The sequence below is a fragment of the Mycobacterium sp. GA-1841 genome (assembly GCF_001954135.1).
GTDB lineage: Bacteria > Actinomycetota > Actinomycetes > Mycobacteriales > Mycobacteriaceae > Mycobacterium.
The window spans coordinates 57,185-172,527 of the sequence record NZ_MBEQ01000015.1; the positions used below are offsets into that span (position 1 = coordinate 57,185).

The following is a 115,343-nucleotide window of genomic DNA, read 5'->3' on the forward strand; positions in this document are numbered from 1 at the left end:
CGGACCTATGCCTGGGGTTCGCGGACGGCCATTGCGGAATTCACCGGAAGGCCCAGTCCCACAATTCATCCAGAGGCCGAACTGTGGTTCGGCGCGCATCCAGCCGACCCCGCGTGGCTGCAGACCGAACACGGTGAAGTGTCGCTGCTGCAGGCGGTCCACGACGATCCTGAGGCGCAACTGGGCGTCGAGACGATCGGCAGATACGGCGACGCGCTGCCTTTTTTGGTCAAAGTGCTTGCCGCTGACGAACCGCTGTCGCTGCAGGCCCACCCGAGCGCTGCCCAGGCCCGGGAAGGTTTCGACCGTGAGGATCGGCTCGAGATCCCGGTGAACTCGCCGGTCCGGAACTATCGCGACCGCAGCCACAAGCCCGAATTGCTGGTGGCGCTAGGGCAATTCGATGCCCTCGCCGGGTTCCGCCCGGTCGATCACACCGTGGAGCTGATGCGCGCGCTCGCGGTCTCGGACCTCGACCCGTTCATCAATCTGCTCTCCGATCAATCGGATGCCGACGGACTGCGGGCACTGTTCACCACCTGGATCACCGCGCCGCAGCCTGACCTCGACGTCCTGGTACCCGCTGTCCTCGACGGAGCGGTCCACTACATCCGTTCTGGGGCAAAGAAATTCGTGGCCGAGGTGAAGACGCTGCTGGAGCTGGGTGAGCGTTACCCGGGTGACGCCGGTGTCCTGGCCTCTCTGCTGCTCAACCGCATCAGTTTGCAGCCGGGGGAGGGCGTCTACCTTCCGGCCGGAAACCTGCACGCCTACCTGCATGGGGTCGGCGTCGAGGTGATGGCCAACTCCGACAACGTGCTGCGCGGTGGGCTGACCCCCAAGCACGTGGACGTACCCGAGCTGCTGCGGGTGCTGGATTTCGCCCCGACCCCAGAAGCTCAGCTGTTTTCCGAAACCCTCACGGACGGAACGGAAACCGTCTATCAGACGCCCGCGCAGGAGTTCGCGGTGTCGGTGTTGTCCATCGACGGCGAGCGCATCGGCGACGAGATCGACGTGCATTCCCGCCACAACGGCCCGCAGCTGCTGCTGTGCACCGAGGGGGCCGCGGTGGTCTACGCCGACGATGACAAGCTGACCCTGGAGCAGGGCGCGGCGGCCTGGGTGGCGGCCGCCGACGGGCCGATCCGGCTCACCGCGGGTGAGCCGACGAGACTGTTCCGGGTGACCGTCGGCATCTAGTCTGTCACTGCGAGGCGGTGACGGACTCCTCGGGATGGGTTCGGCGCTGACGCCGTTCGGCGAGCCACGCCTTGATGTTGTGGCGGATCGCCCGTCCGACGATCCGCGGCGGCGGGGTCAGCCAGAGGCTGTCGAGCATGCAGCGTCGCAGAAACCACTCGGCCAGTACGGGATCGGTTTCGGCCGCCCCGAGGAACTGGTCGAAGAGCCCGAACATCGGGCCGTGCCAGAACGCCCGATCGCCCTCCGCCCCGTGCGCCACCTGATCGGCCACCGAATTCATCGTCCATACCGGGTAGGTGGTCTTCGCCGTGCGTCGGGCAAGCCGCGGGATCAGATCATCGGTGCCCTCGGCCAGCACCTCACGTAGGTTGGCCGCCTGCACGGTCGACATGGTCACGCCCTGCCCGTACGTCGGGTTCAGGCTGACCACCGCATCGCCGAACGGGAAAATTCCGTCCGGAAACCGGCGCATCTTGTCATAGCGACGCCACTTGCTGACCGGATAGCGATGAAAGTTCATCCCGCCCACCGGTTCACCGGCCCGCAGCGCGGCGGCGAGGCGCGGCGGCAGTGCAGTGCCGCCGAGCTGCTTGATACCGGCGAAATCACCGGGTGGTTCGGCCTTGGCGACGCCGAATGCGGTGACGGTCCAGATCCCGTCCTCGTGGAACAGCATGCCCATGCCCAGGCCGCTGTCGTGCGCGGCGCTGACCACCACCAACTTCTCGCTGATCAACTCCGCCGGGATGCGGACGCGCTGCGACGCATAGGTGACGCCGACCTTGATCGTGTCCTCACGCGGCCGATCGAAGCCCCACTGCTCCAGCCACACCGGCAGCCGGCTGCCGCGGCCGGAGGCGTCGACCACGAGGCCGGCCGGTACCTGCTCACCGTCGTCGAGCACCACGCCGGTCACCCGTCCGGCGGTCGGGTCGTACCGCGGCTCGCTCACGCCGCGGTGGAGGATCTCCACGTTCGGCAGGGCCAGCACCCGTCGACGGATCTGCCATTCGAGCTGTCCGCGACTGGGCACGTACGAGGTGAAGTTGGACTCCGGGGTTTGCCCGGTACCCAGGAGGTGCCCGCCGGCCTCGAAATGGATCGACGCCGGCTTGTTTTCGACCACGGGGACGTCGGCGGCCCTCATGTCGTCGAGCAGACCCTCGAACAAGGCCTCGAGTTCCTCGGCGCCGCGCGCCATCAACAGGTGGACGTGCTGGCCCTGAGGTACCGCGGGGCGGTTGACCGGTTCATCGGGAAGCTCATCGCGCTCGTACAGGGTGACGCGGTCGAAATGGTCGGCAAGGACCCGGGCTGCACACAGCCCGGCAATGCTGCCGCCGATGACCACGACATGGTCGTGGGAATGTGGGGGAGTCGCGCTCATCGAACGCCACCGTAATGGGAATATGGCGGGAACCGGGCCACAATGAGAGGCAACACCACATATGTCTGCCGTTCGGCGAACAAAATCTGTCGAGCAATCGATTGCTGACACCGACGAACCCGCGACGCGACTGCGTAAGAATCTCACGTGGTGGGATCTGACCGTCTTCGGCGTGTCGGTCGTGATCGGCGCGGGAATCTTCACCATCACCGCATCTACGGCGGGTAATTTGACCGGTCCGGCGATCTCGATCGCGTTCCTGATCGCCGCCGTGGCATGTGGGCTGGCGGCACTGTGTTACGCCGAATTCGCCTCGACCGTGCCGGTTGCTGGCAGCGCGTACACATTTTCTTATGCGACATTCGGTGAATTTGTGGCATGGGTCATCGGTTGGGATTTGATCTTGGAATTCGCCGTCGCGGCCGCGGTGGTTGCCAAGGGGTGGTCGAGCTACCTCGGGACGGTGTTCGGTTTCGGCGGCGGGACGGCCCATCTGGGCGGCATCGCGGTCGACTGGGGCGCGCTGGTGATCATCGTGTTCGTGACCGTCCTGCTGGTGCTGGGCACCAAAGTGTCGGCGCACTTCAGCCTCGCCATCACGATCATCAAGGTGTCGGTGGTGCTGCTGGTGGTGGCCGTCGGCGCGTTCTACATCAAGGCCGCCAACTACACCCCGTTCATTCCGCCGAACGAGGCAGGCGAGGGGGCCAGCGGGGCCGACCAGTCTCTGTTCTCGCTGCTGACCGGCGCCGCAGGCAGCCACTACGGCTGGTATGGCGTACTGGCCGGCGCGTCGATCGTGTTCTTTGCGTTCATCGGGTTCGATGTCGTCGCCACCACGGCCGAGGAGACCCGCGATCCGCAGCGTGATGTGCCCCGCGGGATCCTGGCCTCACTCGGCATCGTCACGGTGCTCTACGTCGCGGTGTCGGTGGTGTTGTCGGGCATGGTGTCCTACACGGTGCTGCGCGATGCCCCGGATGGCCACGCCAACCTGGCCACCGCCTTCGACGCCAACGGGGTGCACTGGGCGGCGAATGTGATCTCGATCGGTGCGTTGGCCGGCCTGACCACGGTGGTGATCGTGTTGATGCTGGGGCAGACGCGGGTGTTGTTCGCGATGTCGCGGGACGGCTTGCTGCCGCGGCAGCTCGCGGTCACCGGTAGCCGGGGTACGCCCGTGCGGATCACCCTGATCGTGGGGGTGCTGGTCGCGATCGCGGCGTCGGTGTTCCCGATGGGGCGGCTGGAAGAGATGGTCAACATCGGCACCCTTTTCGCCTTCGTGCTGGTCTCGGCGGGGGTGATCGTGCTGCGTCGAACCCGGCCCGACCTGCGGCGCGGGTTCCGTGTGCCGTGGGTGCCGGTGCTGCCGATCGCGGCGATCCTGGCCTGCCTGTGGCTGATGCTGAACCTGACGGGGTTGACGTGGATCCGCTTCTTGATCTGGATGGCCGTCGGCGTGGCGGTGTACGCGCTCTATGGCCGTCGGCATTCGGTGCTGGCCAATCGTGAGGCCGCCACGGTCTGAGGCTCGCCGGGCGCCGCCGTCACCGAGATTGCAGCCAGGGACAGATCTCGGCCCGATCCTGTCCCTGGCTGCAATCTCGGTGTTCACCGTTCCGCCGCGCGGTTCGATCAATGGCGTCGCGCGCGTCGGCCTCTTTACAAAACATGTATCTGTGTCTAGACAAGCGACAACGGAGCTCATATAGTCAAGTCATTGCAGTGATAGCTCTCACACAAGGAGGCTCATCGTGGTGGCAGAACTTCCCACCGGCTCAGAGGTCCGGGAATGGCGGGACCGCAAACGGCACCTGTGGCTCATGGGGCTGATCGCCCCGACGGCGATATTCGTCATGCTGCCGCTGGTGTGGGCGCTCAACCACGCCGGTTGGCATATCGCCGCGCAGGTGCCGCTGTGGATTGGGCCGATCCTGGTCTACGTCCTGCTGCCGGTGCTGGACCTGCGGTTCGGCCCCGACGGCCAGAATCCGCCCGATGAGGTGATGGAGCAGCTGGAGAACGACAAGTACTACCGCTACTGCACCTACGTCTACATCCCGTTCCAATACGCCAGCGTCGTCATGGGCGCCTACTTGTTCACCGCGTCCGACCTGAGCTGGCTCGGGTTCGACGGTGGCCTCGGCTGGCCGGCCAAGATCGGCATCGCGCTGTCGGTCGGCGTGCTCGGCGGCGTCGGCATCAACACCGCCCACGAGATGGGGCACAAACGCGACTCGCTGGAGCGCTGGCTGTCCAAGATCACGCTCGCTCAGACCTGGTACGGCCACTTCTACATCGAGCACAACCGCGGCCACCACGTCCGGGTGGCCACGCCCGAAGACCCGGCCTCGGCGCGCTTCGGCGAGACCTTCTGGGAGTTCTTGCCGCGCAGCGTGTTCGGTAGCCTGCGCTCGTCCTGGGAGCTGGAGGCCCAGCGTTTACGACGGCAGGACCGCTCGCCGTGGCACTGGTCCAACGACGTGCTCAACGCCTGGGCGATGTCGGTGGTGTTCTGGGGCGTGCTGATCGCGATCTTCGGTGTCGGGGTGATCCCGTTCATGCTCATCCAGGCCGTCTACGGCTTCAGCCTGCTGGAGTCGGTGAACTACCTGGAGCATTACGGACTCTTGCGGCAGAAGTTGCCCAGCGGCCGCTACGAACGGTGCGCACCCGTGCACAGCTGGAACTCCGATCACATCGTGACCAACCTGTTCCTGTATCACCTGCAGCGGCACAGCGATCACCACGCCAACCCGACCCGCCGGTACCAGACGCTGCGCAGCATCGACGGAGCACCGAATCTGCCCAGTGGCTACGCATCCCTGATCGGGCTCACTTACCTGCCGCCGTTGTGGCGCAAGGTGATGGACCACCGGGTGCTCGAGCACTATGACGGCGACATCACTCGCGTGAACATCCAGCCGCGGCTGCGTGAGAAGGTCCTGACCCGGTACGGGGTCAAGGCATGAGCGCCTATCGGTGCCCCGGCTGCGGCTACGTCTACGACGAAGCCAAAGGTGCACCGCGCGAAGGCTTCCCGGCCGGCACCCGGTGGGACGACGTGCCCGATGACTGGTGCTGCCCGGACTGCGCGGTGCGGGAGAAGATCGATTTCGAACCGATGGGAGCAGTGAAATGACCCAGCCGTACAAGCTGTATGTCTGCGTGCAGTGCGGGTTCGAGTACGACGAGGCCAAGGGCTGGCCGGAGGACGGCATCGCCCCGGGCACCCGCTGGGACGACATCCCCGAGGATTGGAGCTGCCCGGATTGCGGCGCGGCGAAGACGGATTTCGAGATGGTAGAGGTCGCGCGGCCGTGATCGTTCCGAGGACCGCTTCGAGTGTCGCATCCAGCGACGGGCTCGAAAGTGGCCTCGGAAGCGATATTGTCGCCCGTGTGAGTCGGCCGCGAGACAAGCAACGCATCCCGTACGCCGAAGCGTCCCGGGTGCTGTTACGAGACTCGATTCTCGACGGCATGCGCGAGCTGCTGGTGTCCCGCGACTGGTCGGCGATCACGCTCTCGCACGTGGCCAAGGCCGCCGGGATCAGCCGGCAGACGATCTACAACGAGTTCGGCTCCCGCCAGGGCCTGGCCGAGGGCTACGCCATGCGGCTGGCCGATCGGCTCGTCGACGCGGTCGAGGATGCGATCAACCACAACGTCGGCGAGGTCCATGCGGCGTTCCTGGAAGGGTTCCGGGCCTTCTTCCTCGAGTCCGCCGCCGACCCGCTGGTGATCTCGTTGCTCACCGGGGCCTCCAAACCCGACCTGTTGCAGATCATCACCACCGGGAGTGGACCGATCATCTCCCGGTGCTCACAGCGGTTGACCGGAACGTTCCAGAGCAGCTGGATCAAGGCCAGCGACGAAGATGCCGGCGTGCTGGCCCGGGCGATCGTGCGGCTGGCGATGAGCTACGTCTCGATGCCGCCCGAGGCGGACCACGATGTGGCCGGTGACCTGGCCCGACTCATGACGCCGTTCGCCGAGCGCTACGGTGTCATAGATACCCCGTAGCTGTCAGAGCGCCGCCGCTGTGAAATACGCATTGAGCGCCTGTCCCGCGAGCCCGCAGGCTAGAGGTATCGGCATGAGGCGTTGCCGCTGGGCGCACCCGTGCGGTTGGAAGCAATCACGACTGAAAGAGGGCTCTACATGACTGAGTTGAAGGCCGACAGCCGGAACGGCATCGACTACAAGGTTGCCGACCTCTCGCTGGCCGACTTCGGCCGCAAGGAGATCCGCCTGGCCGAGCACGAGATGCCCGGCCTGATGGCGCTGCGTCGCGAATACCACGATGTGCAGCCGCTCAAAGGGGCGCGCATCTCCGGATCGCTGCACATGACCGTGCAGACGGCGGTGCTGATCGAGACCTTGACGGCGCTCGGCGCCGAGGTGCGCTGGGCCTCCTGCAACATCTTCTCCACCCAGGACCATGCCGCGGCAGCCGTCGTCGTCGGCCCGCACGGCACGCCGGAGGAGCCCAAGGGCACCCCGGTCTTCGCCTGGAAGGGCGAGACCCTGGAGGAGTACTGGTGGGCCGCCGAGCAGATGCTCACCTGGGAGGGCGAGCCGGCGAACATGATCCTCGACGACGGCGGCGACGCCACCATGTTGGTGCTGCGCGGCGCGCAGTACGAGAAGGCCGGCGTGGTGCCGCCCGCCGAGGATGACGACTCGGCCGAGTGGAAGGTCTTCCTCTCGCTGGTGCGCAAGCGCTTCGAGACGGAGAAGGACAAGTGGACCAAGATCGCCGCGTCGGTCAAGGGTGTCACCGAGGAGACCACCACCGGCGTGCTGCGGCTGTACCAGTTCGCTGCCGCGGGTGAGCTGGCGTTCCCGGCGATCAACGTCAACGACTCGGTCACCAAGAGCAAGTTCGACAACAAGTACGGCACCCGGCACTCGCTGGTCGACGGCATCAACCGTGGCACCGACGCGCTGATCGGCGGCAAGAAGGTGCTGATCTGCGGTTACGGCGATGTGGGCAAGGGCTGTGCCGAGTCGCTGGCCGGTCAGGGCGCACGCGTGCAGGTCACCGAGGTCGACCCGATCAACGCCCTGCAGGCGCTGATGGACGGTTACGACGTGGTGACCGTCGAAGAGGCGATCGGCAACGCCGACATCGTGGTGACGGCGACCGGCAACTTCGACATCATCCTGCTCGAGCACATGAAGGCGATGAAGGACCACGCGATCCTGGGCAACATCGGCCACTTCGACAACGAGATCGACATGGCTGCCTTGGAGAAGTCCGGTGCGGTGAAGCTGAACATCAAGCCGCAGGTCGACCAGTGGACCTTCGACGACGGCAAGTCGATCATCGTGCTGAGCGAGGGCCGCCTGCTCAACCTCGGAAACGCCACGGGACACCCGTCATTCGTGATGAGCAACAGCTTCTCGAACCAGGTGATCGCCCAGATCGAGCTGTGGACGAAGAACGACGAGTACGACAACGAGGTCTACCGCCTGGCCAAGCACCTCGACGAAAAGGTGGCGCGCATCCACGTCGAGGCGCTGGGTGGCTCGCTGACCAAGCTCACCAAGGAGCAGGCCGAGTACATCGGCGTCGATGTCGACGGCCCGTACAAGCCGGAGCACTACCGCTACTGAGTTACTGAGGTAGCGCGAGCAGTACCGCGCAAGCGGGAGGTACCCGCAGCAAAAGTGCCCATAATCTACGGATTGTGGGCACTTTTGTGTGCGCCGGTGACGTTGCTAGGTGCCCGGCAGACCGAGCCACGGGAACACCGGCTGGGCGGCCGGGGGTGCGGTTGTTCCCGGCCTGGCTTTGATCGAGACACTTCCGTTGGTCTCGCAGATCGTCGTCGTGCCGCCGCTGCTGCTGCAGGTCGGACGGGCGTCGGCGATCGGGGCCGACACGACCGCCGCGATGGCCAGGGTGGCGGCGAGCAGGGCTGATCTGGCTGGATTGGTCATGTGTTTTCTGCCTTTCACCCGCGTGCGGCGAACACACATCACGGGCAGTCCGATATGACGACTGCGGCGGCCGGACCGACGGGCATGTTCTGTGCCGCGGCCCGCCGGACCGCATCCTCACGAGCCGCCTCGACCGTGGCCCCGGCACCGCCGACCACGACATCGCTGGCGTCGTCGGCAACCGAGACGATGCACAGGTTGTCGTTGGTCTCTGCGTCGCTGGTGCAGTCTCCGCCGCTGGCGGCCTGGCATTTGGCGACCACGGCCTGGGCGGCCTCGGCGCGGGTGTCGCCGGTGGCCCGGAAACCCACCAACGCGTCATGGAATGTGCCGGTGCCGACCGCCGCGTAGCTGTCGTCGTCGGAGTTCTCCACGACGCCGCCCGGCCCGCCCTCCCAGGCGGTAGGGATCGAGACTCCCGCGACGATGATGCCTGCGGCGCCGAGAGCGGCGAGGTGACGGATTGTGGCCATGTCGGGGTTTACCCGTGGAAGACGAGCCGAAACCGGCTGCCTTGTCCCGACGAACGCCCACCGTGCTGATCAGGCCGAGCACCGGCAGCAACGGCGTTTCGGTCGACATCCGCGGTGGTAACCCAGCCCCGTGACCGCAGCAGCGCAAGCCGTCGATGCCGTGCTCGACGGCTTGGACCGGATTCGCTCGTGGCAGGAGAGCCTGTACCGGGACTTACATGCACATCCGGAGTTGTCACACCGGGAATCCGAAACCGCGGCCAAAGTCGTCGACCGGCTCGACGAGTTCGGTTACGACGTTCACGACGGCGTCGGAGGCACCGGTGTGGTCGGCATTCTCACCAACGGGGACGGGCCCACCGTGCTGTTGCGGGCGGACATGGACGCGCTGCCCGTGCAGGAGGACACCGGACTCGCCTACGCCAGCACCGTGCGGGTCACCGATAACCAGGGCACCGACGTCCCGGTGATGCATGCCTGCGGCCACGATGTCCACGTGACCGCTCTGCTCGGTGCGGCCCAGCTGCTCGCGGAGGGTCGCGAGCACTGGCAGGGGACACTGGTGGTGCTGTTCCAGCCGGCCGAGGAGACCGGTGACGGTGCCCGGGGGATGGTCGACGACGGATTGGCCCAGCGGCTGCCCAAGGTCGATGTGGCGTTCGCGCAGCATGTCCTTCCCGCGCCGGCCGGCCGGGTGGGCACTCGCGTCGGCCCGGTGCTGTCCGCTGCCGACAGTATGCGGATCACCGTATACGGCAAGGGTTCTCACGGCTCCATGCCACAGTCCGGCATCGATCCGGTGGTGCTCGCGGCGATGATCGTCATCCGCCTGCAAACCGTCGTTTCCCGCGAGGTCGCCCCGGGGAACCGGGCGGTGCTCACCATCGGCAGCCTCCACGCCGGTACCAAAAGCAATGTGATCGCCGACCGAGCTGTGCTCGAGCTCAACATCCGCACCTACGACGAGCCGACCCGCACCTCGATGCTCGACGCCATCCGCCGGATCGTCACCGCTGAATGCGCGGCCTCGGGATCGCCGAAGGAGCCGGAATTCGAACTGTTCGACCGGTTTCCGTTGACCGACAACGACGTCGAGGTCACCACTCGGGTGGAGTCGGCCTTCTGCGCCTACTTCAAAGACCGGTGGGACCGGATGCCGCAGGGCAGTGCCAGTGAAGATTTCAGCGACATCCCCGTCGCACTCGGTACGCCGTACACCTACTGGGGTATCGGCGGTATCGACCCCGAGACCTACCGTGCCGCGGCCGATGACGGACGTGTCGACCAGGACATCCCGGTGAACCACTCGCCAATGTTCGCTCCCGTCATCCAGCCGACGCTGGACACCGGCACCCAGGCCCTCGTCGTCGCGGCCCTGGCCTGGCTCGAAAAGGGTTGATACCCCGCGAAGTCCGGAAGCCCAGGATTCCTGGGGGCCGGCGGGACGACGGTGCGACACGGCGCGGTCGGGGCCGGTGGGGGAATCGGCATCAATACCGCATCGATCTTGTTAAGGTTCTGCCTCATGGGTCGGGGGGTCGCCGCGATGGTCGGCGTGTTCATGTTGGCGTTGTTCACCGGATTGGCTCCCACCGCTTGGGCTGACCCGTCCAACGACGGCCACGACCCGATCTTCAACGAGGACGAGTACGTCGAGTTCTACACGCCGCCCGACCCCTTGCCGCCGGGATCGCCCGGGGATGTGCTCAAGTCCGAGCCGTCACGGCTGGTGTTGGAGCCGTCCGGTCAGCTTGGCATGATCGTCGCCGACGGAACGCGAATCATGTACCGCAGCACCGATGCTCGCGGTAACCCGATGGCGGTGACGGGAACTTATTTCGAGCCGCACAACCCATGGCCGGGGCAGGGGCCACGCCCGTTGATCGTCTACGGGCCCGGTACACAGGGGCAGGGCGATCAGTGCGCGCCGTCGCGACAGTTCAACCAGGGCATCCATTGGTCCCCGTGGCTGGACATCGCGTTCAACTATGAGGAGATGTTCGTCGCGACCATGGTGGCCCGTGGGTTTGCCATCGTGATGACCGACTACCAAGGGCTGGGCACGCCGGGGCTGCACACGTACGTCAACCGCGTCGCGGAGGGCAACGCGATGCTCGACGCCGGCCGGGCCGCGATGAAGCTGCCCGGCACCTCACTGGATCCGCATGGGCCGGTTGCCTTTTGGGGCTATTCGCAGGGCGGCGGGGCAGCCGCCTCGGCGGCCGAGCTCGCCTCGTCCTACGCGCCGGATCTGCATGTGGTGGGCAGCTACGCCGGTGCCCCGCCGGCCGACCTCAAGGAATTGTTCCCCTACGCCGACGGCAGTGCGCTGGTCGGCGTGGTGGGGTACGCGCTGAACTCGGTGATCACGAGTTATCCGGAGTTCGAGGACCTGATCCGCTCCAAGCTCACCCCGCGTGGTGCCGACCTGCTGCAGAAGGTGCAGGATCAGTGCATCGCCGAGACGATCACCAAATTCATGTTCCGGCACCTGCAGCCGTACTTCAACGTCGACATCTACCAGGCGGTGAACGAAGAACCGTTCAGCACCCTGTTCGACATGCAGAAGATCGGCCGATACAAACCGAACGCGCCGGTGCTGATCCTGAGCAACCGGTATGACCCACTGGTGCCGTGGACGGCGGCCAACCAACTCGGCCGGGACTGGTGTGAGAAAGGGGCCGACGTCCAGTTCTGGACCAACGAAGAGCCGCCGTTCTTGAACAAGCTGGTGATCAACCACGCACTGCCGATGCTGGTCGACGGTGAACGGGGCATGCAGTGGATCGCCGACCGGTTCAACGGATTACCGACCACGCCCAACTGCGGGGAGTTCTGACCGGGTTACGCTGCCCGCGTGCTCATCGCGATCGAGGGTGTCGACGGCGCCGGCAAGCGCACGCTGACCAATGGCCTACGGGCCTCGTTCGAGTCCGACCACAAATCGGTCGGCACGCTGGCGTTCCCGCGCTATCACCATTCGGTGCCCGCGGACCTGGCCGCCGAGGCGTTGCACGGCGCCCACGGGGATCTGGCCGACTCGGTCTATGCAATGGCGACCTTGTTCGCGCTCGACCGCGCCGGGGCGCGCGAGGAGATCGAACATCTGCAGGCCGCCTATGACGTCGTCATCCTGGACCGCTACGTCGCCTCGAACGCCGCCTACAGTGCGGCCCGGCTTCATCAAGACGGCGACGGCGACGTGGTGGCCTGGGTGCGCGAACTCGAGTTCGACCGTCTCAAACTTCCCGCGCCGGACTGGCAGGTGCTGCTCGACGTACCGACCGAGCTGGCCGCCCAACGCGCCGAGCATCGAGCCCACACCGAGGCCGACCGGGCCAAGGACGCCTATGAGCGTGACGGCGGGCTGCAGCAGCGCACCGGAGCGGTCTATGCGGCGCTGGCGGCCACCGATTGGTGCGGTCGGTGGGCCGTCGCCGGCCCGGATGTGGAGCCGGACGCCCTCGCTCGTCGGCTGAACAGCAGATAAAGCGGAGAAACCCGCGTGTGGTAGCCCGGTTTTGTCGCGTTCGGGTGACACCATGGACACCATGAGGCAAAGGATCCTTGTTGTCGACGACGACCCATCACTGGCCGAGATGCTCACCATCGTCTTGCGTGGTGAAGGATTCGACACCGCGGTGATCGGGGACGGCAGCCAGGCGCTGACCGCCGTCCGTGAACTGCGACCCGATCTGGTCCTGCTGGACCTGATGCTGCCCGGCATGAACGGTATCGACGTGTGCCGGGTGCTGCGTGCCGATTCCGGCGTGCCGATCGTCATGCTGACCGCCAAGACCGACACCGTCGACGTCGTGCTCGGCTTGGAATCCGGCGCCGACGATTACGTGATGAAGCCGTTCAAGCCCAAGGAGCTGGTGGCCCGGGTGCGGGCCCGGCTGCGCCGCAACGAGGACGAGCCCGCCGAGCTGCTGTCGATCAACGATGTCGAGATCGACGTGCCGGCCCACAAGGTGACCCGCCAAGGCGAGCAGATTTCGCTGACGCCGCTGGAATTCGACCTGCTGGTGGCGCTGGCACGCAAACCACGGCAGGTGTTTACTCGTGATGTGCTGCTCGAACAGGTGTGGGGATACCGTCACCCCGCCGACACCCGTTTGGTGAACGTGCATGTCCAGCGGTTGCGGGCCAAGGTTGAGAAGGACCCGGAGAACCCGCAGGTGGTGTTGACCGTTCGAGGAGTGGGATACAAGGCCGGACCCCCGTGATCTTCAGCTCCAGACGGCGCATCCGTGGTCGCTGGGGAGGTTCCGGCCCACTGTTGCGCGGATTGGGGACGCTCGGCAGGGCCCTGAGTCTGGTGTGGCGACGCTCGCTGCAGATGCGGGTCGTCACGTTGACGCTCGGTCTTTCGCTGGCCGTCATCATGGTTCTCGGCTTCGTGCTGACCAGTCAGATCACCGACCGGATCCTCGAAGTGAAGGTGAGGGCCGCCACCGAGGAGATCGAGCGGGCCCGCGTGACGGTGGGCGGCATCGTCGGCGGTGAGGAGAGCCGCTCGCTGGACAGCAGCCTGCAGCTGGCCCGCAACACCCTCATCGATCGCAAGGCCGACGCCCGGGCCGACGTGGCCGGCGCGTTCGACGCGGTGCTCATCGTGCCCGGCGACGGACCCCGCGAGGCCGCCGCGGCCGGGCCGGTCCAGCAGGTGCCCAAGGCCCTGCGCGATTTCGTCAAGGCCGGCCAGGTCAGCTACCAGTACGCCACGGTTTCCACCGATGGTTTTTCCGGGCCGGCCCTGATCGTCGGCAGCCCGGCCTCGTCGTCGGTGCCCAATCTTGAGCTGTACCTGATCTTTCCGCTCAACAACGAGGAGAGCACGATCTCGTTGGTGCGCGGCACGATGGCCACCGGCGGCGTGGTGTTGCTCGGCCTGCTCGCGGCGATCGCCCTGGTGGTGGCCCGCCAGATCGTGCAGCCGGTGCGCTCGGCTTCGCGTATCGCCGAGCGGTTCGCCGAGGGGCACCTGACCGAGCGGATGCCGGTGCGCGGCGAGGACGACATGGCGCGGTTGGCGGTGTCGTTCAACGACATGGCCGAGAGCCTGTCGCGGCAGATCCAGCAGCTCGAGGAATTCGGTAATCTGCAGCGCCGCTTCACTTCTGACGTCAGCCACGAGTTGCGCACACCGCTGACCACGGTGCGCATGGCCGCTGATCTGATCCATGACCACATCCACGACTCCGGCGAGGAACTCGACCCCGCGCTGCGCCGGTCCACCGAGCTGATGGTCAACGAACTGGACCGGTTCGAGACCCTGCTGGCCGACCTGCTGGAGATCTCCCGCCACGACGCCGGTGTGGCCGAACTGTCGGTGGAGTCGGTGGATCTGCGCTCGACCGTGCAGAGCGCACTGGACAACGTCGGGCATCTGGCCGCCGACGCCGAGGTCGAACTCGACGTCGACATGCCTGTCGACGAGGTGATCGCCGAGGTGGATCCGCGCCGGGTGGAACGTATCCTGCGCAATCTCATCGCCAACGCCATCGACCATGCCGAGCGCAAACCGGTACGCATCCGGATGGCCGCCGACGAGGACACCGTGGCGGTCACCGTCCGCGACTTCGGCGTCGGGCTGCGTCCCGGCGAGGAGAAGCTCGTGTTCAGCCGATTCTGGCGCTCGGATCCCTCGCGGGTGCGCCGCTCCGGCGGCACCGGGCTGGGCCTGGCGATCAGCATCGAGGACGCGCGTCTGCACCAGGGCCGGTTGGAGGCGTGGGGTGAACCGGGCAAGGGGGCGTGCTTCCGGTTGACGCTGCCCCTGGTCCGCGGCCACAAGGTGACCACGAGCCCATTGCCTCTCAAACCCGTTGCGGCGCAGCAGGGAACGCGTCGGCGTGCCAAACCAGACCGGGAGCCTGCGGAGGAGAGCGTGTGAAGCGGCTGCTGACGGTGCTGCTCGTCGGTGTGGTCGTTGTGGTGTCCGGATGCGCGGGAATCCCGAATTCGTCCTCACCCCAGGCGATCGGCACGGTTGAGAAGCCGGCGCCACCGAACCTGCCCAAGCCGGCCCCGGGCATGGACCCCGACGTGCTGTTGCGGGAATTCCTCAAGGCCACTGCCGATCCGGCGAACCGGCACCTGGCGGCCCGACAGTTCCTCACCGAGTCTGCCTCCAGCTCCTGGGACGACGCCGGCAGTGCACTGCTGCTGGACCGGGTGGTGTTCGTGGAAACCCGTAGTTCGGACCGGGTTTCGGTGAGCATGCGCGCCGACATCCTGGGATCCCTTTCCGATATGGGCGTTTTCGAGACGGGGGAGGGCGCCCTGCCGGACCCCGGTCCCATCGAGCTCGTCCAGACCCCGGCCGGCTGGCGGATCGACCGGCTGCCCAACGGGGTGTTCCTCGACTGGCAGCAGTTCCAGTCCACCTACAAGCGCAACACGCTCTACTTCGTCGACCCGACCGGCACCACGGTGGTGCCCGATCCGCGCTATGTGGCAGTGTCCGACCCCGATCAACTGGCCACCGAACTGATCTCCAAACTGGTGGCCGGCCCGCGGCCGGAGATGGCCAGGACCGTCCGCAATCTGCTCGACGACCCGTTGCGGCTGCGCGGGCCGGTGACGCGGGCCGACGGCGGCAAGACCGGTGTGGGGCGCGGCTACGGCGGCGCCCGCATCGATTTGGAGAACCTGTCGACCACCGATCCGCACAGCCGCCAACTGCTTGCCGCCCAGATCATCTGGACGTTGTCGCGGGCCGGTATCAGCGGCCCGTATGTGATCAACGCCGACGGTGCCCCATTGGACGACCGGTTCGCCGACGGCTGGGAAACCTCCGACGTGGCGGCCACCGATCCCGGCGCGGTGCCCGGCGCGGCAGCCGGTCTGCACGCGTTGGTCGACGGCTCGTTGGTGGCGCTGGATGGCCAGCGCACCACCCCGGTGCCCGGAGCCTTCGGCTCGGCGCCCAACCAGAAGTCGGCCGCGGTGTCGCGCAACGGACAGGATGCGGCCTCGGTCGTGGTGCTGCCGGATGTCCCCGAGACCACCGCCGCCTCACTGTGGATGGGTCCCCTGGGCGGCCCCACCGCCAAGGCCATCGAGGGCCGCACACTGAGCCGGCCGAGCTGGTCGCTGGACGCGGCGGTGTGGGTGGTGGTCGATGACGCCAACGTGGTGCGGGCGATCCGCGACGCGTCCGGCGTGCCGGCCCGGATTCCGGTCGACGTGGCGGCGGTCTCCACCCGCTATCCGGGCCCGATCACCGAGCTGCAGCTCTCGCGCGACGGCACTCGTGCGGCGATGGTGATCGGTGGCCAGGTGATCCTGGCCGGGGTCGAGCGGACGCCCGAAGGGCAGTTCCTGCTGACCTATCCGCGCCGTCTCGGTTTCGGGCTCGGCAACACCGTGGTCTCGCTGTCCTGGCGTACCGGTGACGACATCGTGGTGAGCCGGACCGATCCGGCGCACCCGGTGTCCTATGTCAACCTCGACGGCGTCAACTCCGACGGGCCGAGCCGGAATCTGCAAACCCCGGTGGGCACGGTCGCCGCCAATCCGTCGACGGTCTACGTCGCCGACCAACGCGGTGTGTTGCAGCTGTCGGCCTCGGTCAACGAGGAGAACCCGGGGTGGGTCGAGGTGCGGCCGCTGATGGTGCCGGGTTCGTTGCCCGTGCTGCCCGGCTGAGGTTTCGGCCACGCTCCGCCGGCCCGCCGCTTTCCACGCCTGGGCTGTGCCACAAGAGGATTCACGACCCTCCGGTGGAAATCGGCGATCAACGTGGCCGACGCCCGCGCAGATGTCGGACCCGGCGCGCACACTGCCCGCATGCTGGATCTCGTCCTGCCGTTGGAGTGCGGTGGCTGTGGGGCGCCCTCGACCCGATGGTGTCCGTCCTGCGCCGCGCAGCTGGCCGTCGCCGACGACGAGCCACACCTGATCTCACCGCGAACCGATCCCGGAGTGCCGGTGTTCGCGTTGGGCCGCCACGCCGGGGTGCGCCGCCGCGCCATCGTCGCGGCCAAGGAACACGGCCGCACCGACCTGATCGCCCCGCTGGCCGGTGCGCTGCACGCCGGCCTCCTGCGGCTGCTCACCTGGGGCATCGTCGGCGGATCCGACGGCACTCGGCTCGCCCTCGTGCCGGCGCCCACCCGGACCGCCGCGGCCCGACGTCGTGGTGGTGATCCGGTCCGCCGGATCGCCGTGTCGGCCGCTGCCGACCTGCCCGGCGTGCGGGTCGTACCCGCCTTGCGGCTGCGGCCATGGGTCCGCGACTCCGTGGGGCTGTCGGGTGCGGCCCGGCAGCGCAACATCGCCGGACGGGTGCGTCTGGTCAAGCCGATCGCCGGCGAAGTGGTGCTCGTCGACGACATCGTCACCACCGGCGCGACTGCGGCCGAGTCGGTACGCATGCTTGCCCGCGCCGGCGCCGACGTGTCCGCGGTGCTGGCCATCGCCCATGCGTGAGGGCGCCGGTCGTGTCGCTGCGATCAAACCCAAATGAAGAACTGAAAACACGTATTTGAAATGAGTGGCACGAGTGGGTGAACACGGACTACCGTCGGCAGCAACCACCCGTGAACACCTCACGGCGGCGCTCCTCACCACAGCGCCACTTCACCGCAAAACGGTAGGAGGTGAGTCCCCGACACCTTGCGCCGATGGGTGGAGCAAACTTCTTTCGGCCCATCGCCGCGATTCGTTGAGATGTCCGGCACGCGCACTGCGTGTGACAACTGAGAGAAACGAGTTGCCGAGTATGTCAACCCATTCCCCGGATTCAAGCGCCACCATGGTGGTCGATCGCGACGAGGTCGCCGACGCCGCCCCGGCGCCGAACGCAGAGGTTGTGGTCAAGGGACGCAACGTCGAAGTTCCCGATCACTTCCGCATCTACGTTTCGGAAAAGTTGTCGCGTCTGGAGCGGTTCGACCGCACCATCTACCTGTTCGACGTCGAGCTCGACCACGAACGCAACCGCCGTCAACGCAAAAACTGCCAGCACGTCGAGATCACGGCTCGAGGCCGTGGCCCGGTGGTGCGGGGCGAGGCCTGCGCCGACAGTTTCTATGCCGCGCTGGAGGCCGCGGCCGGCAAACTGGAGAGCAGGCTGCGCAAGAGCAAGGACCGCCGCAAGATCCACTACGGCGACAAAACCCCGGTCTCCTTGTCAGAGGCCACCGCACACGAGACGCCGTTCGACACCCAACCGGTGTCCGACGAGGCCGGCTCGACCTTCGACGGCCAGGACGAGCACGAGCCGGGCCGCATCGTGCGGATCAAGGAACACCCGGCGAAACCGATGACCGTCGACGATGCCCTCTACGAGATGGAGCTGGTCGGCCACGATTTCTTCCTGTTCCACGACAAAGAGAGCGACCGGCCGTCGGTGGTCTACCGCCGTCACGCCTACGACTACGGGTTGATCCGGCTGGCCTGATCGGCAGCTGATGCGAAGGCGCACCCCGGAGCGATCCGGGGTGCGTTTTCGACTTCGGCGGTGACTACAACCAGCGGCTTCGACGGGTCACCTACGATGGAGCTCAACTAAGCCCGTGCGATCCCGCCCACGGGATCCATCGAACCCACAGGGGAAATAGCGTGCTGTCGAAGTTGCTCCGTCTCGGTGAAGGCCGCATGGTCAAGCGCCTCAAGAAGGTCGCCGACTATGTCGACTCCCTGTCCGACGACATGGAGAAGCTCTCGGACGCCGAGCTGCGAGCCAAGACCGATGAGTTCAAGAAGCGGATCGCCGGTGGTGAGGACCTCGACGACCTGCTGCCCGAGGCGTTCGCCGTGGCGCGCGAAGCCGCCTGGCGGGTGCTGAGCCAAAAGCACTTCGAAGTCCAGATCATGGGTGGAGCGGCCCTGCACTTCGGCAACGTCGCCGAGATGAAGACCGGTGAGGGCAAGACGCTGACCGCGGTGCTGCCGGCCTACCTCAACGCGCTGAGCGGCAAGGGCGTCCACGTCGTCACGGTCAACGACTACCTGGCCAAACGCGACAGCGAGTGGATGGGCCGCGTGCACCGGTTCCTGGGCCTCGACGTCGGCGTCATCCTCTCGGGCCTGACCCCTGAAGAGCGCAGGACGGCGTACCACGCCGACATCACCTACGGCACCAACAACGAGTTCGGTTTCGACTACCTGCGCGACAACATGGCGCACTCCACCGAAGACATGGTCCAGCGTGGCCACAACTTCGCCATCGTGGACGAGGTCGACTCGATCCTCATCGACGAGGCCCGTACCCCGCTGATCATCTCCGGACCCGCCGACGGCGCCTCCAACTGGTACACCGAGTTCGCGCGGCTGGCCCCGTTGATGGAGAAGGACACCCACTACGAGGTCGACATCCGCAAGCGCACCATCGGTGTGCACGAGCTCGGTGTGGAGTTCGTCGAAGACCAGCTCGGTATCGAGAACCTGTACGAGGCCGCCAACTCGCCCCTGGTCAGCTACCTCAACAACGCCATCAAGGCCAAGGAGCTGTTCCAGCGCGACAAGGACTACATCGTCCGCGACGGCGAGGTGCTCATCGTCGACGAGTTCACCGGCCGTGTGCTGTTGGGCCGCCGCTACAACGAGGGCATGCACCAGGCCATCGAGGCCAAAGAACACGTCGAGATCAAGGCCGAGAACCAGACGCTGGCCACGATCACGCTGCAGAACTACTTCCGGCTGTACAACAAGCTGTCCGGCATGACCGGTACGGCCGAGACCGAGGCCGCCGAGCTGCACGAGATCTACAAGCTGGGTGTGGTGCCGATCCCGACCAACAAGCCGATGGTTCGTCAGGATCAGTCCGACCTGATCTACAAGACCGAGGAAGCCAAGTACATCGCCGTCGTCGACGACGTCTCCGAGCGGTACGAGAAGGGCCAGCCGGTCCTGATCGGCACCACCAGCGTCGAGCGTTCCGAGTACCTGTCGCGGCAGTTCACCAAGCGCAAGATCCCGCACAACGTGCTCAACGCGAAGTACCACGAGCAAGAGGCGAACATCATCGCCGAGGCCGGGCGGCTCGGCGCCATCACGGTCGCCACCAACATGGCCGGTCGCGGTACCGACATCGTGCTGGGCGGCAACGTCGACTTCCTGGCCGACAAGCGGCTGCGCGACAAGGGCCTGGACCCGGTGGAGACGCCCGAGGACTACGAGGCGGCCTGGGACGACACCGTCAACACCATCAAGGAAGAGGCCGGCAAGGAAGCCGAGAAGGTCGTCGAGGCCGGCGGGCTCTACGTGCTGGGCACCGAGCGGCACGAGTCGCGTCGTATCGACAACCAGCTACGCGGTCGCTCGGGCCGCCAGGGCGACCCGGGTGAGTCCCGGTTCTACCTGTCGCTCGGGGACGAGTTGATGCGACGGTTCAACGGCGAGACGCTGGAATCGCTGCTCAACCGCCTGAACCTGCCCGATGACGTGCCGATCGAGGCCAAGATGGTCAGCCGGGCGATCAAGAGCGCGCAGACCCAGGTCGAGCAGCAGAACTTCGAGGTCCGCAAGAACGTCCTCAAGTACGACGAGGTGATGAACCAGCAGCGCAAGGTCATCTACAAAGAACGCCGCAAGATCCTCGAGGGGCAGAACCTCCAGGAACAGGCCCACGACATGCTCGTCGACGTCATCACCGCCTACGTCGACGGCGCCACGGCCGAGGGTTATGCCGAGGACTGGGACCTGGCCAAGCTGTGGGACGCGCTCAAGACGCTGTACCCGATCGGGATCGACCACAACGACCTGGTCGATTCCGACGCCGTCGGCGAGGCCGGCGAGCTGACCCGCGACGAGTTGCTCGACGCCCTGATCAAAGATGCCGAGCGGGCCTACGCCGAGCGGGAAAAGCAGCTCGAAGAGCTGGCCGGTGAGGGCGCCATGCGTCAGCTGGAGCGCAACGTCCTGCTCAACGTGATCGACCGCAAGTGGCGTGAGCACCTCTACGAGATGGACTACCTCAAGGAGGGCATCGGCCTGCGCGCGATGGCGCAGCGCGATCCGCTGGTCGAGTACCAGCGCGAGGGCTACGACATGTTCGTCGGCATGCTCGACGCGCTCAAGGAGGAGTCGGTCGGCTTCCTGTTCAACGTTCAGGTCGAGGCAGCTCCGGCGCCCGCCCAGTCAGTGGCGCCGGTGGCCGCCCCCAGCGGGCTCGCTGAGTTTGCCGCGGCCGCGGCGGCCAAGGCCGGAGGAACCGGTGAAGGTGCAGCCGCCGACGCGGAGTCGGGTGCGGTGGCCACGAAGGAACGCCCCGCTCAGCCGGCACCTGCCCTGCGCGCCAAAGGCATCGACAACGAGGCCCCGCCGCTGACCTACACCGGGCCGGCCGAGGACGGCTCCGCGGAGGTGCAGCGCTCCGGCGGCGGTGGACGGCATTCCGCGACGTCCGGCGGCACCCGCCGCGAGCGGCGGGAGGCGGCGCGCAAGCAGGCCAAGGCGGGCCGCCCGTCGAAGTCGCACCGCAAAAGCTAACCCAGTTGCAGCGCGGTGAGTTGCCAACGGCCACTGCGCAGTTCGATACGGCCGGCGATGGCGCGCACGCGCGCCCCGCGGGTGTAGGTGGCGAAGACCTCCGCCGCGTGCGGTGAGTCCGCCGGGCGCAGTCCGACCCGCCGCAGGCTCGCCGTGGTCGGCGGACGCGACCTGGTGGCCGAGACGATCGCGTCGACCAGCAGCTGGCTCATCAACGACTTCAGCTGTCCCGGTGGTCGGCGGCGGTCGACGACCTCAAGGACCTGACGCAGTGCGGTATCGGCGAACTGTGCCGCGCCGGGCTGCAATTGACGTTCCGGCTCGGGGCTGACCAACCGCAACCGGCGTGGGCTGTGGCCGTGCAGAACGGTCGGCACCGGGCATGCCACCGGGGCCGGCAGATGAGCCGGGCTGCCCAGCGGCAGGGCGGGTGGTTCGCAGTCGATGACCGGGGCGGTCAGGCACTGCGCAGCGCGTTTCGGGGTGGGCACAGGCAACCTCCAGCGGTCGGCATCACGGACGACATCTGCTGGAGAGGTGCAGATCTACCCATGATCGCATGGGTTCGGTGTGCCGGAAGCACGGATAATCCGGGAATGGTTCAGCCCAGCATCGATTGGCCCGCCGAGCCCCTGCGCTCGCTGATATGGACGTTGCAGGCCTGGGTGATCACGGTCGTGGTGTTCCTGGCGGTGGCCCTGCTGATCGCGAGGTTCACCCGGTGGGGGCAACAGTTCTGGCGGGTCAACGCGCCGTTTTTCACCGGGGCGGGCAGTTGGCGCACCTGGACACTGCTGGCGGTGATCCTGTGGCACACCGTGTACGCGGCGCGGGTGGTGGTGATCTTCACCTACCAGTACGCCGATCTGATGAATGCCGTGCAGGCCGGTTCGGAAGCGCTCGCCACCCACGACGACGCCAAGCTCGACGCCGCGCGCCAGGCCTTCATGACATCGTTTGCGATCAGCGGGATTCTGGTGGCGCTCACCGTGATCTACACCATCGTGGACCTGTTCCTGCGCCGGGTGTTCTCGATCCATTGGCGTGTCTGGCTCAATGCCCGGCTGGTCGACGACTGGATGGCAGGCGATGCGTTCTACCGCAACCGCTTTCTGCACCCGCCGGTGGAGAACCCCGATCAGCGTATCCAGACCGACGTCGAGACGTTCACCACCAAATCGGTCGACCTGAGCATCGGGGCGGTGAGCAAGTCTCTGTTGATCGTCATGTTCACCGGGGTGTTGTGGCAACTGTCGGGACCATTGCAGTTGGGCGGCTGGGTGATTCCACGGGCCATGGTCTTCGTGGCATACATCTTCTCGATCACCGTGACCGTCATCGCGTTCTGGATCGGCCGTCCGCTGGTGCGGTTGAACTTCCTCAACGAGAGGTTCAGCGCCAGTTTCCGGTATGCGTTGGTGCGCTTGCGTGACAGCGCCGAGCGGGTGGCGTTCTACCGCGGTGGGGAGCGCGAACGGCAACTGCTGCACTCCCGCTTTGCCGAGATCATCGCCAACATGTGGCGCATCGTGTTCGCCCAGTTGCGGCTCAACGGCTGGAACCGTGGCGTCGGCGATGTGACGACGGGCATGATCCCCTACATCGTGCAGGCACCCCGGTTCTTCACCGGCCAGATCACGCTGGGCGGGCTGCTGCAGACCGTCGCGGCCTTCGGAAACGTCTGTGCCGCAATGGCATTCTTCCGCGACAGCTACGACGAGTTCACCGTCTACCGGGCCGCCCTGATGCGCATCGACCAGATGCTCGCTCATGATCAGCAGGCTCGGGAGTTGCCCCGAATCGCGGTCACTCCCAGCCGGGACTTCCTGGCCCTCACCGGGGTACAGGTCGATGACCTGCAGGGCGGCCCGCTGATCACCGATCTGTCGATGGTGCTGAGCCCGGGTGACAGCGTGGTGGTGAAGGGACCGTCCGGGTGCGGTAAGACCACCCTGCTGCGCAGCCTGGCCGAGTTGTGGCCCCGGACCGCCGGACTGGTGGAGTATCCGTCCGGATGGCAGACGCTGTTCCTGCCGCAGCTGCCGTACCTGCCGCTCGGCGACCTGCGGGCTTCGGTGGTGTATCCGCTTCCGATTGCCGACGTGAGTGACAGCGAACTGCGGGACACGTTGCGCGCGGTGGCGCTCGGGCATCTGACGAATCGCCTGGACGACGAGGCCGACTGGGCGTCGGTGCTGTCACTGGGCGAGCAACAGCGAGTCTCCTTCGCGCGGGTGCTACTGGTCCGTCCGAAGGTGGTGTTCCTCGACGAGTCGACCTCCGCGCTGGACGAGGGTCTCGAGGACGCAATGTATGAGTTGGTGCGGGAACGGTTACCCGGCTCTGTGGTGGTCAGTGTGGGGCACCGGTCCACCATCGATCGTCATCACCGGTCGCGACTACAGCTCGCCGGTGGTGGGCGATGGGAGCTTTCGGCGGTTGCGGCATGAACTTTCCGGTAGCTGGGACATGAAATTGACGCGCGGGACCACCCGTGATGCGCGGGGGCCGAATCGCCGGTTAACGTGACGAGGTTCGAGGCGGGCGATCAGGGAAGGTTGGCGCCGAATGGTGAGCAGACTGTCGGCGTCCGACGCAGCGTTCTATCACTTGGAAAACACCGCGACGCCGATGTATGTCGGGTCGTTGGCGATCCTGCGCAAACCGCGAGCGGGCCTGAGCTACGAGACCCTGCTGGAGACCGTCGAGCGCCGGCTGCCGCAGATCCCGCGCTACCGGCAGAAGGTCCGTGAGGTCACGCTGGGCCTGGCCCGTCCGGTCTGGGTGGACGACCGGGATTTCGACATCACCTATCACATCCGGCGCTCGGCACTCCCGTCTCCGGGCAGCGACGCACAGCTGCACGATCTCATCGCCCGCCTCGGTTCCCGGCCGCTTGACCGGACCCGTCCGCTGTGGGAGATGTATCTGGTCGAGGGGCTGACCAAGAACCGGATCGCGATCTACACCAAGACCCACCAGGCGCTGGTGAACGGGATGACCGCGCTCGAAATCGGTCACGTGATCGTCGATCGCACGCAGAAGGCACCGGAGTTCGGTGAGGACATCTGGATTCCGGCCCGCGAACCCAGCGACCGCCAACTGGTGCTCGGAGCAGTCGGGGAGTGGATCACCCGGCCCACCAGCCAGCTGGCCGCTCTGCGAGACACGGTGACCGAGGTGGCCACCAGTGCCAGCGAATTGGCGGCGGTCGGCCGGCGGGTGGCCGACGTGGCCCGGACGGTGGCCCGCGGCACCGCGCCGAGTAGCCCGCTGAACACCAGAGTTTCGCGTAACCGCAGATTCTCCGTGGACCAGCATCGGTTGGAGGACTACCGGCTGGTGCGGGCCCGCTACCACTGCGACATCAACGACGTCGTCCTGGCGGTGGTGGCCGGCGCGCTGCGCAACTGGCTGCTGTCGCGCGGGGAGCCGGTCACCCCGAGCACCACGGTGCGGGCGATGGCGCCCATGTCGGTGTACCCCGACGCCGAACTGGACTCCTCCGGGCCCGGACAGGCCATCAGCGAGGTCTCGCCGTTCCTGGTGGACCTACCCGTGGGTGAGGGCAACGCCGTGGTGCGGCTGTCGCAGATCGCCCATGCCACCGAATCGCATTCCACGGCGGCCAGCCTGGTCGACGCGCGCACGATCGTCACACTGTCGGGTTTTGCGCCTCCGACGTTGCACGCCATGGGAATTCGGGTGGCCACGGGATTCTCGGCGCGACTGTTCAATCTGCTGATCACCAACGTGCCCGGAGCGCAGAAACAGATGTACGTCGCGGGCACCAAATTGCTCGAGACCTATGCGGTGCCGCCGTTGCTGCACAACCAGGTCCTGGCGATCGGTGTCACGTCGTACGACGGCAGGCTGTATTTCGGCATAAACGCCGACCGCGACGCCATGAGCGATGTCGACGTGTTGCCGAGCCTGCTGCGCGAATCGCTCGACGAATTGCTGGACGCGGCCAAGTAGCGGCGGCGGAAACGCTGCTGGCAAACACGGACAGGTATTTGACCTGGGGCACGGTTCGCGGTCTGATGAATCCACCATGGCCATTGAGATACGAAAAAGAAGATCCGACAAGCACACGCACGAAGCCAAGAAGAAAACAGAGAAGGCGCTGAAGTCGCCGACCGGTGATGTCGTGCCGCATCACCCCGTACTCGATGTGCCGGTCGAGCAAAAGGCCTACACGCGCCGCGCCGGCGTCGACTGGGTGGTCTTCGGCGTCACCGCCGCGATTGCGGTGGCGTTCCTGATCTGGGGTTTCGTCAGCACCGATTCGCTTGCCACCGCGTCATCCAATGCCCTGAGTTGGGTGATGGCCGACGTCGGTTGGTTGTTCGTCCTGACGGCGTCGGGATTCGTGGTGTTCGTGATCTGGCTGGCGATGAGTCGTTACGGCAACATCCCGTTGGGTCGCGATGACGACGAACCGGAGTTTCGCACCGTGTCGTGGGTGGCGATGATGTTCAGCGCCGGTATGGGGATCGGCCTGATGTTCTTCGGAGTGTCCGAGCCGTTGTCACACTTCGCCTCCCCGCCCCCGCGCACCGGAGGACCCGGCAACCCCGCCGCCGCCGAGACCGCAATGGCGACCACGATGTTCCACTGGACTCTGCACCCGTGGGCCATCTATGCCGTCGTCGGTCTGACCATCGCCTACGGCGTATACCGCAAGGGCAGGTTGCAGTTGGTCAGCGCGGCGTTCGAGCCGTTGCTCGGTAAACGGGTCAACGGGCCGTGGGGCAAGGTGATCGACATGCTGGCGATCTTCGCCACGCTGTTCGGATCGGCCGCGTCACTGGGCCTGGGCGCCTTGCAGATCCGCAGCGGCCTGCAGATCGTCGCTGGCGTGGGCGAGGTGGGAAACGGCATCTTGATCGGTGTCATCACGATCCTGACCGTCGCGTTCGTGCTGTCGGCGGTGTCGGGTGTGGCGCGCGGAATCCAGTGGCTGTCCAACATCAACATGGTGCTGGCGTTGGCGATGGCGCTGTTCATCTTCGTGGTCGGCCCGACGATGTTCATGCTGAACATGATCCCGACGGCGATCGGCAGCTACGTCGACCAGCTAGCGCAGATGGCGGCCAGGACGGGCGCCGAGGGCCCGACGGTCAGCGCCTGGTTGCAGGACTGGACCATCTTCTACTGGGCGTGGTGGATCTCGTGGACTCCCTTCGTCGGCATGTTCATCGCCCGAATCTCCCGCGGCCGCACCATCCGGCAGTTCGTCACGGGGGTGCTGCTGGTGCCCAGCGTGGTATCGGTCGTCTGGTTCTGTGTGTTCGGCGGCGCCGCCATCTTCGAGCAGCAGAACGGAGTGGACCTGGCCGGAATGGGCAGCCAGGAACGGCAGCTTTTCAGCCTGCTCGGTGAATATCCGATCGCGACGGTCACCAGCGTCGTGGTGATGATCCTGGTCGCCATCTTCTTCGTCTCCGGTGCCGACGCCGCGTCGATCGTGATGGGCTCGCTGTCCGAGCGGGGCACCATCAAACCGACCCGGCCCACGGTGATCTTCTGGGGTGTGGCCACCGGTGCCGTGGCGGCGGTGATGCTGCTCGTCGGGGGAGCGGACGCGCTGAACGGTCTGCAGTCGATCACCATCATCGTCGCGGTGCCGTTCGTGCTGGTGATGATCGGCCTGGCGGTGGCGCTGGTCCGTGACCTGCGCCGGGACCCCATGGTGGTGCGCCGCGAATATGCGCTGGAGGCGGTCAACAGCGCCGTGGTCTCCGGTGTCACGCAACACGGCGACGATTTCGTCATCTCCGTGGAGAAGGACCCGAACGCCGAGGACGATAGGGAGTCCGACGACGGCTAATCTCGCGGTGTGCGCGTCTACATTCCGACGACCCTGGTCGCCCTGCAACAGCTTGTCGCCGACCGTCACCTGCTCGTCGTGAACGGGACGGCCTTCGCGGTGACCCCGACGCTGCGCGAGGCCTACGCCGAAGGCGACGACGAGGAACTCGCGGAGGTGGCGTTGCGGGATGCCGCGCTGGCCTCGTTGCGGTTGCTCGCCGGGGCGCCGTCCGATTCGGGGCTGCCGCCGCGGCGCGCGGTGGTGGTGGCCGACACGGACCCGGACATGGCGGTGACCGCCCGGCCCGATCTCGACGACGCCGTGGTGCGGCTGTCGGGCCCGGTGTCGATCGATACCGTTGTCGCGGTGTACGTCGACAACGCCGACGCCGAGTCGGCGGTGCTGGCCGCGGTCGACGTCATCGACGAGGCTGATCTCGGCGACGAGGATGCCGAACTGACCGTCGGCGACGCCCAGGACCATGACCTGGCGTGGTACGCGCCCCAGGAGCTGCCGTTCTTGCTCGAACTGCTCTGATGCCACAGCCGTCGTACGACTAGCTACGAGGCAGTAACCTACGGTACCGTAGGTTCATGGCCAAGAACTCCATCAAGGTCTCGGCCAACGTGGCCGACACGGTGCGTCCCACCATCGCCGGCGCCGAGCGCCGCCCCGGCTGGCACGCCTTGCGTCGCATCGTGGGCCAGGTGACCACACCGCTGCTGCCCGACGATTACCTCAAGTTGGCCAACCCGTTGTGGTCGGCGCGGGAGCTGCGCGGCCGGGTGGTCGAGGTGCGCCGGGAAACCGCCGACTCGGCGACTCTGGTGATCAAGCCGGGCTGGGGGTTCTCGTTCGACTATCAGCCGGGCCAGTACATCGGCATCGGTGTGCTGATCGACGGGCGCTGGCGCTGGCGGTCGTATTCGCTGACCTCGACGCCGGAGAAATCTGCGCGCACCATTGCGATCACCGTCAAGGCGATGCCCGAGGGGTTCCTGTCGGCCCACCTGGTCGACGGCCTGCGTCCGGGCACCGTGGTGCGGCTGGCCGCGCCGCAGGGCAACTTCGTCATGCCGCAACCGGCGCCGGCAACGGTCCTGTTCGTGACGGCGGGCTCGGGCATCACCCCGGTAATGTCGATGTTGCGCACGCTGGTGCGGCGGGGCCAGATCACCGACATCGTGCACGTGCATTCGGCCCCGACGGAATCCGAGGTGATGTTCGGCCAGGAGTTGGCCCAACTGCACGAGGCGCATCCCGGCTACCGGCTGTTGTTGCGCAGCACCCGGGCCGACGGCAGGCTTGATCTGGCGCAACTCGGTGAGTTGGTTCCCGATTGGCGTGAGCGTCAAGCGTGGGCGTGCGGGCCCGAAGGCATGCTCAACGACGCCGAACGGGTGTGGGCGGACGCCGGTGTTGCCGAGCAGTTGCACCTGGAACGGTTCGCGGTCTCCAGGGCGCAGACGCACGGTGTCGGGGGCACGGTCACGTTCGAACGCAGCGGCAAGGAGGTCACCGTCGACGGTGCGACGCCGCTGATGGACGCGGGCGAGGAGGCCGGCATCCGGATGCCGTTCGGCTGCCGCATGGGGATCTGTCAGTCGTGTGTGGTGGGTTTGGTCGACGGGCACGTGCGCGACCTGCGGACCGGTGTCGAACATGACCCTGGCACCCGGATCCAGACCTGTGTTTCGGCGGCGTCGGGCGACTGTGTTCTGGATGTTTAAACTTTACTGACTGGTAACTTACGGAATCGTAGGTTACGCTACCGTAGGTAATTGAGAGGAGGCTGACGATGGCAATCACCGACGTACCCGCATTCACGCATCTCACCGATGCCGACATCGAGAACTTGGGCATCGAACTCGATGCGATCCGGCAAGACATCGAAGACTCCCGCGGTGAGCGCGATGCGCGCTACATCCGCCGCACCATCGCGGCGCAACGCGCGCTCGACGTCGCCGGGCGCGTCATGCTCGCGGCGAGCTCGAAGCGTTCCGCGTGGTGGGCAGGCACCATCACCCTGGGCGTGGCCAAGATCATCGAGAACATGGAGATCGGCCACAACGTCATGCACGGCCAGTGGGACTGGATGAACGATCCCGAGATTCACTCCTCGTCGTGGGAGTGGGACATGAGCGGGGCGTCCAAGCACTGGCGGTTCACCCACAACTTCATGCACCACAAGTACACGAACATCCTCGGCATGGACGACGACGTGGGCTACGGCGTCATCCGCGTCACCCGGGACGCCAAATGGAAGCCGTTCAACCTCTACGGCAACCTGCTCTTCAACACCTTGCTCGCGATCGGTTTCGAGTGGGGCGTGGGGCTGCAGCACCTGGAGCTCGGCAAGATCTTCAAGGGCCGAGACAACCGCAACGCCACCCTGGTCCGCATGCGGGAGTTCGGCGTCAAGGCCGGCCATCAGCTGGCCAAGGACTACGTGATGTGGCCGGCGCTCACGTCGCTGTCGCCGGGCGCGACCTTCAAGTCGACGCTGAAGGCCAACGCGGTGGCCAACGTCATCCGCAACGTGTGGGCCAACGCGGTGATCTTCTGCGGTCATTTCCCTGACGGCGCAGAGAAATTCACCAAGACCGACATGGTCGGTGAGAGCCGTGGCCAGTGGTACCTGCGGCAGATGCTGGGCAGTGCCAACTTCGACTCGGGTCCGGCGCTGGCCTTCATGAGCGGCAACCTGAGCTACCAGATCGAGCATCACCTGTTCCCGGATCTGCCGAGCAATCGGTACGCCGAGATCGCGGTCCGGGTGCGGGCGTTGTGCGACAAGTACGACCTGCCCTACACCACGGGCTCGTTCCTGGTGCAGTACGGGAAGACCTGGCGCACCATCGCCAAGCTGTCGCTGCCGGACAAGTTCCTCAAGGACACAGCCGACAACGCACCCGAAACCCGCAGCGAGCGGATGTTCACCGAGCTCGAAGGGTACGGCGTCACCGATCCTGCGACCGGGCGTCGTCGTGGTCTGAAGACGGCCATCGAGACGGTCCGCGGCTGGCGCCGGAAGTAGCGCCTCGGACGTGAGCTTGTGGTCGAGAGTTCGCAGAAATCGACAACAAGCTCACGTTCGACGCACAGCTTCCTGGCAGTCGCCGCTCATACGCTTCTGCTCGTGAAGAAGTTGCTCGTGGCCGTGGTGCTGGGCGTTTCGGTGCTGCCGGTGGGTGCGTTGGCGACCGGCATCGCCGCAGCCGATGACTACGCGGGCCAGAAGTACTCCGACGTGCAGTCGGCGCTGGCCGACGCCGGGATGAAAGGCGTGGTCGCGTCCCGTTCGGGCGATTCGGTGTCCGACGACGACTGCGTGGTGACCCACGCCGAGAAGGCGCACTGGCACAAGGGCGACAATTTCTCGCCCGTCACCGACACCGAACTACTCAACCTCAACTGCAATGCCGGGGTGGCCACGGCCAAGACGCCGGGCAATTCGGCCGCCAGTCCCGAGGGCCGTGCGGCGGTCGCGGCGGCCAAGCAGCAGGCGGCCGACGAGGCCCAGACCAAGCACTGACCCCGCGGCGCGTCACATGTCGATCTGCCATACCTTCGGCCAGTCCTTGCCGCGCAGCGCGGCGTCGATGCCGCCGTCGACGAAGATGACCGACCCGACGAAGTAGCCCGCCTCGGGGCTCAGCAGGAATGCCACCAGCGCAGCCACCTCTTCGGGCCGCCCGCCGCGTCCGGCGGGAATGGTCTTGAGGAACTGCTCCATCCCGGCACTGGTCAGCGGGTCCGTGCGGCCCTCCTGGGTCATCGGGGTGTCGATGAGCCCCGGCGCGATCGCGTTGAGCCGGATGCCCTCGGCGATGTACTCCGCGGACTTGGTGCGGGCGTAGTACGCCAGCGCGGCCTTGGTTGCCGGATACGCCTGCAGCGCCGCGTAATCGCCGTACGTGGCGGCGACAGCGGTGGCGCCGGCCTCGTCGCCGGCCAGGCAGGCCTCGGCCAGTTCTGCCGGCCAATTGGGTTGAGTGGTGGTCGAATTCGAGCTGATCAGCACCACGGATGCGTTCTCGGCTCGGGCCAGCAGCGGACGAAGCCCTTCCAGCAGCTCGATCGCGCCGAAGTAGTTGACGGCGATCAGCAGATCCGCCGGCCGGCCGGTAGCGGCGGCCAGCCCGGCGAACGGGACGAATCCGTCGATCCCGCCCTCGGCCAGCTCGGTGACCTTGGCGATCGCCTGGGCTCGCCCGTCTGCGGTGCTCAAATCCACGTTCACGTCGGCATCGCGCAGGTCCACGCCGATCACCCGATGTCCGTCGGATTCCAGTCGTTTCTTGGTCGCAGCGCCGAGTCCGGAGGCACTGCCGGTGAGAACATAAGTAGCCACAGCAGCGACCCTAGTGTGGCCAGGGCGTCATTCGAGGGGATGTGCCGACCAGTGGTACGGGTGACGTGATCAGACCTCCTTCAGCACCGCCAGCAGGCGCCGTGCGGCGGCGACACGGTCGGCGGCCGGACCCGACAGCGTGTCGAGCGCGCACTCGGGATCGGCGGGCGGACCCATGTGCCCGCAGCCGCGCGGACAGTCGGCGATGGATTCGGCCAGATCGGAGAACGCCAACAACACATCGTCGGGTTCGATGTGGGCCAGGCCGAACGACCGGATGCCCGGGGTGTCGATCACCCAGCCGCTGCCGTCCAGCGGCAGTGCCACGGACTGGGTGGAGGTGTGCTTGCCCTTGCCCACCCCGGAAACCTCCCCGGTGGCCCGATCCGCCTCTGGGACAAGGCGATTCACCAGCGTGGACTTGCCGACCCCGGAATGGCCGAGAAACACCGTGACCTGATCGGTCAGCATGGGGGCGACCACGTCGAGCGGGTCCTCGCGGCCGGCCGCCACGATCGTCAGGTCCAGATCCGCGAACTGCGCGGCAAACGGCTCGGGTGCGGCCAGATCGGATTTCGTCAGGCACAGAATGGGTTTCAGTCCACCGGCATAAGCGGCGATCAGGGTGCGTTCGACGAATCCGGTGCGTGGCGGCGGATCGGCGAGTGCCACCACGATCAGCAGCTGATCGGCGTTGGCTACCACCACGCGCTCGGTCGGATCGTCGTCATCGGCGGTGCGGCGCAACACCGTTCGCCGCTCACCGCGACGCACGATGCGGGCCAGGGTGTCGGGCCGACCGGACAGGTCGCCGACGATGTCGACATCGTCACCGACGACGATCGGCGTGCGGCCCAGTTCACGGGCCCGCATCGCCACCACGCGGTGATGCGGGTCGCGGTCCAGGGCGCAGCCCCAGCGGCCGCGGTCGACGGTCACCACCATGGCCGATCGGGCATCGGCGTGATCGGGGCGGATCTTGGTGCGCGGACGGGTACCGCGGCCCGGCCTGATCCGGACGTCGGACTCGTCGTAATCCCGCGCTCCCAAGGTGGTTTACTTCCCCCTCGCAGGCGGGTCGCCCGCCAGCATCTGCACCCACATCAACGGGAAATCGGGCAGCGTCTTGGCCGTGGTCTCGATGTTCTCCACGGCCACGCCGGGCACCCGCAGGCCGATGATCGCCCCGGCGGTGGCCATCCGGTGGTCGGCGTAGGAACGCCAGGTGCCTTCGTGCAGGGGACGCGCCGTGATGAGCAGGCCGTCGTCGGTCTCGGCGCAGTCGCCGCCGAGCCCGTTGATCTCGGCCGTCAACGCGGCCAGCCGGTCGGTCTCATGCCCGCGCAGATGTGCGATACCCCGCAGCCGTGACGTCGCGCCGTCGCGGGCCAGTGCGGCCAGTGCGGCCACCGTCGGGGCCAGTTCGCCGACGTCGTGCAGGTCGGCGTCAAACCCGTCGTAGTCTTCGGTGCCATTGACCTCCAGGTGCGAATCGCGCTGGTGGACGGTCGCATTCACCTTGGCGAGCAGGTCGAGGATGGTGTCGGCCGGTTGGATGCTGGCCGCAGGCCAGCCGGCGATCCGCACCGTTCCGCCGGTGACGATCGCGGCCGCCAAAAACGGTGTGGAGTTCGACAGATCCGGCTCGATGCTCCACTGCCGGGCGGCGATCGGCCCGGGGGAGACCACCCAGCGGTTGGGGACGGAATCGTCGACCTGCACGCCGGCGTCGCGCAACATCGCGACCGTCATCGCCACGTGCGGGGCCGACGGCACCGAGGATCCGGTGTGCACGATGGTCAGGCCGTCGCGGAACGTGGCGCCGGACAGCAACAATCCGGAGACGAACTGCGACGAGCCGGACGCGTCGATCTCGACGGTGCCGCCGGTGACGGTGCCGCGACCGCGCACCACGAACGGCAACCCGTCGCCGTCCACGTCGACACCCAGCCCACGCAACCCGTCGAGCAGCGGTGAGATCGGCCGGGCCCGGGCCTGCTCGTCACCGTCGAAGGTGACCGAGGCGGTGCTCAGCGCCGCCACCGGCGGCACGAACCGCAACACGGTGCCGGCCAGCCCGCAGTCGACCCGTGCATCGGCTGCCGGGGCGATGCGGCCGCCGACGGTCAGCTCGGTGCTGTCGTCCGCGGCTTCCAGCACCGTGACGCCCAGCGCGCGGACCGCGTCGATCATGAGATCGGTATCGCGACTGCGCAGTGCGTTGCTGATCGTGGAGGACCCCTGCGCGGTGGCCAGCGCAGCGAGCACGAGCGCGCGGTTGGTCAGAGACTTCGAACCGGGCACCATCACCGTGGCGTCGACCGGGGCCGTCGCCGACGGAGCCTGCCAGTGGGTCACCTGCTCCTCACGTCCGCTCACGAGCTATATCCTGCCTTGTCCGCCGACTCTGCAACCATGGGCATCATGTGTGGACGTTTCGCGGTGACCACCGATCCGGCCCTGTTGGCGCAGAAGATCCAGGCGATCGACGAGAGCACGGCGAGTTCGGGCGACAAGGACCAGCCGGGCCCCAACTACAGTGCTGGTCCCAACTACAGTGCTGGCCCCAACTACAACGTGGCTCCCACCACGACCATCACCAGCGTCGTCAAACGACACACCGAACCCGAGGACGAATCGACCCGCCGGGTCCGGTCCATGCGCTGGGGGCTGATCCCGCCATGGGTGAAGACCGGCGAGGACGGCAACCCGGACACCAAGGGCCCGCTGCTGATCAACGCCCGTGCCGACAAGGTCACCAGCTCACCGGCATTCCGCAACTCCGCCAAGAACAAGCGCTGCCTGGTCCCGATGGACGGCTGGTACGAGTGGCGACCCAACGCCGACAAGAAAGCCAAGACGCCGTTCTACATGTACGGCGCCGACGGCGAGTTGTTGTTCATGGCGGGGTTGTGGACCACGTGGCGCCCGCAGGGAGCGCCCAAAGACGCGCCGCCGCTGCTCAGTTGCACGATCATCACCACCGACGCCGCCGGCCCGCTGGCCGAGATCCACGACCGGATGCCGCTGACGATCAGCGCGTCGGACTGGGACCGGTGGCTGGATCCCGACGCCCCGATCGACGAGGGGCTGCTGCGCGGACACGGCGACCTCGATCGGATCGCCGTCCGGGAGGTATCGCGTCTGGTCAACAGTGTCCGCAACAACGGTCCTGAGCTCATCGAGCCGGCCGAGCCCGAGGAGATGGGACTGTTTTGAGCGTGAACGACGGTGCGGTCGACTCCGGCCTGGTCGACGCGATCGGTGCCGATCTGCGTTCGGCCGGCTACACCACCGACGGGGTGGCCGGCCTTCTCGGTGACGCCGGGGCCGCGCTCGACCGTGGCGTGTGGTGGCCGGTTCTGCGGGTCACGCACGCGGCCCCCGCCGAGCAGCGGCGGCTGGCCGTGCTGGTACGGCTGTTGCTGCTGGGCACCGAGGAACCGGCGGAATCGGTAGGGGAGGCGTTCCCGTCGAGCAGCGTGGCGGCACTGGTCCAGAGCGGCGTGCTGGAGTTCACCGGCGGCGGCGCCGACGACGGTGACAAGGTCCGGTCCGTCCTGGACATCCGTCCGCACAGCGACGGCACCCGCGATTTCTATGTGGTGTCCGATCAGGACGCCGCGCTGCGACGTGGGCCGCTGCGCCGTGAACATGTGCTCGGCATCGGCGGCGCGTCGGTCTCTCTGGCCCGCGCCGTGACGCGTAACCCGGTGGGCCGGGCGCTGGATCTCGGCACCGGGTGCGGTATCCAGGCGCTGCACCTGGATGCCCATTGCGACGAGATCGTCGCGACCGACACCAACGAGCGCGCGTTGGCGCTGGCGGCGATGACCGCCCGGCTCAACGGCATGTCATGGGATCTGCGGTGCGGCAGCATGTTCGAGCCAGTGGCCGGTGAACGGTTCGACCTGATCGTGTCGAATCCGCCGTTCGTGGTCGGCTCGGGAGCCCGCGATTACATCTACCGGGACTCCGGATTGGTCGGAGACACGTTGTGCCAGAACCTGATCGAGCAGATCGGCGGATATCTGAACCCGGGTGGCACCGCGCACATCATGGCGAACTGGATCGTGCGGGACGGCCCAGAAGGCGCGGAGTGGCAAGACCGTGTCCGCGGGTGGCTGGCCGGCACCGGCTTGCATGCCTGGGTGGTGCAACGTGAGCTGGCCGATCCGCTGAGCTACGTATCGCTGTGGCTGGCCGACGCCGGGGAAGACCTCGAGCGGCAGGCCGACCGCGGCGGGCAATGGCTCGACTGGTTCAGCGAGCAAGGCATCTGCGGCGTCGGCATGGGCATGATCTCGTTACGGGTCCCGCGCGACGGGGAATCGCCGGAGCAGGTTCTCGAAGAGATCACCGGGGCCGACGAGGCGCTCACCGGCTTTGAGGTCGATGCGTTCTTCGCTCGCCGCGCCTACCTGCGCGACACCGGGAACGACGCGCTGCTGGCCGCCCGCTTGTCCACGGCGCCGGTCTTCCTCGAAGAGCAGTCGCTACCGGGTCCCGACGGTTGGCAACAGGTCGGCGCCGCGGTGCGCCGCCCCGGCGGGCCGGCCGCCGTGATCGGGGTGGACGAGGTTCTTCGGGCCCTGCTGGCGGGGTGCCGCGGGGAAGTACCGTTGGGCACGCTCATCGATCTGCTGGCCGCCCATCACGGGGTGGACGCCGACGCGTTGGCGCAGGCGGCGCTGCCGGAGATCCGTGAGGCGATCGGTCGCGGGATCCTCTATCAGGCAGAGTGATTCACGTCCTGCGGCGTGCCGTCACCACCGCGTAGGGAGCGTCGAAGGCAACCCGGCCGTCGGTGCCGGCGCGCGCGGCGAAGGCGGCGGTGAACGCGGCGAGCAGGCGGGAACGGGTCGTCTCGTCGAGCCGGCCCAGGAGGTTCACATGCATCGGCGATTCCTGCTCGATGAACTGTGTCGCTGACTCGACCGAGTCGAAACGCCAAGTCAGTGAGCTGGTTTCGAAATGAACCTGGTCGAATCCGGCGGCCAGTCGGGAACGGGCGATGTCGAAATCACCCCACTGGTCGGGGGAATATTCCGACGCCTGCGGCCGACCCAGCGTTTCGATGACGGGGTTGTAGAACGGGTTGTCGGACTCATCACGCACCCACGTGGAGAACCCAAAGAACCCGCCCGGCGTCAGTAGCCGCGCGACCTCGGCGACCAGGCTGGTCGGCTCGACGAAGATGATGCCCATGTTCGACACGGCCGTTGAAAATCCGCCGTCGGGCAGGCCGGTATGGGCGGCGTCGGCGACCACCCAGCGCACCGCGTCGGCGCCCGGGCGCTCGGCCGCGATGGCGATCAGCTCGGCAGTCAGATCCACCCCGGTGACCTGGGCGCCGGCTTCGGCAGCGGCCAGTGCGGCGCTTCCGGTACCGCAGGCCAGATCGACGACGGCGGTGCCGGCAACCGGACGTAGCCTGTCGGCCGCGGCCACCACTTCCGCTGCGATGACGGCGATCTGCTCGGCGACGGCCTGATAGCGGCCGGCTGCCCAATTGGTGGGTTGCGGGTTCGACATACAGACGAGCCTGCTACGGGCCGGTGTAGCCGGGCGGGTTCGGGGTGTCCACCCACAGGTCGACGCCGAGGTCCCCGTCGGGCGTGCAGTTGTAGACCGACAGGTCGGTGACGCCGTTGGCCACCAGCACGTCCTCGCACAGCAGGCTTTGACCGGTGAACTCCCGCGCGGGCTTGTTGAAGATCGTGTAGGCGGCGTCGGCGTACACCTCGGGCCGGCGGGCCTTGGCCATGGCCTCGTCGCCGCCGAGCAGGTTCTGCACCGCCGCGGTGGCCACCAGGGTGCGCGGCCACAGGGTGTTGGAGGCAATGCCGGCCTCGCGCATCTCTTCGGCAATCCCCAACGCACACAACGTCATTCCGAACTTCGCCATCATGTAGGCGGTCGGCTTGAGCCACTCGGAGTCCAGCCGGATCGGCGGGGACAGCGTGAGAATGTGTGGGTTCTCCCGGCCCTTCATGTGCGGGATGCAGGCCTGTGACACCGCGTAGGTGCCGCGGATCTGGATCCCGTTCATCAGATCGAAGCGCTTGAGCGGCACCTCCTCGATCGAGCCGAGGTTGATCGCCGAGGCATTGTTGACGCAGAGGTCGATGCCGCCGAATTGGGCCACCGCTTGCTCAACGGCGGCGGCCACGGAGTCGCCGTCACGCACATCGCCGACCATCGGGAGGGCCTGTCCGCCGGCCTCCTCGATCTCCTTGGCCGCGGTGTAGACGGTGCCCTCGAGCTTGGGATGGGGCTCGGCGGTCTTGGCGACCAGCGCGATGTTGGCGCCGTCGGCGGCGGCCCGCTTGGCGATCGCCAGACCGATACCGCGGCTGGCGCCGGAGATGAACATGGTCTTCCCGGACAGTGTCATGAAGACACGATAGGCCGACGAAGTTGTATCGAAACGTTGTACCGAAACCGACGGTTCAGGGCTGAGCCTGCGGGACCATGGGGGGACAGCGTCACCGACCCCCACCACACCTGGAGGAGAACCATGAGCGTCGTCCCCACCGGAACTGTCCTGACCTGTGCTCACGAAGGCTGTGGGTGCCGGATCCGCGTCGAGTCGGAGTGTCATTGCAAAGGCCCCGAGACCAGTTACAAATGCACGTGCGGTGCCGACATGGTTCCGGTCACCGAATAGGTCACCCCGCGGCGTCGGGCAGCAGCGGGGGACAGTTGCCGGCCGGATCGGCCACGAGTTCGAAGTGCCACAGCTCGTTGGCGTAGATCCGGCAGAGCCCGAATCGCGCGCCGTTGGCGATCAGCCAGTGATCGGCCTGCGGGCCGCCGACGTCGACCGCCTCGCCGGTGACATGCCGCGACGCCGTCGGTGTCTGGACGTACCGACGGGCAGCGGCGAGGCTGCCATAGGTCTGCACCGCCTGATCGAGCAGCGACTGCTGGAATGTGGCCGACCGCCACCCCGAGTTGATCGTCATGGTCACGCCGTCGGCGGCCGCGGCATTGGCGGCGTTCTGGATCGCGGCCAGCAGGCGCGGTTCCAACCGGCCGATCGCGGGGTTCTGCACGTCGAACGGCGTTAGGACCTGCCCGTCGGGCAGCGACCCGTCACCCTGGGTCATCGGGACGGTGTCGTCGGCCAGGCGCATCTGCGGTGCCGGCGCGGATGTGCCGAACATGACGGCCAGCGCGGCCACGCCCGAGGCCACCGTCGTCCCCACCGTCATCGGTATCACCGGCACCACATTACTGCGGCCGCCCACTCGCCAGCGAGGTCGTCAGCTCGGCCACCAGCGACTCGATCTGGGACGGGTCTCGCAGCCGGTCGGGCGCCCACGCCAGTGCGATCCGAGCCGGTGCCCAGGTGCTCTCGTCGATGGGTACGAGCGTGAATTCGGGTGGAGAGAAGATCTTTCCGAGCAACGATTCGGGGGCGTACGGGACCACCGCCACGAGGTGACGGTTGAACACCTGGGCAGCCATTTCCAGTTCGCCGCCGAACTGGTTGGTGGTGCGCACGATGCGGGTCACCCCGCGCGCGTTGAGCGCACGGGTCAGGCCGGCCAGCATCACCGGGTTGGGCCGGGCGAAGTCGATGACCACGTCGCGGTCGCGGAGTTCCTCGATCGACACCAGGTCCCTGGCTGCCAGCGGATCGTCGAAACGCACTGCCAGTGCGCCCTGGAAGGTGGCCACCACCCGGTACTGCAGCCGCTTGTCGGCGGTGGGCAGATGAATCAACCCGAGGTCGAGGTGGCCGGAGACCAGTTTGGCCGTCACCTCGGCAGCCGACCCGGGCACGCTGAACTCGGTCGGCACCGACAGGGCGGCCACTGCGGCTTGGACCTGCGCCACGAAATCCGATGGCGCATACGCGGTGGCGCCGACCCGTACCGTGGTGGCGCCCTCGGCGAGCCTGGTCGCCACGGCCTTCAATTCCTCGACCTGGCGCAGGATTTCGCGGGTGGGCCCGAGCAGCTTGGCGCCCAGTGGGGTCAGCCGGACGTCGTGATAGTTGCGCTCGAAGAGCTGGCCGCCGAGTTCTTTCTCGAGCAGCTTGATCTGCTTGCTCAACGGCGGCGGTGTGATCAGCAGCCGGTCGGCAGCCCGCTTGAAGTGCAGTTCCTCGGCAACCGCCACGAAGTAGGAGAGTCGGGTGAAATCCATGCGGTCATTCCGGCGATTCGAGGGTGCGCTGACCCACGAATCGTACGAGACGTGGATCAGCGCCCGGCCGGCTCCGGCTGCCCGGACCGCCCCGCGTCGACAGTTCGGGGGACTTCGAGTACCCCGGCCGCGATCAACTCCTCGATGGCGGCGTCGTCGAGTCCCAACAACTGGGCAGCGATGTCGCGGGTCTGCTCGCCGAGCAGCGGCGCCTGCAGCAGCGGCGGATCCGCGATGCGGTCCGAATGGATCTGGACGTTCTCCATCGTGAACGGCTCGTGGGCGTGCGGGTGCAGCTCCTCGCGGAAAGCGCGGCGTTGCACGTAGTAGTCCCACCCGGCGACGTCGTCGGCATGCAGCGCGGCCCCGGCCGGGACACCGGAGGCCTGCAGCCGGTCCATCGCTTCGGTGGCCGGGTGCTGTGATGTCCACCCCCGCACCGCTTCGTCGATGCGGTTGCGGTGGGCGTCGCGGCCGGAGCGGCTGGCCAGCAGAGGATCGGTGGCCAAATCTGGACGTTCGATCGCCGCGCATAGTGCCTGCCACTCGGCGTCGTCGCGCACCGTGACCGCGAGCCAGGCGTCTTCGCCGGCAGCCGGGAACAGGCCCCACGGGGCATCGTGAACCGGATGCGGGGACGGTTCGTGGCCGCGACGGGTCAGGACGTCGGCCGCGATCTCGCCGGCCAGATGGCTCAGCATCACCTCCGACTGCGCGACGCTGACAGACCCACCGGTTTCGGTGCGTTCGCGGCGCAGCAGCAGCGCCAGGCCGCCCAGCGCACCGATCCGCGCGGCCACGTGGTCGGGGTAGACGGTGACCGTGTCGCAGAACGATTCCGGCGCGTCCGGGTACACCCAGAGGTCGGTGAACCCCGCCGCCGCACGTACCAGCGGGCCGTAACCCATCCGCTTCGCCCACGGCCCGGTCGGCCCGAAGGCTGAGCTGTCGACGACCACGATGCCGGGGTTGAGCTCCCGCAGGGTCTGGTAGCCCATTCCCAGTGCCTCGGCCACGCCGGGTTTGAAGTTGGTCAACACGACATCGGATATCGCGACCAAACGGTGGGCCAACTGCCGGCCCTGCGGTGTCCGCAGGTCGATTCCGATCGAGCGCTTGTTGCGGTGGCCGGCGGCGTATGTCGGCGACATCGACGTCGGGTTGCCGCGCAGACCGTCGGGGAACGCGGAGTTCTCGATCTTGATGACCTCGGCGCCGAGGTCGCCGAACAGCCGTCCGGTGTCGGCCCCGACGACGATCACTCCGAGGTCCAATACCCGTACGCCTTCCAGCGGAAGGCCCTCGTTGCGTCGGGCGCGCGCGCCGAGCCCCGGCGCGACGTCCAGGTGTCGGGCGGCTTCGTCCGCCTGGTGCCCGGACCCGTCCAGCGCGGTGGCCCGGTGCCCGTCGACCTCGACGACGCCGGCTGGCACCGGTGCCGACACCCCGGGCGCCAGCTCCACCTCGCGGAAGCACCCGCGGCTGATCACCTGCTCGGCGCCAAGTGTTTCGGCCAGTGTCAGCACCGCCGCCGTCGGGACCCCGTGCCGCTGGCCGGCGGTCTCCAATTCGGCTCGGGTCTGCCCGGCGCAGAACCGGCCGATCGCGGCCAACAGCTCCGTGGAGCCGAGCCGCACCCGCAGCCGGTCGAACGAGGGATCGGCGAACTCGTCGGGCCGGCCCATCCACTCGAACATGCCGTGCCACTGGCGTTTTGCCAGCAGACAGATCCGCACATGCCCGTCTTTGCACGCGATGATCGGGTAGCGCAATTGCTCGGCATTCCAGTCGCGTCGTTGGCGGCTCAACGCCACGCCGGCCGAGGCCGTGCCCACCGTCCCGTGTGGCGGATCGAGGGTCTGCATGGCGCCGTCGAGAATCGAGAAATCGATCAGATCGCCCTCCCCGGTGCGCAATCGGTCCAGATACACACTGACAGCCATCACCGCGGCCTGCGCCGCCGCCACGTGATAGGGCAACTGCGCCGCCGGTGGTACCAATGGTTCGCGCCCAGGGATGCCCGAGCGGGACAGCTCGCTGGTCAGTGCGTGCAGTACCGGCGCGGTGGCACGCCAACCACGGTAGCCGGTGTCACGGCCGAAGTCGCTGATCGACAAGATCACCAGGCCTGGATGTTCGGCGCGAATGGTGCGGGCGGCCAAGGCTTTCTCGGCGTCCGATCCGGGGCGGGTGTCCTCGATCAGGATGTCGGCGCCGGCCAGCAGATGGACCCAGCGGCAGCGGTCGTCGGAGATCGAGGGATCGATCACCACGGTGCTCAGCCCGTGTCGGTTGATCGCGATGCCTACCGAGTCCGGATCGACCCCGGCGCCCTCGGCGACATGCGCCGGGGGAGCCTCGGTGACACCGGGCATGTGCACCTGGGACACCGACGCGCCGAGGTCGGCCAGTAGGCGACCGATCGCCGTCATCGGGCCGCGGGTCAGATCGAGGATGCGCACACCCGCCAGCGGTGGGTCGTAGTGGTCGGAGCCGGCCATGTTTCAGCTCCGCCGAGCCTGGCGGAACGGAATGTCGCGATCGACCTCGGGTTCCTTGGCCAGCCCCAGCACGCGCTCACCGATGATGTTGCGCTGGATCTGGTCGGTGCCACCACCGATCGAGGTGAAGAACGCATTGAGGGCAAGGAAGTTGATGTCGTCGGACTCGGGGTTTTCCGGGCCGGCCAGAAGTGCTTCGGCACCGATGATCTCGGTCTTCAGGCGGGCCTCGGAGTGCAGGATGTTCGACATCGCCAGCTTGCCCAGAGACATGATCGAGCTCGACGTGCCCTGTGCGGCGGCGGCTTTCGCGCGGGCATTGTTGAGCGAGTTGAGCTCACGCAACGCCAGCACGTCCGCCAGTTCTTTGCGCACCGCCGGATCGTCGAGGCGGCCGTGATCACGGGCCAGACCGATGAGATCGTCGGCGCGGGTGCGGTTTCGTGAACCGCGTCCCGCGTCGCCCATGAGTGACCGCTCGTAGGCCAGCGCGGTCTGCAGCACCCGCCATCCGTTGCCTTCTCCACCGAGCAGATAGGCGTCGGGCACCCGCGCGTCGGTGATGAACACCTCATTGAAGTGGGACTCGCCGGTGATCTGCACCAGGGGGCGAACCTCAATGCCCGGCTGGCGCATGGGAATCATGAAGAAGCTCAGGCCCTTGTGCTTGGGCACGTCCCAGTCGGTGCGCGCGATCAGCAGCGCGTATTCGGCAGTGGTGGCACCAGACGTCCACACCTTCTGGCCGTTGACCACCCACTCCTCGCCGTCGCGGACCGCGCTGGTGCGCACGGCGGCCAGATCGGAACCGGCGCCGGGTTCGCTGTAGAGCAGGCAGGTGCGGATGCGTTCGGTGAGGAAGTCGCGCACCAGGTCGTTCTTGAGCTGGTCGGTGCCGAACTTGAGCGCGGTGTTGGCTGGGATGCTGTACTTGTCCTGTCGTGCGCCCGGCGCTTTGACCGCGCGGAATTCCTGCTCGATGACTGCCGCGAGCTTGTTCGGGTAGTCCCGTCCGAACCATTCGGTGGGGTAGGTCGGCACTGCATATCCCGCGTCGAGAACCTTCCGTAGCCACGCCACCCGTTCGGGCGAACTGACCCACGGATTGGTCGATTTCGGCAGCCCGGTCCAGTTCTGGGTGAGCCAGTCACGCACCTCGGCGCGCAGCTCATCAGTGCTGGGCAGTTCGTTGGCGGTCATCGTCATGCGCCTTTCGAGGAGAGGTAGCGCTCGCGGTGCAGCCCCGAGCCGCCGAGCAATTGCAGGCCGGTGCGGGCCCGGCGCAGGAACAGGTGGGCCGGGTGCTCCCAGGTGAACGCGATTCCGCCATGCATCTGGACCGCCGACATGGCGGTCGTGTGGTACGCATCGGCGCAGGTGAATCCGGCCAGACCGATTGCCCCGCTGGATTTTTCGCTGGCCGCGTCGTATTCGGCCGCGGCGTGCTGGGCGGCGGAGGTGGCCGATTCCACCTGCAACAACAGGTCGGCGGCCATGTGCTTGAGGGCCTGGAAGCTGCCGATGGGCCGGCCGAACTGAATCCGGGTCTTGAGGTACTCCACGGTGATCTCGAAGATTCGCCGGGTCCCGCCGACCTGTTCGCCGGCCAGTGCGATCACCGCGAGGTCCAGCGCCGGCTGCACCGCCTCCCATCCCGCAGTTCCGAGGCGACGGGCCGGGGTGGCGTCGAACGTGTAGGTCGACAGCGGCACCGTCGGGTCGAAAACCGTTGCGGCCATGCGCTCGAAGCCTTCGGCGTCGGTCTCGATCTGGAAAACGCCAAAGGTTCCGTTGGTGCGGGCCACGACCAAGATCAGATCGGCAACCTGACCGTGGAGGACATAGTGCGCCGTGCCGGTCAACGCGTAGACCCCGTCGGATTCCGCGCAAGCGCGTACCGCGACGCCCTCCGGCGCCCAGGTGCCGCGGGAGCCGGTCACCGCAACCGTCCCGATCGAGGTGCCGTCGACCAGGCCCGGCAACAGCCGGCTCTTGTCGTCCTCTGTGCCGGCCGCGCCGATCAGCGCCGACGTCAACACCGCGCTGGACAAGAACGGTGCGGGTAGCAACGCGGCGCCGGTCGCCTCGGCGACGGCCTCGAGCTCGAGGGCGCCCAGGCCGACACCGCCGTACTCACCATCGACCAGCAGTCCCGTCACGCCCTGGGCGGCGAGCTTTTGCCAGAGTCCACGGTCGAAGCCGTCATCGCTGCCCATCACCCGCCGCACATCCTGCTCAGTGCATTCGTCGTGCAGTAATTCCGAAACCGCGGCGGCCAGTTCCGCGCGCTCGGCCACGCTGATCGTCATGGCACCCGCCTTTCTGTCGGGTCCATGCAATCCGGTGCCTGCGGTGATGTAAATCACGGATCCGGACACCGGCACATTTCCGATTGCGACATGCCGTGGCGCCGATGTTCAGACGGCGATCTCGGCGGCCACCGCGCCGATGGCCCGGATCAGGTCGGCGGGGCCCAGCGCGATGTCCCAGCCCCGCTTTCCGGCGCTGCACAACACCGTGTCGAATTGCAGCGCCGAGGCGTCGACGACCGTGGGCAGCTGCTTGCGCTGCCCCAGCGGCGAGATCCCGCCCACCACGTAACCGGTGGAGCGTTGCGCCGCCACCGGGTCGGCCATCTCGGCCTTCGGTACTCCCAGCGCCGCGGCCGCCGCCTTGAGCGACAGTTTGGTCGGCACCGGTAGCACCGCCACGCCCAGTCCCGTGGGCAGGGCGATGATCAAAGTCTTGAACACCTGCTCGGCGACGAATCCGTCCGCGGCCAGTTCGGCGACCGCCTCGGCGCCGAAGGAGTCATTGCGTGGATCATGCCGGTACTGCACGACGCGATGGTCGATGCCCGCGGTGATCAGGGCGGCGATCGCCGGCGTAGCTGCGCGTGCCATCGGGCCAGGGTAGCCGGGGACGACGGGAACACAGCGGCCACTACGTGCTGTTATTGCTGTCGACACCTGCTCAGCGCTACTTGTCGGTAGCACGCTCTAGGATCATGAGGAGGATTCTGGTGCCAACCGTATGCCTGGAACGGCCGGCGAATACCTGGTGGTATTCCGGACCCATTGGTGGCGCCGCAACAGAAGGGAAGGTGTTTCCCACGATGACTGACGTCGAGCAGGCCGAGCCTGACGCGCCGCAGCCTCCCCCCGAGACCGATGCCGAACTGACCGCGCGCTTCGAGCGCGATGCCATCCCGCTGCTGGACCAGCTTTACGGTGGCGCACTCCGCATGACCCGCAACCCCGCTGATGCCGAGGACCTGCTGCAGGAGACGATGGTCAAGGCCTATGCCGGGTTCCGGTCGTTCCGAGAGGGCACCAACCTCAAGGCGTGGCTGTACCGCATTCTGACCAACACTTACATCAACAGCTACCGCAAGAAGCAGCGGCAGCCGGCCGAATATCCCACCGACGAGATCACGGACTGGCAGCTGGCCGCCAACGCCGAACATTCGTCGACCGGGCTGCGTTCGGCCGAGGTCGAGGCACTCGAAGCGCTGCCGGATACCGAGATCAAGGCGGCGCTGCAGGCGCTGCCCGAGGAGTTCCGGATGGCGGTGTATTACGCCGACGTCGAGGGCTTCCCCTACAAGGAGATCGCCGAGATCATGGATACTCCGATCGGGACGGTGATGTCCCGTCTGCACCGCGGGCGCAAGCAGTTGCGCGACCTGTTGGCCGACGTGGCCAGGGATCGTGGCTTCATCCGAGGTCAGCAACTTGGTGAGCCGGAGGAGGTCTCCTCATGAGTGACAGCCGCGAGTCGAATCTCGACGACGAGCGCTGGACGCCGCCGATCGGGCCCGTCGATCCCGAGCATCCGGACTGCGCCGCGGTGATCGCCGAGGTATGGACTTTGCTCGACGGCGAGTGCACGGCCGAAAGCCGGGACAAGCTCAAGCACCACCTCGAAGAATGCCCGGCCTGCCTGCGTCACTACGGGGTCGAGGAGCGCGTCAAGAAGCTCATCGCGAACAAGTGCAGCGGTGAGAAGGCACCGGAGGGGCTGCGCGAGCGGCTCCGTATCCAGATCAGCCAGACCACGATCATTCGGGGCTGACCAGGCGCTCAGCCCGCCTGGCCCGACGACAAACCGCCCGATCTCCGAAGGGGAGTCGGGCGGTCACAGTCTGCCGAAGCGGCTAGCGCACTGACTTCGAACCGGCGTTGGGACGCTTGCCGTGGTTCGCCTTCGAGTGCTTGCGGTCCCGCTTCTTGCGGCCACGCTTGGCCATGATGTTCCTCCAGATGGTGTAAGAGCTTGCTCCCTAGTGTCTCATGGCCCGGGGGCAGCGTTGTCCACCCGGGGTTGTGGTTCGATATAGGCCGCAGAAGTAGTCGGGTTAGCAGCCGGAAGTGGGGTGAAGATGGCCGAGGACGTTCGCGCAGAAATCGTGGCCAGTGTGCTCGAGGTCGTGGTTCACGAGGGCGATCAGATCGGCGCGGGGGACACCCTGGTGCTGCTCGAGTCGATGAAGATGGAGATTCCGGTGCTCGCCGAGGTGGCGGGCACGGTCACCAAGGTCAACGTCGCGGAGGGCGACGTGATCCAGGCCGGCGATCTCATCGCGGTGATCGACTGACGTTCGGGACGCTGAGGTTCCTCGTGCCGGAGGACGTTGACTGATGTCCACCCTCGGTGACCTTCTCGCCGAGCACACGGTGCTGCCCGGCAGCGCCGTGGACCACTTGCATGCGGTGGTCGGGGAGTGGCAACTGTTGGCCGACCTGTCTTTCGCCGATTACCTGATGTGGGTGCGCCGCGACGACGGTGTGCTGGTCTGCGTCGCGCAGGTGCGGCCCAACACCGCGCCCACCGTGCTGCTCGCCGATTCGGTCGGCACCTTGGCCGGCGCCGCCGATCTCCCCGTCGTCACCACGGCCTTCGAGTCAGGTGTGATCGGTCGGGGAAGCGGTGGGACCCAACGGCATTCGCCAGATCTGCCCGGTCTGAACGTGGAAGCGGTGCCGGTGCGGCACCGCGACCAGGTGGTCGCGGTGCTGACGCACCAGACCGCACTGTCCGCGCGGCCGATGGCCAGCCCGCTCGAAGGTGCCTATCTGGACTGTGCCAGTGATCTGTTGCAGATGTTGTCCGAAGGCACTTTCCCCAATGTCGGCGACCTGGCGATGTCACGTTCCAGCCCGCGCGCGGGCGATGGGTTCATCCGCCTCGACGAGGTGGGTGATGTGGTGTTCGCCAGTCCCAACGCGATCTCGGCCTATCACCGCATGGGCCTGGCTTCTGAGCTCGACGGGCACAACCTTGTCACCGTCACCCGTCCGTTGATCTCAGACCCGTTCGAGGCCCAGGAATTGGCCAATCACGTGCGGGACTCGCTGGCCGGCGGCTCGAGCATGCGGATGGAGGTCGACGCGGGTGGTGCGGCGGTGTTGGTGCGGACGCTGCCGCTGGTCGTGCACGGCGCCGCGGCCGGCGCCGCGGTCCTGATCCGCGACGTCACCGAGGTCAAACGCCGTGACCGCGCCTTGCTGAGCAAGGACGCCACCATCCGCGAGATCCATCACCGGGTGAAGAACAACCTGCAGACCGTGGCGGCCCTGCTGCGGCTGCAGGCGCGCCGGACCAACAACGTGGAGGCCCGCGAGGCCTTGATCGAATCGGTCCGGCGGGTGTCCTCGATCGCGCTCGTGCACGACGCCTTGTCCATGTCGGTCGACGAGGAGGTCAACCTCGACGAGGTGATCGACCGGATCCTGCCGATCATGAACGACGTCGCCTCGGTGGACACTCCGATCCGGATCAACCGTGAGGGTGCTCTCGGTGTCCTCGATGCCGATCGGGCCACCGCTCTGGTCATGGTGATCACCGAACTGGTACAGAACGCCATCGAGCACGCCTTCGACGTCAAGACCCAGCAGGGCTGCGTGACGATCCGGGCGGAACGATCGGCCCGCTGGCTCGACGTCGTGGTGCACGATGACGGGTGCGGGCTGCCCGACGGCTTCAGTTTGGAGAAATCGGACCGGTTGGGTTTACAGATCGTGCGCACCCTGGTTACCGCGGAACTGGACGGGTCGTTGGGCATGCACGATGTCGCCTCAGGGGGAACTGACGTGGTGTTGCGGGTGCCGATCGGCCGGCGCAGCCGTGGGGTGCAGTGACGCCTCGGGTGTGTCGCACGGATGGGCTGTCGCGCCGCCCGACATGTGCCGTTGTGCCGACCATGTGACGTTCTGCCAAGTGACGTCCTGCCCAACCAATGTGATGTCCTGACCAACCGATGTGACGTCCTGCCCGCTTATCAGCGACTTGTCAGCGACAATCGCCGCTTCAGCCCCTTTGGCACCGTTGGTCACACTGCGGCTCAATACTTCTGTACCTCAGACCCCAATGGCCTCATCTGCCACAGATTTTGGGTTGCAGCTATGAGCGACAGAGTCGCTGATAGCCGGGCACTGGACGGATGAGGCACATGGGGCGAGAGAGGCAGGAGTGTCGAAACCGGCCGGTGACAATGAGATTTCAGAGACCAGAGTTTCTTGTGAGGCGATAGTCGCTCGATTGTCGCTCGAAGGCGGGCACATCGGATACCCCGCCGAAACCTCTGGGAAGACGACAACCGATGAGATCCATGTTCAGCGGCGCCGGCCCCATTCACAGCACCCGCACAGTGGGACATCAGTACCACTGAAGGAATGGCGTGCGACGTAATGGGAAATGTGACGACAATTACGCAATTTGCTGTCGATTAAAGCCACAAAAATAAGCTATGGCCCCGACTTTCGTCAGGGCCATAGCTTTGCGTCGAGGTCTGGTGAATCAGACTCCGGTGCGGGCCTTGGTGCGGGCGTTGCGGCGCTTGAGGGCGCGGCGCTCGTCCTCGCTCATTCCACCCCAGACGCCGGCGTCCTGGCCGGAGTCCAAGGCCCAGGTGAGGCACTCGGTGGTCACCGGACAGCGGTTGCAGACCAGCTTGGCATCAGCGATCTGCGCGAGCGCCGGGCCACTGTTTCCCACGGGGAAGAACAGCTCCGGATCTTCGTCGCGACAGACGGCCTTGTGGCGCCAATCCATAAGATCAAACTCCTCGTTAGACATGTATGTGTGCGCGGCGAAGCGCACCAGATTTTCTTCGGCTGTTAACGCGTGCACACGAATGTTTCTGCACTGTTGCATTGATGCTTTCACAGCCTGAACAGATGTCAATAGTGTTGAGTTAACACGTGGGCAACGTCACTGCCGGGGCCGGTTCCTGGACCCCTCACTCCTGTGTACTACACTCAGATTCAGCTGCGCCCTAATTCCACCATATGTGGTGTGTTTGCGCAGGTCAATCAATTTTAATCGGCGGTGCGACGACGCTCAAGGCCTCCGGGACCGACGTGAAGGTCATGATTTCACGCGGGCCGATGTAATCCCCGTCGATCTGGCAGGCGACAGGCGTGTCACTCGTCACGGTGACCGATGACACGTCGTCGTCGCGGATCAGATGCTTGGCCGACAGGCGCGGATTACGGGCCACCATCTGCCGCACCAGGCGCAGATTCGCCCAGATGTTCATGCTCGTCGTGGCGAACACTCCCAGACCGCTGTCGAACGTGGTGTCGGGGTTGGTCCACACCGGGCGGCTGTTTGCGTAGGTCCACGGACTGGAGTTCGACACGAATGCGAAGTGCACCCCGGTCACAGGATCGGCGCCCGGCAGCCGCACCGTCAGGGTCGGGTCCTTGCGCACGCTGGCCAGGAATTCCCGCACGGCAACCCGGATGTATCGCGAGGCGGTCACCTTGCGCCCTTTGGCGCGTTGAGCCTCCACGGCGGCCACCACGTCGCCGTCGACGCCCATGCCCGCGGTGAACACGCCCCAACGCTCGCCGCAGTCCATCAAGCCGATGCGGCGCCACGGCCGGCCCAACCGGTAGCCGCCGAGCAGGTCGACGAGTTGGTTGGTGGCCTCGATGGGGTCGGGACTGATACCCAGGGCCCGGGCGAAGACGTTGGCCGAACCGCCGGGCACCACGGCCACCGCGGGCGCCAGAGCGGCGTCAGGGCGGGTTCCGCAGTCGCCCAACACTCCGTTGACCACCTCGTTCACCGTGCCGTCGCCGCCATGCACGATCAGCACGTCCACGCCGTCACGCGCCGCGTCCCGGCCGATCTCGATGGCGTGGCCTCGGTGATTGGTGTGTTCGACGGTCAGCGTCACCCGGCTTTCCAACGCGTGGGCCAGCAGGTCACGACCGGCCGGGGTGGTCGAGGTGGCGTTCGGGTTGACGATCAGCACGGCACGCACGGGGCATGAGCCTAACCGGGCAAGGTGTACGGCCGTTATTCGCGAATGTCGCCGTCCAGATAGCGCCACCGCCCCCCGACGCGCTCGAACCGGCTGCGTTCGTGCAGGATATGCCGCTTTCCGTGGTGCACGTACTGGGCGCGGAACTCGACCACGCCGACGGTGTCATCTTCGCCTCCTGACTCCGTGTCGACGATCTGCAGCCGGCGCCAGGTGATGGTCTCGTCGAGGTCCAACCCGGTCGGACGGGTGTCGGGATGCCAGGACGTCAACAAATAAGCGGAGTCAGCGACGGCGAACGCGCTGAACCGGGACCGCATGAGCGCGACGGCCGTGGGGGCCGGGGTGCCGGCGTGCAGCGGGCCGCAACATTCGGCATAGGCCAGGCCGGTGCCGCACGGGCAGGGATTGTCGCTCGACACGCCGCCAGTGTCGCAGGCCGCGCGTGTTGCCTGCCCGGACCCCGGCGCCGGTACCGTACTGAAGGTGACCGACCGCCCTGTGAAGCCGCGATTACTGCTCGTCAACGGGCCGAACCTCAACCTGCTCGGCACCCGGCAACCCGAGATCTACGGGTCCACCACGCTGGCTCAGATCGAGCAGCAGGTGGCCGAGACCGCCGCCGGGTTCGGGTTCGAGGTCCGTGCGGTGCAGAGCAACCACGAGGGTGCGATGGTCGACGCCATCCACGCGGCCCGCGAGGATTGCGTCGGCATCATCATCAACCCCGCGGCCTACAGCCACACCTCGGTGGCGATCCGTGACGCGCTCAGCGCCGTCGAACTGCCCGTGGTCGAGGTGCATCTGAGCAACATCCACACTCGCGAACCGTTCCGGCATCACTCGTACGTGTCGGCCGTCGCCCAGGTGGTGATCGCCGGAGCCGGCCCGGCCGGATACGAATACGCGGTGCGCTACCTCGCGGAGCGGCTGTCGTGATCCAACCGCCCGCCATCCGTTACGCCGGTTTTCTGACCGCTGCCGAGGGTCTGGCCGCGCTGATCATGGCCATCGTGCTGTTGGTGCGTGCGGTGGCCGGTGCTGATCAGCACATCGTCTCCGGATACGGCACCGCGATCTGGTTTCTGCTCATCGGTGGTGGTGTGCTGGCCGGCGGCTGGGCGCTGATCACGGCGCGACGCTGGGGCCGTGGCATCGCGGTGCTGACCAATCTGCTGCTACTGCCGGTGGCCTGGTACGTGATCACCTCGCACCACGTGGTCTACGGCATCCTGGTCGGACTGCTCGCCCTGGTGACGCTGGGGCTGCTGTTCAGCCCGTCGTCGGTCGATTGGATCACCCGGCGCAGTTAGGCACCGCGGGTCTCGTCGGCCAGCGCCGTCAGCTCAGCGCCCGAGACGCGGTAGGTGGTCCACTCGGTCTGCGGTTCGCCGCCGACGGCGTCGTACAGCGCGATCGCGTTGACGTTCCAGTTCAGCACCGCCCAGCTGAGCCGGCTGTAGCCGTGCTGGACGCACTCGGCGGCCAACGTGGACAACAGCTTTCGGGCCAGTCCTCGCCGGCGGAAGGCCGGACGCACATACAGATCCTCCAGGTACACCCCGGCGACCCCGTCCCACGTCGAGAAGTTCAGGAACCACACCGCCATCGCAGCGACCTGGCCGTCCACCTCCAAAAGGTGCGCATAGGCCACCGGTCGGTCTCCGAAAAGCGCCGTGTGCATCTGCTTTTCGGTCACGGTGCACTCGTCGGAGGCGCGCTCGAACTCGGCCAGTTCACGGATCATCGCGCAGATCTCGACTTCGTCGCCCGGCCGCGCCCGCCGGATCAGCTCGCTCATGTCGCCCCCAGTCCGGTCAGGATGGTCTTGAATTTGGTGGTGGTCTCGTCGACTTCGTCGTCGGGATCGGATTCGGCGACGATACCGCCGCCGGCGCTGGCCAGCGCCGTGCGTCGGTCCGGGGACAACACCGCGCAGCGGATCGACACCACCCAGCGTCCATCACCACTGCTGTCGCACCAACCGACGGCTCCCGCATAGAAACCGCGGTCACCCTCCAGCTCGCCGATCAACGCCGCCGCGGCGTCGGTAGGTACTCCGCCGACCGCCGGGGTCGGATGCAGTACCAGCGCCAGATCGATTGCGGTGGTGCTTTTTTCGCGAAGTCGGCCCACGACCGGGGTACTCAGATGCCACAACGCGTCGGTACCGTGCAGTTCTGGTTCGTCGGCGATCTGCAGATCCACACACAACGGATTCAGCGCCTGACGCATCATGTCGACCACGAGTTGATGCTCGTGGCGGTTCTTCGCCGAGGCGGCCAGTGCGGCCGCATTGGTCGCGTCGACGGCAGGGTCGGCCGACCGCGGCGCCGACCCGGCGAACGGCCGGCAGATCACCCTCTCGCCGTCGCGGGCAACCAGCAACTCGGGGCTGGCGCCGACCAGCACGGTGCCGGCGTGCGCGGCCCCGGCCGGGGACAGATCTGCCAGGTAGACGGTGGCGGCCGGGTCGGCATCAGCCAACCTGCGCAACACACTTCGCACGTCCCAGCGGGACTCCGCGGTGAGCCGCAGGGCGCGGGCCAGCACCACCTTGTCGATCGGTACCTGCGGATCCTTCAACCGCCGGATGGCCTCGGCCACCCGCTCACGGTGCACCGAACCTGGTGGCAGGGTTTCGCGGTCCACGATGACCGGAGGTGCCTCGGTCGGCCAGTCCGGCAGCGCATCGGTGAACCGGACCTTCTCGGGCTCGTACAGCGCGGCCGGTGCCGACGAGCTGAACGGCAAGGCGCCCAACACGATTGGTGTTCCGGAACGCAACGCCGCCTGGGCGTCGGCGATGTCGGCGAATCCGGCGCGCACGCCTTCGGCCAACACGGCGCCGTTCGGCCCGGCCGACACGAACGACGGGTTCACTGCGACAGACACGGGTTGGGGTGACCGGTCAGGCCCAGCGCGGTGATCTGACGCACGCCGTGCTCGAAACCGCAGACCGCAAGCGACGCCGGCACCATCGACACCCGGATGCCGTCGGTGACCGGAAGTTCCGTCCACCGGGTCAAGATCGCGCGGGAGAAATGGCCGTGCCCGACGAACACCACGTCCCGGGTGGGCAGATGCCCCAAGGCCAGGGCCACAGCCTCGTCGGCGCGGGCGCTGACCTGGGCCGAGTTCTCCCCGCCGGGGCAACCATGGGTCCAGACCAGCCAGTCGGGCACGCGTGTGCGGATCTGCGCGGTCGTCAGTCCCTCGTAGTCCCCGTAATCCCACTCCGACAGCACCGGGTCGACCTCGTCGACATGCAGCCCCGCCAGCTCGGCGGTGTCCAGTGCGCGGCGCCGCGGGCTGCTGATCACCAGCGGCTCGGTCAATTGCAGTTCGGCGAGCGCCGGACGGGCCAGCGCGGCCTGCTCGCGTCCGGTTTCGGTGAGTTCCAACTCGGTGCGTCCGGTGTGCCTACCGGTCGCCGACCATTCGGTTTCGCCGTGGCGAAGCAGGATCAGGCGGTGCAGGCGGTCGCTCACACCGGCGATTCTGCCGCACGTCACGGCAATGGCGTCGAGAGCGTGCTTGGATGAAGGTGTGACTCGAGTATTAGCGGTCGCCAATCAAAAGGGTGGGGTAGCCAAGACGACGACGGTGGCGTCGCTGGGTGCGGCGATGGCCGAGCAGGGGCGACGGGTACTGCTGGTCGATCTGGATCCGCAAGGCTGTCTGACGTTTTCATTGGGTCACGACCCCGACAAATTGCCGGTATCCGTACATGAGGTGCTGCTCGGCGACGTCGAACCGGGGGCGGCCCTGGTCGAGACGGCCGAGGGGATGACGCTGCTGCCGGCCAACATCGATTTGGCCGGTTCGGAAGCCATGCTGTTGATGCGAGCCGGGCGGGAGTACGCGCTCAAACGCGCCTTGGCCAAGGTCGAATCCGATTTCGACGTGGTGATCATCGACTGCCCACCGTCGCTGGGTGTGCTGACGCTCAACGGCCTCACGGCCGCCCACGAGGTGATCGTGCCGTTGCAGTGCGAGACGCTGGCCCATCGCGGCGTGGGGCAGTTCCTGCGCACGATCGCTGACGTGCAGCAGATCACCAATCCCGAGCTCACGCTGCTGGGCGCGCTGCCGACACTCTACGACTCGCGCACCACCCACAGCCGGGATGTGCTGCTCGACGTCGCCGACCGGTACCAGCTGCCGGTGTTGGCCCCGCCGATTCCGCGGACGGTGCGGTTCGCCGAGGCGAGCGCGTCGGGGTGCTCGGTGTTGGCCGGCCGTAAGAGCAAGGGCGGACTGGCCTACCGGGAGTTGGCGCAGGCGCTGCTCAAACACTGGAAGTCCGGCAAGAAGCTGCCCACCTTCACCCCTGAGGTGGGGTAGTCGCGGCGATGGTTTCGGTGTTGCGGGCGGCGACGGCCACCGATCAGGGCCCGGTGCGTGAGAGCAACCAGGATTCGTTGCTCGCCGACGGCATTCTGTACGCGGTGGCCGACGGTTTCGGCCCCGAAGGTGAACACGCCAGCCGGATCGCCGTGGACACGCTGGCCGCCGCGTTCGCCGCGGCCCCGGACCGTGACGGGTTGTCCGGTGCCGTGCAGCGGGCCAACGATGAGGTGTACGCGCATGTCAGCGCCTCCGGGACGAGTTCGGGCGCCACGCTGACGTTGGTGGCGCTCTTCGCCGACGAGCAGGGCGGACCGGTCGTCATCAACATCGGGGACTCGCCGTTGAACCGCATCCGTGACGGGGTGATGCACCAGCTCACCGACGATCACAGTGTGTCGGGGGAGTTGGTCCGGACCGGCGAGATCACCCGCGAGGAGGCACGCTTTCACCCGCACCGTCATCTGCTGACCCGGGCGCTGGGGATCGGCCCGGTCATCCGGCCCGATCTGTTCGACCTCGACTGCCGTCCCGGTGACCGGCTGGTGATCAGCAGCGACGGGCTGTTCGCCGGTGCAGAGGACGCGGACGTGGTCGCCGCGGCCGGCACCGGCGTCGAACCCGCGGATGCGGCGTGGCGGCTGGTTCAGGTCGCCAACGATGCCGGGGGCAGCGACAACACCACCGTGATCGTGATCGACATCGGGTGAACCTTCGGGCCGGGGCCTATCCGGCGCCCAGCGCCACCAGTTGTGTCCCGCGCTGCTCGAGCAGCGTGTCTCCGGCCACGGCCGGAACCACCGGCGCGACGCTGGGCGTGCGCGGCAGCGCGATGTGACGTATCCCGGCCCCGGTCTGCTGATCGAAGACGTCGTAGCCGTCGTTGACCGGCACCAGCAGTTGCCCGGCCATCACCGTGGCGGGCCCGACGGGCAGATGACGGCCGGCCTCGTCCACGGTGGGCGTCACGGTGAACTTGTACTGCAGCCCGCTTCCTCCGGTGGTGCTGAACACGAGCACGGAATCACCCGTCCACCAGGTGATCAGGTCACCGGCGCGGGTGGCGGCCGACTGCGCGGCGGGCGCCTTCGGCAGCGGCAGGCTGGCCAGTGTCTTCCCGGTTTCGTCGATGACGTTCACCATCGGCCGGGGCAGCGGCAGGTATACCGCCGACGTCGTGCCCGACACCGCGATCACCTGGGCTCCGGACTCGTCGGTGATGTCCTGCAGATCGACGTAGCGCACCTCGGGAGTGTCTTCTTCGTCGGCGGGGCGCAGCAGCGTGAGCCGGATGAATTTGCTCTTCGGGCAGGATTCGAGCACTGACACCGCCGACGAACTCGCCGCCGCCGACAGCTGCCGGCACACCGGGGAGGCCGGAACGTCGGGCTTGATGCGCGCGTCCAGCGCGCCGTACGAGAGCATCCGGACCATGTCCGACCGCCACAACTCCAGACGACTGTCCCCGGCGGAGAGCACGGTCGTTCCGTCCGTGGACAGTCGTACCTCGGGATCGGCGTAGGCCGTGCGTGCGGGCCCCCGTCGCCCGGTCTTGCCGTCGACCGTGCTGGCTTGTCCGCAACCGCGGACGTCCGGGTACACCGCCACCGCGTACTGGTACACCGAGGTGACCCCGCAGAGTTCGAGATCGCGGGCATAGCTCCACAACACTGCCCCGCTCACGGGGTCGCGGCCCTCGACAGTGGAGCCCTCACCGGTCACCACCGATCCACCGGCAAGTACGGGCTGGGTGGTTTTCGGGCTGTCGGTGACCCACAGCTGTTGCAGACCGGCCGGCACCTCACGGGCCGGGGTCAGGTACGGCACGGGTTCGACGGCGGGCCTACTGAGGGTGGCGCGGGCATCACTGGTCCACCAGATCAGCCCGGCCGCCACGGCGACGATCGCGACGATGGCCAGTGCGGCAGCGATGTCGCCGCGGGTGCGGCGTTCGGGTTTGACCACTGACCGGTCTTGTCTGGCGGTCAGCCGGCCGTTGCCGTCTCGGTCTTCCGGGGGCGACGCCGACGGCGGCGACGCGCGGTGTGCGTTGCCTCACCGGCGGTGTCTTCCGATTCGCTCACCGGCTCGGCCTCGGAGTCGGCCGGTGCCGCGGTGCCCTCGGGGTGTCCGCTGACCGATTGTCCGCCGCGGGTACGCCGACGGGTGCGGGTCTTGGTCTTGGCCGGTCGGTCTGTCGAATCGGCCGAGGAGATGCGCTTTTCGTCGCTGCTGCGTTTTGCGGCGACCTTAGGCGGTGCCCCGATGGTGCCGGTCACGTCTGCCGGGATGTTCAGCTCTTCGTAGATATGCGGTGAGCTGGAATAAGTTTCGGCAGGATCAGGGCAGCCGAGCTCGAGCGCCTTGTCGATCGTTTCCCAGCGGCTCAGCTCGTCCCAGTCGACCAGGGTGATGGCGACGCCGGTCTTGCCGGCGCGACCCGTGCGCCCGATGCGGTGCACGTATGCCTGCTCGTCTTCGGGGCACTGGTAGTTGATGACGTGCGTGACGTCGTCGATATCAATACCGCGGGCGGCCACATCGGTGGCGACCAGCACGTCGACGGCTCCCGTGCGGAACGACTTCAGGGCCTTCTCGCGGGCGCCCTGTCCGAGGTCGCCGTGCACGGCGCCGACCTTGAACCCGCGCTCGGCGAGCTCGTCGGACACCTTCTGCGCGGTGCGCTTGGTGCGGGTGAAGATCATCGTTGCGCCGCGGCCTTCGGCCTGCAGGATCCGGCTGACCAACTCCGACTTGTCCAGGGCGTGGGCCCGGTAGACGAACTGCTCGGTGGTGTCGTGGGTGGCCGCCGAGTGCGGGGCCTCGGCCCGGATGTGGGTGGGCTGGTTCATGAACGTGCGAGCCAGCGTGATGATCGGGTCGGGCATGGTGGCCGAGAACAGCATCGACTGCCGGTCGTCGGGGGTCAGCCGCAGGATGCGCTCGATGTCCGGGAGGAAGCCGAGGTCCAGCATCTCGTCGGCCTCGTCGAGCACCAGAACCGACAGCCCGCCCAGCTGCAGGTGGCCCTGCTGGGCCAGGTCGAGCAGCCGGCCCGGGGTGCCCACGACGACGTCGACGCCCTTGCGCAGGGCCTCGATCTGGGGCTCGTAGGGTCGGCCGCCGTAAATGGAGGTGACGGAGAACTTGCGGTCACCGGCGGTGAGGTATTTCGAGGCGCCGGCGAGATCATCATAGACCTGCAGGCACAGCTCACGGGTGGGCACCACGATCAGTGCGCGCGGCGTGCCGTTGAGCGGGCGGGACTCGTCGCTGGAGACCCGGTGCAGGAGCGGGACGCCGAATGCATAGGTCTTGCCCATACCGGTGCGGGCCTGACCGATCAGGTCGTCACCGGCCAGGGCCAGCGGCAGGGTCAGCTCTTGGATGGCAAAGGGGTGTTGAATACCGGTTTCGCTGAGTGCGCGGACGATTTCGTCGCGGACACCGAGTTCGGCAAACGTTTTATTTACATGCGTCATGGTTGGTAGAGGTGGCCTTTCACTGTCAAACCTCATGGGCATCCAGCGCACACGGAGTTTGACGGTGAAACGGTCGGGTTCGCCCGGGATACCTTCCGTATCCGTCGGCGCTGCCGATCCGCTGGGCCCAGCTCCACAGGGCGGGCCAACTGCGTGCACGCACATTTCCTGGTAGCGGTTCAGGCGCTGAAACAGTCGGCTCGAAGCCGTTACCATTTGCCATTGTAGCTGGTCGCGCGAGCTGGGCCCATTTGCCAGCTGCTCGTGGGGTCCCGGTCACGTCTAGAGTTGGCGTCATGAATTCGCCTCAGTCTGCCGCGCAACAGATCGTCGAACCGGTCGATTCGGGCGTGACGGCGGATCACCCCGGCGTCAACGAGTTGTTCGCGGTGCTGGCCTACGGCGAGGTCGCCGCGTTCTACCGGCTCACCGACGAGGCGCGGATGGCTCCCAATCTGCGGGGCCGGATCAACATGGCGAGCATGGCCGCCGCCGAGATGGGCCACTACGAGTTGTTGCGGGATGCGTTGGAGCGCAGGGGAGTTGACGTCGTCCCCGCGATGACGAAGTACGCCTCGGTGTTGGAGAACTACCACCGGATGACCACTCCGAGTACCTGGCTGGAGGCGTTGGTCAAGACCTACATCGGTGACGCGCTGGCGGCGGATTTCTATCTGGAGATCGCCGACGCGTTGCCTCAAGAGGTGTCCGCGGTGGTGCGCGCGGTGCTCGCCGAAACGGGGCATTCTCAGTTCGTCGTGGCCGAGGTACGGGCGGCGGTGACGGCCAGCGATCGGCAGCGGCACCGGTTGGCGTTGTGGGCGCGGCGGCTGCTCGGCGAGGCGGTCACCCAGGCACAGTACGTACTGGCCGATCACGACGAACTCGTCGACCTGGTGATGTCGAGCGGTGAAGGTCTGACCCAGCTGGCGGAGTTCTTCGACCGGTTGCAGAACACCCACCAGTCCCGGATGCAGGAACTGGGCCTGGCGTAATACCCGCCAGACCCAGTCCTTCCTGCCTGCTGCTTATTGCGTGCAGGTGGTGATCATCGTGTTGTTGGCCTGCTGGACCAGCACTGTGCCCGATGCGTCGGTGATCGAGCAGTTGAGCTGACCCGCGACGCTGGTCGCGGTCACCGACTTGAGCTGCACCCCCGGATTGAGCACCACGGTCTTGGCCCACGGCAGCGCGACGTTGATGTCGGTCTGCAGGGCCCCCTGCTCGTCGGTGTAGACGATTGTCACGAGGTCGATGAGCTGCCGGTTCCCGGTCACCCGGTAGGTGATGGCGTTCGGCGTGGCGATGCCCGCGGGCGGGGCCGCCTCGACCGGCGGCGCCACGGGAGCCGGTGCCACGGTTGCGCTGGGCGTCGGGGTCACCGTGGTCACGGTCTCCGGTGACAACGGCGCGGTGGGTGCCGCGCGCGGGGGCGCCGGCTTGGTGGTGGCGTCCTGCGCCGGTGCGGTGGTCTGCGTCGGAGCGGCCGACGGGGTCAGGCTCGCCGAGACGGAACCGCTGTCGCCTCCGCCGAGGATCACCGAGGTGCAGACCACCGCCACCACGAGCACCACCCCGGCCACTGCAGCCACCCAGATCCAGCGCCGGTCCAGTGGTTCCTCGTAGAAGGTGACCTCGTCGTCGTACTCGGCGTCGTAGTCCGCGTCGTACTCCGCGGCGTAGTCGGTGCCGTGATCCGTGCCGCCGCGCCCGGCGCTGCGGTCAGCGGTGTAGCTGCTCGGGTAGTCGCTCTGGTAGTCGGGCCGGTAGCCCGCGTATCCGCTCGGCTCGTACGGGTGATCCCCGACGCGCTCGGTCGGCGTGGTGTCATACGGCGAATAATGCCTGGTCATGAGGCTGTCCCAGTCGTCTCGTCCAATATCGGCCCTGATGCTATCGAGGCAGAAGTGACAGATGAGGCGCTGTGCCGCGTGTGTCGGTCACGGTCCGGACTCGGTTCGGTATCTGCGTTTCGCGCACGGCGTAGCCCGGCGGTGCCCCGCTCACGGCGCCGGTCCGCTGCCGTCCACTAGCCTGCTCAGGGAAGTCGACAAGCGACGTGAGAAAGAAAGAAGGGCCCAGCGTGGAGGTCAAGATCGGTGTCACGGACAGCCCGCGCGAGCTGACCTTCAACAGCGCGCAGACACCCAGCGAGGTGGAGCAGCAGGTCACCGAGGCGCTCGCCAAGGATTCGGGTGTGCTGGCGTTGACCGATGAGAAGGGTCGGCGTTTCCTCGTGCAGAACAGCCGGATCGCCTACGTCGAGATCGGCGCCGCCGATGTGCGTCGGGTCGGTTTCGGTGTGGGGGCGGAATCCGCCTGAGTGCTACGACCGGGTGAGAGGCACGTGTGACAGTCCGCCCCAGGCGAACTGCACCGTGCCGTCCACCGCGGTATTCCGGTCGATCGGCCGGTCATTGGTCAGCCAGTAGCGCGCGGAGTCGACGCTGATGGCCACCAGTCCGACCGCGATCATCCTCGCGCGGTGTGCCTCCAGTCCGGAATCGCGGCTGATCAGGTCGAAGACCGCATCGGTGCACGCCTCGGTGGCGACCTTCACCTGCGCGGCCACCTGCGGTTCGCTGACATAGTCATTCTCGAAGATCAGCCGGTAGCCCTGGCTGTCGTGTTCGATGAAATCGAAGAACGCCTCCACCGCCGCGCGCAACCGCTGACGGTTGTCTGTCGTGGTGCGCAGGGCCTGGCGCACTCCAGACACCAGATTGTCGACGTGGCGTTGCAAGACCGCCAGATACAGCTCGAGCTTCGACGAAAAATGTTGGTAAAGCACAGGTTTGCTCACGCCTGCACGGTCGGCGATCTCGTCCATGCCCGCAGCGTGGTAGCCACGTTCGACGAACACCTCGCTCGCCGAGGCCAACAGCTGGCCGCGCCGCTCGTCACGAGGCAGGCGGTTCCCGCGACGACCACCGCCGTTCGCGGGCTTGTCACCTCTCCTCTCGGCGGTGTTGGCGAGATCGCTCATCAGGTCCTCAATCTGTATTGCTCTGGCGCACTTGAACATGTTCATCCGAGCCGCTGATCGAACCGACACTACTACCGTTGCGCCTCACATCCGTCGTGCGGGCGCCCGCGAAACGGGCGCGGGTTTCGAAATGACACCAGCGTGGTCACGGCATTACTGCGCCCCGGGCCGCTCCACAGCAGTCTGTGCCATTCTGGTCCGGTGACCTACGACCCGGGACGTCGCGGGGGTGGCCGTGTCCCGGCGCTGCGCAACGAGTGGCGAGAGCCGCTGCGCGCACAGCGAGATCCGATTGCCGCGGACTCAGGACGCGCCAGATCCAACCGGGACGACCACCAGCAGTGGCGTAAGCAAACGTGGATCGGCCGCTTCGTGTCCACCTACGGGTGGCGTGCGTATGCGTTACCGGTGCTCATCGTGCTGACCGTGGTGGTGATCTACCAGACGATCACCGGTACGAGCGCCACGCCGACCGCGCAGGACGACGAGGGCCCCGTGCAGGGTCCGCCGACCATCGATGTTTCCAGCACCTCGATCATCGGCGCGCCCCCCAAGGGCCTGACGCAGTTCGACGCCAACCTCCCCACGGGGATCCTGCCTGCGGGCGGCCCGTTCACCGAGGCGGGTAACCGGACCTGGCGGATCGTGCCGGGCACCACGCCCAAGGTCGGTGCGGGCACCACGAAGTCGTTCACCTACACCGTCGAGGTCGAGGACGGGGTGGACACCGCATCGTTCGGTGGTGACGACGGATTCGCCCGGATGGTCAGTGAGACCCTGGCCAATCCGAAGAGCTGGACCCACAACGGGCTGTTCGCCTTCACTCGGGTGGACGAGAGCAGCGGCGTCGACCCTGATTTCCGCGTGTCGCTGACGTCCCCGATGACGGTGCGGGAGGGCTGCGGATACGACATCCAGTTGGAGGCTTCCTGCTACAACCCGTCGTTCGACGGCCATCAGCCCCGGGTGTTCGTCAACGAGGCCCGGTGGGTTCGCGGCGCGGTGCCCTTCCAGGGCGACATCGGCTCCTATCGGCAGTACCTGATCAACCATGAGGTTGGTCACGCCATCGGCTATCAGCGCCACGAGGCGTGCGAGCGCGACGGGCAGCTGGCGCCGATCATGATGCAGCAGACGTTCTCCACTTCGAATGACGATGCCGCCAAGTTCGACCCGGAAACCGTCAAGGCGGACGGTCTGACCTGCCGGTTCAATCCCTGGCCGTACCCGATCGCCTGAGCCGCCCCCCTTGGCAGGGACCCGCGCCGCATGGTGCATACCCGAGGCGTTGCGCGCGCGGTCCCGGTGGGCCCGGCGGCGGGAAGCATCTACACCGGATTACCGTTGTGGGTACGAGCAGCTGGGACGATGAACTGATCTAAAAACTGAGGAGACATGCGGTGTCCGCGAATTTGGACGTGTCGTTACCGCCGTTGGTCGAGCCGGCCGCCGAGCTGACCCGTGAAGAGGTGACGCGCTACAGCCGGCATCTGATCATCCCGGACGTCGGCGTGATCGGTCAGAAGCGGCTGAAGAACGCCAAGGTGCTGGTGATCGGGGCCGGTGGTCTCGGTTCGCCGACCTTGTTGTACCTGGCTGCCGCCGGGGTGGGCACGCTCGGCATCGTCGAGTTCGACGTGGTCGACGAGTCCAACCTGCAGCGCCAGATCATCCACGGTCAGTCCGACATCGGCCGGTCCAAGGCGCAGAGCGCCAAGGATTCGATCCTGGAGATCAACCCGTTGGTGACGGTGAACCTGCACGAGTTCCGATTGGAACCCGACAACGCGGTGGAACTGTTCAGCCAGTACGACCTGATCCTCGACGGCACCGACAACTTCGCCACCCGTTATCTGGTGAACGACGCCGCGGTGCTGGCCGGCAAGCCCTATGTGTGGGGTTCGATCTACCGGTTCGAAGGCCAGGTGTCGGTGTTCTGGGAGGACGCGCCGGACGGGCCCGAGGGAAACAAGCAGGGCCTGAACTACCGCGACCTCTATCCCGAGCCGCCGCCACCGGGCATGGTGCCCTCCTGTGCCGAGGGCGGCGTGCTGGGCATCCTGTGTGCCTCGATCGCGTCGGTGATGGGCACCGAGGCGATCAAGCTCATCACCGGTATCGGCGACCCGCTGCTCGGTCGGCTGATGGTGTACGACGCGTTGGACATGACGTACCGGACGATCCGCATCCGCAAGGATCCGGCCACGCCGAAGATCACCGAGCTGATCGATTACGAGGCGTTCTGTGGCGTCGTCTCCGACGCGGCCGCCGAAGCCGCCGCCGGATCGACGATCACGCCGCTGGAGCTCAAGGAACTCATCGACTCCGGCAAGCCGCTGGCGCTGATCGATGTCCGCGAGCCGGTGGAGTGGGACATCAATCACATCGCGGGCGCCGAGTTGATCCCGAAGCCGACGTTCGAATCGGGCGATGCCTTGGCCAAGCTGCCGGTGGACCGGACGCCGGTCCTGTACTGCAAGACCGGGATACGTTCGGCCGAGGTGCTCGCCATCGTCAAGCAGGCCGGTTTTTCCGACGCGGTGCATCTTCAGGGCGGCATTGTGGCCTGGGCCAAGCAACTCGAACCCGACATGGTCATGTACTGACGGCTGGTTAGCCGGTCAACACCTTAGGCTGAGGTGGTGAGTGTGGAACCGCCGCCGGAACATGTGCTGGCGGCGTTCGGCCTGTCCGGGGTGCGCCCGGTACCGCTCGGCTCGAGCTGGGAGGGTGGCTGGCGCTGCGGCGAAGTGGTGATGTCGATGGTGCCCGAGCACGCCCGTGCGGCGTGGTCGGCCAAGGTTCGCGAAACGTTGTTCGTCGACGGGGTGCGGCTGGCTCGCCCGGTCCGCTCGACGGACGGTCGGTACGTGGTCGCCGGCTGGCGGGCCGACACTTTCGTGGCGGGCACGCCCGAACCGCGTCATGACGAAGTGGTGTCGGCCGCAGTGCGATTGCACGAGGCCACCACCAAGCTGGAGCGACCACGCTTCCTGACTCAACCGCCGGTGGCGCCCTGGGCCGATGTCGACGTCTTCATCGCCGCGGACCGCGCGGCCTGGGAGGACCGGCCGCTGCACTCGTTGCCGCCGGGCGCCCGGGTCTCACCCGGATCGTCCGACGGTCAACGCTCGGTGGAGCTGATCAACCAGCTGGCCGGTCTGCGTCGGCCGACGAAGAGCGCCAGCCAGCTCGTGCACGGGGATCTCTACGGCACAGTGCTTTTCGCGGGCACAGCCGCGCCGGGCATCACCGACATCACCCCGTACTGGCGTCCGGCCCCCTGGGCCGCCGGTGTGGTGGTGGTCGACGCGCTGTCGTGGGGCGACGCCGACGACGGGTTGATCGAACGGTGGCAATCGCTGCCGGAGTGGCCCCAGATGCTGTTGCGGGCCTTGATGTTCCGGTTGGCCGTACATGCCCTGCACCCGAGGTCCACCGCGGCGGCGTTCCCGGGTCTGGCGCGCACGGCCTCGCTGGTCCGGCTGATCCTGTAGGTCCTGTTCCCCGCGAACAGACACAAACCTGCACATTTCCGCGCGGAAATGTGCAGGTTTGCGACTGCTCGCGGTCAGAACTGGTGGCGGTACTCGGCGAGGCGTACGCGGCCGTCGACCGCCAGCACTCCTTCGGCTCGTAGCCGTTCCAGTTGGCGGCCGGCCAAATGCGGGGCGGGCCGCCCCGAGGCCAGGATCACCCGGTGCCAGGGCAGGTCCGAGGAATCGGTCCGCATGATCCAGCCGACGATCCGGGGACTGGAAAGCGCTGCGGCGTCGGCGATGTCGCCATAGGTGCACACGCGGGCCGGCGGGATCGCCGCCACCAGCGCGCGCACGGCTTCCACCTGTTCCTCGGTGACCGCCGCCATGTCAGTCCAGCTGCTCGCGGATCAGTTTCGCCGTCTCGACCGGCATGGCGTGGGCCACCATGTGATCGCAATCCCAGTCCAGCAGGCGGAAATCCGAACCCAGGTGCGCACGCAGTTCACCGATGAGCTCCTCGCGCGCATAGGCCGGGTTGGTGCGGGTGGCGCGAACCAGAACGGTCGGAGTGCCTGGGCGCGGCAGGGCGACCGGACGAGCCAACTCACTCCAGTACGACAACATGGCCGGGATACTGATGCGCCACCCATAGCGTCCACCCGGCAGTTCGACAAGGTGCTCGTCGATATCGCGCTCCAGCTCCTCCGGCGCCACGTCGCCCCACGAGCCGTTGGCTTTCTCGGCCCTCGCCTCGGCGCGGTCGGGATAGTCGGGCGAGGCCATCATGGCCTCGGCGATCTCGCGCATCCACTCACCGTCGAGATGGACGGCCGGATCCAACAGCACCAGTCCGCTGACCAGATCGGGATGGGCCGCAGCAAGATTGAGGGCCACGGCACCACCGAACGAATGTCCCGCCACCAGGGTCGGACGGTCCAGCAGCGAGGCCAGGGCCTCGACATTGGCATCCAGCGTCCAAGGCGCCGCCCATGATGAGCGCCCGTGTCCGAGTAGATCGGGGGCCAGCACCGCCACGTCGGGTAGATGTTGCTCGGCCAACGTCTTCCAGCGCTGCCCGTGCCCGGTCAATCCGTGGATCAGTAGTACCTGGGGCGCCTCGGCAGGGCCGTAGCGGTGGACATGCAACTTCTCGGCGGACATATCGTTGATGCTGCCAGGCGCGTGGATTCCGCTACTTGTCGGGCTTGTCGCTCCAATCCGCTCCGCTACTTGTCGGGCTTGTCGCTCCAATCCGCTCCGCTACTTGTCGGTCCCTTCTGGTGTCATTCCTCCCATGACCACACACCACCTCGCATCGGCACCGGCTGACACCGAGCTGCTGGCGCCTGGACGCAACGGTGTGGTCCGGGTGTTGGGTGGGGCGGGCACGGGGAAGAGCTCGCTGTTGATCAGCACCGCGGTCGAACACATCGCGGCCGGAACCGATCCCGAGTCGGTGCTGTTGCTGACCGGTTCGGCCCGGTTGCGCGGTGAGGCCAGGGCCGCCATCACCGCGAAGCTGCTGGGGGCCGGCACGCAGGGCGTGGTGCGCGAACCACTGGTGCGCACGGTGCACTCCTACGCGTTCGCGTTGCTGCGCCTGGCCGCTCAGCGCAACGGTGACCCGCCGCCGCGGCTGATCACCACCGCCGAGCAGGACGGCATCATCCGTGAACTGCTGGCCGGTGATCTGGAGGACGGCGCGAACTCGCCGGTGGGCTGGCCCGAGCAACTGTGGCCCGCGTTGAGCACCGCCGGTTTTGCCACCGAGTTGCGCGATCTGATGGCCCGGTGCACCGAGCGTGGGGTGGATCCGCGTGCGCTGCAACGGTTGGGCCGTTCGGCCGGCCGTCCGGAATGGCTGGCGGCGGGCCGGTTTGCCCAGGCCTATGAGCAGATCATGTTGTTGCGGGCGGCGGTCGGCATGGCCGCACCGCAGGCCACTGTCCCGGCGCTGGGCGCGGCCGAACTGGTGGGCGCGGCGTTGGAGGCGCTCGGCACCGACGCCGACCTGCTGGCGGCCGAGCGAGCCCGGATCAGCCTGCTCCTGGTCGACGACGCGCAGCATCTCGATCCGCAGGCCGCCCTGTTGGTGCGGGTACTGGCCGCCCGGGCCGGCCTGACCGTCATCGCCGGGGACCCTGATCAAGTGGTTTTCGGTTACCGCGGTGCCGATCCGGTGTTGTTGCGGGACGACGACTATGCCCCGGCGATCACCCTGACCCGGTCCCATCGCTGTGCTCCCGCGGTCGCCACCGCGATCTCGAGCATCGCTCGTCGGCTGCCCGGTGTCGGGGCCACCCGAGTGCTGGACGGCAACGCCGAGCACGGGCCGGGAGAGGTCACGATGCGGTTGGCCGCCACTGCGCACGCGGAGAACACCTACATCGCCGACGCGTTGCGCCGTGCCCACCTGGTGGATGGGGTGCCGTGGTCGCAGATGGCAGTGGTGGTGCGCTCGATCCCGCGGGTGGGTGCCGCGCTGGCCCGCGCGCTGAGCGCGGCCGGGGTGCCGGTGGAGGCGCCTGGCACCGACCTCGGCTTGGCTCAGCAGCCGGCGGTCGCGGCACTGCTGACGGTTCTGGAGGTCACCTCGGCGCGAAAACTGGATGGCGACAGCGCCATTCGTCTGCTGACCGGCCCGATCGGCCGTGTCGATCCGGTGACGCTGCGGCAACTGCGCCGGGCCCTGCGCCGCGCCGACGGCTCCTCGCCGCCGGCGGATTTCGCCGATCTTCTGGTCGCCGCGATCGACGCCGAGCCCGCTGGCCTGTCGGCCGAACACGTCAAGCCCCTCCGCCGGCTGCGATCGGTGCTGTCTGCGGCCCGCCGGAGCGAGCGTGACGGTGCCGATCCACGCCACACTCTGTGGCAAGCGTGGAATGCCTGCCGCCTGCAACCGCGGTGGTTGGCGGCCAGTGAGCGTGGCGGCACCCTCGGAGCACAGGCCGACCGAGACCTGGACGCGGTGACGGCCCTGTTCGACGTGGCCGATCAGTACGTGAGCCGCACGGCCGGCGCGTCGCTGCGCGGACTGGTCGATCACGTCGCCACCTTGGGATCCTCGCTTTCGGCACCGGACTCCGGCGCCCGGTCCGATGCGGTGTCGGTGCTGAGCGCACATGCCGCGCTCGGGCGGGAATGGGATTTCGTCGTCATCGCCGGTGTCCAGGAAGGCCTGTGGCCCAACACCGTTCCGCGCGGCGGTGTGTTGGGTACGCAGAATCTGGTGGATGTCCTCGACGGGGTGGCCGGTCCGGCCGACCGCGGCGTGTCGACCCGGGCGCCGCTGCTGGCCGAGGAGCGCCGCTTGTTGATGGCGGCGATGGGTCGGGCCCGCCGGCGGCTGCTGGTGACCGCGGTCGACAGTGACGGGGGTGACGAGTCACTGCTGCCGTCGGCGTTCTGTGCCGAGTTGGCCGAGGTGGCCGGGGACGCCGTACCGCTGCCGCCGCTGGCGGCGCCGCGGGTGCTCGTACCCTCTGCGGTCGTGGGCCGGTTGCGAGCCGTGGTCTGTGCCCCCGAGGGCGCCGTCGACGACGAGTCACGGACCTGTGCGGCAACGCAATTGGCCCGCCTGGCCGCAGCCGGCGTGCCCGGGGCGCACCCGTCCCAGTGGCATACCATGACCGCGCTGTCCACCGAGGAACCGCTGTGGGCGGAGGTCGACGGAGTGGCTCCGGAGGTGGTCCTGTCGCCGTCGACGCTGCAGATGCTCACCGACTGTCCGCTGCGCTGGCTGTTGGAGCGGCACGGCGGCAATGACGGACGCGATGTGCGTTCCACCGTGGGATCGTTGCTGCATGCCCTTGTCGCCGACTCGGGCAAGACCGAGAGTCAGCTCGTCAACGATCTGGAAAAGGTCTGGGATGAACTGCCTTTCGACGCCAAGTGGTATTCGGACAACGAGTTGACGAGGCACCGGGCGATGTTGGAGACCTTCACCCGGTGGCGTGCGGACTCCCGGACCCAACTGACCGAGGTCGCCACCGAGATCGATGTGGACGGCGCGCTCGTCGCGTCGGGTGGTGACGGCCTGGGCGTGCGCATCCGGGGACGGTTGGACCGCCTCGAACGCGACCGGGCTGATCGGCTGGTGGTGGTCGACTTGAAGACCGGCAAGAGCCCGGTCACCAAGGATGACGCGCAAAAGCACGCCCAGTTGGCCACGTACCAACTTGCCGTGGCCGCCGGCCTGGTGCCGCACGGCGATCAGCCCGGTGGCGGCCGCTTGGTATACCTGGGCAAGGCGGGCGCGGCCGGCGCCACCGAACGTGAACAGGACCCGATGACGCCCGAGACCCGTGCGGACTGGATCGACACCGTGCGCGACGCGGCAGCCGCCACGGCTGGGCCGCAGTTCGTGGCGCGGGTCAACGACGGTTGCGCGAACTGCCCGGTCCGCTCGTCGTGCCCGGCCCAGGCTGCCGGAGAACGGTCATGACGGAATCCCGGCAGTCCGGTGTGCGGTACAGCCCGGCGGAGTTGTCCGCTGCGCTCGGGTTGTTCCCACCGACCGAGGAGCAGGCCGCCGTCATCGCCGCCCCGCCGGGGCCGCTGGTGGTGATCGCCGGGGCCGGCGCCGGCAAGACCGAGACGATGGCGGCCCGGGTGGTCTGGTTGGTGGCCAACGGTTTCGCCTCACCATCACAGGTGCTGGGCCTGACGTTCACCCGCAAGGCCGCCGGCCAGCTGCTGCGTCGGGTCCGCACCAGGCTGGCCCGGCTCGCCGGGGTCGGCCTGTCCGCCGGTGGCGCCGACGACATCGCCACCGTCAGCACCTATCACGCATTCGCCGGCACTCTGCTACGCGAGCACGGTCTGCTGTTACCGGTCGAACCGGACACCCGGCTGCTCAGCGAGACCGAGCTGTGGCAGCTGGCGTTCGAGGTGGTGTGTGCGCATCCCGGTGAGCTCGCCATCGAAAAGACCCCCGCCGCCGTCACCGACATGGTGCTGCGGCTCTCCGGCGCGCTGGCCGAGCACCTGGTGGACACCGATCAGCTGCGCGATACCCATGTGGAGCTCGAGCGGCTGGTGCACACCCTGCCGGCTGGGCCCTATCAACGTGACCGTGGGCCCAGCCAGTGGCTGCTGAAAATGCTGGCCACCCAAACCGAACGCACCGAGCTGGTGCCGTTGATCGATGCGCTTCATCGACGCATGCGGGCCGACAAGGTGATGGATTTCGGTATGCAGATGTCGGCGGCGGCACGGCTGGCGGCGGGTTTCCCCCAGGTCGGTGCGCAGCTGCGGGAGCGGTTCCGGGTGGTGCTTCTCGATGAGTACCAGGACACCGGACATGCCCAGCGGGTGGCGTTGTCCTCGCTGTTCGGCGGTGGTGTCGACGACGGTCTGGCGCTGACCGCGGTGGGCGATCCGATCCAGTCGATCTACGGCTGGCGTGGCGCATCGGCGACCAACCTGCCCCGGTTCACCACGGATTTTCCGTTCGCCGACGGAACCCCGGCCCCGACGCTGGAATTGCGGACCAGTTGGCGCAACCCGCCCACTGCGCTGCATCTAGCCAACGCGGTGTCGGCCGAGGCGCGTCGCCGGTCGGTGACGGTGCACGAGCTGTGCCCTCGGCCTGACGCCGAGCCGGGCACCATCCGGTGTGCGCTGCTGGACGACGTCGAGGCCGAACGTGATTGGGTGGCAGACCATCTGGCGAGGCGGTATCACGGTGCGGTCGCGCAGGGCGCGGCCACGCCGACCGCCGCGGTGCTGGTGCGCCGCAACGCCGACGCCGCACCGATGGCCGAGGCGCTCGGCGCGCGTGGGGTACCGGCCGAGGTGGTGGGGGTGGCCGGGCTGCTGGCCGTGCCCGAGGTGGCCGACCTGGTGGCGATGCTGCGACTGGTGGCCGATCCGGCCGCGGGCTCGGCGGTGATGCGTGTGTTGACCGGGCCGCGCTGGCGGTTGGGTGCCAGGGACATCGCCGCGCTGTGGCGTCGGGCGAGGGAACTCGACGACCGTCCGCTCGGCGAACCCAGCGCCGCCGAGATCGTGGCGCAGGCAGCCCCGGATGCCGACGCGGCCTGCCTGGCCGACGCGATCTGCGATCCTGGTGCGGCCGAACACTATTCACTGTCCGGCTATCAGCGGATCGAGGCGCTCGGGCGGGAGTTGACCATGCTGCGGGCCCATTTGAGCCATCCGCTGCCCGAGTTGGTGGCCGAGGTGCGGCGGGTGGCAGGTCTCGACGCGGAGGCACGGGCGGCCCGGCCGGTGGCCGCCGGCTGGACCGGGACCGAGAACCTCGACACGTTCTGTGACCTGGTGGCCGATTTCGCAAGCCGGCCAGGCGGGTCGGTGCTGGCGTTGCTGGCCTACCTGGACGTGGCCGGCGATGTGGAGAACGGTCTGGCACCCGCTGAATTGACCGTGTCACACGACCGGGTGCAGATCCTCACCGTGCACGCCGCCAAGGGATTGGAATGGCAGGTGGTCGCCGTCCCGCACCTGAGCGGGCGGGTGTTCCCGTCGACGGCGTCAGCGCGTACCTGGCTCACCGACTCCTCGGACCTGCCCCCGCTGTTGCGCGGTGATCGTGCCATCGAATCGGAGCTGGGTGTCCCGGTGCTCGACGTCTCCGACGTCAACGATCGAAAAATTCTGTCGGACAAGATCAATGAGCACAAACGTACCCTCGAGCAGCGGCGTATCGACGAGGAACGCCGGTTGCTCTACGTCGCGATCACCCGGTCCGAGGACACCCTGCTCATCTCGGGGCATCACTGGGGGGCCACCGAAGGCAAGCCGCGCGGTCCGTCGGAGTTCCTTACCGAGATCAAGGCCATCGTGGAGGATGCCGCCGCGGCGGGTCAGCCGTGCGGCGAGATCGAGCAATGGGCACCGGACCCGGCGGCTGGTGCGGTGAATCCTCTGCGCGACAAGGCGGTCGAGGCGATCTGGCCGGCGGCGCCGGCCCGGGCGGACGATGCCGAGCGGGGAGCGGCGCTGGTTTCTCAGGCTCTGGCCGGCGCGGATCACGGCGGAGCCGGCGACAGCGGTGCGGGTGACGCAGACGGTGCCGGCGATGGCGTCGACCGCGAAGGCTGGGCCGCCGACGTCGATGCGCTTCTGGCCGAACGAGAACGCATGCCGCAGCAGGCTGCGGTGGAACTGCCCGGGCAACTGTCGGTCAGCACCTTGGTGGAGTTGAGCCGTGACCGGCAAGCCGCGCTGCAGCGTCTGCATCGACGGCTGCCGCAACGCCCCGATCCGCACGCCCTGTTGGGCACCGCATTTCACGAGTGGGTGCAGCGGTTCTTCCATTCCGAGCGGTTGTTCGACCTCGACGACCTACCGGGCGCGGTGGACAGCGACAGCGGACGTGCCGGTGCCGCCGAACTGTCGGAATTGCAGGACGCATTCGTGATGTCGCCGTGGGCGGCCCGCACCCCGATCGAGGTGGAGGTGCCGTTCGACATGGCGATCGGGACGACACGAACCACCGTCGTGCGCGGCCGCATCGATGCGGTGTTCGCCGACGACGACGGAACCACCACCGTCGTGGACTGGAAAACCGGTGAACCGCCGGCCACGCCGGAGGCCATGGCGCAGGCCTCCGTCCAGCTGGCGGTATACCGCTTGGCCTGGGCGGCGTTGCGGGGATGCCCGCCCGAGTCGGTCCGCGCCGCGTTCCACTATGTGCGGTCCGGCCAGACGGTCAGCCCGGATTCGTTGCCGGGGGAGGACGAGCTCGTGGCGCTGCTCATCGATCCGTCCGGTGAGCGGTCGACAGACCCCGCTCAGGCGCTTGGCGAGGAGTTGCGGTAAACCCGCAGCGCGCCAGTGATCATCGGGATCTGCAGGGGCAGCCGAGCGATCGCGACGATTCGCATGGGCCACGGCTTGTCCCACCAGAGCCGGACCATATTCACGTTGCCCGGAAACACCGCGACGAACAACGCGACGGCCGCCAGCGCACCCAGCCGCCGGGTACGCGGCGCGGCCAGCAGGGCGCCGGTGGCAAGCTCGCCCACCCCGGAGGCGTAGGTGTAGAAACGCGGCGTGCCGGGCAGTTCGGCCGGGATGATCGAGTCGAAAGGCTTGGGCGCGACGAAATGCAGCGTGCCCATGCCGAGGAGCAGGGCGGCCATACGTCGGGCAGGTGCGGAGGAGATCCGATGAGACTGGGATGCGGTCATGGTTACATTGTGGCGTGCGTCTGATCAGATTGATCCCGGCGCGACCCGGGGCGCTTTGCTCGGTGATGGGGTCGCGTGGGTAAAGGCAGGCTGCGGCGTCGCCTCGCCGCGATCGACTCGAACCTGACCTCGCGCCCGGACGCGGCGCTCGTCGATGTGTTGCGTATCCCCGAGCCGTTCGTCAGCCCGGCCCGCAGGATCTTCATGCGGGTGCTGTACGCGTTGGGAGCGCTGTTCGCCGCGGTGCTCATCGTCTACATGGACCGGTACGGCTATCGGGACAACGACAGCGCCCCGGATGCCAACAATCCGCTGTCGTTCCTGGATTGCCTGTACTACGCCACCGTGTCGCTGTCGACGACCGGATACGGCGACATCACGCCGTATTCGGACTCGGCGCGTCTGGTCAACGTCATCATCATCACGCCGTTGCGGGTGGCGTTCCTGATCGTGCTGATCGGTACCACCGTGGAAACCCTGACCACCCAGTCGCGGCAGGCGCTGAAGATTCAGCGATGGAGGAACAAAGTGCGCAACCACACCGTCGTCGTCGGATACGGCACCAAGGGCCGCACCGCGGTCGCCGCGATGGTCGGCGACGAGGTCTCCCCGGCCGACATCGTCGTCGTCGACGAGAACGCCGGCGCGCTGGAACGCGCCAAGGGTGCGGGGTTGGTGACCGTGCACGGTGACGCCACCAACTCGTCGGTCCTACGCCTGGCCGGGGCCCAGCACGCCAAGTCGATCATCGTCGCGGCCGACAACGACGCCAGCGCGGTGCTGGTGACGTTGACGGCGCGGGAGCTGGCGCCCAAAGCCAAGATCATCGCGGCGGTGCGGGAGTCGGACAACCTGCACCTGCTCAAGCAGTCCGGCGCGGACTCCACCGTGGTGTCGTCGGAGACCGCCGGCCGGCTGCTCGGCATCGCCACTCAGACGCCCAGCGTGGTGGAGATGATGGAGGACCTGCTGACGCCCGATGCCGGCTTCGCCATCGCCGAGCGAGAGGTCAGTCCCAAGGAGGAGGGCGGCTCGCCGCGGCATCTGCATGACATCGTGCTCGGCGTGGTGCGTGAGGGCCGCTTGTTGCGGGTGGACGCGCCCGAAGTCGATGCACTGGAAGCGGGCGACCGGCTGCTGTACATCCGCAGCGCGGATGCCGAGCGATGACGTACGCCGGGCAGGAGCGCAGCGACCGAGCGATGAATCAGCAGCGAACCTTCGGCCTGCGCAACGTTCCACTGCTCTCACGGGTCGGTGCCGACCGCGCCGACGCCTTGCGTACCGATATCGAAGCCGCGACCGCCGGTTGGACGGATGCGTTGCTGCTGCGGGTCGATCGACGTAACCAGGTGCTGATCTCCGGTGGTCAGGTGGTGCTCGGCAAGGCGTCGAGCCTGGGTACCGACAAACCGCCGGAGCATGCGGTTTTTCTCGGGCGGATGGGCGACGGCCGCCATGTGTGGGGGGTACGCGCTGCGCTTGAGGCGCCCGACGATCCGGAGGCGCCTGCCGAGGTGCTCGACCTGCGTCGCGCCGGGGAGGTCTTCGACGACCTCAGTGCCCAGTTGGTGGCCACCGCCACCGCGCTGTTGAACTGGCATGACCGCGCCCGGTTCAGCGCGGTGGACGGCGCGGCGACGAAGTCGGCGAAGGGCGGCTGGTCGCGGGTCGATCCGGTCACCGGCCACGAGGAGTTTCCGCGCATCGATCCGGCGGTGATCTGTCTGGTCCACGATGGCCATGACCGCGCGGTGCTGGCACGCCAGACCGTCTGGCCCGAGCGGTTGTTCTCGATTCTGGCCGGGTTCGTCGAGGCCGGTGAGTCGTTCGAGGCGTGCGTGGCCCGGGAGATCGCCGAAGAGATCGGCCTGGCGGTGACCGATGTGCAGTACCTCGGCAGCCAGCCCTGGCCTTTCCCGCGGTCGCTGATGGTCGGGTTCCACGCCATCGGGGACCCCGAGCAGCCGTTCTCGTTCAACGACGGCGAGATCGCCGAGGCGCACTGGTTCACCCGGGCCGAGATCCGGGAGGCGCTGGATCAGGGTGACTGGAACTCAGCCGGCGGCAGCCCATCGCGATTGCTGTTGCCCGGATCGATCTCGATCGCCCGCGAGATCATCGAATCCTGGGCCGCGCTGGACTAGGACGTTCTAGCCGAGCTTGGCCTTGACCTGCTTGATGGTCGGGTTGGTCAGCGTCGAGCCGTCGGGGAACTTCACAGTGGGCACCACGTGGTTACCACCGTTGACCGATCCGACGAACTCGGCCGCGGCCGGATCCTGCTCGATGTCCACCTCGGTCCACGCGATGCCCTCGGCTTTCAGTGCGGTCTTGAGCCGGGAGCAGTAGCCGCACCAGGTGGTGGTGTACATGGTCAGTGCAGACGGTGTAGCAGTCATAGTGAGGACAACGTAACTGATCACTCGGGCATGCCCGATAGTCTGCATCTACGTGAGTGCTTCACAGGTCTCGATGGGACGGAGCGTGCATGGCTCGGCTGGTGCCGCCGGTTTCGGGTGATCCCCACGCCTTCGACGAACTCCGGTTGCAGGTTCGCCGGTTCGTCACCGAACAACAGCAGGACGGCCGGATCGGCCGGTATGCCGACAGCTGGTTGAACGGGTGGGACGAGGATTTCAGCCGGGCGCTGGCGGCCCGGGGGTGGTTGGGCATGACGGTGCCGGTGAAGTACGGCGGGCACGGGCGCAGTCATGAGGAGCGTTTCGTCATCACCGAGGAACTGCTGGCAGCCGGAGCCCCGGTCGGGGCGCATTGGATCGCCGACCGTCAGATCGTGCCCTCGTTGCTCAAGTACGGCAGCGAGGAGCAGAGACGAAAGTTTCTGCCCGCCATCGCAAAAGGTGAGTGCTATTTCGGCATCGGGATGAGCGAGCCCGATTCCGGATCCGATCTGGCCAGTGTGCGTACCAAGGCTGTGCCGGCTGACGGTGGCTGGCGGATCACCGGAACGAAGGTGTGGACCTCGGGTGCGCATCTGGCCCACGCCTTCATCTGTTTGGCCCGTACCGCACCGGTGGATCCGGCCCACCGCCACGCCGGGCTCAGTCAGTTCATCGTCGAATTGTCGGCTCCCGGCGTCGATATCCGGCCCATCATCTCCATGAACGGCAAGCACCACTTCAACGAGGTGATTCTCGACGAGGTGTTCGTGCCCGAGGCCATGGTGTTCGGCACCATCGGCAACGGCTGGGAGCAGGTGACCTCGGAACTCGCCTTCGAGCGCAGCGGGCCCGAGCGGTTCCTGTCGACGTTCCCGCTGCTGGCCGACATGGCCTCGCACATGCGGGACGGAACCCTGCCGCGCCACACCGATCTGGGGCGCTATCTGGGCCGGATCAGTGGTTTGCGGCAGATGTCGATGGCGGTCGCCGGTGCGCTTCAGCAGCACCAACCGGCCGATACCGCGGCCGCGGTGGTCAAGGTGCTCGGCACGGCCACCGAAGGCGATATCGCTGATTTCGCTGACGTACTCGGTGAGACCGATGACGACGCGTACCGCGCGATGTTGGCCGATGCTGTCGCCCAGCGTCCGGGGTTCACGCTGCGTGGTGGCACCAATGAGGTGTTGCGTGGGGTGGTTGCGCGGGGACTGGGGTTGCGCTGATGGATGCCGTTACCGCTGTCGACGCCGATCTTGTCGAGATGATGTCGGCGGTCTTCGCTGCGCATCGCGAGCGTCATCAGCCGGGTGACGCCGTCGACGAGTTGTGGGCCAGCCTGCGTGAGCTCGGGCTGGTCCGGCTGACCGGCTCCGAGGAATCAGGCGGCAGTGGCGCCGGCTGGGCCGAAGCCGTCGAGCTGTTGCGCGCGGCGGCCGGACACGGCGTGAAAGTGCCGCTGGCCGAACATGATCTGTTGGCCTGCTGGCTGCTGGAGACGGCCGGGTTGACGGTCGACGATTCGCGGCGTACCGCCTGTGTGCTCGATGATGACGGTGCCGCTCGTCGTGTGCCGTGGGCGGCGGATGCCGATCGGGTGGTGCTGCTGTGGCGCGATGCCACCGGCTACCGGGTGGCCGATGTGGATACCTCCTTGCTGTCGGTCAGCCGAGGGCACAACAGCGCGGGTGAGCCTCGTGACGCGATCGCCGCGAACATCGCGGATTTGACCGGAACTCCAGTGCCCGACAAGACCTTCGAGCAGTTCAGTCGCCGCGCCGCGCTGGTCCGGGCCGTTCAGGTGTGCGCGGTGCTGGACCGGATCCTGGATTTGTCCGTGGTCCACGCCCGTGAACGCCTGCAGTTCGGCCGGCCGTTGGCGAAATTCCAGGCCGTGCAGCACCTGGTGGCCGACATTGCCGCCGAGTCGGCACTGGCCCGGGCGGCCACCGATGGCGCCGTGGCTGAGGCGATTCGATCGGACTGGTCCGCACCAGAATTGGATTTCCTTGTCGCGGTTGCGCGTTCATGTGTCGGCCATGCGGCCTCGGTCGTGGTGCGCAATGCCCACCAGGTGCATGGCGCGATCGGTACGACGCGCGAGCACCGGCTGCACGAGTTCACCATGCCTGCGCTGGCGTGGCGCTCGGAGTACGGTTCGGTGGCGCACTGGGACGAGGTTCTCACCGGGTACGCCACCGGAGCGGGCGCGAGCGGTCTGTGGGCGTTGGTCACTGCCGCGGGTGACTGATCCGGCAACCGGAATGTCGACGATATGACACGCGTTGTCCTATGGGACGATGCCAGAGTGTGCTTCGGCAGCTGTGGGCAGGAGGTGGCATGAGCGCTCTGTTGCGTGCTGTGCGTCAACAGCGAGGCATGACCCTTGAGGAGCTCGCCGAAGCGACCGGGTTGACCAAGAGCTATCTGTCCAAGGTCGAACGGCAGCGCTCCACCCCGTCGATCGCGGTCGCGATGAAGGTGGCCCGCGCGCTGGAAGTCGATGTTGCACAATTGTTCTCCGAAGATCCCGCGGTGACGACGTTGGCCGTCGACCGCGCCGGGGATCGGGCCGCCAGCCGGTACCAGGCGGTGGCCGCAGGGATGCTCGGAAAGTCGATGTCACCGTTCATCGTGCGACCAACCCTGAAATTCGCCGCACATCCGCACCCGGAACATGCCGGGCAGGAGTTGGTGTTCGTCCACGCGGGCACCGTCGAGTTGCGTTATCAAGACGATCTGGTCACCCTCGAGCCCGGCGATTGCGCGTATTTCGACGCGTCGTCACCTCACCAGCTTCGTCAGCGGGGAAGCGTCCCGAGCGAGGTGCTGGTGATCACCTACACCGAGTACGGCCGTAACCGCGCCGACCGGCGTTCCGGCATTTAGGTAACCGCTGCCGACGGGCGCCTGCGACACCCCGTCGGTGAGAAGAACTCCGACAAACGCGATGATCTGTGCGCCGGCGCGCCCAACTGGATCGGCCAGGCGTTCCCCGGGGCGCACCGTTGACGTCAGGACACAAGGTGTCCTACAGTCTGATTTGTGTCCCCCTTCCCGCGGAAAGGTTGCGCAGATGTCGACCACGCTCGGTGATTCGAAGCAGATCTTGATGCAGCGGGCCCTCGACGGGCTGTCCACCCATATCGAGGAGTCCACCCTGACGACTCGGCAGAAGCTGGCCTTGACGTGCCGGGCGCTGTTCGACGCGGGCCATGACTCGGGTCTGGCCGGTCAGATCACCGCGCGAGCCGACAAGCCCGGGACGTACTACACCCAACAACTGGGGCTGGGTTTTGACGAGATCACCGAGGACAACCTGCTGCTCGTCGACGAGGATCTCAACGTTGTCGAAGGTGGGGGAATGGCCAACCCGGCCAACCGCTTCCACACCTGGATCTACCGCGCCCGTCCCGACGTGCAGTGCATTGTGCACACCCATCCGTTCCACGTCGCCGCGCTGTCGATGCTGGAAATTCCGTTGCAGGTGTCACAGATGGACATCGCGCCGCTCTACGACGATTGCGCGTTTCTGGCCGATTGGCCCGGAGTTCCGGTTGGCAACGAAGAGGGCGAGATCATCAGTGCGGCATTGGGGGACAAGAAGGCCATTCTGTTGGCTCACCATGGCCATGTCATCGCCGGAGCCAGCATCGAAGAGTCGTGTTCACTGGCCATGCTGATCGAACGCGCCGCCAAACTGCAGCTGGCCGCCATGGCCGCGGGCACCATCGCCGAACTGCCGCCGCGCCTGGCCCGCGAGGCCCACGACTGGACGCTGCGGCCCAAACGCAGCCAGGCCAACTTCGCCTACTACGCCCGGCGCGCCCTGCGCAACCATCCCGACGCGTTGACCAGTTGAGCCTGCACACTCACCACCACCGCCCGACGAAGGACATCAAACATGACCGCCAGCAGTGAGATCCACGGCATCCTCGCCTACCCGGTGACGCCTTTCACCGACGATCATCAGATCGACACGGCCAAGCTCGCCGCCCTGGTCGACCGGTTGGTCACCGATGGAGCACACGGGATCGTCCCGTTGGGCAGCACCGGTGAGTCGGCCTATCTCAGCGAGGCCGAGTTCGACGCCGTCATCGACACCACGATCGAAGTGGTCGATGGCCGGGTACCCGTCATCATCGGCGCCTCAGACCTGACCACCGCCAATACGATTCGTCGCGCACAGTATGCCGAGCGGGCCGGAGCGGACGCCGTGATGGTGCTGCCGATCTCGTACTGGAAGCTGTCCGAGCGGGAGATCGCCCAGCATTACGCGGCGATCGGCGCCGCAATCGGCATTCCGATCATGGTGTACAACAACCCGGCCACTAGCGGCATCGACATGCGCCCGGAGTTGTTGGTGCAGATGTTCACCGACGTCGAGAACGTGACCATGGTCAAGGAATCCACCGGCGATCTGTCCCGGATGCTGCGGATAGCTGAGCTCAGCGGTGGGCAACTGCCTTTCTACAACGGAAATAACCCGTTGGCGCTCAAGGCATTCAATGCCGGTGCGAAGGGATGGTGCACCGCGGCACCGAACCTGCGTCCGCAGCCGTGCCTGGACCTCTACGACGCCGTTCGGGCGGGGGACGCGGCGCGGGCCGAGGAACTCTACGAGGACTTGCGTCCGCTGTTGGAGTTCATCGTGGCCGGCGGCCTGCCCACCACCGTCAAGGGTGGACTCGAGTTACTAGGCCAGGGTGTCGGAGTGCCGCGGTTGCCGTTGCTGCCCCTCGACGAGGACGGACGTGCCGAGTTGCGGCGCCTCCTGCTCTGAGTTCTGCTCACGCAACACCTTTCGGGCGTGCGTCACCGGGTGCGCGTCACCCGTTCTCACCCAGAATTCACCCGCGCCGGAGCGATATAGTCCGAGGTATCGGACCGGGCCAAAACGGGAGACATCATGCGGATCGCAGTTGCCGGAGCGACGGGAAATATCGGGACGCGCGTGGTCGCGGTCCTGCAGGGCGCCGGACATGAGGTGGTGGCCATCAGCCGCTCGAAGGGGGTGGACCTGTCCACCGGTGATGGCCTGGACGCCGCACTGGCCGGAGTGGACGGGGTCGTCGACGTGACGAGCGCTCCGCCCACCGACCGGGACGCGACCGTGGACTATCTGGGCACGGCTACCCGCAATCTGCTCGCCACCGAGGCCCGCGCCGGCGTCGAGCATCACGTTCTGCTCTCGATCGTGGGCATCCACGACATCGAAGGCAACGCCCACTACGCCGGAAAACGCGAGCAGGAACGGCTGGTCGAGGCCGGGCCGGTGCCGTGGACGATCGTGCCTGCCACACAGTTCCACGATTTCGCCGAGATGGTGGTGGGCTGGACAGAACACGACGGCCCCGGTGGCCCCACCGCCGAGATCGCACCGCTTCTCGTGCAGCCCATCGATCCCGATGACGTGGCCGCCGTGCTCGCCGAGATCGTGGTGGGTGAGCCGCAGGGCCGGTACGTCGACGTGGCCGGCCCACAAACCCAGGATCTGGTGGACATGGCCCGCCGGACCCTGGCCGCGCGTGGCCGTGAGGTGACGTTGGTGCCGACGTGGTCGTCGGTCTTCGGTCTGTCGATGTCGGGCAATGCGCTGCTGCCCGGCGACGGCGCCCGTATCGCGCCCATCACGTTCGAGCAGTGGCTGCGCCGGCAGCAGTAGGTACCGGGCACGCCGGGCCCGGGATTGTCACCGGTCTCTGACACCATGGACCGTATGCCGTTGGAGGCTCCCTCGCCCGCCCTGGGTGATCTGGACGATGAGCAGCGGGAGGCAGTGCTGGCCGCCCGCGGTCCGGTGTGCGTGCTCGCGGGTGCGGGCACCGGCAAGACGCGCACCATCACTCGCCGGATTGCGCACCTGGTGGCCGGTGGCCACGTCGCGCCCAGCCAGGTGCTCGCCGTGACGTTCACCGCGCGCGCCGCCGGCGAGATGCGCGGGCGGCTGCGGGTGCTGGGTCAGGAGTCGGGAGTCAACACCGCTGCGGTGCAGGCGGTGACCTTTCACGCCGCGGCGCGCCGTCAGCTGCAGTACTTCTGGCCGCGGCTGGTCGGGGACACCGGGTGGGAGCTGCTCGACAGCAAGTTCGCCGTCGTCGCGCAGGCCGCCAACCGGGCCGGGATGCAGACCAGCACCGACGATGTGCGGGACCTGGCCGGTGAAATCGAGTGGGCCAAGGCATCTTTGATCACACCGGAGGCTTACGGCGCGGCCGTGGCGAAAGTCGGGCGGGACATCCCGTTCGATGCGGCCAAGGTTGCCGCGGTCTATTCGGGGTACGAGGCGCTCAAGGCCCGCAGCAAGGATGTCATGCTCCTTGACTTTGATGACCTGCTGTTGCACACCGCCGCGGCCATCGAGAATGACGCCGCCGTCGCCCAGGAATTCCGCGACCGTTACCGCTGCTTCGTCGTCGACGAATATCAGGACGTCACCCCTCTGCAGCAGCGGGTGCTCGATGCCTGGTTGGGGGAGCGCGACGATCTCACCGTGGTGGGCGACGCCAACCAGACGATCTATTCGTTCACCGGGGCCACACCGCGGTTCCTGTTGGACTTCTCGCGGCGCTTCCCTGACGCGGCGGTGGTGCGGTTGGAGCGCGACTACCGCTCCACACCGCAGGTGGTGTCGTTGGCCAACCGGGTCATCGCGGCCGCGCGGGGCCGGATGGCGGGCAGCAAGTTGCATCTGGTGGGGCAACGTGACCCGGGCCCGGAGCCGACGTTCTCCGAATATCCCGACGAGGTGGCCGAGGCCAACGCCGTCGCCCGGTCCATCAAGAAGCTGATCGAAAACGGTACGGAGCCCGCCGAAATCGCGGTGCTGTACCGGATCAACGCACAGTCCGAGGTGTACGAGGAGGCGCTCACCGAGGCCGGCATCGCCTTCCAGGTGCGCGGCGGCGAGGGCTTCTTCAGCCGTCAGGAGATCCGCCAGGCCCTGGTGGCGATGCACCGGTTCGCCGAACGTGACATTCCCGAGGACAACCTGCCCGCCCTGGTGCGTGAGCTGCTCGAGCCGCTCGGACTGAGCGCGGAACCGCCGGCCGGTACCAAGGCCCGCGAACGCTGGGAAGCGCTGACGGCGTTGGCCGAGCTGGTCGACGAAGAAGTCGCGGTGCGCCCCGAGTTGGATCTGCGGGCGCTGGTCGCCGAGCTGCGCCAACGCGCCGACGCGCGGCATCCGCCGGTTGTGCAGGGTGTGACGCTGGCGTCGCTGCACGCAGCCAAGGGCCTGGAATGGGATGCGGTGTTCCTCGTCGGCCTGGCTGACGGGACGCTGCCGATCTCGCATGCGCTTGCGCACGGCCCGGACAGTGAGCCGGTGGAGGAGGAACGCCGGCTGCTCTATGTCGGGGTCACCCGGGCCCGCGTCCATCTGGGGCTCAGTTGGGCATTGGCGCGCGCCCCGGGCGGGCGTCAGGGTCGGCGGCCGTCGCGGTTCCTCAACGGCATCGCCCCGCAACTGCAGAACACAGCGGGCCCGGGGCCGGACCGGTCACGCCGGCAACGGGGACCGGCGCCACGGTGCCGGGTGTGCAACGCCGCGCTGTCGACGCCACCGGCAATCATGTTGCGTCGCTGCGAAACCTGCCCTTCCGATCTGGACGAGGAGCTGCTCGCCGAGCTCAAGGACTGGCGGCTGCGGGTTTCCAAGGAGATGAAGGTGCCGGCCTTTGTGGTGTTCACCGACAACACCCTGATTGCCATCGCCGAATCGTTGCCCACCGACGAGGCTGCGTTGGTCGCACTTCCCGGTATCGGTGCACGCAAGCTCGAGCAGTACGGCCCGGATGTTCTCGAGCTGGTCGCCGCCCGGGTCAACGGCGGCCAAGATTCGTAAAGATCGCGCCAAAACCGCAGGTAGAAAATAAGTTGTGCAGTTCGGCTGTTAGGCTTTAGCCTCGTAACACAGCTCTGGTGACGAGACGGAAGGAGGGTGCCCGCAATGGATAGCAACATCGGTATCAGCGGTGTAGCGGCAGTAGGCATGCCCTCGTCCGCGCTCGCCGTCCCCGCCGCCGCGGCTTACCCGGCGGCGCATCGGCACGCCGCCGCCGCTGCCGCCGCGTGGCCGGCCGCTGCTATTGCACCGCAGCGTAAGCGCCGCCCCGCCGCCGCGACTGGCGCGTCCGTGGATCGGAGCCCCTCTAGGTAGAGCTCCCATCACCAGCCACATGGCCACGGACCCGCAGTCAACCGGATCCGTGGCCAAATTTTTTGGGAGTTGTTCGCACACCCCGGAAAACCTGGTCGCAGATCCCCTCGAAGAGACAGATCGCCGACTACTACGACCAGGAAGCAGGGGGATAAGCACATGTCCATTGCGATGACCGCTCCGGAGGTGAGCGTCGCGCCGGTGACATGCGAGCAGCGGCTACCGGCGGTGCCGTGCCACATCGGGAATCCCGATCTGTGGTTCGCCGAGAGCCCAGTCGATCTGGAGCAGGCCAAGGCTCTGTGCGCGGATTGCCCGATCCGTCGCGAGTGCCTGGCCGCCGCGCTGGAACGGCAGGAGCCGTGGGGTGTTTGGGGTGGAGAGATTCTCGACCGCGGCACCATCGTGGCCCGCAAGCGGCCACGGGGGCGTCCGCGTAAGAACGCCCCGGGCAATCCGGCTGCGGCGTAGCGCGCCCATTTCCCGGCGCCATTGTCACGCTGGAGTGACGCCCGAGGCCGGGCGTCACTCCAGCGTGACGCTCGGGTGTGACGGGCCGTCGAGGCCCTGGCAGAAAACGTCAGGCCGCTTCTTCGGAGAAACCCGGGACCAGTTGGGTGGCAATCGCTTTCACCGGAACATGCGCGTCGAGCTGGCAGCAGATCGCGATGGTCGAGGCGATCACCCGCAGCGGGATGGCGAGATTCGGCGGAAGGTCGAGTTGGCGGGCCGTCTTGATCTGGGCCACCGAGTTGTCCATCTGGCCGGCTGCCATGCGCTGAATCCACCTGCGGGTGTAGTGGAAGACGTCGACCTCGATCGGTTCGACGTACTGGCGCAGCATGTCGTCGATTTCCTCGGTCGAAACCTGTTCGCCCTTCTGGATGAAACCGGCCGCCTCCATGGTGGGCAGCAGTTCGTCGTAGTTTTTGTCACGGGCCAGCCGGATCGTCTCGCCGAGCGCGGTCGGGAAACCACCGGGCATCGGTGCGACGGCGCCGAAATCGATGACGCCCATCCGACCGTCGGGCAGCAGCATGAAGTTTCCGGGGTGGGTGTCGCCGTGCATCATTTCCATGCGTGCGGGGGCGTCGAAGGTCAGCTCGGTGAGCCGGGTGCCCATCAGGTCGCGCTGCTCGGGGGTCCCCTCGCGGATGATCACCGACATCGGGATGCCGTCCATCCACTCTGCGATGACGACCTTCGGTGCGCTGGCGATGATGGCGGGCACCGCGAAGTGCGGATCGTCTCGGTAGGCCTTCGCGAACGCCCGCTGGTTGTCGGCCTCCAACCGGTAGTCCAGTTCCATCTCGGTGCGCTCGATCAGCTCATCGACGATGCCCTGGATGTCGGCTCCGGGGGCCAGCTGCTTGAACACGCCGACCAGCCGTTGGATCGTCTTGAGGTCGGCGCGCAGCGCTTCGTCGGCGCCGGGGTACTGGATCTTGACGGCCACCTCACGCCCGTCGGACCAGACGGCCTTGTGCACCTGGCCGATGCTGGCCGACGCCACGGGGGTGTCGTCGAACGAGGTGAACCGGTCGCGCCACTTCGTGCCCAGTTGCCCGTCGAGCACCCGATGCACCTTGGCCGCGGGCAGCGGCGGCGCCTCGCGCTGCAGCTTGGTCAGCGCCTCGCGGTACGGCTTGCCGTATTGCTCGGGGATGACGGCCTCGACCACCGAGAGCGCCTGGCCGACCTTCATCGCCCCGCCCTTGAGCTCACCCAACACGGTGAACAGTTGGTGGGCGGCTTTGTCCATCAACTCGGCGGTGACTTCGTCCTTGGACTTGCCGGTCAGACGCTTACCGAACCCCAATGCGGCCCGGCCCGCCATGCCGCCGGCCAGGCCGGCGAGCTTCGCATTTCGTGCGACGCTGCCCCGTTTGATGTCAGACACCAGACCATCATCCATGACTTGGCTGAACGGCCCACAACCAACTGGCAACATTCGTTTTCAACATGGGCAGTCGGGGTGGCGGGACCAGCGTCTTGCCACGATCGAGTAGCCGTCGGCTTCGAGTTCCAGCGTGGTGTTCAGCGTCGGCGGTGCCTGAGGAGCCGGCTGCTGGCCACCGGTGTGTCCGACCGCCCGGATCACCAGCTCGACCTGTCGCATGGCCAGGGCTGCGGTGGCCAGGATGGTCGCGCGGCTGGCGGTGCCGACCGCGCCCCGCAGCTGGGTGGCCACGACCGGCCACGCCGCATCGCGATCGGTGCGGTGCAGGTCCGCACACTGCAGACAGCTGGTCAGCCCTGGAATGACGAGCGGGCCGACCAATCCGGCGCCGTCACGCACCCGGACCGGTAGGTGGGCGATGCCGCCGTGGTGCAGCTCCTGCCGGAGTCTCGGGTCGGTGACCTGGTAATCGGCCAGCACCACCAGGTCGGTGGCGGCGGCCACGCCCCGGGCGTGCGGGTGGGTGCTGTGCCGGACCCTCGCGCCTGAGCAGCGCAGGCCCGTGGTCAACAGTTCTGACAGCGGTCCGCGGCCGTGGACGCGGATGGACGCCGACCGGGTGGGGCGATCCGGCGTGGCGGTCAGGACGTCGGCCGCGGTCAGCGCATCGATCAGCTCGTCGACGGCGTCGGTATCAATGAATGGTTCTGTGGCCGTTGTCAATTCGGCGCGGGTGGCACCGGTCTGCAGCGTTCGCAACAGGTGTTGCAGTTGGGTCTGGGTGACGCCGGCCGGGGGACGGACCAGAACCGCGCGTCGTGGATCCCAGCCGAGTTGCACCGCGTCGTCGGGACGCAGCAGGATCGGCCAGCCTGCGACGAGAACGTAGCGCGTCATGCGACGACTCTGCCACGACCGCGGCATCTGGCGTTTCAGTTATCCACAGGCCCCGCGGCGTCAGGATTGGTCGGGTTCGTCACCTTTGTCGTCGTCTTTGGCGTCACGGTTGGGGTTGCTCTCGCCCTGCTCTTTCTCCAGGTCGGCTTCTTTTTCAAGATCAGCGAAAGCCTGTTCGAAGGCGCTGTCGAGGCCGCTGGTGTCGCCGCCGATCATGCGGTCGATGAAACCGGCCGGCTCGTCGAGGTCGGCGGCACTGGGCAGCAGGTCGGGGTGTTGCCACACGCTGTCACGGGTGTCGATCCCCACTGCGTCGGTCAGCCGCTCCCAGAGCATGGCGGCTTCACGCATCTTGCGCGGGCGCAGTTCCAGGCCGACGAGGGTGGCGAAGGTCTGTTCGGCCGGGCCGCCGGTGGCACGACGACGCCGCAGGGTTTCGGCCAGTGCCGAGGTGCCGGGGATGCGGTCACCCAAGGCCGCGGTGACGACGGTCTGCACCCAGCCCTCGATGAGCGCCAGCAGGGTTTCCAGCCGCTCCAGGGCGGCTTCCTGTTCGGGGGTGGCCTTCGGCTCGAAGATGCCCTGGTTGAGCAACTGCTCCATCTCCGAGGGGTCGCCGAGTGAGGCGGGGTTGAATCCGCGGGCGAAGTCCTCGATGCCCGACATGTCGACCTTCATGCCCTTGGCGAAGGCCTCGACCGCGCCGAGCAGCTGGCTCGACAACCACGGCACATGGCTGAACAACCGGTGATGGGCGGCTTCGCGGGCGGCCAGGAACGTCAGGATTTCACTGCGGGGACGTTCGAGCCCCTCGGTCAGTGACTCGATCGCGTCGGGCATGAGCGCCGCGACGCCCTTGGGACCCAGCGGCAAGCCGATGTCGGTGGAGGTCAACACCTCGCGGGACAGCTTGCCCAAAGCCTGGCCCAGCTGAGACCCGAAGGCCATACCGCCCATCTGGGACATCATCGCCAGCAGCGGACCGGCCATGCTCCTGGCTTCCTCGGGCAGCGCCGAGGCCCACACGGACGAGATCTGCTCGGCCACCGGGTCGCACAGTCGCTTCCAGGTGTCCAGGGTGTGGTCCAGCCAGTCGCTGGGCGTCCACGCCACCGATTTGGTGGTGCCGGCGGGCAGGGGAGTCACCCCGTCGAGCCAGGTCTCGGCCAACCGCACGGCATCGGCGACGGCGCCGGTGGTTTTTTCCGGCACCGGTGCGACGAATCCGATCGAGTTCGACGCCAACTGCCGGGCCAGGTCGTAGTTCACCGGCCCGGATTGTTTGCCACCGGCCATCGCCCCGCCGGCGCCGCTGAACATCTCACCGAGCTTGGTGAAGATCTGGCCGAGGTCACCCATGTTGAAGTTGCCACCGCCCATGCCGAAGCCGAACGGATCTGCACCCGGACCTGGCCCGGGATTGCCGGAACCGGACCCCGAATCGGGATCCTTCTTTTGCTTGTCTCGGTCGGGGTCGTCCCCGGCGGAGAAGCCGAAGGGCAGGTCAGCCATACCCATAACGGTACTCATGCCCGGGTGTCCGGGTGCGGCTGCGGGTCACGCTGTGGGTGAACACAATGACGCAGGCTTTACTGTGGGCGGCGTGAACAGGCGGATTTTGACGCTGCTCGTCGCCCTGGTGCCGATCCTGGTGTTCGGGGTGTTGCTCTCGGTGGTGACGGTGCCCTTCGTTTCGTTGGGGCCGGGTCCGACGTTCAACACCCTCGGTGAGGTCGAGGGCAAGGAGGTCGTCGACATCAAGACCGACGGTGAGACCTCGGTGGTGCATCCCACCTCCGGGCATCTCAACATGACCACGGTCTCCCAGCGCGACGGCCTGACCCTGGGACAGGCGCTGGCGTTGTGGATGTCGGGCCGTGAACAGATGGTGCCGCGCGATCTGGTGTACCCGCCGGACAAGTCGCGCGACGAGATCGACAAGGCCAACAACTCGGATTTCAAGAAGTCCGAGGACAGCGCCGAGTACGCCGCGCTGTCGTTCTTGAAATACCCGATGGCGGTCACCGTGCAGAGCGTCACCGATCCCGGCCCGTCGGCGGGCAAGCTGCGCGAAGGCGACGCGATCGACGGTGTGAACGGCACCCCGGTGGCCAACCTCGACGAGTTCCAGGCGCTGCTGAAGAAAACCAAGCCCGGCGATCAGCTGGTGATCGACTTCCGCCGCAAGAATGCCCCGCCCGGGGTCGCCACCATCACGCTGGGCGACAACCCTGACCGTGACTACGGCTTCCTGGGGGTCGGCGTGCTCGACGCGCCGTGGGCGCCGTTCGGCATCGACTTCCATCTGGCCAACATCGGCGGGCCGTCGGCGGGCCTGATGTTCAGCCTGGCCGTCGTCGACAAGCTCACCACCGGTGATCTCAACGACGGCAAGTTCGTCGCCGGGACCGGAACCATCACCGGCGACGGCAAGGTTGGGTCCATCGGCGGCATCACGCACAAGATGTTGGCCGCCAAGGAGGCCGGTGCGACCGTGTTCCTGGTGCCGGCCGACAACTGCACCGAGGCGCGTTCGGCGCCTCAGGAGGGCATGGAGTTGATCCGGGTGGGAACGCTGACCCAGGCGGTCGACGCGTTGCACACGATTTCTGCCGGTGGCGAACCGCCTCGCTGCTGACCCGTGCCCAACCTGTGAATGGCTAGAGTTGTAGGAAATCGGGCGGCCCCCTCGGGCATGTCACGAGTCCACCGAGGCTGAAACAGGAGTTCACGAGTGGGGATGCGGCCCGCGGCGAGGATGCCGAAGCTGACGCGACGTAGCCGGATGCTGATCGCACTGGCATTGGTGGTGGTGCTGGCATTGCTGATCGGGCCACGCGTCGTCGACGGCTATGTCGACTGGCTGTGGTTCGGCGAGCTCGGGTACCGCTCGGTGTTCACCACCGTGCTGGCCACCCGCGTCATCGTGTTCCTCGTGGTGGGTCTGCTCATCGGTGCGGTGGTGTTCGCGGCATTGGCGCTGGCTTACCGCACTCGTCCGGTGTTCGTCCCGGCCGCCGGGCCCAACGATCCGGTGGCGCGCTACCGCACCACGGTGCTGGCCCGGCTGCGGCTGTTCGGTATCGGTGTGCCGGTGTTCATCGGCCTGTTGGCCGGCGTCATCGCGCAGAGCTACTGGGTGCGGGTGCAGTTGTTCCTGCACGGCGGCGACTTCGGGATCACCGACCCGCAGTTCGGCCGTGACCTCGGTTTCTACGCGTTCGATCTGCCGTTCTACCGGCTGGTGCTGACCTATCTGTTCGTCGCGACGTTCCTGGCGTTCGTGGCGAACCTGCTGGGGCACTACGTGTTCGGTGGGATCCGGTTGACCGGACGCAGCGGTGCGCTGAGCCGCGCCGCGCGGATCCAGCTGATCAGCCTGGTCGGCATCTTGATCCTGCTCAAGGCGTTGGCCTACTGGTTGGACCGCTACGAATTGCTCAGCAACACCCGCGCCGGCAAGCCGTTCACCGGAGCGGGCTACACCGACATCAACGCCGTACTACCGGCGAAGCTGATCCTGCTGGCCATTGCGGTGATCTGTGCGGTGGCGGTGTTCTCGGCGATCATGTTGCGGGACTTGCGGATTCCGGCCATCGGTGTGGTGCTGTTGCTGCTGAGCTCGCTGGTGGTGGGGGCGGGGTGGCCGCTGATCGTCGAGCAGTTCAGCGTCAAGCCCAACGCGGCGCAGAAAGAAGCCGAATACATCAAACGCAGTATCACCGCCACCCGGCAGGCGTACGGCCTCACCGATGACGCGGTGACCTATCGCAATTACGAGAGCAACGCTCAGACCACCGCCGCGCAGGTCGCGGCCGACCGGGCGACCACGTCCAACATCCGGTTGCTCGACCCGACGATCGTCAGCCCGGCCTTCACCCAGTTCCAGCAGGGCAAGAACTTCTACTACTTCCCGGATCAGTTGTCGATGGACCGGTACATCGGGCCGGACGGCAACCTGCGTGACTACGTGGTGGCCGCACGTGAGCTCAACCCGGACCGTCTGATCGACAACCAGCGGGACTGGATCAACCGGCACACCGTCTACACCCACGGCAACGGCTTCATCGCCTCGCCGGCCAATACCGTGCGCGGAATCGCCAACGATCCCAACCAGAACGGCGGTTACCCGGAGTTTCTGGCCAGTGTCGTCGGTGCCAACGGCAGCGTCATCTCGCCCGGACCGGCGCCGCTGGATCAGCCGCGCGTCTACTTCGGCCCGGTGATCGCCGATACTGCCGCCGACTACGCCATCGTCGGCAAGAACGGTGACGTCGACCGCGAGTATGACTACGAGAACAACACCGAGACCAAGAACTACACCTACACCGGTGCCGGCGGCGTGCCGATCGGCAACTGGTTGACCCGGTCGGTGTTCGCGTCCAAGTACGCCGAACGGAACTTCCTGCTGTCCAACGTGATCGGGGAGAACAGCAAGATCCTGTTCAACCGTGACCCGGCGCAGCGGGTGGAGGCCGTGGCACCGTGGCTGACCACCGACACCAGCGTCTACCCGGCCATCGTCAACAAGCGCATGGTCTGGATCGTCGACGGCTACACCACGCTGGACAACTACCCGTACTCGGAGTTGACGACGCTGTCCAGCGCCACCGCCGATTCCAACGAGGTGGCACTCAACCGCCTGGCGCCCGACAAGCAGGTGTCCTACATCCGTAACTCGGTGAAGGCCACCGTCGACGCCTACGACGGCACCGTCACGCTGTATGCCCAGGACGAGCAGGACCCGGTGCTCAAGGCGTGGATGAACGTGTTCCCGGGCACCGTCAAGCCGAAGTCGGACATCTCTCCGGAGTTGCAGAACCATCTGCGTTACCCGGAGGACCTGTTCAAGGTGCAGCGGGCACTGCTGGCCAAGTACCACGTGGACGACCCGGTGAAGTTCTTCACCAACGCCGACTTCTGGGATGTGCCACTGGATCCCAACCCGACGGCGAGTAGTTTCCAGCCGCCGTACTACATCGTGGCGCGCGACATCGCCCACAACAACGGCTCGTCGTCGTTCCAGTTGACCAGCGCGATGAACTGGATCCGGCGGGACTTCCTGGCCGCCTACATCAGTGCCAGCTCCGATCCGGACAACTACGGCAAGATCACCGTGCTCACGATCCCGGGCCAGGTGAACGGTCCGAAGTTGGCGTTCAACGCGATCAGTACCGATACCGCGGTCTCCCAGGATCTGGGTGTGATCGGACGTGACAACCAGAACCGCATCCGGTGGGGCAACCTGTTGACCTTGCCGGTGGCCGACGGCGGATTGCTCTATGTGGCACCGGTGTACGCCTCACCGGGCACCAGTGATGCGGCGTCGTCCTATCCTCGCCTGATCCGGGTGGCGATGCTCTACGGCGACAAGGTCGGTTACGCCCCGACCGTCAGTGACGCGCTGACGGAGATCTTCGGCCCGGGTGCCGGGGCCACCGCGACCAATGTGGCGCCCACGGACAACAAGCCGCAGGCGGCTGCCGGCACACCGGAAGCGCCCCCGGCCGCCCCGCCGCCGGCCAACGCCGACGGTCAGGCCCCGCAGGTGGTCGCCCCACCCGCGGCGGTGCCGCCAGGTGAGCCGGTGCAGTTGTCCCCGGCCAAGTCCGCCGCGCTCAAGGAGATCGAGTCGGCGATGTCGGCGGCGCGTGATGCTCAGCGCAGCGGTGACTTCGGCAAGTACGGTGACGCCTTGCAGAAGCTGAACGATGCGATGAACAAGTACGACTCCGCGAAGTAATTTCCGCCCGCGAGCAGACGCAGATGCCCCGCACCGCCCGGCGTGTCCGGTGCCTCTGTGTCTGCTCGCCGTGAGTTGACCTGGGCACCAAGTCAACACCAAGAGGTCCCGGTCATGCTTTGCGCCGAAATACACGCCGGCTGCTGGGCGGCATTCCTGGGAGGACATCGATGACCCTGACCGATCTTCCGCACGACGGACTCGACGACGCGTTGGACGGCCTGCGGGCCCATGTCGCCGCACCCGTCTCACTGCCTGGGGAAGCCGGCTACGAGCGAGCCACGCCGTGGAATGTGGCGGCCAGGGTGGAGCCGGCTGCGGTGGTGCTGGCGGCGACGGCCTACGACATCGCCAACACCGTACGGTTCGCCGCGGCCCGAGGCTTCCGAGTGGGTGTGCAGGCGACCGGACACGGTGCCTTGACCGTCGAACCCGACGCCATCCTGGTGGTGACCTCGGAGATGAACAGTGTCACTGTCGATCCCGCGAGCCGCACCGCCCGGGTGGCCGCCGGGGCCACCTGGCAGCACGTCCTTGATGCCGCGGCGCCGCACGGCCTGGCCGGGCTGGGCGGCTCGGCGCCGGGTGTCGGCGTGGTCGGTTTTCTCACCGGCGGTGGCATCGGACCGCTGGTGCGCACAGTGGGACTGTCGGCCGACTACGTGCGGTCCTTCGAATTGGTCACCGGGGCAGGGGAGTTCCTGCGGGCCACCCCGGAGGAGAACGCCGAGTTGTTCTGGGGCCTGCGCGGCGGGAAGTCGACGCTGGGCATAGTCACCGCCGTGGAGATCGAGTTGCTGCCGATTGCCGAGTTCTACGGTGGCGCGGTGATTTTCGATGGCGCCGACGCGGCCGTGGTCCTGGGGGAGTGGGCCCGGTGGTGTGCCGACCTGCCCGAGTCGGTCTCCACCTCGATCGCGCTGCAACAACTTCCGCCGCTGCCGGGCGTTCCCGAACCGTTGGCCGGCCGGCTCACGGTCGCAGTACGCTACGCCGCGCTCGGTGACTTCGCGGAGGCCGAACGGCTGTTGGCGCCGATGCGGGCCGTCGCGACCCCGGTGCTCGATACCGTCGGGGTATTGCCTTATGCCGCAATCGGAGCCGTGCACGCCGACCCGGTCGATCCGATGCCCGGCTACGAACACCACACGCTGCTACGGGAATTGACCGCGGAGACGGTCGCGGTGTTGCTCGGCGCGGCCGGTCCCGGTTCCGACTCGGTGCAGACCGTCGTCGAAGTGCGCATGCTGGGCGGCGCGTTGGCTCGCGAGGGTCGTCACCGCAGCGCGTTCTGCCATCGCGACGCCGCCTTCGCCGTGACCACGATCGGCGTGCTGGCGCCACCGGTCGCCGATCTGGTGGTGCCCCAGGCCGGTGCGCTCATGGTGGCGCTGTCCCGGTGGTCCAGCGGCGGCCAGATCGCCAACTTCGCGGCGTCGGAGGACGCCGGGCGGGCCGCACGGGTCTACGACGAGGACACCCGGCACTGGCTCGCGGCGCTGGCGCAGCGGCACGACCCGGCCGGGGTGTTCCGCTGCGGTCAGGTGGTGCGTTATGCGGACTGATTCTGCGGTGGTTCTCGGGTCGAATTCGACCAAAAACCGGCTCTGAGCAGACGATTTGGAGCTGTGCGTAAGGCCCCGGTAACCTTGTATTCGCAACGCGGGGTGGAGCAGCTCGGTAGCTCGCTGGGCTCATAACCCAGAGGTCGCAGGTTCGAATCCTGTCCCCGCTACCAGTGAGAATGGCCCCCGGAGGAGACTCCGGGGGCCATTCTCTATTGGGGCGCAAGCATTGAGAACGGGCGCTCGATCAGGCCGCGACGTCCTGCACCTCGTGCGCACTGCGCGCGCACGACGCGCATTCGGGGGACTCGATATCGAACTCACCGCAACTCGGGCAGATAAACGGGATCACCGGGCCGTCCTTTCTCGCTCTGCGGCCCGCCGTGGTGCCGCGCTGCCTGGCCTGTACCCCGTGCCGGGCGCGATCGAAACCCACAATTTTTGGCGTGCATCTCCGCTCCGGAAACCGGGTACCAAGGCGGCATGGATGCCGTTGAAGCCCTCACCTGGCCGGCCCGAGAACTCGTGGCGCTGTATCGCCGCACGGGTGCCGACGTGCCGTTCGGGGATCCGTTGCCGTCCCATGGCACGGAGATGGAGGGCTGGTTCTGGCGGCTCACCGATGCGGCGTCAGGTCGGGTGGTGGTCGCCCTGTGCAGCAGCAACCAGCATCCCGACGGGGACTGGTCGACGTCGGCGATCGCCGTGGAGCCGGGCGGGGTGGTGCGTTCTGCGGTCATCAACGGAGTCGAAGCCGATCGGCGCGATTTCGTGGTCCGCGCCAACGACGGCGGCAATGTGCTGGACGCCAACAGGTCGGGGTTGCGTTTGACGATCGACGACATGACCGTCGACCTCACCGTTGACAACACTCAGCCATGGCCGAAAGTGTTCGGCGGCGGCGGCCTGTTCTCTTCGGTTCCGTTCCTCACGCAGTACTGGCAGCCGTACTGCCTCGGCGGGCGCGCCTCTGGGACAGTGAAGGGTGCGGGTGTCGATTGGAAGTTCGATGACGCGCGACTGTACTGCGAACGGAATTGGGGGGCCGGCTTCCCGCAGCGCTGGTGGTGGGGTGAAGCACACGACTTCGGCACCGACGATGTCTGCGTGGCCTTTTCCGGTGGTCTGCTCGAATTCGGCCCAGTGGGACAGGAAGTCACCGGCGTGGTGATTCGGCTCGGCTCACGCGTGCTGCGGCTGACCCCGCCGGCGCTGGTGAACTACCACTTCGACCGTGATGGCTGGCATTGGCAGATCACCGCTCGCACACCGCAATTCGTGGTGGAGCTCGACGGACACGGCAACGGCGGGTCACCGCACGTGTTGCCCGTGCCGCTTCCGGCGCAACGCCGCAACATCGACACAGACTATGAGTTCCTGGCCGGTACGGTGCGTTGCACTGTGCGCGAGTGGGGCAAAGTCATCTTCGACGGCACCTCGCCGCTGGCCGGTCTGGAGATTGGCAACCGGCCCGCGCAGTAGGACCTACTTCGTCAATCGCTCCTGCATCCCGGGCGCCAACACAGCGGCCAGGGCGTCCCAGTCCACGGTGACGGGGTAGTAGTCGCCCAGCACGTGGGCGACCGGGACGTACACGACGAGGCCGTCGTCATCCGGCACCCAGTTGGCGAGCTGATCGGCGACCGGCTCGGGGGCGGGTTGGTCGGCCAGTTTTTCGTCCTCGGCGATCTTGGCCTTGATGCCGTCGACGAGGGCGGTCAGCCCGGCGTTCTGATCGGTGAACAGGTCGGTGATCATGATCGGTTTGGCGGTGTGCGCGTCGATCACCGTCGTCGCGACCACGTTGAACGGATGGGCTGCATGGTCGACGAAGATGTTGAGCAGTAGTACACCGGCCACCGCCCCGGTGCCGATGTGGGCGACCTCGCTGCGATCATCCTCGTTCAGCACGCCCGGCGCGACAGTGACCGACAGGTTGTCCTCGTTCGGCTTCAGATAGTCGTCGAGGGCGGCGCCCATTGCCCCGTTGAACGCGTCGCGCACCGCATCGTCACCGCCTTTCAGCTGCGGGAGCTCTGCTTTATAGGTGACAGTTCCGTTTGTGCCATCGCGGTTTTCGAGGAAACCGGTCAACGGGGCAGCGGCATTCGTCGCGGAACTGGTGGTGGCAGACGGTTGCGGGGTCGTGGAGTTGTCCGAACTGTCCGAGTTGCACGCCGCGCCAACGCCGATCATCGCGACGGCGACCGTCGCCCCGGCGAGACGCCGAATCATCGTTGATTCAGTCATCTCTCGACCCTAGACCGCATTCCGGCGCTGCAGACCAGAATCGGATCAGCTGACGTCGCGGCGATAGCGCCGCGGCTTACCCTCACCGAGGTCGGCCAGCGTGGCCACCCGCCGGATCGGCACTGCAGCTCCGAACAGTGCCGCCAGGGCGGCCTCGATCGCCGCGCTGTCCCCGCCGACCACCGCGGCGGCCACCGAACCGTCAGCGCCCTGGTGCACGGTCCAACCGATCGCGCCGTGCCGCTGCAGCTGCTGGGTCACGTCGACGGCGGGCAGCCGGGCGCCGGTGACGGTCGCGAAGACGACCTCTTCCCGGCCTTCGAGATCGGCGATCGCGCGGGTGCCGTCGGACAGGGTCACGAGCCGGCCGAAATCACCGGTGCGGTACCGCACCAGCGGCAACAACGGGTTCTCGCCGGCAGTCACCACGACTTCTCCCCGCGTTCCGGACGGCACGGAAACGCCGGCCGCGTCGAGGATCTCCACATGCACCCGCCGGTCCAGGATGCGGTGCGGGCCGTCGTCGGAGCGCACGGCGATCGGGCGGGTCTCGTGCAGGCCGTACACGTCATACACCGGCACCCCGAACTCATCCTGAAGCGCTGCCCGGGCGCCCGGCGTCAACCCCATGGCTGACGAGAACAGCGCCAGCGGATGCAACCCACCGACACCCAGCAGTGAGGTCAACGAACTCGGATCACCGGTGATCACCTGTGGATCCTGCGCTCGCAGAAAGGAATTCCGCTGCCCCTCGCCGCGCGCCCACGCCGACGCGTGCAGATTCAGCCGCGCCATACCGGCGTGGCCGAACGAGCTGATCGAGCCGGCATAGCTGAACGCCTGTTGTTGATGCACCACGTTCACCAAAGCCAGGCGCCGCGGATCGGGATCCCACACCACGCCGTCGGCTGCGGCCAGTGAGCGGAACAGATGGAAGGTGCGGGCCGTGTCCTCCAGATCGTCCGGAATCAGCAGGGCATGGCCGGTCGAGCCGGAACTGGTTCCGTGCACGAGCCGGCGCAGATCCGCATTGAGCGGCACATACGCACCGATGTCGCGGATCAGGTCCTCACGGCTGATGGTCGGGAAGTCCTCCAGCCGCTCCAACCGGCCGAGCCCGCGGTAGGCGAGCAATCCGCGCGCTGTCTGCAGGTGCTCGGTGAGCCAGCCGGTGTGGGGCCGCGGTTCGAGCACCCGGCCGATGGCGTCGGCGTCGAGCCGGTCCCCGGTGGCGTGCGTCCACACTGGCGCGTCCGGATGCACGCGCAGCGCACGCAACCGGGCCGCGCCGGCGGCATCCAGCGTGGGCCAGCGCTGCGCGTCGGACAGGACGGCGGCGACGCCGGGTCGGTACTCGCCGATCTCGAGTCGTTCCTGCGGGGTGCTCATTCGTGCCCGTACCGCTGCGCGGCTTCGCGGGCTGCCTTGGCGCGCATGGCCGAAACGACAGCGGCCCGGTGCTCGTAGGCCTCGCGGGCCGCGGCGAAGGCCCGGTCTCGGCGCAGGCTGTCGCGCATGTCGAGGGCCGCGCGAGCAGCATCGCGGTCCTCCCCGGCGGGCACGAGCCCGAAGCGCAGCAGGAACCAGCGTGCGGCCTCCTCGCGGCGTTCATCGTCGGTGAACCAGGTGCGTGGTGGTGCGACCGGTGCCACCCGCAGCCCCAGCATCTCGGCCGCCAGGTCAGAAACCAGGTAAAACTGTTGTGTCATACCGATATCCACGCTGTAGCGACCTAGGGTGAGCTGGCTGCCCAGCAGCCACGCGGCGATGGCGGCACCGGCGCGCACGTCGTCCCCGAGGTCGTCGAGGACCGGCGCATCGGGTGGTCGGTTGCGGCTCGGCGCCAGCGGTCCACCGCCCGGGTAGCAGACCAACTGGTCCACCAACGCCCGCAGGTCCACGGCCGGGTCGAGGAATTCCGCTGGCGTGGCCGAGATGCGGGCGGTGATCTCGGCCAGGGCCGGGCCCGGTCGCAGCTGTGGGTCGGCCCAGAGCGTCTGTTCATCGCCCCCGGAGCGGATCCACCGGTTCAGCGCCTCGTCCCGGATCTGCTCATGGTTCATGCCCGCGCTCCCTCGAGAAGATCGGCCGCCAGGGCGCCGCACACCGCCGGCGCGGCGGCCAGGTCCGGTACGAGCCGAATGTCGTAGCCTGCGGCTGCTGCCTCGGCGGCGCCGCGGGCGACCCCGAGAAGAACCAGGGTGGCCGAGTCCAACGCCGGGCGCACCTGCGCGGCGACGTGGCCGTAGTCGGGCTGCCCGGCGCCGAACAGACTGGTCATGCCGTCATCGGAGAGCACCACCAGATGGGTGCCGCGCCTTTCCGGCCGGGCATAGCGACGCTGCAACAGATCGAGCGGGAACGTGGTGCCACCACCGAAATAGTGCAGCACGGCGTCGATTGCGGCGCGGCGGTCCCGTGTCCAGTCGCTGCCGGCCACCTGCCCGGCCGAGGCGAACGACGTGACCCGGACCCGGCCGCCGCCCGCGAGCACCGAGCCCACCAGGATCACCCCGGCCAACAGTGCCGGCGATCCGAGCTGTGGCGCCGGCATCGATCCCGAGGAGTCCACGTACAGGTCGAGGTCGATCTCGGATTCGGCGCGGACGGCGCCGTCGGGCAGCATCGCGCGGCGGCGGGTGGTGACGCCCGGGATCAGCACCGGCCCGGCCGCCAGCGACGCGGGCAGATCCAGGTCGGCGATCTCATCGCCCACTTCCCAAACCTCCAGCGGACCAGGAAGATCGGGCTCGGGCAGCACCTCGTCGGTGCGCACCCGTAGCGGGCGCCACCACGGCGCGGCCCGGCTGGTGTACCAGGCCCGCAGCACGGCGGCCGGGTCTCCGGCACCGAGAACGGCCTCGGTGACGGCGATGTCGTGCGCCTGGCCACCGTGGCCCCGGGTCAACGGAATCGCCTCGCCGATCGGCTCCTGCAACCGCGGATCGGAGAGCACCCGGGTCATCTCGACCTCGGTGAGCGGCGTACCACCGACCTCACCCGCGCAGCCGGTGCCGGTGACGTCCTGGGTGAGCGCGCCACCGAGCACCAGCCCGGCCCGCAGTGCCCCGCCGAGCGGGTCGGTTCCGTAGGTGCGCACCAGATCTGCGAGCACGACGGCATCGGTCTCCACCGGCTCAGGGGTCACCGGCCCGCCGGCCAGCGTGCCGGGCGGCAACAGCCACAGCATCTCGTAGGCCCGCAACACCCGCGCCATCACCGGCCCCGGTGTGTCGGTGCGCAACACCCGCCAGGTGTCGACGATCGTCGGCGTCAGCCCGGCGCGGCGCTGGGCGCGTTCCACCCGGACGTTGATGAGCATGTCCTCCCACAGATTCGCCAGCATCGCCCCGACTCGGGCCACCCGATCGAGCGGCACACCGTCGGGCGCGGCGACCGACACCGCGTTGGCCATCTGCAGTTGGATCCGGGCCCCCTCCACCCGGGTGGCGGGGGCGAGCACGTGGTGCCCGAGTTCGTGGGCGAACACGCTGACGAGGTGCCCGGTCAGTCCCTGACGACGCAGGTCGGCGACATCGATGAGCACTCGCGACGGGAAGGTGAATGCCGCGAAGGTGCCGTCCAGCTCGTGCGGGTGCGGCGGGTGCATCCGCACGCCCCACAGCTCCTGGGCGTCGGCCCAGGCCTGTGACCATCCGGGTAGCGGTTCGTCCGTCACGGCCAGATCCGCAAGCCGGGGATGTCGACGCCCAACAGGTACGAGCCGTCGGCGCGGACCACATGCTGCTCGCGTTCGGCGGCCCATCCCGACGCGGAGGGCACGAACACCGCGCCGCAGACGTCGAGCAGCAGCAGCCAGTGCTGCGGGCCCGCTCGCACCACGAACCGGTCGGGCCGCTCGGTGCCCAGAACGGTCTCCGGTGGCACCAAGAACGGCCCGCCGAAACCGACGAAACCGCCGACGGCATCGACCCGGGGCTGCGGATAGCCACGCGGGCGCCCGTCGTGCGGGGCGGCGCCGGGCCACCAGAACGGATCGGTGGTCAGGCCGGCCAGCGCGGGGCCGACCGATTCGGGCGCCACGGCGAGAACGGCGCCGACGTGCCCGGTGGCGTCGGGCCGCGCCGCGAGCAGTTCGCGGCCCCTGGCCAGGGCGCTCACCCGCAGCCGGACCACGCCGGCCCGCCAGGCCGCGAGCGCGGTCAGCACCGATCGCCACTCTGGCGGCGCCGCGGAAACATGTTGGGCGAACCGGCGCAGCAGCGACACCGAGCCACCCCAGGCGGCGACGTTCGCCTCGACCTGCGCCGGCTGCGGTACTGGAGGTGACGGCAGCGGCGGCAGGTCGAGGTTGACCAGGCGCCCTTCGGGCCCGGGCGGGATCACCGCCCACCGCCGGTGGCGTCCAGCCAGGTGAGGTAGTTGCGGTACCGCTGGTGCACATGCTTGAGCGTCAGCAGATCGGTGTAGGTGGCGCCGTAAAGCTTTCCGGTGTCGGCGATCTGGGCGATGCGTGACTCCACCGCGGTGAGCCGCGCGGATACCTCGGCGCGACTCACACCGGCCAGTCCGGCTCGCAGTTGAGCCAGCAGCGCACCGACTGGGTCCTCGTCGCGGGCCAACCGCTCCCGGCGGGCCCGCTCCCACAACGTGCTCAGCCAAGCCCCGGTGTCGGTCCGCAGTTCCGCCCCGTCGGCGCCATCGAACGCCGGGTGGTGCAGGTTCGGAGCCACCTTGCCGCGCAACACAAATGGCAGTACGGCGGCCACGTCGTCGGAGCCGACCGCAGGCCTGCCGCGGAACCAGGCCATCGCCTTGGCGTACAGGATGAGGGCCTGCAGTGCGCGTGGTGACGGCGCCGACGCCGTCTCGGCACCGAGATCGGCTTGCACGTCGGCGCCGGTGTTCAGGTCGATCACCTCGCCGACGCGGCCGCCGCCGGTGGTGATGACGTCCTTGGTGCGGTGCTCGAAGGTCCGTCCACCGTGTTGGGCAAACTCGAAATGGGCGGCGAACGACGATAATTCCGAGACCACCTCGGGCGGAACCGGCACCGCCCGGATTCCGGCGGCGACGGCGGCGCGCTCGGCGGGGCCGAAGACGAGTTCGGACGGTACGTGTTCCTCGGGCCGTTCACCGCGCTCCACCCGCGCGATCAGCTCGTCGAGGAATCGCGGGTTGTAACCCATTGCGGTGACGGTGACGTCCATCCGGTCGCGCAGCGCTTGGATGAGCGCAAAGGTGCCCCCGCCCGCATCGTCGTTGGCGGTGAAGAACCAGGACTCCACCCCGTCGGTGGGTGCGGTGGTGAGCAGCTGGTCGTGCGACTCCACATATCCGTCGGCGACCATCGTCAGCAATGCCGACTGGGTCTTGGTGGGGATGCGGTTGACCTCGTCGACGATCTTCACCGGTGCGGTCAGCCACTCGCGCCAGGCGATCCGCACGTCGGCAAGTCGCTCGGCACCGAGCAGGTCCTTCGGCAGCGGCATGCCGACCAGGTCGGAGATGCTCAGCTGCGGTTGGCCCTGCTGGATATCGCGACGCACCTGCGCCGGGGTGGATCCGGCCATCACCGCCAGCACGGTGGCCACGGTGGTCTTGCCCCGGCCGGGTCCGCCCACCAGCAGGCACCGGCCGCCGACCGCGAACGCCAGCAGTGGCACGAGCACGCCCGAGGCATAGGACTGGTCGGTCGGCAGGGTGAGGACGGCGCCGGAATCACCGACGGAGAAGGTGACCGGCTCGGCCGTGGAGAACTCGATGTCGTGATAGGGCAGCACCACTGCGGAGTTGACGAGCCAGAAGTAGGCCTGCCGCACCTTCTCGTCCAGGCTGACCTGTGCCTGCGGTGGCGGCGCGAAGAGGTCATCGACCGTGAGGTCCCCGATGCGGTCGCCGGGTTCCGGGGGGGGGGGTGCCTCGGGGATGTGCTGCCAGCGATCGCTCATCTGATGATGATGCCGGTTCCGCGCTGCGGCAGGGGCGCGCTGCACAGCGGTGTCGCCGCCAATTCCCTCTTGACGGCATCGCAGGCGGTGGCGGTGCGCTGCGCCGGAGTGCCCCGCACCTCGATCCAGGGCACGGGCTGGGCGGCAAGGGTTTCGCGGAACCGGTCCTGCATGGCGTGCCGGAGGTGTTCGCCGTCGCGCCAGCCGTCCTGCACGAACGGGATCTCGTCGCCGGTGAGCAGGTACAGCGACGGCCGGTGTGCTTCGGCCCGGAGTTCCAGCCGCCGCGCCCGATGCCCCACATACCGCTCATGCCACAGGGTGGTGGCCAGGGCGTCGGTGTCGCAGACGAGGACCGAGCGGGGCGCGGTGGCTGCCGCGGCGCGCTCCATCGCGATCTGCCGGTCGGTGATGAGATCGAATTCGTGTGTGCGCCAAGGGGAGTCCGGTCCGCCGTCGCGGGTCTCGGTGTACTCACGCCCGTACTCGGGCACCCAGTGGGTGGCCAGGGCGGCAGCGAGGTCGGCGGCCAGGGTGGTGGAACCGGTGGACTCGGCGCCGAGCACCACCACCCGCCGGATGAGGTCGGTGCGCACCAGTGGCGGCAGCGTCGACCAGTGCGCATCCGGGTCCGCGCGGATCGCGGACGCCGAGACCGGCAGCTGCGCCCGGTCCGGGTTGACCTGTACCCAGGCGGCGTTCAGGCGCCGGGCCAGCTCGCCGCCGTAGACGTCGGAGGTGAACGCGGCGTCCACCGGGGAGTCCAGCAGGGCCTCGATCACCGCCATGTGAGCGTCCCAGACCGGCGCGGAATCGAAGTCGACCGGAGCATCGTCGAGCCCGCAAACTACTTGGGCACCAGGGAATTCGGCGCGTATCCAGCCCGCCCGACGTTCCATGGTGATGGACTCTGCGCTGGAGCCGAGCACCTGGACGGTGACCCGCTCGCAGCGGGCCAGGGCGGTCCTGATCAGCAGCGCATGGCCGGCGTGGAAAGGATAGAACTTTCCCAGCACCAGGCCGTGGGTGAACTCAGGCATGTTGTTCGACCGGTTCGCTGTGCGGAGCGGCCGTGAGCTCGCGCCGCCAGCTGCGCAGCCCGTGGAGGCACAGCCCGATGAAGATCAGGTACAGGGCACCGGTGATCCACAACCCCTTGCTCGCCGCCAAGCCCACCATGGCGACGTCCACCGCGATCCAGACGTACCAACTCTGCCAGCACCGCCGGTTCAGCAGCACCTGGGCGACCAGGCTGAAGGAGGTGGTGGCAGCGTCGGCCAACTCGGTGGTGGAGTCGGTCTGCCCCAGCAGCAGCGCCACACCCGCAGTGCCGAGCCCACCGGCGAGTACCGCGACCGCGAGGCCGCGGGCGGTGGCGGAGCGGACGAATCCGTCGTCGTCGGCGCCCTTCGCCCGCACCCAGCCGTACCAGCCCATCACCCCGAGAGCGAGGTAGACCACCTGCAGTGCGGCGTTCCCGTACAGCGCGGTGACGGTGAACAACCAGAGGAAGACCAGGTTGTTGGCGATGCCGATCGGGAAGTTCCATACGTTGCGCCGACTGGCCAACCACACGCACAACAGGCCCGTGCCGAATCCGAGCACCTCGGTCCAGTTCGCCGCCCACCACGGGCCCACGTGTGCTCCCTTCGACGCCTCAGATCACCAACGGTGCGACCAACATCGTCGCACCCAGGACCACCAACCCGATCAGGAAGGCCACGACCGTAAAGCCCATCACCTGGCGCACATTGAGTTTTGCGATCGCCAGCAAGGGCAGCAGCCAGAACGGCTGGATCATGTTCGCCACGCCCTCGCCGACGGCGACGGCCATCGACATCAAACCGAGGTAGGCCGGCGACTGCTGGCCGACAGCCAACGCCGAGTCCACGGCGATCGGGCCCTGCACGGCCCAGTGGCCGCCGCCGGACGGCACGAACAGGCTGATGATCAACGAGCCGATGAATGTCAGGAACGGCAATGTGTACTGCGTCGCCCCGTTGACCACCGCCTCGGCCAGCAGCGTCTGCAGCGGTTTGGTCCCTTCGGCCGCTTGATATCCCAGCAAGCCGACCAGGCCGCCGTACAACGGGTATTGCAGCAGCAGCGGGCCGGACACCTTCGCCGCGCCGGTGAAAGCCCGGATGAACCGGATCGGGGTGCGGTGCAACAACGCACTCGTGATGGTGAACAACATGATCATCGACGCGATGTTCAACGCGAATCCGCTGAGGACGAAGTAGGCGATGCCGGCGGCGAACACCAAAACGTTGAGGATCCAGAGATTTTCCAGCCATTCGGCGAACGTCTTCTTGCCGTCGTGGCCCACGGGCTCAGCTTCGGACTGGTCCTCGTCGTCGAACACCGCAGGATCCGGCGCCAGCGCCTGGGCCGGTGCCATGCGCCAGATCGCCAGCGCGAGCACGGTGAGCACGACGATCACCGACAGCCAGCTGTAGGGCTGGAAGATGGTCAGGCTCAACGGCACTGTGATGCCGGTGATCTTGTGGATCACGTTGATCGGGCTAGTGCTGTCGGTGTTGGCCAGGGCGATCGACGACGACAGGCCCTGGGTCCAGACGATGAAGCCCATGAATGCCGCGGCGATGAGATAGCCGAAATGTGCGTCGGTGAACCGCCGTGCCACCTGCCGGGCCACCAACGCACCGGCCACCAGTCCCAGCCCCCAGTTGAGCAGGGACAGCACCGCGCTCACCGCGAAACAGAGCAGCGCCCCCTGCACCTGATTGTTCGGCTTGCCGGCGATGTAGCCGATGGCCCGCTTCAGGATCGGCGCCTCGGCCAGCGTGTAGCCCGTCACCAGGATCAGCACCATCTGGAAGGCGAACGTGAAGATGTTCTGCGAGCCCCACACCCCGCCGTACCACGCCTTGAGCATGCCGTCGGCCGACGCACCGTCGACCAACACCGTGACCAGGGCAGCGACGATGAGGGTGAGGATGACCGCGAACAGATACGGGTCGGGCATCAGGCGTTCGACGTAGCGGACGCACAACCCGGTGAACGACTGCATGACGCCGCGACGCCGGGGTTGGTGCTCTTCGGCTGCCGGAGTGGGTTGTTCACTCGTCGTCATTGTCCTACCTTGCCGTCTCGCCTGCCCGGTCGGCACCGCCATCGGCCTGCGGTGGCGGGTCCGGCAGGGACTCTAGCCTCAGAACCGCTCGCGCAACGGCCGATCGGCCGGGGTGGCGCGGTAGATGCCGCGGTCGATGAGCCGGGGCACCACCTCGTCGATGAACTCCCGGATGGACTCGCCACCCGCAGAAAACATCAGGTTGAACCCGCCGACGTTGCCGTCGGAATGCCAGGCCGCGAAGTCCTCGACGAGGTCGTCGTAGGAGCCGACGAACTTGCGGTGGGTGGCGCCGCCCCGTCCGACCGCCTGGGCCACGACCTCACGCACCGTCACCCCCGGGCGTTCCTGGATCCAGTTGTACAGCCCCACGTAATTGCCGAAGGTGCTCTTGATCGTCTTCTCGACATCGGCCGGAACCGGAAGCGCTGCCACCGGGAACGGGGCGTCGATGTCGTCGAGCGGGATGTCGATACCGAACTGGCCCAAGGCGAAGGGGGCGATCGGCGCCCAGTCGACGTAGCTGTCCAGCTCGCGCAGCCGCTCCTCGGCGTCTTTGACGGTCTTGCCGACGTAGGGGATGAGACCGGGAATCGCCGGCACGGAGCCGGGTTCGCGGCCCTGGGCGGCCAGCGCCTTGTCCAGGGTTTCGCGGTAGACGGCAGCACTGTCGCGGGTGGAGGAGTTGGTGAACACCATCTCGGCGTACTTGGCGGCGACCCGGATGCCGGCTCCGGATCCACCGGCCTGTGCGATCAATGGCCGGCCCTGCCGGCTGGGGGCGATGTTCAACGGCCCGGACACCTGGAACAGGTTGCCGCGGTGGTTGATCGGCTCGGCGTGAAACCGGATGCGTCCGTCGGGGTCACGACGCATCTCGCGGTTGTCCCACAGGGATCGGAGCACGTCGAGGAACTCGTCGGCGCGCTGGTAGCGCTCCTCGCGATCCAAATGCTGTGCCAGGCTGTAGTTCAGCGCGAAATCGTCGATGACGGAGGTGACGGCGTTGTATCCGGCACGGCCGTCGGAGGCCTGGTCGAGTGAGGCCAACAGCCGGGCCAGGTTGTACGGGTCGTAGAACGTCGTCGACGCGGTGGCGATGAGACCGACGTGTTTAGTGTGCTGGGATATCGCGGTCAGCGCGGTGATGGGTTCGGCCGGTCCGCCATCGAAGGCCGGTGAGCCCTGCATGCCGGGGATGTCGCCGACGAACAGCGCGGTGAACAAACCCTCGTCGCCGAAGCACCCGTATTCGAGCAGGCGCTCGAACGTACTGCGCTCGGCGATGCTGTGCGCCTGTTCGTAGCCGTAGGCGCCCTGGTGCAGGTTGATGTCGTTGGCGACCAGGTTCAGATGCAGATAACGTCGGTCCGTCATCGGATGTTCCTGTCTCGGTGAGGGTTTCAGCGCATGGTGGCGTAGAGGGCGTCGGTCATCGCCTCGATGGCGGCCTCGCGGTCCAGCGGCCAGCCGTCGACGAGCCACAGGTGCATGAAGGAGTCGACCATGGTGTACATCATCGCGATGGCCAACCGGATCTGGGCCTCGCCGGCGCCGGGGATGGCGTCGTTGGCGATCCAGTCGTCGATGTTCGCCTCCATGGTGGCCCGGTGGGCGGCGGCGAACTCCGGGTCGGCCGCGCGGGCCTGGTGCAGCGCCATGTAGAGCTCCGGCGCATTGGTGTAGAAGTCGACCACCTTCTCGAAGAAGGCCCGGACCGACGGGCGTCCGGACGTGCCGCCGCGCGGCGCATCCTGCTGTGACCACACTGTCATCCGGGTGTTGCGCAACTCGCGCAGCACTGCGGCCTTGCTGTCGAAATGCAGGTAGAAGGTGGCCCGGCCGATACCGGCCCGCCGGACGATGTCGTCGATGGTGACGGCGACATAACCGCGCTCAGCGAAGGCGTCCAGCGCGGCAGCCATGATGTGCTCACGCGTCATGATGCGATGGCGATCGCGCATCGTGAGTTTCGGTGCAGCGACGCCGGTTTCGTCGACGTGTGTCGTCTCGGTCACGTCAGGATCACGCCCTCCAACTGATCCGTCGAGCGCCACTTGGCCAACATGTCGAAGAACTCCACGGGCTTACCGCCGAAGTTGGTCGAGAGCATGCCGTGCGGGTTGTCCTTGTCGCCTTCGGAACTGAGGTAGCTCGGGGTGCAGTCGGCGTAAAAGGCCTTCGGCTTGACCGACGCCTCGTTCATCGCTGCCAGCCACTCCTCCTCGGCCTCGGCGGTGGCCTCGATGGTCGTGGCCTTACGTTCGACGAATGTGCTGACCAGATAGGCGAAGTGGCGGGCCCGCTCCTCGGCGGTATGGGTGTAGTTGGGGGAGACGCCGGACTGCGTGTAGCCCAGGAAGAAACAGTTCGGGAAGCCGTGGGTCTGCAGTCCGTGCAGCGTCCGCATGCCCTTGGCCCACTTGTCGCTCAGGCGGACGTTGTCGCGACCGACGATCTCGAACCCGAGGCGCCGGGTGAACTCCGTCCCGACCTCGAACCCGGTCGCGAAGATCAACGCGTCGAGTTCGTACTCGACCCCGTCGACGACGGCGGCGGTCTCGGTGAATCGCTCCACCCCGCGGCCGTCGGTGTCGACCAGTTCGACGGTGTCGCGGTTGAAGGTCTTCAGATATTCGTCGTGGTAGCCCGCGCGTTTGCACATCAGGCGGAACCAGGGCTTGAGCGCCTCGGCGGTCTTCTCGTCCGTCACGGTCTCGTCGATCCGCCTGCGCAGGCGTTCCATCGCGTCGAAGTCGGCGCGGAACAGGAACGCGTCGATCTCCTGCGGGGTCATCTCGCGGCCCAGGCGAGCCGTCTCGCGGATCACCGCGGAGTCGGTCAGCTCGAGCGCGTTGCGGGTCCAGCCGTCTTCGGTGAGATCGAGGTCCATCTCGACGCCGCAGGTGACCCGGGTGAAGTTCTCCATCCGCTCCCGCTGCCAGCCCGGTTGCAGGCCGGCGGCCCAGTCGCGATCGGTGGGCCGGTTGCCGCGTTCGGCGACCGTGCTCGGAGTCCGTTGGAACACATAGAGTTTCTGCGCCCACCGCCCCAGGTGCGGGATGCACTGCAGGCCCGTCGCGCCGGTGCCGATGATGCCGATCCGCTTGTCGGCCAGCTTGGTCAGCCCACCGGTCTCGTCACCGCCGGTGTAGCCGTAGTCCCAGCGGCTGGTGTGGAAGGTGTGCCCGGTGAACTCGTTGATCCCTGGAATCCCCGGCAGTTTCGGGCGGGTGAGCGATCCCGGCGACACGGTCACCAGCGACGCGGTGAACACGTCGCCGCGGTTGGTGGAGATCTCCCAGCGCGCGGCGGGCTCGTCCCAGCGCATGCCCGTCACGGTGGTTTGCAGCAACGCATTTCGGTACAGCCCGTAGTGCCGGGCGATGGCCTGGAGGTGTTCGCGGATCTCCGGCCCGTGGGCGTAGCGCTCGGTGGGCATGTAGTTCAGCTCTTCGAGCAGCGGCAGGTAGATGTAGGACTCGATGTCGCACTGGGCGCCGGGGTAGCGGTTCCAGTACCACGTGCCACCGAAGTCGCCCGCGGTGTCGACGATCCGGATGTCCTCGACACCGGCCTCCTGCAGCCGGGCGGCGGCGATCAGACTGCCGAGCCCGGCGCCGATGATCAGCACCTGCACGTGGTCGTGCACCGGCTCACGGTCGACCCACTCGGTGTAGGGATCGTCGGCGTAGTGCGAGAAGTCCGCGGTGACCTCGACGTACTGGTCGACGGCATCGGGGCGCATGCGCTTGTCGCGTTCGATCGCGTACTTCGTGCGGACCCACTCGGCGTCGTACTCCGCCGGCTGAGGTCCCAGGGAAGTAGGCGTCTGTGACATCTCGCTCCTCGCATCCCGATTTCGCTAGACAGACCGTCTTGTCAGTGGACTATATGGCATCTTGGCAGACGGGTGGAGGTCAGGCTCTAATTCGCCCACTCATGGGGGCTGCTAACACTTTCCGCGAGGCCCAGCAGTGAGTAGGCCGCTTCGTTGCTCCAGGCGGGCTCGGAGGAAAGATTCAATCAGCGGACTTACGGCATAGCCAGCGACGATCGCTGTACCGCTTCTGATGGCGCTCGCCGCCGACCGTTCCATCGATTTGATGACCCACAGACTAAGGAGGACGACCGTGAATAGCTCCGTCATGTGTCTCGTGGCAGATGCGACTTCGAAGTCTGATGTCATCGAGTTCGGCCTCTGAAGGAGTGAGTAGCAGCGACGTGCGCGCCGCGGAGTGCGGTATCGCCACGCTACGTCCTGAAGGTACGCTGCCCTGATAGCTTAGTTCTCGGAGGTGGGAACTGGCGTTGCAGAAAACACTCGTCGAATATTCACGTATTCGGAACGGCGTAGTCCGACCAATACCCGAATGGATAGAGAACTCCCCAGATCATCAACTGATCATCGTGCGCGCCGATGAGTTCGGTCCCGATCTTGGTAGATTTGCAGAGGGCGCCGCCCGACATGCGAGAGCGTGCACAACGAGTAACGAGTTCAAATCAATCGTTGTCAACAACGCTTCCAACTGGTCGCTGCATGTGAGTGTTCTGACCGTGACTGGTTGCCAGCACCAGACCTCGATCATTTGTGGACTCGATGGGTTGGTGGATCCCAACGCCGATCTTGAAGGCCTGAGCGGAGCGGACGAAGCGGTCCGCGTGGCGAAACGGCTTTGGTCGGAACGTTCGCGGGCCGGCAGCGCCCGAGGCTTTATCGATGAGTTTCGTACATGGCTCCGCGCGCAACTAGACATACGTTTGAATGAGGCGATTCGGCATCCGTATTCGATGGCGCTGAGTTGGACCGGAGCGCCCGGCTCAGCTGAGCCCCAGGAGTTCCTGCGACCGCTGATTGGGTTCCGAGCAGCGCTAAGCGACATGTATACGATTTCTAAGACGCATTCGGTGGATCCATCGATTCTTGAGTGCGTAGATTCAGCAGCCAGGAGAATAGAGGTTGCTCTAGTCGGATTGACTGCGTGGCAGACAGTCATCCTCGACAATGCGGCTCGAAAGCTTTCCGAGGCGGCCGAAAAACGTGACGAGGCAGAACGCTTTCATGATCGTAGGATCGCAGACCTCGGAGCCATCACGCTATTTCCATTGATAATTTTTTCATTTCTAGGGTCCAACGTATTGCCTGCGGCAAATTTTCCATATGCATTGAAGGGCCCTATCTGGCTCGCACTAAGTATTGTGCTCGCCGTTGGCGCTGCAATTGCGGGCAGGGCTTGGATCCGTAGAGGCAGAGTTCGGGAGCGGAAAGCTGGCGATGAAAGGAACTAGCACGATGAGAATCGACCAGCTGATTTCTCGGATACCACAACGGCAATCAGTAATACCGCTAATTGACGGGCATCCGGACGGTGTCACTTTGCCGCCGGTAGATCATGCTCGAAAGTTTGTCGAACCACTTTTGCGGTCCTACGAGGGGCTGGCACAGACTGCCAGCCCCGAGCCTAGGGTCATATTGATCGCAGCTTCTGCGGCGGTAGGCAAGACGACGTTAGCAACTCATGTCGCTCGGGCAACCAACAATCCGTATTGGGACCTAAGTAAATTCTCGATGGGTTCTGGATTCTTTTCGGGAATTGTCTCGAGTGCGTACGGCGTGGAACGTTACGCACACCTTATAGACGAGATCAGGAGTGGAAAGCTTTGCCTAATTCTCGACGCCGTAGATGAAGCGATAGTCGCGTCGACGAGTTCAAATTTTGTCGCGTCCTTGCAGAACTTGGCGGAAGTTATAGGGAAGTCTGAATCGGAGGAAGCGTGCGTAATATTCTTCGGACGTCCAGAAACCATAACAGACACATACTTGTATCTATCAGACCTCGGGATCGAGTCCGAAGTTCTTGAGGTATCGTACTTTTCTGAGGCTGACGCCAAGAAATTTGTTCGCGAGCAAGTTATCGCGGCCGAGGGATCCGCCTTGGGCGAGCTGGATATTTTTATCGATACTTTCTTTTCGCGGGTTCAGGACGCTTTTAATTCTGAAGACTGGACGGTGGTCGGTTCGTTTCTCGGCTACGCTCCAGTCTTGGATTCGTTGGCGCTATTTTATCGAGAAAGTGATAATGCGTACCGCGAGTTAAATGGTTTTGTGTCGGATGGTTCAAAAACATGGTCTTTGATTGGCAGCATGCTACAGCGTGTGCTGAACCGTGAAACTGAAAAGTTTGCAAACAGTTTCGGAGGACCAAACGAGGCTAAGCGCCTATTTGCAGCATCAGCTTACTCAATGGAAACTCAGGTAAGGTGGCTACTTGCAGATGATCTCGCGTCGATGGGCGCGGAGCCTGATTTGTCTTTGGCGGAAGAGACTGAGTGGCTGGCAGATATTGAGCAAAGTTTGCGCGATCAGTTCGACGTACATCCATTTCTGAAGTCTCAGCGGGGTGAGCATTCCAAGAATGTACTTCTCGGGTTCACTAGCGCAGCTTTTCGCGATTTCGTGCTTGCGCAATTCTTGAAATGTGCGTCCGGCACTCACTTGGATGTTTTGCAGGCATATTGGCTTCAGCCTGAGGTGGTTCCATCTATGATGTTGTCGAGATTCCTACGCACCGTTTGCGGCGAACAAGATCTATTAGATGCGCGAGTGATGGCATTTATACTGGATTCGCACAGCAATCAGAACGGCGAAAACGCCGAACTAATGTACGTGGAACTTGCGGACGATTCGGACCCGTTTAGTGCAGATTCAGAGGACTATCTTTCCCTATCGTTTGATTCCGATCCGGATGGTAGTTCAGGTTTGCAAATGAAGTTGCGTGGCCCTGCGCTCGAATTAGGGCGCTCAGCGGCATACTCCGTAATTTCTGTGCCCAATATGAAGGTGATCGTGGGCGCTCAGTTGGCTGAGTGCGATCTCGGGCCGCGGCTTGCCATTGAATGCGAAACGTTCTCTGCGCAATCAACTGAAGTTCACATAAATCACATAGCAATGCCGGCCAGTTCGTCGGGCGGCAGTCGACTGGGGGCAAATGTCAGAGTAAAGAAGCTAGAGGGCATCGTAAGAAAAATTACTGGCTCCAGGGAAGTATTCTCAGTGAGCGTGCCAGTGGCACCGTACCCGTGGCAGCCGTTTAAGAAGACTGAATTGAAAGACGAGAAACCGACCGAAGCGGATCTTCTCCTGGCGGGCCTTGCCTTACGCCGGATCGCGGTGTGGTTTGGACGTGGAGGAATGCGGTTCGCGAGATCCAAAATGGACACCATACTGTCGAAAGGTCGCGCATCCCAGCAACTTTTTGTTTTTCTGATGTCTCGTGGGTTGATTTGGAACGATGATACCTTTTATCGTATGGGCGGTGAGGTTTCGATCGGTTCAATTAGAAGTCTAGATTTCACCGATAGAGAGTACACTGGGTTGGTCGTTGAGGCATGTGGACAAGTTGACCTTTAAGTTCTTCGGCGCCACGATTCTGGTCTTCGGACCCGATGCGATAAATCCGAGATTCCCGGCTTGGCTGGTGTGAAGCGCATCGCTTCTAAGTGCTAATTAGGTGACACCTCGACTTCATCGTCGTGGGTTGGGGATTTATTCGAGTCTCTCGGCGCGCACCATCTCCGTTCGTCGGTGAAGGCTGTTGACTCCGAACTGCGATGCGATCGGTAGCAACGCAGGCGCGAAAACCGGTTTCCCTGTAGCGGGGGCGGCCACCTACCCTGGGGTGCTGCGCAAGTGCCGATGTGAGACAGGAGTGGTGATGACAGCGGGTCCGGACACGGGGGAGATCGCGACGCGACCGCGTGCCAAATCGAGCCCGAACGTCATCATCGCGTTGCTGGTCGGCTCGGCGTTCGTGATGATCCTCAACGAGACGATCATGAGCGTGGCGTTGCCCGCCCTGATCGTGGATCTGCACATCTCCGCGAGTACCGCGCAGTGGCTCACCAGCGGATTTCTGCTGACCATGGCCGTCGTGATCCCCATGTCGGGGTCGCTGCTGCAGCGCTACCCGGTGCGTGGCGTCTACCTCACCTCGATGTCGTTGTTCTGCACCGGCACGTTGGTGGCCGCCCTCGCGCCAGGATTCGCGGTGCTGATGGCCGGGCGGATCGTGCAGGCGTGCGGCACCGCGGTGATGATGCCGCTGTTGATGACGACGGTGATGACGCTGATCCCGGCCGACCGGCGCGGACAGATGATGGGCACCATCTCGATCGTCATCGCGGTCGCCCCGGCGATCGGGCCCACGCTGTCGGGCTTCATCCTCGGCTCGCTGGACTGGCGGTGGATGTTCTGGATCGTGCTGCCGATCGCGCTGGCGGCCTTGAGCGCCGGCCTGAAGTGGTTGCGGGTCGACGACGAGCGCGAGGAACCGACCCCGATCGATCCGATCTCGGTGCCGCTGTCGGCGGTCGCGTTCGCCGGCCTGGTCTTCGGACTCTCGCTGTTGGGTGAGGCCGCGCACGGCGGGTCGGGTATCCCCGCGTGGGCGCCGATGACACTCGGCGCGGTGGCGATGGTGCTCTTCGGAGCACGCCAGGTACAGCTACAGCGACGGGACCGCGCGTTCCTGGATCTGCGGCCGTTCACCTATCGACGGTTCTCGGTGTCGCTGGGCCTGGTGGTCCTGGGCTTCATGGGATTGTTCGGGGCGATCATCATGGTGCCGCTGTACGTCCAGGACGTCCTGCGGCACAGCGCGCTGGTCGCCGGCCTGGCGACCCTGCCGGGTGGCTTGCTCATGGGTGTGGCCGGCCCGGTGGTGGGTCGGGTCTATGACCGCCACGGCGCCCGGGTGCTCGTCGTCCCGGGATCGATCCTGCTGTGCGCGTCGCTGTGGGGCTTCACCGCGTTGTCGGCCGCCTCGCCGATCTGGGAACTCGTCGCGTTGCAGACGGTGATGATGGTCGGCCTGGCGATGATGTTCACCCCGTTGATGACCGACGCGCTCGGGGTGTTGCCGGACCGGCTGTACTCGCACGGCAGCGCGATCTTGACGACGTTGCAGCAGGTCGCCGGCGCGGCGGGCACTGCCTTGTTCGTGACGGTGATGACCAAGGCCTCACACTCGGGTGGAGCGCCGGATCTGCCCGGCGTCCACGCGGCCTTCGTGGCCGCGGCGATGATCGGCGTGGCCGCTGTGGTGATGGCCTTCTTCACCGCCGCGCGTCCGAGCCCCGCGGGTGGCACGCCGACGCATTGAACCTTGTCCCAGGCACAATCAGAACGTGGACAAAGACCGGAAAGTCGTCGTCATCACCGGAGCGGGCAGCGGGATCGGCCGCGCCACCGCACATGTTCTGTTGGAGGCCGGTCACCACGTGGTGCTCGCCGGTCGCCGGCCCGAGGCCTTGGCGCAGACCGCAGCGCACCGGCCGAATGCCCGGTTGGTCGAAACCGACGTCACCGATTCGGCTTCCGTGCAGACGCTATTCGCCGACGCGGTAAGGACATTCGGCCGGGTCGACGTGTTGTTCAACAACGCGGGGGTGTTCGGGCCCTCCGCTTCGATCCTCGACATCGACGACGACCAATGGCACACCACCTGGCGCACCAACGTCGACGGAGCGGTGTACTGCGCGCGGGAAGCCGCCCGCATCATGGCCGCGCAGTTGCCGAGAGGCGGTCGGATCATCAACAACGGCTCCCTGTCGGCGCACCGGCCCCGGCCGCACAGCTTGGCCTACACCACCACCAAACATGCGATGAGCGGGCTGAGTGCGTCGATGTTGTTGGATCTACGCAACATCGACATCTGCATCACTCAAATCGACATCGGCAATGCCGCCACGGACATGACCGCCGGCTTCAGTCACCAGACCCGGCAGTCCGACGGAAGCCTCGCGGCGGAGCCGACGTTCGACGTCGAGCATGTGGCCCGCGCGGTCGCCCACCTGGTCGAGCTGCCGCTGGAGGTATCGGTTCCCTCGCTGACGGTGATGGCGCGGGCCATGCCGTACTTCGGTCGCGGCTGATCGCGCCGGCATGATCACCGACGGGCCACGCTATGTCGTCAACTGCTCGATCCTTTTCCCCGATCTGCCGCTGCTGCAACGCCCGCACGCCGCGCGCAGCGCCGGCTTCGAGGCGGTCGAATTCTGGTGGCCATTCGCCGATCCGGTCCCGCGCGACCGGGAGGTCGACGCATTCGTGCGAGCCATCGACGACGCCGGGGTGCACCTGGTCGCGATGAACTTCACCGGTGGTGACATGGCGGCAGGGGAGCGCGGGCTGCTCTCGGATCCCGGGCAGGGTCAGGTCTTCCGCGACAATGTCGACGTAGCCCTCGGTATCGCACAACGGCTGGGCACCAAGGCTTTCAACGCGCTGTACGGCAACCGGCTTGAGGTCCTCGATCCCCGTGCCCAGGACGAGACCGCCGTCGAGAACCTCGCCCACGCCGGTCGGCTGACCCAAAGTATCGGCGCCACAATCCTGATCG

At 66.9% G+C, this 115,343-nt stretch carries 105 protein-coding genes and 1 tRNA gene (2 of these 106 running past the window's edge); 61 read left to right on the forward strand and 45 right to left on the reverse strand.

Annotation, left to right across the window (positions count from 1 at the left end):
* Positions 1-1,203: the 3' portion of a mannose-6-phosphate isomerase, class I gene (manA, locus tag A5740_RS03780; RefSeq protein WP_076191613.1), read on the forward strand. Its footprint begins 24 nt before the window's first position; the window shows 1,203 of its 1,227 coding nt (coding positions 25-1,227); its start codon lies beyond the left edge, outside the window; the stop codon is at positions 1,201-1,203.
* Positions 1,204-1,207: 4 nt separating this feature from the next.
* Here manA and A5740_RS03785 read toward each other — a convergent pair whose 3' ends face one another.
* Entirely contained in the window at positions 1,208-2,593 is a 1,386-nt protein-coding gene (locus tag A5740_RS03785) for an NAD(P)/FAD-dependent oxidoreductase (RefSeq protein WP_076191615.1), read from the reverse strand.
* A gap of 61 nt (positions 2,594-2,654) precedes the next feature.
* On the opposite strand from A5740_RS03785, the gene A5740_RS03790 reads away from it, so the two are divergent.
* The 6 genes from A5740_RS03790 to ahcY all read left to right on the forward strand — a co-directional run bounded on the left by A5740_RS03790 (position 2,655) and on the right by ahcY (position 8,217).
* A complete protein-coding gene (locus A5740_RS03790; protein WP_076191617.1) occupies positions 2,655-4,124 on the forward strand; it encodes an amino acid permease in 1,470 nt (489 codons plus the stop codon).
* 295 nt (positions 4,125-4,419) lie between these two features.
* Positions 4,420-5,568, forward strand: coding sequence for an alkane 1-monooxygenase (locus tag A5740_RS03795; protein WP_254849070.1), 1,149 nt, complete (start codon positions 4,420-4,422; stop codon positions 5,566-5,568).
* Positions 5,565-5,738, forward strand: a complete 174-nt coding sequence (locus A5740_RS03800) for a rubredoxin (RefSeq protein WP_076191620.1) — start codon at positions 5,565-5,567, stop codon at positions 5,736-5,738. The genes A5740_RS03795 and A5740_RS03800 overlap by 4 nt, the downstream gene beginning before the upstream one ends.
* Positions 5,735-5,920: a rubredoxin gene (locus A5740_RS03805; RefSeq protein WP_076191621.1), complete on the forward strand. Its 186-nt coding sequence runs from the start codon at positions 5,735-5,737 to the stop codon at positions 5,918-5,920. The genes A5740_RS03800 and A5740_RS03805 overlap by 4 nt, the downstream gene beginning before the upstream one ends.
* A gap of 77 nt (positions 5,921-5,997) precedes the next feature.
* Complete coding sequence (locus tag A5740_RS03810) at positions 5,998-6,621, forward strand: TetR family transcriptional regulator (protein ID WP_076191623.1); 624 nt, start codon at positions 5,998-6,000, stop codon at positions 6,619-6,621.
* Between the two features lie 138 nt (positions 6,622-6,759).
* Complete coding sequence (gene ahcY / locus A5740_RS03815) at positions 6,760-8,217, forward strand: adenosylhomocysteinase (protein WP_076191624.1); 1,458 nt, start codon at positions 6,760-6,762, stop codon at positions 8,215-8,217.
* A gap of 105 nt (positions 8,218-8,322) precedes the next feature.
* Here the strand turns inward: ahcY and A5740_RS03820 are convergent, their stop codons facing one another.
* Both A5740_RS03820 and A5740_RS03825 read right to left on the reverse strand, forming a co-directional pair.
* Positions 8,323-8,544, reverse strand: a complete 222-nt coding sequence (locus A5740_RS03820; protein WP_076191626.1) for a hypothetical protein — start codon at positions 8,542-8,544, stop codon at positions 8,323-8,325.
* Positions 8,545-8,582: 38 nt separating this feature from the next.
* Positions 8,583-9,017, reverse strand: a complete 435-nt coding sequence (locus A5740_RS03825) for a DUF4189 domain-containing protein (RefSeq protein WP_076191628.1) — start codon at positions 9,015-9,017, stop codon at positions 8,583-8,585.
* Between the two features lie 130 nt (positions 9,018-9,147).
* On the opposite strand from A5740_RS03825, the gene A5740_RS03830 reads away from it, so the two are divergent.
* From A5740_RS03830 to secA, 9 genes are all read left to right on the forward strand, one after another.
* The gene (locus tag A5740_RS03830; protein ID WP_076191629.1) at positions 9,148-10,416 is read left to right on the forward strand and encodes an amidohydrolase; all 1,269 of its coding nucleotides are present in this window, start codon (positions 9,148-9,150) and stop codon (positions 10,414-10,416) included.
* A gap of 126 nt (positions 10,417-10,542) precedes the next feature.
* Entirely contained in the window at positions 10,543-11,856 is a 1,314-nt protein-coding gene (locus A5740_RS03835; protein ID WP_083653929.1) for a lipase family protein, read from the forward strand.
* Between the two features lie 18 nt (positions 11,857-11,874).
* Entirely contained in the window at positions 11,875-12,507 is a 633-nt protein-coding gene (locus A5740_RS03840) for a dTMP kinase (protein WP_076191631.1), read from the forward strand.
* A 52-nt stretch (positions 12,508-12,559) separates the two neighbouring features.
* A complete protein-coding gene (gene mtrA / locus A5740_RS03845; RefSeq protein ID WP_019343547.1) occupies positions 12,560-13,246 on the forward strand; it encodes a two-component system response regulator MtrA in 687 nt (228 codons plus the stop codon).
* The gene (mtrB, locus tag A5740_RS03850) at positions 13,243-14,916 is read left to right on the forward strand and encodes an MtrAB system histidine kinase MtrB (RefSeq protein WP_076191633.1); all 1,674 of its coding nucleotides are present in this window, start codon (positions 13,243-13,245) and stop codon (positions 14,914-14,916) included. Before mtrA ends, mtrB begins: the two co-directional genes overlap by 4 nt.
* The gene (lpqB, locus tag A5740_RS03855; RefSeq protein WP_076191634.1) at positions 14,913-16,673 is read left to right on the forward strand and encodes an MtrAB system accessory lipoprotein LpqB; all 1,761 of its coding nucleotides are present in this window, start codon (positions 14,913-14,915) and stop codon (positions 16,671-16,673) included. The genes mtrB and lpqB overlap by 4 nt, the downstream gene beginning before the upstream one ends.
* 141 nt (positions 16,674-16,814) lie before the next feature.
* The gene (locus A5740_RS03860) at positions 16,815-17,456 is read left to right on the forward strand and encodes a ComF family protein (protein WP_076191786.1); all 642 of its coding nucleotides are present in this window, start codon (positions 16,815-16,817) and stop codon (positions 17,454-17,456) included.
* 325 nt (positions 17,457-17,781) lie between these two features.
* The gene (gene hpf / locus A5740_RS03865) at positions 17,782-18,429 is read left to right on the forward strand and encodes a ribosome hibernation-promoting factor, HPF/YfiA family (protein WP_175616158.1); all 648 of its coding nucleotides are present in this window, start codon (positions 17,782-17,784) and stop codon (positions 18,427-18,429) included.
* Positions 18,430-18,590: 161 nt separating this feature from the next.
* Positions 18,591-21,461, forward strand: coding sequence for a preprotein translocase subunit SecA (gene secA, locus A5740_RS03870; RefSeq protein ID WP_076191637.1), 2,871 nt, complete (start codon positions 18,591-18,593; stop codon positions 21,459-21,461).
* Here the strand turns inward: secA and A5740_RS03875 are convergent.
* Entirely contained in the window at positions 21,458-21,952 is a 495-nt protein-coding gene (locus tag A5740_RS03875) for an Rv3235 family protein (protein ID WP_139334908.1), read from the reverse strand. The genes secA and A5740_RS03875 overlap by 4 nt on opposite strands.
* A gap of 105 nt (positions 21,953-22,057) precedes the next feature.
* Here A5740_RS03875 and A5740_RS03880 point away from each other — a divergent pair, with 105 nt between their 5' ends.
* The 7 genes from A5740_RS03880 (at position 22,058) to A5740_RS03910 (ending at position 30,811) form a co-directional block, all read left to right on the forward strand.
* A complete protein-coding gene (locus A5740_RS03880; protein ID WP_076191640.1) occupies positions 22,058-23,911 on the forward strand; it encodes an ABC transporter ATP-binding protein/permease in 1,854 nt (617 codons plus the stop codon).
* A 118-nt stretch (positions 23,912-24,029) separates the two neighbouring features.
* Positions 24,030-25,439 carry a wax ester/triacylglycerol synthase family O-acyltransferase gene (locus A5740_RS03885; protein WP_076191642.1) on the forward strand — a complete coding sequence of 470 codons (1,410 nt, stop codon included), beginning with the start codon at positions 24,030-24,032 and terminating at the stop codon, positions 25,437-25,439.
* Between the two features lie 76 nt (positions 25,440-25,515).
* Positions 25,516-27,294 carry a BCCT family transporter gene (locus A5740_RS03890; RefSeq protein ID WP_076191643.1) on the forward strand — a complete coding sequence of 593 codons (1,779 nt, stop codon included), beginning with the start codon at positions 25,516-25,518 and terminating at the stop codon, positions 27,292-27,294.
* A gap of 9 nt (positions 27,295-27,303) precedes the next feature.
* Positions 27,304-27,813 (forward strand): hypothetical protein, encoded by a 510-nt coding sequence (locus A5740_RS03895; protein ID WP_076191645.1) that lies wholly within the window; start codon positions 27,304-27,306, stop codon positions 27,811-27,813.
* A 56-nt stretch (positions 27,814-27,869) separates the two neighbouring features.
* On the forward strand, positions 27,870-29,006 hold the full coding sequence (locus A5740_RS03900; protein WP_076191646.1) for a ferredoxin reductase: 1,137 nt from the start codon (positions 27,870-27,872) through the stop codon (positions 29,004-29,006).
* A 68-nt stretch (positions 29,007-29,074) separates the two neighbouring features.
* Positions 29,075-30,313: a fatty acid desaturase gene (locus A5740_RS03905; RefSeq protein ID WP_076191648.1), complete on the forward strand. Its 1,239-nt coding sequence runs from the start codon at positions 29,075-29,077 to the stop codon at positions 30,311-30,313.
* A gap of 102 nt (positions 30,314-30,415) precedes the next feature.
* Entirely contained in the window at positions 30,416-30,811 is a 396-nt protein-coding gene (locus A5740_RS03910; RefSeq protein WP_076191649.1) for a hypothetical protein, read from the forward strand.
* Positions 30,812-30,823: 12 nt separating this feature from the next.
* Here the strand turns inward: A5740_RS03910 and A5740_RS03915 are convergent, their stop codons facing one another.
* From A5740_RS03915 to aroA, 3 genes are all read right to left on the reverse strand, one after another.
* Positions 30,824-31,630 (reverse strand): SDR family oxidoreductase, encoded by an 807-nt coding sequence (locus A5740_RS03915; RefSeq protein ID WP_076191651.1) that lies wholly within the window; start codon positions 31,628-31,630, stop codon positions 30,824-30,826.
* Positions 31,631-31,699: 69 nt separating this feature from the next.
* Positions 31,700-32,680, reverse strand: coding sequence for a ribosome small subunit-dependent GTPase A (rsgA, locus tag A5740_RS03920; protein ID WP_076191652.1), 981 nt, complete (start codon positions 32,678-32,680; stop codon positions 31,700-31,702).
* A 6-nt stretch (positions 32,681-32,686) separates the two neighbouring features.
* Entirely contained in the window at positions 32,687-33,937 is a 1,251-nt protein-coding gene (gene aroA, locus A5740_RS03925) for a 3-phosphoshikimate 1-carboxyvinyltransferase (protein ID WP_254849071.1), read from the reverse strand.
* 117 nt (positions 33,938-34,054) lie between these two features.
* On the opposite strand from aroA, the gene A5740_RS03930 reads away from it, so the two are divergent.
* Both A5740_RS03930 and A5740_RS03935 read left to right on the forward strand, forming a co-directional pair.
* Positions 34,055-34,849, forward strand: coding sequence for an SOS response-associated peptidase (locus A5740_RS03930; protein WP_217696680.1), 795 nt, complete (start codon positions 34,055-34,057; stop codon positions 34,847-34,849).
* Positions 34,850-34,851: 2 nt separating this feature from the next.
* Entirely contained in the window at positions 34,852-36,375 is a 1,524-nt protein-coding gene (locus A5740_RS03935) for a class I SAM-dependent methyltransferase (protein WP_139334910.1), read from the forward strand.
* Position 36,376: 1 nt separating this feature from the next.
* Here A5740_RS03935 and A5740_RS03940 read toward each other — a convergent pair whose 3' ends face one another.
* Together A5740_RS03940 and A5740_RS03945 are read right to left on the reverse strand one after the other, a co-directional pair.
* Entirely contained in the window at positions 36,377-37,165 is a 789-nt protein-coding gene (locus A5740_RS03940; RefSeq protein ID WP_076191657.1) for a class I SAM-dependent methyltransferase, read from the reverse strand.
* Between the two features lie 13 nt (positions 37,166-37,178).
* Positions 37,179-38,027, reverse strand: coding sequence for an NAD(P)-dependent oxidoreductase (locus A5740_RS03945; protein WP_076191659.1), 849 nt, complete (start codon positions 38,025-38,027; stop codon positions 37,179-37,181).
* Positions 38,028-38,150: 123 nt separating this feature from the next.
* On the opposite strand from A5740_RS03945, the gene A5740_RS28995 reads away from it, so the two are divergent.
* Positions 38,151-38,300, forward strand: coding sequence for a metallothionein (locus A5740_RS28995; RefSeq protein WP_076191660.1), 150 nt, complete (start codon positions 38,151-38,153; stop codon positions 38,298-38,300).
* Between the two features lies 1 nt (position 38,301).
* On the opposite strand, the gene A5740_RS03955 is transcribed toward A5740_RS28995, so the two are convergent.
* The 6 genes from A5740_RS03955 to A5740_RS03980 form a co-directional block, all read right to left on the reverse strand.
* On the reverse strand, positions 38,302-38,847 hold the full coding sequence (locus A5740_RS03955) for a M15 family metallopeptidase (RefSeq protein ID WP_076191789.1): 546 nt from the start codon (positions 38,845-38,847) through the stop codon (positions 38,302-38,304).
* A gap of 19 nt (positions 38,848-38,866) precedes the next feature.
* A complete protein-coding gene (locus A5740_RS03960) occupies positions 38,867-39,787 on the reverse strand; it encodes a LysR family transcriptional regulator (protein WP_076191662.1) in 921 nt (306 codons plus the stop codon).
* Positions 39,788-39,843: 56 nt separating this feature from the next.
* Positions 39,844-42,288, reverse strand: a complete 2,445-nt coding sequence (locus A5740_RS03965) for a CoA transferase (protein WP_076191663.1) — start codon at positions 42,286-42,288, stop codon at positions 39,844-39,846.
* 3 nt (positions 42,289-42,291) lie between these two features.
* Positions 42,292-43,488, reverse strand: a complete 1,197-nt coding sequence (locus A5740_RS03970; RefSeq protein ID WP_076191665.1) for an acyl-CoA dehydrogenase family protein — start codon at positions 43,486-43,488, stop codon at positions 42,292-42,294.
* Positions 43,489-43,490: 2 nt separating this feature from the next.
* On the reverse strand, positions 43,491-44,597 hold the full coding sequence (locus A5740_RS03975) for an acyl-CoA dehydrogenase family protein (RefSeq protein WP_076191791.1): 1,107 nt from the start codon (positions 44,595-44,597) through the stop codon (positions 43,491-43,493).
* Between the two features lie 108 nt (positions 44,598-44,705).
* The gene (locus A5740_RS03980) at positions 44,706-45,191 is read right to left on the reverse strand and encodes an aminoacyl-tRNA deacylase (RefSeq protein WP_076191667.1); all 486 of its coding nucleotides are present in this window, start codon (positions 45,189-45,191) and stop codon (positions 44,706-44,708) included.
* 212 nt (positions 45,192-45,403) lie between these two features.
* On the opposite strand from A5740_RS03980, the gene A5740_RS03985 reads away from it, so the two are divergent.
* Entirely contained in the window at positions 45,404-46,051 is a 648-nt protein-coding gene (locus A5740_RS03985) for a sigma-70 family RNA polymerase sigma factor (RefSeq protein ID WP_175616152.1), read from the forward strand.
* Positions 46,048-46,362, forward strand: coding sequence for a mycothiol system anti-sigma-R factor (gene rsrA, locus A5740_RS03990; protein WP_076191670.1), 315 nt, complete (start codon positions 46,048-46,050; stop codon positions 46,360-46,362). Before A5740_RS03985 ends, rsrA begins: the two co-directional genes overlap by 4 nt.
* Positions 46,363-46,444: 82 nt before the next feature.
* Here the strand turns inward: rsrA and A5740_RS29370 are convergent, their stop codons facing one another.
* On the reverse strand, positions 46,445-46,537 hold the full coding sequence (locus tag A5740_RS29370; RefSeq protein ID WP_003882799.1) for a 50S ribosomal protein bL37: 93 nt from the start codon (positions 46,535-46,537) through the stop codon (positions 46,445-46,447).
* A gap of 132 nt (positions 46,538-46,669) precedes the next feature.
* Between A5740_RS29370 and A5740_RS03995 the strand changes: the two genes are divergently transcribed.
* Together A5740_RS03995 and A5740_RS04000 are read left to right on the forward strand one after the other, a co-directional pair.
* Complete coding sequence (locus tag A5740_RS03995) at positions 46,670-46,885, forward strand: biotin/lipoyl-binding carrier protein (RefSeq protein ID WP_003882798.1); 216 nt, start codon at positions 46,670-46,672, stop codon at positions 46,883-46,885.
* Between the two features lie 43 nt (positions 46,886-46,928).
* Entirely contained in the window at positions 46,929-48,428 is a 1,500-nt protein-coding gene (locus A5740_RS04000; protein ID WP_076191672.1) for a sensor histidine kinase, read from the forward strand.
* Between the two features lie 658 nt (positions 48,429-49,086).
* Here A5740_RS04000 and whiB1 read toward each other — a convergent pair.
* From whiB1 to A5740_RS04015, 3 genes are all read right to left on the reverse strand, one after another.
* Complete coding sequence (gene whiB1, locus A5740_RS04005; RefSeq protein WP_003882795.1) at positions 49,087-49,341, reverse strand: transcriptional regulator WhiB1; 255 nt, start codon at positions 49,339-49,341, stop codon at positions 49,087-49,089.
* Between the two features lie 256 nt (positions 49,342-49,597).
* Positions 49,598-50,560: a diacylglycerol kinase family protein gene (locus A5740_RS04010; RefSeq protein ID WP_076191674.1), complete on the reverse strand. Its 963-nt coding sequence runs from the start codon at positions 50,558-50,560 to the stop codon at positions 49,598-49,600.
* Between the two features lie 35 nt (positions 50,561-50,595).
* Positions 50,596-50,982, reverse strand: a complete 387-nt coding sequence (locus A5740_RS04015) for a YchJ family protein (RefSeq protein ID WP_076191675.1) — start codon at positions 50,980-50,982, stop codon at positions 50,596-50,598.
* Positions 50,983-51,046: 64 nt separating this feature from the next.
* Here A5740_RS04015 and aroQ point away from each other — a divergent pair, with 64 nt between their 5' ends.
* Complete coding sequence (aroQ, locus tag A5740_RS04020; RefSeq protein WP_076191792.1) at positions 51,047-51,499, forward strand: type II 3-dehydroquinate dehydratase; 453 nt, start codon at positions 51,047-51,049, stop codon at positions 51,497-51,499.
* On the forward strand, positions 51,496-51,873 hold the full coding sequence (locus A5740_RS04025; RefSeq protein ID WP_076191677.1) for a hypothetical protein: 378 nt from the start codon (positions 51,496-51,498) through the stop codon (positions 51,871-51,873). The genes aroQ and A5740_RS04025 overlap by 4 nt, the downstream gene beginning before the upstream one ends.
* On the opposite strand, the gene A5740_RS04030 is transcribed toward A5740_RS04025, so the two are convergent.
* The 3 genes from A5740_RS04030 to A5740_RS04040 are packed head-to-tail and all read right to left on the reverse strand — an operon-like array spanning position 51,870 to position 54,051.
* Entirely contained in the window at positions 51,870-52,361 is a 492-nt protein-coding gene (locus A5740_RS04030; RefSeq protein ID WP_076191678.1) for a GNAT family N-acetyltransferase, read from the reverse strand. The two genes, A5740_RS04025 and A5740_RS04030, sit on opposite strands and share 4 nt — an antisense overlap.
* On the reverse strand, positions 52,358-53,455 hold the full coding sequence (locus tag A5740_RS04035; RefSeq protein ID WP_254849068.1) for an isochorismate synthase MenF: 1,098 nt from the start codon (positions 53,453-53,455) through the stop codon (positions 52,358-52,360). Before A5740_RS04035 ends, A5740_RS04030 begins: the two co-directional genes overlap by 4 nt.
* Positions 53,440-54,051, reverse strand: coding sequence for an acid phosphatase (locus A5740_RS04040; RefSeq protein ID WP_076191682.1), 612 nt, complete (start codon positions 54,049-54,051; stop codon positions 53,440-53,442). Before A5740_RS04040 ends, A5740_RS04035 begins: the two co-directional genes overlap by 16 nt.
* A gap of 28 nt (positions 54,052-54,079) precedes the next feature.
* Here A5740_RS04040 and A5740_RS04045 point away from each other — a divergent pair, with 28 nt between their 5' ends.
* The gene (locus tag A5740_RS04045; RefSeq protein ID WP_076191683.1) at positions 54,080-54,907 is read left to right on the forward strand and encodes a ParA family protein; all 828 of its coding nucleotides are present in this window, start codon (positions 54,080-54,082) and stop codon (positions 54,905-54,907) included.
* A gap of 8 nt (positions 54,908-54,915) precedes the next feature.
* Positions 54,916-55,620: a PP2C family serine/threonine-protein phosphatase gene (locus A5740_RS04050; RefSeq protein ID WP_076191685.1), complete on the forward strand. Its 705-nt coding sequence runs from the start codon at positions 54,916-54,918 to the stop codon at positions 55,618-55,620.
* A gap of 16 nt (positions 55,621-55,636) precedes the next feature.
* On the opposite strand, the gene A5740_RS04055 is transcribed toward A5740_RS04050, so the two are convergent.
* The gene (locus tag A5740_RS04055; RefSeq protein ID WP_076191686.1) at positions 55,637-56,875 is read right to left on the reverse strand and encodes a hypothetical protein; all 1,239 of its coding nucleotides are present in this window, start codon (positions 56,873-56,875) and stop codon (positions 55,637-55,639) included.
* Between the two features lie 20 nt (positions 56,876-56,895).
* Entirely contained in the window at positions 56,896-58,392 is a 1,497-nt protein-coding gene (locus tag A5740_RS04060; RefSeq protein ID WP_076191688.1) for a DEAD/DEAH box helicase, read from the reverse strand.
* Between the two features lie 296 nt (positions 58,393-58,688).
* Between A5740_RS04060 and A5740_RS04065 the strand changes: the two genes are divergently transcribed.
* A complete protein-coding gene (locus A5740_RS04065; protein WP_076191689.1) occupies positions 58,689-59,387 on the forward strand; it encodes a ferritin-like fold-containing protein in 699 nt (232 codons plus the stop codon).
* A 33-nt stretch (positions 59,388-59,420) separates the two neighbouring features.
* On the opposite strand, the gene A5740_RS04070 is transcribed toward A5740_RS04065, so the two are convergent.
* Positions 59,421-60,245 carry a hypothetical protein gene (locus A5740_RS04070; RefSeq protein ID WP_076191691.1) on the reverse strand — a complete coding sequence of 275 codons (825 nt, stop codon included), beginning with the start codon at positions 60,243-60,245 and terminating at the stop codon, positions 59,421-59,423.
* A 230-nt stretch (positions 60,246-60,475) separates the two neighbouring features.
* Between A5740_RS04070 and A5740_RS04075 the strand changes: the two genes are divergently transcribed.
* Positions 60,476-60,715: a DUF3107 domain-containing protein gene (locus tag A5740_RS04075; RefSeq protein WP_066903408.1), complete on the forward strand. Its 240-nt coding sequence runs from the start codon at positions 60,476-60,478 to the stop codon at positions 60,713-60,715.
* A gap of 3 nt (positions 60,716-60,718) precedes the next feature.
* Here A5740_RS04075 and A5740_RS04080 read toward each other — a convergent pair whose 3' ends face one another.
* Positions 60,719-61,378, reverse strand: coding sequence for a TetR/AcrR family transcriptional regulator (locus tag A5740_RS04080; RefSeq protein WP_076191794.1), 660 nt, complete (start codon positions 61,376-61,378; stop codon positions 60,719-60,721).
* A gap of 201 nt (positions 61,379-61,579) precedes the next feature.
* Here A5740_RS04080 and A5740_RS04085 point away from each other — a divergent pair, with 201 nt between their 5' ends.
* From A5740_RS04085 to A5740_RS04095, 3 genes are all read left to right on the forward strand, one after another.
* Positions 61,580-62,617: a DUF3152 domain-containing protein gene (locus A5740_RS04085; RefSeq protein WP_076191693.1), complete on the forward strand. Its 1,038-nt coding sequence runs from the start codon at positions 61,580-61,582 to the stop codon at positions 62,615-62,617.
* Positions 62,618-62,790: 173 nt separating this feature from the next.
* Positions 62,791-63,984 carry an adenylyltransferase/sulfurtransferase MoeZ gene (moeZ, locus tag A5740_RS04090; protein ID WP_139334926.1) on the forward strand — a complete coding sequence of 398 codons (1,194 nt, stop codon included), beginning with the start codon at positions 62,791-62,793 and terminating at the stop codon, positions 63,982-63,984.
* A gap of 36 nt (positions 63,985-64,020) precedes the next feature.
* A complete protein-coding gene (locus A5740_RS04095) occupies positions 64,021-64,875 on the forward strand; it encodes a TIGR02569 family protein (RefSeq protein ID WP_076191798.1) in 855 nt (284 codons plus the stop codon).
* A 74-nt stretch (positions 64,876-64,949) separates the two neighbouring features.
* Here the strand turns inward: A5740_RS04095 and A5740_RS04100 are convergent, their stop codons facing one another.
* Both A5740_RS04100 and A5740_RS04105 read right to left on the reverse strand, forming a co-directional pair.
* Positions 64,950-65,246: an MGMT family protein gene (locus tag A5740_RS04100; RefSeq protein WP_076191694.1), complete on the reverse strand. Its 297-nt coding sequence runs from the start codon at positions 65,244-65,246 to the stop codon at positions 64,950-64,952.
* Position 65,247: 1 nt separating this feature from the next.
* Entirely contained in the window at positions 65,248-66,021 is a 774-nt protein-coding gene (locus A5740_RS04105) for an alpha/beta fold hydrolase (RefSeq protein ID WP_076191696.1), read from the reverse strand.
* Between the two features lie 133 nt (positions 66,022-66,154).
* On the opposite strand from A5740_RS04105, the gene A5740_RS04110 reads away from it, so the two are divergent.
* The gene (locus A5740_RS04110; protein ID WP_076191698.1) at positions 66,155-69,304 is read left to right on the forward strand and encodes an ATP-dependent DNA helicase; all 3,150 of its coding nucleotides are present in this window, start codon (positions 66,155-66,157) and stop codon (positions 69,302-69,304) included.
* Positions 69,301-72,645 carry an ATP-dependent DNA helicase gene (locus A5740_RS04115; protein ID WP_076191699.1) on the forward strand — a complete coding sequence of 1,115 codons (3,345 nt, stop codon included), beginning with the start codon at positions 69,301-69,303 and terminating at the stop codon, positions 72,643-72,645. The genes A5740_RS04110 and A5740_RS04115 overlap by 4 nt, the downstream gene beginning before the upstream one ends.
* Here A5740_RS04115 and A5740_RS04120 read toward each other — a convergent pair.
* Positions 72,618-73,016 (reverse strand): hypothetical protein, encoded by a 399-nt coding sequence (locus A5740_RS04120; protein WP_076191701.1) that lies wholly within the window; start codon positions 73,014-73,016, stop codon positions 72,618-72,620. The two genes, A5740_RS04115 and A5740_RS04120, sit on opposite strands and share 28 nt — an antisense overlap.
* 75 nt (positions 73,017-73,091) lie before the next feature.
* Between A5740_RS04120 and A5740_RS04125 the strand changes: the two genes are divergently transcribed.
* Positions 73,092-74,186 (forward strand): TrkA family potassium uptake protein, encoded by a 1,095-nt coding sequence (locus A5740_RS04125; protein WP_067776949.1) that lies wholly within the window; start codon positions 73,092-73,094, stop codon positions 74,184-74,186.
* Between the two features lie 32 nt (positions 74,187-74,218).
* Positions 74,219-75,163: an NAD(+) diphosphatase gene (gene nudC / locus A5740_RS04130; protein ID WP_076191799.1), complete on the forward strand. Its 945-nt coding sequence runs from the start codon at positions 74,219-74,221 to the stop codon at positions 75,161-75,163.
* A 6-nt stretch (positions 75,164-75,169) separates the two neighbouring features.
* On the opposite strand, the gene mrx1 is transcribed toward nudC, so the two are convergent.
* Entirely contained in the window at positions 75,170-75,418 is a 249-nt protein-coding gene (gene mrx1 / locus A5740_RS04135; RefSeq protein WP_067777000.1) for a mycoredoxin Mrx1, read from the reverse strand.
* An 89-nt stretch (positions 75,419-75,507) separates the two neighbouring features.
* On the opposite strand from mrx1, the gene A5740_RS04140 reads away from it, so the two are divergent.
* The 8 genes from A5740_RS04140 to A5740_RS04180 all read left to right on the forward strand — a co-directional run bounded on the left by A5740_RS04140 (position 75,508) and on the right by A5740_RS04180 (position 84,050).
* Positions 75,508-76,644 carry an acyl-CoA dehydrogenase family protein gene (locus A5740_RS04140; protein WP_076191703.1) on the forward strand — a complete coding sequence of 379 codons (1,137 nt, stop codon included), beginning with the start codon at positions 75,508-75,510 and terminating at the stop codon, positions 76,642-76,644.
* Positions 76,644-77,669 carry an acyl-CoA dehydrogenase family protein gene (locus tag A5740_RS04145; protein WP_076191705.1) on the forward strand — a complete coding sequence of 342 codons (1,026 nt, stop codon included), beginning with the start codon at positions 76,644-76,646 and terminating at the stop codon, positions 77,667-77,669. The genes A5740_RS04140 and A5740_RS04145 overlap by 1 nt, the downstream gene beginning before the upstream one ends.
* Before the next feature lie 89 nt (positions 77,670-77,758).
* Positions 77,759-78,307 carry a helix-turn-helix domain-containing protein gene (locus A5740_RS04150; RefSeq protein WP_076191706.1) on the forward strand — a complete coding sequence of 183 codons (549 nt, stop codon included), beginning with the start codon at positions 77,759-77,761 and terminating at the stop codon, positions 78,305-78,307.
* A gap of 187 nt (positions 78,308-78,494) precedes the next feature.
* On the forward strand, positions 78,495-79,280 hold the full coding sequence (locus A5740_RS04155; protein WP_076191708.1) for an aldolase: 786 nt from the start codon (positions 78,495-78,497) through the stop codon (positions 79,278-79,280).
* Between the two features lie 42 nt (positions 79,281-79,322).
* Positions 79,323-80,201: a dihydrodipicolinate synthase family protein gene (locus tag A5740_RS04160; RefSeq protein ID WP_076191709.1), complete on the forward strand. Its 879-nt coding sequence runs from the start codon at positions 79,323-79,325 to the stop codon at positions 80,199-80,201.
* Positions 80,202-80,327: 126 nt separating this feature from the next.
* The gene (locus A5740_RS04165; protein ID WP_076191711.1) at positions 80,328-81,083 is read left to right on the forward strand and encodes an SDR family oxidoreductase; all 756 of its coding nucleotides are present in this window, start codon (positions 80,328-80,330) and stop codon (positions 81,081-81,083) included.
* A 54-nt stretch (positions 81,084-81,137) separates the two neighbouring features.
* Complete coding sequence (locus tag A5740_RS04170) at positions 81,138-83,264, forward strand: ATP-dependent DNA helicase UvrD2 (protein WP_175616153.1); 2,127 nt, start codon at positions 81,138-81,140, stop codon at positions 83,262-83,264.
* 474 nt (positions 83,265-83,738) lie between these two features.
* A complete protein-coding gene (locus tag A5740_RS04180) occupies positions 83,739-84,050 on the forward strand; it encodes a WhiB family transcriptional regulator (protein ID WP_076191715.1) in 312 nt (103 codons plus the stop codon).
* Between the two features lie 109 nt (positions 84,051-84,159).
* Here A5740_RS04180 and A5740_RS04185 read toward each other — a convergent pair whose 3' ends face one another.
* The 3 genes from A5740_RS04185 to A5740_RS04195 are packed head-to-tail and all read right to left on the reverse strand — an operon-like array spanning position 84,160 to position 87,906.
* The gene (locus A5740_RS04185; RefSeq protein ID WP_076191717.1) at positions 84,160-85,494 is read right to left on the reverse strand and encodes an AarF/ABC1/UbiB kinase family protein; all 1,335 of its coding nucleotides are present in this window, start codon (positions 85,492-85,494) and stop codon (positions 84,160-84,162) included.
* A gap of 42 nt (positions 85,495-85,536) precedes the next feature.
* On the reverse strand, positions 85,537-86,376 hold the full coding sequence (locus A5740_RS04190; RefSeq protein WP_076191719.1) for a cyclodehydratase: 840 nt from the start codon (positions 86,374-86,376) through the stop codon (positions 85,537-85,539).
* A 60-nt stretch (positions 86,377-86,436) separates the two neighbouring features.
* The gene (locus tag A5740_RS04195; RefSeq protein ID WP_371454712.1) at positions 86,437-87,906 is read right to left on the reverse strand and encodes a zinc-dependent metalloprotease; all 1,470 of its coding nucleotides are present in this window, start codon (positions 87,904-87,906) and stop codon (positions 86,437-86,439) included.
* 73 nt (positions 87,907-87,979) lie between these two features.
* On the opposite strand from A5740_RS04195, the gene A5740_RS04200 reads away from it, so the two are divergent.
* From A5740_RS04200 to A5740_RS04220, 5 genes are all read left to right on the forward strand, one after another.
* Positions 87,980-89,014, forward strand: coding sequence for a PDZ domain-containing protein (locus A5740_RS04200; protein WP_076191720.1), 1,035 nt, complete (start codon positions 87,980-87,982; stop codon positions 89,012-89,014).
* A 96-nt stretch (positions 89,015-89,110) separates the two neighbouring features.
* Positions 89,111-92,119 carry a UPF0182 family protein gene (locus tag A5740_RS04205; protein WP_076191722.1) on the forward strand — a complete coding sequence of 1,003 codons (3,009 nt, stop codon included), beginning with the start codon at positions 89,111-89,113 and terminating at the stop codon, positions 92,117-92,119.
* Positions 92,120-92,289: 170 nt separating this feature from the next.
* Complete coding sequence (locus tag A5740_RS04210; protein WP_076191723.1) at positions 92,290-93,684, forward strand: FAD-binding oxidoreductase; 1,395 nt, start codon at positions 92,290-92,292, stop codon at positions 93,682-93,684.
* A 96-nt stretch (positions 93,685-93,780) separates the two neighbouring features.
* Positions 93,781-93,857 (forward strand) — tRNA-Met (locus tag A5740_RS04215).
* A gap of 310 nt (positions 93,858-94,167) precedes the next feature.
* Entirely contained in the window at positions 94,168-95,166 is a 999-nt protein-coding gene (locus A5740_RS04220) for a tocopherol cyclase family protein (protein ID WP_076191725.1), read from the forward strand.
* A gap of 3 nt (positions 95,167-95,169) precedes the next feature.
* Here the strand turns inward: A5740_RS04220 and A5740_RS04225 are convergent, their stop codons facing one another.
* The 12 genes from A5740_RS04225 to A5740_RS04280 form a co-directional block, all read right to left on the reverse strand.
* Entirely contained in the window at positions 95,170-95,934 is a 765-nt protein-coding gene (locus tag A5740_RS04225; RefSeq protein WP_139334916.1) for an RsiV family protein, read from the reverse strand.
* Between the two features lie 45 nt (positions 95,935-95,979).
* Positions 95,980-97,323, reverse strand: coding sequence for a CoF synthetase (locus A5740_RS04230; protein ID WP_076191728.1), 1,344 nt, complete (start codon positions 97,321-97,323; stop codon positions 95,980-95,982).
* Complete coding sequence (locus A5740_RS04235; protein ID WP_076191730.1) at positions 97,320-97,997, reverse strand: hypothetical protein; 678 nt, start codon at positions 97,995-97,997, stop codon at positions 97,320-97,322. Before A5740_RS04235 ends, A5740_RS04230 begins: the two co-directional genes overlap by 4 nt.
* Positions 97,994-99,613, reverse strand: coding sequence for a hypothetical protein (locus A5740_RS04240; protein WP_076191731.1), 1,620 nt, complete (start codon positions 99,611-99,613; stop codon positions 97,994-97,996). The genes A5740_RS04235 and A5740_RS04240 overlap by 4 nt, the downstream gene beginning before the upstream one ends.
* Positions 99,610-100,281: a hypothetical protein gene (locus A5740_RS04245; RefSeq protein ID WP_076191733.1), complete on the reverse strand. Its 672-nt coding sequence runs from the start codon at positions 100,279-100,281 to the stop codon at positions 99,610-99,612. Before A5740_RS04245 ends, A5740_RS04240 begins: the two co-directional genes overlap by 4 nt.
* Positions 100,278-101,846, reverse strand: coding sequence for a MoxR family ATPase (locus A5740_RS04250; RefSeq protein WP_076191735.1), 1,569 nt, complete (start codon positions 101,844-101,846; stop codon positions 100,278-100,280). The genes A5740_RS04245 and A5740_RS04250 overlap by 4 nt, the downstream gene beginning before the upstream one ends.
* On the reverse strand, positions 101,843-102,886 hold the full coding sequence (locus A5740_RS04255) for an AAA family ATPase (protein WP_076191736.1): 1,044 nt from the start codon (positions 102,884-102,886) through the stop codon (positions 101,843-101,845). Before A5740_RS04255 ends, A5740_RS04250 begins: the two co-directional genes overlap by 4 nt.
* Positions 102,879-103,484: a nicotinamide riboside transporter PnuC gene (pnuC, locus tag A5740_RS04260; protein WP_076191738.1), complete on the reverse strand. Its 606-nt coding sequence runs from the start codon at positions 103,482-103,484 to the stop codon at positions 102,879-102,881. Before pnuC ends, A5740_RS04255 begins: the two co-directional genes overlap by 8 nt.
* A 19-nt stretch (positions 103,485-103,503) precedes the next feature.
* Positions 103,504-104,880 (reverse strand): TIGR00366 family protein, encoded by a 1,377-nt coding sequence (locus A5740_RS04265; protein WP_175616159.1) that lies wholly within the window; start codon positions 104,878-104,880, stop codon positions 103,504-103,506.
* Positions 104,881-105,021: 141 nt separating this feature from the next.
* Complete coding sequence (locus A5740_RS04270; protein ID WP_076191741.1) at positions 105,022-106,320, reverse strand: NtaA/DmoA family FMN-dependent monooxygenase; 1,299 nt, start codon at positions 106,318-106,320, stop codon at positions 105,022-105,024.
* Positions 106,321-106,346: 26 nt separating this feature from the next.
* Positions 106,347-106,961: a TetR/AcrR family transcriptional regulator gene (locus A5740_RS04275; protein ID WP_076191742.1), complete on the reverse strand. Its 615-nt coding sequence runs from the start codon at positions 106,959-106,961 to the stop codon at positions 106,347-106,349.
* Positions 106,958-108,784, reverse strand: a complete 1,827-nt coding sequence (locus A5740_RS04280) for an NAD(P)/FAD-dependent oxidoreductase (RefSeq protein WP_076191743.1) — start codon at positions 108,782-108,784, stop codon at positions 106,958-106,960. The genes A5740_RS04275 and A5740_RS04280 overlap by 4 nt, the downstream gene beginning before the upstream one ends.
* A gap of 470 nt (positions 108,785-109,254) precedes the next feature.
* Between A5740_RS04280 and A5740_RS28180 the strand changes: the two genes are divergently transcribed.
* The 5 genes from A5740_RS28180 to A5740_RS04300 form a co-directional block, all read left to right on the forward strand.
* Entirely contained in the window at positions 109,255-110,232 is a 978-nt protein-coding gene (locus A5740_RS28180) for a hypothetical protein (protein ID WP_139334917.1), read from the forward strand.
* A 4-nt stretch (positions 110,233-110,236) separates the two neighbouring features.
* Entirely contained in the window at positions 110,237-112,354 is a 2,118-nt protein-coding gene (locus A5740_RS04285) for an AAA family ATPase (RefSeq protein ID WP_139334918.1), read from the forward strand.
* A 304-nt stretch (positions 112,355-112,658) separates the two neighbouring features.
* A complete protein-coding gene (locus tag A5740_RS04290; RefSeq protein WP_076191802.1) occupies positions 112,659-114,104 on the forward strand; it encodes a DHA2 family efflux MFS transporter permease subunit in 1,446 nt (481 codons plus the stop codon).
* Between the two features lie 25 nt (positions 114,105-114,129).
* Positions 114,130-114,876, forward strand: coding sequence for an SDR family oxidoreductase (locus A5740_RS04295; RefSeq protein ID WP_076191745.1), 747 nt, complete (start codon positions 114,130-114,132; stop codon positions 114,874-114,876).
* Between the two features lie 10 nt (positions 114,877-114,886).
* Positions 114,887-115,343, forward strand: the 5' portion of a protein-coding gene (locus A5740_RS04300) for a hydroxypyruvate isomerase family protein (protein WP_076191746.1). 380 nt of this gene lie beyond the right edge of the window; only the first 457 of its 837 coding nucleotides appear in the window; the start codon lies at positions 114,887-114,889; the stop codon falls past the right edge of the window.

What these genes read in the sequence shown, in the direction of transcription:
- A5740_RS03785 (WP_076191615.1), bottom strand. Translation starts at nt 2,593, where the DNA reads ATGAGCGCGACTCCCCCACATTCCCACGACCATGTCGTGGTCATCGGC.
- A5740_RS03790 (WP_076191617.1), top strand. Translation starts at nt 2,655, where the DNA reads ATGTCTGCCGTTCGGCGAACAAAATCTGTCGAGCAATCGATTGCTGAC.
- A5740_RS03795 (WP_254849070.1), top strand. Translation starts at nt 4,420, where the DNA reads ATGGGGCTGATCGCCCCGACGGCGATATTCGTCATGCTGCCGCTGGTG.
- A5740_RS03800 (WP_076191620.1), top strand. Translation starts at nt 5,565, where the DNA reads ATGAGCGCCTATCGGTGCCCCGGCTGCGGCTACGTCTACGACGAAGCC.
- A5740_RS03805 (WP_076191621.1), top strand. Translation starts at nt 5,735, where the DNA reads ATGACCCAGCCGTACAAGCTGTATGTCTGCGTGCAGTGCGGGTTCGAG.
- ahcY (WP_076191624.1), top strand. Translation starts at nt 6,760, where the DNA reads ATGACTGAGTTGAAGGCCGACAGCCGGAACGGCATCGACTACAAGGTT.
- A5740_RS03820 (WP_076191626.1), bottom strand. Translation starts at nt 8,544, where the DNA reads ATGACCAATCCAGCCAGATCAGCCCTGCTCGCCGCCACCCTGGCCATC.
- A5740_RS03825 (WP_076191628.1), bottom strand. Translation starts at nt 9,017, where the DNA reads ATGGCCACAATCCGTCACCTCGCCGCTCTCGGCGCCGCAGGCATCATC.
- A5740_RS03835 (WP_083653929.1), top strand. Translation starts at nt 10,543, where the DNA reads ATGGGTCGGGGGGTCGCCGCGATGGTCGGCGTGTTCATGTTGGCGTTG.
- mtrA (WP_019343547.1), top strand. Translation starts at nt 12,560, where the DNA reads ATGGACACCATGAGGCAAAGGATCCTTGTTGTCGACGACGACCCATCA.
- A5740_RS03860 (WP_076191786.1), top strand. Translation starts at nt 16,815, where the DNA reads ATGCTGGATCTCGTCCTGCCGTTGGAGTGCGGTGGCTGTGGGGCGCCC.
- hpf (WP_175616158.1), top strand. Translation starts at nt 17,782, where the DNA reads ATGGTGGTCGATCGCGACGAGGTCGCCGACGCCGCCCCGGCGCCGAAC.
- A5740_RS03880 (WP_076191640.1), top strand. Translation starts at nt 22,058, where the DNA reads ATGGTTCAGCCCAGCATCGATTGGCCCGCCGAGCCCCTGCGCTCGCTG.
- A5740_RS03885 (WP_076191642.1), top strand. Translation starts at nt 24,030, where the DNA reads ATGGTGAGCAGACTGTCGGCGTCCGACGCAGCGTTCTATCACTTGGAA.
- A5740_RS03890 (WP_076191643.1), top strand. Translation starts at nt 25,516, where the DNA reads ATGGCCATTGAGATACGAAAAAGAAGATCCGACAAGCACACGCACGAA.
- A5740_RS03900 (WP_076191646.1), top strand. Translation starts at nt 27,870, where the DNA reads ATGGCCAAGAACTCCATCAAGGTCTCGGCCAACGTGGCCGACACGGTG.
- A5740_RS03905 (WP_076191648.1), top strand. Translation starts at nt 29,075, where the DNA reads ATGGCAATCACCGACGTACCCGCATTCACGCATCTCACCGATGCCGAC.
- aroA (WP_254849071.1), bottom strand. Translation starts at nt 33,937, where the DNA reads ATGGTGCCCGGTTCGAAGTCTCTGACCAACCGCGCGCTCGTGCTCGCT.
- A5740_RS03930 (WP_217696680.1), top strand. Translation starts at nt 34,055, where the DNA reads ATGTGTGGACGTTTCGCGGTGACCACCGATCCGGCCCTGTTGGCGCAG.
- A5740_RS03940 (WP_076191657.1), bottom strand. Translation starts at nt 37,165, where the DNA reads ATGTCGAACCCGCAACCCACCAATTGGGCAGCCGGCCGCTATCAGGCC.
- A5740_RS03945 (WP_076191659.1), bottom strand. Translation starts at nt 38,027, where the DNA reads ATGACACTGTCCGGGAAGACCATGTTCATCTCCGGCGCCAGCCGCGGT.
- A5740_RS28995 (WP_076191660.1), top strand. Translation starts at nt 38,151, where the DNA reads ATGAGCGTCGTCCCCACCGGAACTGTCCTGACCTGTGCTCACGAAGGC.
- A5740_RS03955 (WP_076191789.1), bottom strand. Translation starts at nt 38,847, where the DNA reads ATGACGGTGGGGACGACGGTGGCCTCGGGCGTGGCCGCGCTGGCCGTC.
- A5740_RS03960 (WP_076191662.1), bottom strand. Translation starts at nt 39,787, where the DNA reads ATGGATTTCACCCGACTCTCCTACTTCGTGGCGGTTGCCGAGGAACTG.
- A5740_RS03965 (WP_076191663.1), bottom strand. Translation starts at nt 42,288, where the DNA reads ATGGCCGGCTCCGACCACTACGACCCACCGCTGGCGGGTGTGCGCATC.
- A5740_RS03970 (WP_076191665.1), bottom strand. Translation starts at nt 43,488, where the DNA reads ATGACCGCCAACGAACTGCCCAGCACTGATGAGCTGCGCGCCGAGGTG.
- A5740_RS03975 (WP_076191791.1), bottom strand. Translation starts at nt 44,597, where the DNA reads ATGACGATCAGCGTGGCCGAGCGCGCGGAACTGGCCGCCGCGGTTTCG.
- A5740_RS03980 (WP_076191667.1), bottom strand. Translation starts at nt 45,191, where the DNA reads ATGGCACGCGCAGCTACGCCGGCGATCGCCGCCCTGATCACCGCGGGC.
- A5740_RS03985 (WP_175616152.1), top strand. Translation starts at nt 45,404, where the DNA reads ATGACTGACGTCGAGCAGGCCGAGCCTGACGCGCCGCAGCCTCCCCCC.
- rsrA (WP_076191670.1), top strand. Translation starts at nt 46,048, where the DNA reads ATGAGTGACAGCCGCGAGTCGAATCTCGACGACGAGCGCTGGACGCCG.
- A5740_RS29370 (WP_003882799.1), bottom strand. Translation starts at nt 46,537, where the DNA reads ATGGCCAAGCGTGGCCGCAAGAAGCGGGACCGCAAGCACTCGAAGGCG.
- A5740_RS03995 (WP_003882798.1), top strand. Translation starts at nt 46,670, where the DNA reads ATGGCCGAGGACGTTCGCGCAGAAATCGTGGCCAGTGTGCTCGAGGTC.
- A5740_RS04000 (WP_076191672.1), top strand. Translation starts at nt 46,929, where the DNA reads ATGTCCACCCTCGGTGACCTTCTCGCCGAGCACACGGTGCTGCCCGGC.
- whiB1 (WP_003882795.1), bottom strand. Translation starts at nt 49,341, where the DNA reads ATGGATTGGCGCCACAAGGCCGTCTGTCGCGACGAAGATCCGGAGCTG.
- A5740_RS04030 (WP_076191678.1), bottom strand. Translation starts at nt 52,361, where the DNA reads ATGAGCGAGCTGATCCGGCGGGCGCGGCCGGGCGACGAAGTCGAGATC.
- A5740_RS04045 (WP_076191683.1), top strand. Translation starts at nt 54,080, where the DNA reads ATGGCGTCGAGAGCGTGCTTGGATGAAGGTGTGACTCGAGTATTAGCG.
- A5740_RS04050 (WP_076191685.1), top strand. Translation starts at nt 54,916, where the DNA reads ATGGTTTCGGTGTTGCGGGCGGCGACGGCCACCGATCAGGGCCCGGTG.
- A5740_RS04060 (WP_076191688.1), bottom strand. Translation starts at nt 58,392, where the DNA reads ATGACGCATGTAAATAAAACGTTTGCCGAACTCGGTGTCCGCGACGAA.
- A5740_RS04065 (WP_076191689.1), top strand. Translation starts at nt 58,689, where the DNA reads ATGAATTCGCCTCAGTCTGCCGCGCAACAGATCGTCGAACCGGTCGAT.
- A5740_RS04070 (WP_076191691.1), bottom strand. Translation starts at nt 60,245, where the DNA reads ATGACCAGGCATTATTCGCCGTATGACACCACGCCGACCGAGCGCGTC.
- A5740_RS04080 (WP_076191794.1), bottom strand. Translation starts at nt 61,378, where the DNA reads ATGAGCGATCTCGCCAACACCGCCGAGAGGAGAGGTGACAAGCCCGCG.
- A5740_RS04100 (WP_076191694.1), bottom strand. Translation starts at nt 65,246, where the DNA reads ATGGCGGCGGTCACCGAGGAACAGGTGGAAGCCGTGCGCGCGCTGGTG.
- A5740_RS04105 (WP_076191696.1), bottom strand. Translation starts at nt 66,021, where the DNA reads ATGTCCGCCGAGAAGTTGCATGTCCACCGCTACGGCCCTGCCGAGGCG.
- A5740_RS04110 (WP_076191698.1), top strand. Translation starts at nt 66,155, where the DNA reads ATGACCACACACCACCTCGCATCGGCACCGGCTGACACCGAGCTGCTG.
- A5740_RS04115 (WP_076191699.1), top strand. Translation starts at nt 69,301, where the DNA reads ATGACGGAATCCCGGCAGTCCGGTGTGCGGTACAGCCCGGCGGAGTTG.
- A5740_RS04120 (WP_076191701.1), bottom strand. Translation starts at nt 73,016, where the DNA reads ATGACCGCATCCCAGTCTCATCGGATCTCCTCCGCACCTGCCCGACGT.
- nudC (WP_076191799.1), top strand. Translation starts at nt 74,219, where the DNA reads ATGAATCAGCAGCGAACCTTCGGCCTGCGCAACGTTCCACTGCTCTCA.
- mrx1 (WP_067777000.1), bottom strand. Translation starts at nt 75,418, where the DNA reads ATGACTGCTACACCGTCTGCACTGACCATGTACACCACCACCTGGTGC.
- A5740_RS04140 (WP_076191703.1), top strand. Translation starts at nt 75,508, where the DNA reads ATGGCTCGGCTGGTGCCGCCGGTTTCGGGTGATCCCCACGCCTTCGAC.
- A5740_RS04145 (WP_076191705.1), top strand. Translation starts at nt 76,644, where the DNA reads ATGGATGCCGTTACCGCTGTCGACGCCGATCTTGTCGAGATGATGTCG.
- A5740_RS04150 (WP_076191706.1), top strand. Translation starts at nt 77,759, where the DNA reads ATGAGCGCTCTGTTGCGTGCTGTGCGTCAACAGCGAGGCATGACCCTT.
- A5740_RS04155 (WP_076191708.1), top strand. Translation starts at nt 78,495, where the DNA reads ATGTCGACCACGCTCGGTGATTCGAAGCAGATCTTGATGCAGCGGGCC.
- A5740_RS04160 (WP_076191709.1), top strand. Translation starts at nt 79,323, where the DNA reads ATGACCGCCAGCAGTGAGATCCACGGCATCCTCGCCTACCCGGTGACG.
- A5740_RS04165 (WP_076191711.1), top strand. Translation starts at nt 80,328, where the DNA reads ATGCGGATCGCAGTTGCCGGAGCGACGGGAAATATCGGGACGCGCGTG.
- A5740_RS04170 (WP_175616153.1), top strand. Translation starts at nt 81,138, where the DNA reads ATGCCGTTGGAGGCTCCCTCGCCCGCCCTGGGTGATCTGGACGATGAG.
- A5740_RS04180 (WP_076191715.1), top strand. Translation starts at nt 83,739, where the DNA reads ATGTCCATTGCGATGACCGCTCCGGAGGTGAGCGTCGCGCCGGTGACA.
- A5740_RS04185 (WP_076191717.1), bottom strand. Translation starts at nt 85,494, where the DNA reads ATGGATGATGGTCTGGTGTCTGACATCAAACGGGGCAGCGTCGCACGA.
- A5740_RS04190 (WP_076191719.1), bottom strand. Translation starts at nt 86,376, where the DNA reads ATGACGCGCTACGTTCTCGTCGCAGGCTGGCCGATCCTGCTGCGTCCC.
- A5740_RS04195 (WP_371454712.1), bottom strand. Translation starts at nt 87,906, where the DNA reads ATGAGTACCGTTATGGGTATGGCTGACCTGCCCTTCGGCTTCTCCGCC.
- A5740_RS04210 (WP_076191723.1), top strand. Translation starts at nt 92,290, where the DNA reads ATGACCCTGACCGATCTTCCGCACGACGGACTCGACGACGCGTTGGAC.
- A5740_RS04220 (WP_076191725.1), top strand. Translation starts at nt 94,168, where the DNA reads ATGGATGCCGTTGAAGCCCTCACCTGGCCGGCCCGAGAACTCGTGGCG.
- A5740_RS04225 (WP_139334916.1), bottom strand. Translation starts at nt 95,934, where the DNA reads ATGACTGAATCAACGATGATTCGGCGTCTCGCCGGGGCGACGGTCGCC.
- A5740_RS04230 (WP_076191728.1), bottom strand. Translation starts at nt 97,323, where the DNA reads ATGAGCACCCCGCAGGAACGACTCGAGATCGGCGAGTACCGACCCGGC.
- A5740_RS04235 (WP_076191730.1), bottom strand. Translation starts at nt 97,997, where the DNA reads ATGAACCATGAGCAGATCCGGGACGAGGCGCTGAACCGGTGGATCCGC.
- A5740_RS04250 (WP_076191735.1), bottom strand. Translation starts at nt 101,846, where the DNA reads ATGAGCGATCGCTGGCAGCACATCCCCGAGGCACCCCCCCCCCCGGAA.
- A5740_RS04255 (WP_076191736.1), bottom strand. Translation starts at nt 102,886, where the DNA reads ATGCCTGAGTTCACCCACGGCCTGGTGCTGGGAAAGTTCTATCCTTTC.
- A5740_RS04265 (WP_175616159.1), bottom strand. Translation starts at nt 104,880, where the DNA reads ATGCAGTCGTTCACCGGGTTGTGCGTCCGCTACGTCGAACGCCTGATG.
- A5740_RS04270 (WP_076191741.1), bottom strand. Translation starts at nt 106,320, where the DNA reads ATGACGGACCGACGTTATCTGCATCTGAACCTGGTCGCCAACGACATC.
- A5740_RS04280 (WP_076191743.1), bottom strand. Translation starts at nt 108,784, where the DNA reads ATGTCACAGACGCCTACTTCCCTGGGACCTCAGCCGGCGGAGTACGAC.
- A5740_RS04285 (WP_139334918.1), top strand. Translation starts at nt 110,237, where the DNA reads ATGAGAATCGACCAGCTGATTTCTCGGATACCACAACGGCAATCAGTA.
- A5740_RS04290 (WP_076191802.1), top strand. Translation starts at nt 112,659, where the DNA reads ATGACAGCGGGTCCGGACACGGGGGAGATCGCGACGCGACCGCGTGCC.